We start from the raw sequence: 112,730 nt of genomic DNA, 5'->3' as shown, positions 1-112,730 counted from the left end.
ACGCGTGTCCTCGCGCCCCCCGCCCCGGTGCAGGCCTCATCGGCCAAGCCGCGGCGGGGTCTGCGGGGCAGCCCCACCTTCAACTTCTGGCTCTTCTGCGGGCCGTTCCTCATCGGCCTGGCGATCTTCGTCTACGCGCCGATCCTCTGGAGCCTCTACCTCAGCTTCTTCGAGGCCCGCTTCACCGTCACACCCGACAAGTTCGTCGGCTTCGAGAACTACGTCTACATGCTGACGAACGACGACTTCGTCGGCTCGCTCGGCACCTTCACCGCCTTCGCCGCCTTCATCGTGCCCACCACCTGGGCCCTCTCGCTGGGCCTGGCCCTGCTGGTGAACCGGCTGCGCTTCATGCGGGCGTTCTTCCGGTCGGTCTTCTTCCTGCCGACCGCGTGCAGTTACGTGGCCGCCTCGCTGATCTGGAAGATGTCCATCTTCAGCGGGGTCCGCTTCGGCCTCATGAACACGGTCCTCGGCTGGTTCGGGATCGAGAACATCGCCTGGCTCGCCGACCCCAACCCGCCCTGGTACTGGCTGGTCATCGTCACCGCACGACTGTGGCTGCAGGCCGGCTTCTACATGATCCTCTTCATCGCGGCGCTGCAGAACATCCCGGACGAGCTGTACGAGGCCGCCTCCATCGACGGCGCCAAGCCCGGCTGGCAGACCTTCCGTCACATCACCCTGCCCCAGCTGCGCGCCACGTCCACCGCGGTGATCCTTTTGCTGCTCATCGCCGCCTACCAGGCCTTCGACGAGTTCTTCAACCTCCTGTCGAAGACCACATGGGGCCGTCCGCCCCTCGTCGAGCTGTACTACAAGGCCCTGGGCGAGAGCCAGGACTACGGTTCCGGCAGCGCGGGCGCGGTCATCCTGACCGTGCTGATCTGCGCCGTGACCCTGCTCCAGGGCAAGCTCATGGGCTTCGGAAGGGGGGACGAGTCCAAGTGACCACCACGATGCCCGAGGCCGAGAAGGCCGCCCCGGAGTCAGGCAGGCCCCGCCGCCGCGGGCGCGGCGGCGGCGTGATGAGCTCGACCGGGCTCTACATCGCCACCGGGATCTCCGCCTTCTTCTTCCTGGTCCCGTTCTACCTGCTGGTGCGCAACGCGCTCTCGACCGACGCCGAGATCACCGGAGAGAACTGGAAGTTCTTCCCCACCGACATCCAGTGGGGCAACATCAGCGAGCTGTTCACCGACGAGACGGTCCCCTTCGCCCAGTCGCTGTGGAACTCGGCGGTCGTCGCCACCCTGCACACCGCCGGCGTGCTGCTGGTGTGCTCCCTCGCGGGGTACGCCCTCGCCCGCATCCCGTACAAGCACGCCAACAAGGTCTTCTACGCCGTGCTGGGGACCCTCATGGTCCCGACCGCCGTCACCTTCGTCCCGAGCTTCGTGCTGGTCTCGTCACTGGGCTGGGTGGACACCTACCGGGGCCTCATCATCCCGGGCCTGTTCAGCGGCTTCACCTGCTTCCTGTTCCGGCAGTACTTCCTGGGCTTCCCCAAGGAGCTGGAGGAGGCGGCGCGCGTGGACGGACTCGGCTACTGGGGTGCGTACTGGCGCATAGTGGTACCCAACTCCCTGAACTTCTTCGCCGCGATGGCGACGATCACCTTCATCGCGGGATGGAACGCCTTCCTGTGGCCCCTGGTCATCGGCCAGGACCCCGGATCGTGGACCGTCCAGGTCGCGCTCTCCAACTACATGACCAACCAGACCGTCGTCTTCCACATGATCTTCATGGCCACCGCCTTCTCCATCCTGCCCCTGATCTTCGTGTTCCTCTTCCTCCAGCGCTGGCTGGTGCAGGGGATCGCGCAGACCGGCATCAAGGGTTGATGCCGGCCACCCCGACCGCCCACGATCGAGCACCTGGAGACCGATGTCCTTCCCCATCACCACGGCCGTCGACTACGTCGAGGACGTCTCACCCGGCAGCGGCGCCCTCGCGCCCCGCGCCTGGTACGCGTCCTCCGACGCCGACTCCCTCTCGCTGAACGGCAGCTGGCGCTTCCGGCTGTCGCCGACCGCCGACGCCCAGGACGACTCGTTCGCCGCCGAGGGGTACGACGCCGGGGACTGGGCCGAGGTCACGGTCCCCGGGCACTGGGTCCTCCAGGGCCACGGCTCCCCGATCTACACCAACCACCTCTACCCCTTCCCGGTGGACCCGCCGCGCGTCCCGACCGAGAACCCGACCGGTGACCACCTGCGCGTCTTCGACCTGCCCGAGGACTGGCCCGCCCTCTCCGAGGGCGGCACCGTCCTGCGCTTCGACGGCGTGGAGTCCTGCGCCCGGGTCTGGCTGAACGGCACGGAGATCGGCGAGTTCAAGGGCTCCCGGCTGCCGCACGAGTTCGCCGTCGGCCCGCTGCTGAAGACCTCCGGCAACGTGCTGGCGGTCCGCGTCCACCAGTGGTCGGCGGGCTCCTACCTGGAGGACCAGGACCAGTGGTGGCTGCCCGGCATCTTCCGTGACGTGACGCTGCTGCACCGCCCGGCGGGCAGCGCGGGCGACTTCTTCGTGCACGCCTCCTACGACCACCGCACGGGCGAGGGCACCCTGCGCGTCGACTCCGAGGTCGAGGGACGGGTGATCGTCCCCGCGCTGGACATCGATGTCGCGACGGGCGAGCCGGCCACCGCGCGGGTGGAGCCGTGGACGGCCGAGACGCCCCGCCTCTACGACGGTGAGCTCGTCACCGCCGGCGAGCGCGTCCCCCTGCGCGTCGGATTCCGCACGGTCGTCCTGGAGGACGGCCTGATCAAGGTCAACGGCCGGCCCGTGCTGTTCAAGGGCGTCAACCGGCACGAGTGGCACCCGGAGAAGGGCCGCTCGCTCGACCTGGAGACGATGCGCGAGGACGTGCTGCTGATGAAGCGGCACAACATCAACGCCGTCCGCACCTCGCACTACCCGCCGCACCCGGCCTTCCTCGACCTGTGCGACGAGTACGGCCTGTGGGTGATCGACGAGTGCGACCTGGAGACCCACGGCTTCGTCGAGCAGGACTGGCGGGACAACCCCGTCGACGACGACCGCTGGACCCCGGCCCTGCTGGACCGCGCCGCCCGCATGGTCGAACGCGACAAGAACCACCCGTCGGTGGTGATCTGGTCCCTGGGCAACGAGGCCGGCACCGGGCGCGGCCTCACCGCGATGGCCGAGTGGATCCACGGCCGCGACGCCTCCCGCCTCGTGCACTACGAGGGCGACATCAACTGCCGTGACACGGACGTCTACTCGCGCATGTACGCCTCCCACGAGGAGGTCGAGCGCATCGGCCGCGACCTCGACGGCGGCACCCACAGGCGACGCGAACTCCCCTTCATCCTCTGCGAGTACGGCCACGCCATGGGCAACGGCCCCGGCGGCATCGCCGACTACCAGCGGCTGTTCGAGGCGCATGAGCGGCTCCAGGGCGGCTTCATCTGGGAGTGGATCGACCACGGCGTCAAGGACGAACGCTACGGATACGCCTACGGCGGCGACTTCGGCGAGGAGCTGCACGACGGCAACTTCGTCTGCGACGGCCTGCTCTTCCCGGACCGCCAACCCTCGCCGGGACTCGTGGAGTTCGCGAAGGTCGTCGAGCCCGTCGCGATCACCGGTGACGGCGCGGACGGCACCGTGCGCGTCACCAACAAGCAGGACTTCGCCGACCTGTCGGCGCTCGCCTTCGAGTGGGCCCTCCAGGCCGACGGCGAGACGGTCGAGTCGGGCAGCCTGCCGGTGCCCGCGCTGGCGGCCGGCGAGTCGGCCGAGGTGAAGCTGCCGCACCCGGCGCACGGCGTCCCCGGCGGCGCGGAGACGCGGTGGACGGTACGGGCCGTACTGGCCGGGGACACCGCCTGGGCGCCCCGGGGCCATGTCGTGGCCTGGGGTCAAGTGCTCCTCGCCGAAAGGTCGTTGCCGTCGGTCGCGGCGACGCGCGGCCCGGAGGCCGGCGACGGCGTGATCACGCTCGGCCCCGGCGTCTTCGACGCCCGCACGGGCGCGCTGAAGACGATCGGCGGGGTCTCCGTCGAGGGACTGCGCCTGGACGTGTGGCGGGCGACCACCGACAACGACGACGGCGCGTCCTGGCAGACCGACGTCCGGCACGCCGAGGTGTGGCGCAAGCTGGGCCTGCACCGCATGCGGCACCGCCTGGACGCGGTGGAGACCGGCGAGAACGCGCTGACGGTCCGCACCCGGGTGGCGCCGGCCGCGTGGGAGGTGGGCCTGGCGACGGTGTACCGGTGGACGTCCGACGGCGACCGGCTGCGGCTGACCGTCTCGGTGACCCCCGAGGGCGACTGGACGGTGCCGCTGCCCCGCCTCGGCGTCCGCTTCGGGCTCGCCGAAGCCGACCGGGTGACCTGGTTCGGCGGCGGACCCGGCGAGGCCTACCCCGACACCAGGGCGGCGGCGATGGTCGGCCGCTGGGAGTCGACCGTGGACGCGCTGCAGACGCCGTACGTCCGGCCCCAGGAGAACGGCGCCCGCGCCGACGTCCGCTGGGCGCGGCTCGGCGGTCTGCGCATCGAGGGCGACCCGGAGTTCTACCTCACCGCACGGCGCTGGACCACCGAGCAGCTCGACGCCGCGCGGCACCGCACGGACCTGACGCCGGGCGACACGGTGTGGGTCAACCTCGACCACGGCCAGCACGGCATCGGCTCGCAGTCCTGCGGCCCGGGCCCGCTGCCGCAGTACTTCCTGAACGCCGCTCCCGCCGAGTTCTCCTTCGTGTTCTCGGCGTCCGACTGAACCCGCCACGACACACGGTCGTCACCCGGCGTCGACAAATCGATCGACCGACTGATCGACGACCGGACACGGTGACGACGACTCCCGCGGCCGGCCGGCTCCCCAGCCGGCCGGCCGCGCCACTTCGGAGGTTGAACGAGTGAGCGGCACCATCGCGGTGCGCGGCCTGTCCCGCACCTTCCACACCACCGTCCGTCGCCCCGGCTTCACCGGCGCGCTGCGCTCCCTGGTCGATCCGCAGCGGGTCGCCAAGCACGCCGTCACCGACGTCTCCTTCGACGTGGCCGCGGGCGAACTCCTCGCACTGCTCGGCCCGAACGGCGCCGGCAAGTCCACCACCATCAAGATGCTCACCGGCATCCTCACGCCCACCTCCGGCGAAGCGCGCGTCGCGGGCGTGGTGCCCTACCTGGAACGCGAGCGCAACGCCCGTAACATCGGGGCGGTGTTCGGGCAGCGCACCCAGCTGTGGTGGGACCTCCCGGTGCGCGAGTCGTTCGCGATCCTCAAGGACATCTACGCGGTGCCGAGCGCCGAACACGCGGCCCGGCTGAAGGAGTTCGACAAGCTGCTCGACCTGTCGTCGTTCTGGGACACCCGGGTGCGCCATCTGTCCCTCGGCCAGCGGGTCCGCTGCGACCTGGCCGCCGCGCTGCTGCACGACCCGCCCGTGGTCTTCCTCGACGAGCCGACCATCGGCATGGACGTGGTGGTCAAGGAGCAGGTCCGCGAGTTCCTGCGGCACCAGGTCGAGGAACGCGGCCGGACCGTCCTGCTCACCACCCACGACATGACGGAGGTGGAACGGCTCGCCGAACGGGTGGTGCTGATCAACCACGGCCGGCTCGTCCTGGACGGCTCACTGGACGAGATACGCCGGGAGTTCGGCTCCACCTGGCAGGTGCGGGCCACCCTCGCCGACCCGCACGCCGAGGTCGTGCCGCTGCCGGGCATCGCGGTGCTGCGACGGGAGGGAGCGCGGGTCGTCTTCGGCCCCGACGGCGACGGCGCCCCGACGGTCCACCAGGCGCTGAAGGCCGTCATCGAACGGTGCGAGGTGAACGACATCGCGCTCGACGAGGCCGATCTGGAGGACGTCATGCGGGCGGCGTACGCGCAGGCCGGGGAGGCGTGATGGCCGTCCTCCACGGCTGGCGCGCCGCGCGCGTCACCCCGCTCGGCGAGCTGAACACGCCGCCCCGGATGACGGCCGCGCTGTTGCGGCTGACCGTGCAGGTGGTGCTGGTGGCGTCCCTGTGGCGCGGCCTGTACGAGCAGACCGGCACCACCGCGGGACTCGACCGCGACCAGGCCGTCACCTACGCCGTGATGGCCGTACTGGCCTCCCGGCTACGGGAGTTGGACCAGTTCGCCGGCCGGGACACCGTGATCCAGCACATGCACTTCGGCACCATCGTCTACTGGTACCTGCGCCCGCTGCCCCCGCAGCGCTACTACGCGCTGCGCGCCCTGGGCGAGCAGGTGTACGGGTTCGCGTGGGCCCTCGGCGGATACGCCGTCTGCCTCGCGGCCGGCGTGGTGCGGCCGCCGCAATCCGCGGCGGTGGCGGGGGTGTTCGCGGTGAGCCTGCTGCTCGGGCAGTGGGTGCTGTACTACGTGATGCTCGCCCTGGACCAGTTGTGCTTCTGGACCCTGCGCAACAACGCGGCGATGATGATCCTCGTCTTCGCGCAGAACCTGCTGTCCGGGGTGTACGCGCCGCTGTGGTTCTTCCCCGACTGGTTCATCACGCTGAGCGCGTTCCTGCCGTTCCAGGCCACGCTGAGCGTGCCGCTGTCGCTGTACGTGGGCCGGATCGAACTGTCCGACGCTCCCATGCAGTTGGGCGTCCAGGCGGCCTGGGTCGTGCTGCTCGCCCTGTTCACCCGGCTCCTGTGGTACCGGGCCGCCCGCCGAGTGATCTCCCAAGGAGGCTGAGGCCCGTGAACGGCGTCCGGATCATGTGGCGGGTCACGCTGCTCAACTTCCGCGCCCAACTGGAGTACCGCACCGAGTTCCTGATGATGATCGCGATCGGCGCGGTCTGGCAGGTGTCGGTGATCGTGTTCGCGACGGTGCTGCTGTCGCGGTTCACCGGGATGGGCGGCTGGGACAGTTCCGACGTCCTGCTGATACCCGCGACGCGGATGCTCGCGCACGGGCTGTTCGTGCTGTTCCTCGGCCGGGTGCACGGTTTGGGCCGGCACATCCAGGAAGGGGTGATCGACACCTGCCTGGTGCGCCCTATGCCGGTGCACCGGCAGATCCAGCTGGCGTACTTCCCGACCAACGCGATCGGCGACCTGACGGTGGCGGCCGGTCTGATGGCGGGCGCGATCGGCCGCAGCGACCTGGACTGGACGGCAGGCCGGATCTCGTACCTGGTCGCCGCCGTGCTCTGCGGGATGCTCCTGGAGGCCGCCCTGTTCACGGCGGTGGCCTGCGCCTCCCTCCGCTTCCCGGCGGCCGACTACTGGGGCCGCTGGCTGGAGGAACTCCTCGGCACCTTCGGCAGCTACCCGCTCAACGTGCTCCCCAGGGCCGTGGGCGGCTTCCTGACCTACGGCCTCCCCCTCGCGTTCGTCGCCTACTTCCCCGCCGCCGTGCTCACCGGCCACACCACCGCCGTCCCCCACTGGCTGGCAGCAGCCTCACCCCTCCTGGGCGCACTGGCCTACCTGGCCTCCCGCCTGCTGTGGCGCTGGAGCCTGCGGCACTACACCGGGGTGAACGGCTGAGACCACCCGACACCGGCGACCGTCGCCTGTGACCGTCCAGCTCGGGACGGCGGCCGCATCTCGCCGGGAGCTTTACACTCCTCCGTGTCGATCCCGACTTCCCCGCCACCGGCCCGAGTGACGAGTGAGGCCCCATGCCCCGAGCCGGCCTCACCGCGGACCGCCTGGTCGCGGCCGCCGCCGACCTCGCCGACGAGGTGGGCTTCGACGGCGTCACCGTCTCCGCGCTGGCCCGCCGCTTCGGCGTGAAGGACGCGAGCCTGTACTCGCACGTCCGCGGCCTCAAGGACCTGCGGACCCGCCTCGCGCTCCTCGCCGGCGGCGAGATGATCGACCGGATCGCCGCGGCCGTCGCCGGGCGGGCCGGCAAGGACGCGCTCGCCGCGTTCGCCGACGCCTACCGGGAGTACGCGCTGACCCATCCGGGCCGGTACGCGGCCACCCAGATCCCCGTCGACCAGGAACTCGTCGCCGACGCTCCCGCCCTCCGCCGCACCGCCGAGATCACCTACGGCATGCTCCGCGCCTACGGCCTGGAGGAACCCGACCTCACCGACGCCGTCCGCCTGCTGCGCAGCACCTTCCACGGGTACTGCGCCCTGGAGGCCGGCGGCGGCTTCGGCGCGCCCCGGGACGTACGGCGCTCCTGGGACAAGGCGATCGACGCGCTGCACATCGCCCTCACCCACTGGCCCCGTGAGACCTGAGTGACCGCGCATCAGCCGGCGGCCGACCGCTCCGCCGCGCTGCGCTCCACGCAGAACTCGTTGCCCTCCGGGTCGGCGAGCAGCGCCCAGCCCGTGCCGTCGGGCCTGCGGTGGTCGGCGACGAGGGTGGCGCCGAGGGCGAGCAGCCGGTCGACCTCCTCGTCGCGGGTGCGGTCCTGCGGCTGGAGGTCGAGGTGGACGCGGTTCTTGACCGTCTTCTTCTCCGGGACCGTGACGAACAGCAGCCCCGCGCCCTCGATCAACGCCTCCGGGTCACCCGGGTTGTCGTCGTCGTGCAGCGGCTCGCCGAGGGCCTCGGCCCAGAAGCTGCCGAGGGCGTAGGCGTCGGAGCAGTCGATCGTGACGTGCCGGATTCTCGATGTCATGCCGAGGATTGTTGTGCACACGGCGACATGCGGACAACGGGGATTCGGCCGGTCAGCAGGGCGCGACCGACCACGACGGGGACGCCGGGCCCGCGTCCGGAGAACCGGGCGGGCCGGCGTCCGCGGACGCTTCCGGAGCGCCGAACCGGAACCGGGCCGACTTGCCCGAAGCCCAGCGGACGGTCAGCTCCCGGGCGTCCCGCCCCTCCCCGGACACCTCGACCGACACCAGGTCCGTCAGCGGCTCCGGATCGGGGTCGGCGGTGAGGCGGGCCAACGCGACGAAGAGGGTCGCGGGAGCGTCGTCCGTCGTCCCGGTCAGCGTGGATTTGCCCGACAGGCCGTGCACGGGCAGCAGTTCGGCCCGCTGCCCTTCCTCCGCCGCCCAGCCCGTGACCCGCACCTCGGAGCCGGGGTCCGCGCCCGCCACCAGATGGGCGCGGACCTCCGCCGCGCCGTCGGCCACCACCAGGCTGGTGATCTCGGCCCCGGAACCGACCGCGTGCCGGGACGCCGCCCAGCCCTCCCCCACGCCCAGCGGGACGATGCCCTCGCGGTGCGGATCGCCGCCTACGAGAACGGAGTTGTCCGGCGGCGTGCCCCCCGAGGGGCGGGTCGCGGTCGAGTAGGCGAACCGCGTGTAGTACGGGTCGTAGCGCACGTCCTCGCTCCCGTGGTTGTGCAGCCGCACCAGTCCGTCCGAACTTGTGCTCTGCAACAGCCAGTTGGGAGGGATCAGGGAAGTGACGGCGTCGCCGCGTTCCACCGGGCCCGGCTCCTCCACCGCCGTCCACACCTCGTGCTCCGCGGGCAGGAGGAGGCCGATGAACCCCTTGCTCGCCCAGTATGGGGACGCCGGTCCCGAATAGCCTTGCAGCACAGCGGAGTCGGGGCCGTGCCAGCCCAGGGTGAGCAGCCCGCGGGAGTCGACCGCGCCGCGTTCCAGGAAGTACTTCAGCGCGCCCGACGCCAGCCGGCGGGTCTCGCCGGGCGCGAGCGGGGTGTGGCCGGTGAGCGCGCCCAGCCAGAGGGGGGCGGTCGTCGCGAAGCGGTAGGTGAGGGAGCGGCCCTGGTGCAGGGGCGCGCCGTCGCCGCCGAACAGGCGGGCGTAGTCGGCGAGATGGCGTGACAGACGGCCGCCGTACAGGTCGAGGAGCCGGGTGTCGTCGGCGAGCCAGGCGTGCAGCACCGTATAGAGGTGCATGGCCCAGCCGTTGTAGTAGTCGAAGGCGCGGATCGGGCCGTCGGTGTACCAGCCGTCGCCGACGTACCACTGCTCGATCCGTTCCAGGCCCCGGTCGACGGCCTTGCGGGAGGCGTCCGCCTCGACGCCGACGGACTGGAGGAAGCCGCCCACGGTGACGGGGAACAACTCCCAGTTGCAGGGCCACGGTTCGGCGGTCAGCGCCTCGCTCAGCCAGGCGGCGGCCCGCTGTCGGACACCGTCGTCGAGGCGGTCCCAGAGCTCCCGCCGGGTGAGCCGCAGGGCGAGGGCGATGGACGCCGCCTCGACGAGCGGCTGGGTCCGGTCCTCGATCCGGGGCCAGACGCCGGACACGCCGGCCGCGAGTCCGTCGGCGTAGCGTTCGAGGGCCGTCTCGTCGCGGCGGAAGGCGGCGAGGAGGAGGGTGCGGGCGTAGCCTTCCAGCCCGTCGGAGAGGCGGCCCGTCCAGCTCTGCCGGTCGCCGGGGAGGTGGTAGAGGGCGCGGTCGTCGGTCGCGTACGGCTCCACGGCGGCGAGCAGGCTGTCGGCGGCCGCCTCCCAGTGGGCGCGGGTGCAGCCGGTACGGGGACTGAGGTCGCGGTCGGGCGGGGGGAGGTGCATCGGCGGTCGCTTCCGGTAGAACAAGCGGCGGGACAAGGGCGAAAGGGGCGGGAAGAGGCGGGCGCGGGAACCGGGTCGGAGTGGAGGGCCGGGCTTGGACCTGGGGGCGCCCCGGTTCCGGTCGGGGCGCCCCCAGGGGCTCATCCCACCCGCACCATGCCCTTGGGCACCAGATGCCGGGCGAGGAGTTCGTCGCGGACCAGACCCGCGTAGACCGTGGCGCCGTGCACGGACGTGTGCGTGTTGTCCCGCTTCTCGTTGTAGAGGTACAGCGCCTTGGAGCCCTCCACGCCCAGCGACTCCACCAGCGCCTTGGTCTTCGCCGTGAGGTCGACGACCGGGACGCCTCGCGCGGCGGCGACCGCGCGGACCACGGCCGGGTGGTCGACGCCGAGGCCGTTGACGAGCAGGGCGGTGCCGTTGTTCAGGGTGCCGTCGGCGTTGAACCAGCGGCGCACGATCGGCGTGACGAGGACCGGCTTGCCGCCCTTGTCCCGGACGCCCGCCACCAGCGTCTCCAGGTTCGCCCGGTACGTCGCCTCGTCGGTGGTCTTGTCGTTGTGGGCGAGCTGGATCAGCACCAGGTCACCGCGGCTGATCTGCGGCTGGACGGTGGCCCACAGCTGCGGGTTCCCCAGATAGGTGACCGTACTCTCGCCGGAATCGGCGTAGTTGGCGACGGAGACGCCCTTGTGGAAGTACTGCGGGAGCCGCTGGCCCCAGCCGGCGTAGGGGTCGCCCGGCTGATCGCAGACCGTGGAGTCGCCGACCAGGAAGATCTGCTGGGTGTGCCGGGCGGGCGTGACCCTGATCCGGTCGAGGGCGGGGGCGGCGCCGCCGAGGGCGAGGTCCAGGCCGTCGGTTCCGGCGGCGCCGGTCGGCTCGCCCTCGGGGGTGCGGACGTTCACCGTGAAGCTGAGGGCGAGGCGCTCACCGGCGGGGACGGCGGTCTCGGGGAGCAGGGCGCGCCGGGTCTCGCCGCTGATCGCGGTGCTGGACGCCGTGTCGCCGCCGAGGACGACTCTCACGTCGTAGGTGCCCGGCGGGACGTCGAAGTGGCACGCGGTGGGAGTGCAGCCCTCGGTGCGGGAGCCCGGCGGCTGGGCGGCCTCGGCGGCGGGTACGGCCGTCAGCGCGGCGGTCAGCGTCAGCGCGGCCAGCAGGGCTGGGGTGAAACGTCTCACTGCGGTTCCTCCGTCAGGGCTACCGGTGCCGGCGGCTGGACCGTATCGCCTCCCGCAAGCGCTTTCTAGACCTCGGGCTCAATTCACGGCATTGTCAACTTCCTCTCCGTGAAAGGCCTTTCGGAAAATCGATTCAACTGCGACGCTGCCCAGCACGCCCGCTCCCCCACACCTCCCGAAGGAGGCACCCCCCATGTCCGGATCCACGCCACGACGGCCGGTCCGACGCCGCACCTTCGTGCTCGGCACCGCCGCGGCCGGCTCGGCCGCCCTGGCCGGCCCGCTCGCCGCCCCCGCGGCCGCCGCAGGCTTCGGCTGGAGGGACGACGGCTCGCACTACGTCGTCGACACCGGCGCTCAACTGGTGTTCAAGGTCAGCAAGTCCAACGGCGACCTGACCTCCCTGGTCTACCGGGGCGTCGAGTACCAGGGCTACGGCGGCATGAACTCGCACGTCGAGTCCGGCCTCGGCGCCTCCACGGTCACGATCAGGCAGTCCGGGACGACGATCCTGATCTCCGTCGTGCACGGCACGCTGAGGCACTACTACGCGGCCCGCAGCGGCGAGAACAACGTCTATCTGTGGACCGACAAGGCCGACGCCTCCGTCTCGGCGACCCGGTACATCGTCCGGGTGCGGAAGGGCCTGTTCCTCAACGACGAACCGGACTCCTACACCTACACGAACAGGACCGTCGAGGCGTCGGACGTCTTCGCGAAGTCCGACGGCCAGACCCGCAGCAAGCACTACTCGAAGCTCCGCGTCATCGACTACACCCACGTCGGCTGGTCGACGGGCTCCGTCGGCCTGTGGGTGGTGCGCAGCAACCACGAGAAGGCCTCCGGCGGCCCCTTCTACCGCTCGCTCCTGCGCCATCAGAGCGCCGACGGCGGCGGCCTGTACGAGATCCTGTACTACGGCCAGAACCAGACCGAGGCCCAGCGCTTCGGGCTCCAGGGGCCCTACGTCATCGCCTTCACCGACGGCGGCGCCCCCTCCTCGTCCCTGTTCCCCGGCACCCTGACCACCCCGTGGGCAGACTCGCTCGGCATCCCCGGGTACGTCGGCGCCGGCGGCCGGGGCCGGGTGGCCGGGGTCGGCATCACCGGGCGGAACACGGCGTACCCGTACACCGTCGGCCTCGCGAACGCGACCGCGCAGTACTGGGGCCCGGCGCGGGCCTCGGACGGCTACTTCTCGATCGGCGGGGTGCTGCCGGGGACGTACACCCTTACCGTCCACAAGGGCGAACTGGCCGTCCACAGCACGCAGGTGACCGTGTCCGCGGGGGCGACGACCACGCTCAACACGCTCGCGATCCCGTCCTCGAACGACCCGTCCAACGCGAGCGCGATCTGGCGGATCAACGACTGGACGGGTACGCCGAGCGGTTTCAAGAACGCCGACCTGATGACGTACGCGCACCCCTCGGACGTGCGGGCCGCCGCCTGGACCGGCAACGTCGTGATCGGCGGTGGCGGCGAGGCGGCCGCGTTCCCCTGCTACCTCTGGAAGGACGTCAACAGCGGTCTGCTCGTGTACTTCAAGCTCACCGCGGCCCAGGCCGCCGCCGCGCACACGCTGCGCATCGGCGTGACGACGGCCTACGCCAACGGGCGCCCGCAGGTCGTCGTCAACGACGTCTGGACGTCGGCGATCCCCTCCCCGCCCACCCAGCCGAACACGCGGTCGCTGACCAACGGGTCCTACCGGGGCAACAACCACACGTTCACGTACAGCGTCCCGGCGAGCGCCTGGCTCACGGACACCGGCCGGTACAACGTGTTGAGGATCAACGTGGTGAGCGGGTCGGGGACGACGGGCTTCCTCAGCGCGGGGACCTCGATCGACGCGATCGACCTGCTGGCCTGACCGGCCGAGTGACCATCACGTGCTCTGCGTCCACTGCTGGTTGGTGCCTCCGTTGCACGTGTACGTGATGACGGCGGCGGAGTCGGCGGTGGACGCGCCGTTCACGTCGAGGCACTTGCCCGTCGCGCGGGACTTGACGGTGACGTAGCCGCCGGCCGCGGTGAGGGACCACTGCTGGCCGGCGGCCGTGGCGTCGCAGTTCTCCTGGGTCACCGTGCCCGCGTTCTCCCTCACGCACAACGAGCTGTTCCGCACCACGAGTTGGTGGTAGCCGCCGCCGACCGGTTTCGACCAGTACCTCTGGTTGGCGCCGCCGTTGCAGGTCCACTGCTTGATCTGCGCGCCGGGCCAGAGGGACTGGCTCGTGACGTCCGCGCACTTGCCGCTGTGCCGGGCGGCCAGCGTGCCGTACGCGGCGCTCGTGCCGGTGACGGTGCCGGCGGCCGTGTCGACGGTGACCTCCGGCGACCACGACATGGACAGCGTGGTCGAGGTCGGGAAGGCCAACGGCAGCCAGACGTAACGGGAGTCGTTGACGGTCCCGCCGAATGAGTTGCCCCAGCGGTCCCCCAGGTACAGGTAGGAGGTGCCCGAGGAGCCCTGCACCGGCAGCACGTAGGCGGTCTGCGACCCGTAGGCCGTCGGGTCGCCGGCGTTCGCCATGGCGGTCCACGGGCCGGCGATGCTGGTGGCGGTGGCGTACTGCTGCTGGTTGGGGTTCCAGCCGGTCGCGCCGGAGGTCAGCATGAAGTAGACGCCGCCGCGCTTGAACAGCGCCGGCGCCTCGCGGTGCCCGCCGTGCCAGGGGTCGGCCACCAGGCTCGCGACGCCGGTGTAGTCGGCGGTGAGCCGGTAGATCTGCAGGTCGTAGTTCTCACGGGCGGCGGAGATCATGTATCCGGCCCCGTCGGTGTCGACGAAGACCGTGAGGTCGCGGGACATGTGCCGCCCGAGCGGGCGGAAGCTGCCCCGCCAGGCATAGTTCCCGTCGACGGTGTCGGACACGGCGACGGCCGCGCGGGCCTCGCTGTAGTCGACGCCGTTCTCCTTGTGCATCCAGAGTACGAACTTGCCGGTGGCCGCGTTGTACATGACCTTGGGCCGCTCGATGTTGGCGGTGGCCAGCTCGGGGGCGCTCGCCTGGGTCAGGACGTGGTTGCGGAACTCCCAGTTCTTCAGGTCGGTGGAACGGTAGGCGTCCACGTACCGGAAGGTGTTGTCGGCGTTGCGGTTCTCGCCGAACCAGTAGTAGTAGCCGCCGACTTTGAGGACCCCGCCGCCGTGAGCGTGCACGGGGTTGCCCGAAGTGTCCGTGAACTGCGTGCCGTTGGCGATCGTAAGAGGGACGGCCTGGGCCGGTCCTGCGGTGGCGAGGGCGCCGGTGAGCGCCAGGCAGAGGGCGAGCAGGACCGCGTGGACGCGTCTCATCTCACGAGGCTCCCTTCGCGCAGTCGGCGACGGGGACGCCGAAGTCGGGGGTGCCGTCCGGCTTCCAGCCCAGGCGCTGGACGCGGGTGTGCCGGTTGGGGTCGTTCAGCGGGTCGCCGACGATCTCCTTGTACTGGCGGGCGTGGTAGACGAGGACGTCGGTGCGGCCGTCCTCGGCGACCGTGAAGCTGTTGTGCCCGGGCCCGTACTGCCGGGTGGCGTCGTTGCTTGCGAAGACCGGCGCCGGGGACTTCGACCAGTTCGCGGGGTCCATGAGATCGGCGTCCGCGTCGACGGTGAGCAGGCCCATGCAGTAGTTGAAGTCGGTCGCGCTCGCCGAGTAGGACATGAACAGCCGCCCGTTGCGCTTGATCACCGACGGCCCTTCGTTGACCTTGTAGCCGATGCACTCCCAGTCGAACTCCGGTGTGCTCAGGCGCACCTGAGGTCCCGTCAGGGTCACCGGACCGGCCATCTCCGACAGCCAGATCGCGGTGTTGTTGCCCATGTCCGGCTCGTGCTGCGCCCAGGCGAGGTAGCGGGTGCCGCGGTGGGTGAAGGTGGTGGCGTCGAGCGAGAACGTCTCCCAGGCGGTCTTCAGCTGTCCGCGCTCCACCCAGACGCCCTTGAAGGGGTCGCGGTGGCTGTTCTCCAGCACCCAGATGCGGATCGCCCAGATGTCCTCGGCGGGCGCGGAGGCGAAGTAGATGTACCACTTGCCGTCGATGTGGTGGATCTCCGGCGCCCAGATGTGGGCGCCCATGGGGCCGCTCGCGTGCTTGCGCCAGACGACGGCTTCGGCGGCCGAGCCGAGGCCCCGCAGGGTGCGGGATCTGCGCAGGATGATGCGGTCGTACTCGGGCGCGGTGGCGGTGAAGTAGTAGGAGCCGTCGGTGTGCCGGTGGATGTGCGGGTCGGCGCGGTTGCGGACGAGCGGGTTGTCGTAGGGGACGGTCGCGCCCGGGCAGGCCGTCGAACCGGCCGCGCGGGCGGTGGTGGCGGACAGGCCCGTGAGCGCGCCCGCGGCCAGGGCGCCCTTCAACAGCAGCCGCCGGCTGGGGGGTTCGGCCGAGGAGGGATGCCGGGGCGCGGGGCCGGGCAGGGCGGGGTCGGGCAGGGCGTCTTCGCGGCTCATGCGGACTGCCTTTCTGCGGGTTCTGCCGGTGGGGGGAACAAAAAGACACAGAATCGTTCGGCATTTCGCACAAGATCTGCCATCCCGAACGCCGAAAAGGTAAGGGCGGGTCACGGCGCGGTCAACGGGTTGCGCGTGACGGACCTCCGCCGGGCGTGGTCCCAGGGGCTGTCCGGGGCCGGGGCTTCCGCATGCCGGACAGCGCGTTCACGGAGTGGACGATTCCGGCCCTCTCCGGTGGCGTCGACTAGCGTCGGGGCATGACCAGCGACACCTCCTCCCCGTCCGCCCCGCCGCTCGCCGGGGCGCTCGCCGCCGGCACCGTCGTCCTCGACGGCGGCATGTCCAACCAGCTGGAGTCCGCCGGGCACGATCTGAGCGACGAGCTGTGGTCGGCTCGGCTGCTCGCCGAGCGGCCGGAGGCGATCGCCGACGCGCACCTCGCCTACTTCGAGGCGGGCGCGAACGTGGCGATCACCTCCAGCTACCAGGCCACCTTCGAGGGCTTCGCGAAGCGGGGCATCGACCGCGCGGAGGGGGCCCGGCTGCTCGCGCTGAGCGTGGAACTGGCCCGGGACGCGGCCCGCCAGGCCCGGGACAAGGGGGTCACGCATCCGCTGTGGGTGGCGGCGTCGATCGGCCCCTACGGGGCGATGCTCGCGGACGGCTCCGAGTACCGCGGCCGCTACGGGCTCACGGTCGAGGAACTGGAACGCTTCCACCGGCCCCGCCTCGAGGTGCTGGCGGCCGCCGCGCCCGACGTGCTGGCGCTGGAGACGGTGCCCGACGCCGAGGAGGCGGAGGCGCTGCTGCGGGCGGTGCGCGGACTCGGGGTGCCGGCCTGGCTGTCGTACAGCGTCGCCGGCGACCGCACGCGGGCCGGCCAGCCGCTGGAGGAGGCGTTCGCCCTGGCCGCCGACGCCGACGAGGTGATCGCGGTGGGCGTGAACTGCTGCGCCCCCGAGGACGTCGAGTCCGCCGTGGCGACCGCGGCGCGGGTCACGGGGAAGCCGGTCGTCGTCTACCCCAACAGCGGCGAGTCCTGGGACGCCGACGCCCGCGCCTGGAACGGCAGTTCCACCTTCGCCCCCGAACAAGTGAGGAACTGGCGGGAGTCGGGCGCACGCCTGATCGGCGGCTGCTGCCGCGTCGGCCCGGAAGCGATCACGTCGATCGCCGGGGCCCTGCGGGAGGGCGCACGCTGACGGCGACGCCGACCGGGCGGCGGAGGCCGGGAGGTGCACTCGCACGGCGGTGAGCGCGCGCCGCCTCCGGACGTGCGGCGGGTGGGGTCGCTCCTGCGGGCGGGGGCGCGGGGCGGTGAATGCGGAGTGCGCGCTCGCGGGACGGTGGGCGCGCGCCGCCCTCGGACGTGCGAAGGGTGCGCTCGCGGGGCTGTGAGGCACCGCCCCCAGACGGGTGGGTGGGCCCACTCCTGTGGGCGAGGGTGCCTGCGGGATGAGGGCGCAGGGTGCCTGCCGATAACGGCTGATGCGCGCCCGTGACAGCGGGGTGCGCGCCCGCCACACCGGCGGGCGCCCGCCGACGGCAGGGGAACGCGCGCCCACGGCGGCGTCCTGCGCCCGTCGGTGGTCTCAGTGGCGGCGGGAGCCTCCGGTGCGGCGTAGGCGGCGGACTGCCGAGCGGAGTTCGGCCGTGCGTGGGGGGCGGGCGGTCGCCGTGTCCGGCGAGGCGTCGGAGCGGGGCACTTCGGGGGCCGTGGTCTCGTCGAGGACCGGGATGCCGTCGGCACCGGCGAGCAGTCCCGCCTCCCCGGGCGCGGTGATGTCGCCGGGAAGGAATCCCTCGGTGGCGGTTTCAGTGCCGCTCCCCCACAGTGCGAGGTCGCGGTCGCGCGGCCCGTACGCGACGGACACGCCCGCCCCGCCCCCGTCGCCGAACAGGCGCACCGGGTGCGTGGGCCCCCACGCCTCCCAGCCAGGGTCGCCGGTCGAGACGAACCGCACCCACGCCCCGTGCATGGCCTCGGCCAGCTCACGCGGCGCGCCCTCGCCGGCGAGCTTGACGGCCTCGGGCATGTCCCCGGTGTCGAAGACGAAGCCCAGCTCCAGGGCGTGGCAGGCGCCGAGCCGCGGTCGCCCCGACGGCCAGGCGAACTCGTACACGTACGCGGAGCCGGGCCGGGCGTCGGCCAGGCGCTGGAGCGGCCGGCGCAGCAGGTGGTCGGTGATCATCTGGCCGACGATCTCGGCGGTGCCGGCCTCCGGGTGCAGCGCCCGGTAGCCGCGCGGCACCTCGGGGCCGCAGTGGCAGCGGGCCATGGCGCCGGCCAGCCCGACGGCGCCCAGTCGGTCGATGCGGTCCAGCAGGCCGCCGGGGACCAGCCAGAGCCGGTACTCGTCGCTCGTCCAGCCCATGAGCAGGTCGGCGTCGCGGGCGGCGTCGCCGTCGACGAGGGCCTGGAGGGGATCGCTCGGGACGAGGTCGCCGTCGACGACGATGCCGAAGGCGGGTCCGCCGAGGACGGGGCTGCTCAGCCTGCCGGTCTCGGCCTGGGTGCGCAGCAGCACCTCGCGGTCGACGGCGGCGAACGCCTCGGCCGTGGCGGGGACGCGCAGCCGGTTCGCCATCCGGCGGACCATGCGCCGCACCTTGTCGCGCGGGAGGGCTTCCGGCGGCCCGCTCTGCAGGACGGCGCGCCGGAACAGACCCTGGGCCTGCGGGGCGGCGATCAGGGCGCCGACGCTGATCGCCCCGGCCGACTGCCCGGCCAGGGTGACCCGCGCCGGGTCGCCGCCGAAGGCCTCGATCGACTCGTGGACCCAGCGCAGGGCGGCGAGCTGGTCGCGCAGGCCCGGGTTGGCCGGCGCGTCGGGGAACAGGCCGTAACCCTCCACGCCCAGGCGGTAGTTGACCGAGACGAAGACGATTCCGTCCCGGGCGAAGTGCCGTCCGTCGTAGACCGGCGCGGCCGAGGTCCCTCTGGTCAGCCCGCCGCCGTGCAGCCACACCAGCACCGGCAGCCGCGCGGCCGCGCCCGGCGCGGGGGTCCAGACGTTGAGGTTGAGGCATCCGTCGCCGGGCACGACCGGGTCGGACAGGTACCGGGCGAACGCCTCGGAGTACGGCGGTTTGGGCGCCGTCGGCCCGAAGTCGCCCGCGTCCCGCACGCCGTCCCAGGGCTCGGGCGGCACGGGCGGCCGGAACCGGCGGGGCCCGACGGGGGGTGCGGCGTAGGGGATGCCCCTGAACGCGCAGACCCCTGACTCGTGGCGTCCGCGGACGGCCCCGTAGGGGGTGCGGACCACGGGACCGGGCCGGTCCTCGGCCACGGTGTTCTTCCGGCCTGCCGTCATCTGCCCACCAGCCCTCCAGGCCCCCGCGGCCCTGCGCCGCGCTCGTGCACCGGCGGGCGGCGGCCGGGTGACCTACGCGCGACGGCCGGTGACCGCCGCGCGATGCCGGGTGACCGACGCCGCCGGTATCACCAGAGCACCACAGCCGCGCCCGGTGTTCCGGCGCACGGGCCTTCCACAGGGCTGTTCGGCGTACGCGGGGGCGCTCAAACCCTGCGACCCGCCGTCGCGCACGCCCGCTCGGGCCGATTGACCGCACTCCGGGCCGCACCTACCGTAGATCGCGCTGTCAGAAAGCGCTTCCTAGGCACCTCAGGAGAGTCATGCCCAGCGCCCAGCTGCCCAGGACCGTGTTCGCCATGGATCCGGTGCACCTCCCCCTGCTGTTCCCCGCACAGCTCCTCGCCCGGCTGCGGCGGACCGCCGAGATCGACCCGGGGTTCGTGGTGCGGGACCTGCGGGACCTCACCGACCCCGCCGCGGCCGCGGCACTGGCGGACGCCGAGGTCCTGATCACCGGCTGGGGCTGCCCCCGCCTCGACGCGGAGGCGCTCACGGCGATGCCCGGCCTGCGTACCGTCCTGCACGCCGCCGGCTCCGTGCGGCCCCTGGTCGGGGACGCGCTGTGGAGTCAGGGCGTGACCGTCTCCAGCGCGGTCACCGCCAACGCCGTGCCCGTGGCCGAGTACACGCTGGCGATGATCCTTCTGGCCGGGAAGGACGCCTTCGCGCACCGGGAGCGTTTCCGGATCACCCGGACCCACCCCGGGCCCGCCGAGACGGCCGCGACCGGCAACCTGGGGCGGCGCGTCGGCCTGATCGGGGCGTCCCGCGTGGGCCGCCGCCTGCTCGAGCTCCTGCGGCCGTACGACTTCGAGATCCTGCTGTACGACCCCTACGTCGACGCCGCCGAGGCCGCCGCACTGGGCGCGCGGCCGCTCCCGCTGGAGGACCTGCTGCGGCACAGCGACATCGTCAGCCTGCACGCGCCCGACATTCCCGAGACCCGTCACATGCTCGACCGGGAGCGGCTCGCCCTCATCCGTGACGGCGGCATGCTGATCAACACCTCACGCGGGGGCCTGGTCGACCACACGGCGTTGACCGAGGAGTTGGTCTCCGGCCGGCTGCACGCGATCCTCGACGTCACCGAACCCGAGCCGCTGCCCGCCGACTCCCCTCTCTACCGGCTGCCCAACGTCTTCCTCACCCCGCACATCGCGGGCTCCCTCGGCAACGAGCTGGAGCGGCTCGGCCTCGTCGTCGTCGAGGAGATGGAGCGGATCGCGGCGGGCCGGCCCCTGGCCCACCAGGTCCGGCACACCGACCTGGCCCGCGTGGCGTGAACCGGTCACGAGGCCGGTGCGGTCCCTGAGTACGGCTGCCCGAGCGGCGGAGGGCGACCGGAACCGGGCCCGGAACACCTCCGCCATAGCCGCGGCGGGAACACCTCCGCCGGAGCCGGAGCCGGAACACCTCTGCCGAAGCCGCGGCCGGGACACCCCCTGCCGAAGCCGGGGTCGGGCCGGACCGGAACACCCCCTCCGGAGCCGGAACACCCCCGCCAGAGCCGAGGCCGCAACACCTCCCGCCGGAGCCGGAGCCGGATCACCCCGGCCCGCGGCCCTCAGCGCCCGCCCTTCGGAACCTGCCTCAGCACCAACCGGCACAGCCGTCGGCGAACTGCTTGAACGCGGCCTGGGTTCCCGAGCCGGCGATCCCGTCGATCGCGCCGGTGTAACCCCAGTTCCGCAGCAGGCGCTGGAGCGCGCTCACCGTGCCGCCGCCGACTTCGCCGTCGATGGCGCCGGTGTAGCCCCAGTGGGTCCTGAGGTTGCGCTGGAACGCCTTCCAGCTGTTGGTGCCCAACTCGCCGTCGATGCGCCCGGTGTAGCCCCAGTTCGCCTTGAGCCAGCACTGGACGTATCCCGCCTGGGTGGCGTTCAGGCCGAGGTTGACCGTCGCGAAAGGAACCGCGGTCCGGGAGGTCGCCGCGGGGTGCGCGGCCGGCGCGGTGGCCGCGAACCCGGCGCTCGCCCCGGTGAGGCTCCCGGCCGCGAGGCCCGCGGCGGCGGTGAGAGTGACGATGGTCCTGGTCAGAAGTCGCATGCGTTTCCCTCTTCGATTCGTGGGGTGGCGCTTGACGTTGGCTGACGCGCTCGTCGTGACCGGTGTCGTGGTGGGCTCCCGCGGTCGCCGTCGCCCTGCGGAACGCTTCGACAAGTGCGCCTGGAAGGACGGCACTTCGTGAGCGGCGCGCGATGCTCGACGCACAACGCCCCGTGTACGGCGGGCAGTCGCCTGCGTGCGACTCCGCGACCGTGGTGGCGCCGTGCCCGCGGGCGGAACTGCCCGCGCCGGACCGGTACGCGGCAGAAGCTACCGTCTCCCCCGCACCGGGCGCGTCATCAGAATCGGCCATTGGGCAGTGGGCCGTCGGCCGTGGTGCGCGACGGAGCGGACCGGCGTCTTCCCGCCGCGCTGAGGCGCGCCTAGGATAGCAAGCGCTTTCTGCGAGCCGTGGGGTTGGCTCCGAAAGGACGGTGGTCGAACTTTCGCTGGCCCTCGGGCGGGGCCGGAGAGGTGGTTCCCGATGGTCCGCACGGGCAGTGCGAGCGTGACGGCCGGGCCGACCCTGGCGGTCGTGGCCCGCGAGGCGGGGGTGTCCGTGCCGACGGCCTCCAAGGTGGTCAACGGCCGTGAGGACGTGGCCCCCGAGACCCGCCGCCGGGTCACGGAGGCGCTGGACCGGCTGGGCTACGTACGCAGACCGCGTTTCGACGCGGCGAAACCGCCCCGGCTGGTCGACCTCGTCGTGCACTCGCTGGACAGCTCCTCCTCGGGCGCGGTGCTGCACGGGGTGGAGGAGGCGGCCCATGACGCGGGCCTGGACGTGGTCGTCTCGGCGGCGCTGTCCCGCACGAGGGCGGGCCACCCGCAGCGCGGCTGGCTGGACAAGCTGACCGCCCGGGGGTCGGCCGGAGTCCTGTTCAACCTGGCCGAACTGACGCCGTCGCAGTACGCCTGGCTGGAGCAGCACCGGATCCCGTTCGTGATGATCGACCCGGTGGTGGAGCCGCCGTCGGACGTGGTGTCGGTGGGCGCGGCCAACTGGCAGGGCGGCGTGACGGCGACCGAACACCTGCTGGCCCTCGGGCACGAGCGGATCGCGGTGATCGCCGGGCCGCGCCGCAGGATGAGCAGCAACGCCCGGATCGCCGGCTACCGCTCAGCGCTGGCGTCGGCGGGGGTCGGCCACCGCCCCGAGTACGTTCGTCACGGCGGCTTCGACGAGACGGTCGCCCGCCGCCACATGCGCGGCCTCCTCGATCTGCCCGCGCCGCCGACGGCCGTCTTCACCTGTTCCGACCGGCAGGCCCTCGGCGTCTACGAGGTGCTGTCCGAAAGGCGGTTGAAGGTACCGGACGACATCAGCGTGGTCGGTTTCGACGACCTGCCCGAGTCCCGCTGGACCACCCCGGCGCTGACCACCGTCCGCCAGCCCCTCGCGGAGATGGCGGCGACGGCGTTACGGCTCCTGGTGCGGATGATGAACGGGGACCGCCCGGAGGGAACCCGGACGGAGCTGTCGACACGGCTGGTGGAACGGTCGAGCACGGCCGCGCCCCGCGTGCGGACGGGGTGATCCGTATCGGACGCGGCACTCCGCACGGCGCTTGGAGGGGCGTTTCCACCGGCCGCCGTCGGGGTGCGCGGAGGCAGCACACCGGGCACAGACGGCGACCGAGGGGTTCAGTGAACCCGGATCGCTTCCGCGGGCGCCGTTCGCAAGGCCTGGCGCGTGGGAAGTTCGATGGTCAGGTAGGCCGTGGCGGTGACTGTGAGGGCGAGGGCGGGCAGCAGCCAGGTGGGGCCGGCGGGCCAGGGGCGCCCGAGGAAGCCCTGGCCCAGGAGGGCCAGGGGGATCGCGGAGAACAGCACGGCCGTGGTGAGCGCGGTGGCGGCGGTCACCGCGGCCTCGCGGCGCATCATCGCGCGGATCTGGCGGGGTGTGGTGCCGTTGAGGCGGAGGGCGCCCAGTTCGGCCTTGCGCTGGGCGGTGGCCGCGACCAGTTTGTTGGCGATGCTCAGCAGGAGGTAGCCGAGCAGGACGACGATGGTGGCGAGATTGATCCATGTCTCGGGCGGGACGTCCTTCAGGCCACCGGCGGAGGGGGAGTCGGCAGGCGCGAGGGCAAGGCCGGGGCGGGACGCGGCGAGCGTCGTCAGGCTCTGCCGGGCCTTCGCCGTGCCGTCGGTGCGGATCAGGAGGGACGCGTCGAGTGCCGTGGTGGTGTGTCCGGCGGCCAGGTCGTGGGACAGCACGACGGTGCCGAAACCGAGGCCCCGGCCGTACACGGCGACCACCTCGGCGTCGGCCCGTGTGCCGTCACCGAGGACCAGGCTCACCCGGCGGCCCACCGTCGCGGAGCGCGAGCGGGCGACATCGCTGCTGACGGCGACGGTCGCGCCGGTCAGGCGGTCCAGGCCGCCGTCCTGCACGTCGAGGTCGAGGACGCCTGCCGCCTCCGGGGTGAGGACGGCCGCGGAACCGGACTCGGCCTCCTTGTCACCGAACTGCGTGTACTCCCACACCACGGTGGTCGTGCCGACGGGGGCGGCGGCCCGCACACCGGCCGTCTTCCGGACGGCGGCGGGCACGTCGGACGGAATGCCGCCCAACGCCGGCGCACTCAGACGAAGTTGGGCCAGGGTGCCGGTGCGGATGTCGTGGCCGGTGGCGGCCAGCACGGTGGTCTGGGTGAAGGTGTACGTCAGCACGAACACGACCGCCATGGCCAGGGTGGAGACGATCCCGGCGTTGCGCAGGGCGTAGGCGCGGAAGTTGGCCATGGCAAGCCAGGTCGGCGCGGAGCCGCTGCGGCGCGTCGCCCGGGCCGCAGCGCCGCCGACGCCCCGCACCAGTGCCGGACCTGCGACGGCCAGGCCGATCGCCCCGACGATGCCGGCGATCGGGGTGGCCGTGGCGCCGATGGCCGTACGCAGGAAGAGCGGCGGGGTGGACATGATCATGGCAACGAGGACGACGAGCACGCCGATACGCGTCCGGGTCCGCGACGGGTCACGCGGTTCACTGCGTGATGCGGCGACCGCCTCGGTGGCCGGCATCCGCGAGGTGCTCCAGGCCGAGCAGCGGGCCGCCGCCTGGACGGCCACGAGCAGCAGGAGAAACGCCGCGAAGGCGGGCAACGGGCTGAAGGTGAGCGGGAGTTCGGGCGGTATGACGCCGCGGTCCGCGAGCAGGTCGCGGAACAGTCCGGCGAGCAGATAGCCGAGGCCCACGCCGGGCGCCACGGCCACGGCCGCGACCGCGGTGGACTGCGCGGCGGCCAGCCGACGGATCTGTCTCGGGGTGGCGCCGACCGCCCGCATCAGCGCCAGGTCGCGGCGCTGCCCGGCGATCGACACGGCCAGCGCGCTCGCCATCACGAAACCGGTGATCAGCACGATGATCCCGGACAGCGAACCGGCGAGCAGCACCAGCAGCGAGCGTGAGGCGCCGGCGCCGGGCGCGGCCGCCTCACCCCGTTCCGCTCCGGTGACCACGCGCAGCCCGGCGCCCTTCACCTTCGTACGGATCTCGGCGGCCACCCGCTCCTCGACGCCGGGCGCGGTGCGCAGGCCCACCAGATCGACGCGGTCCGACCGGCCGGAGAGTCGCAGGGCCGTCGCATCCGCGAAGTAGACGCCCGCGCCGGGTGCGTCGACCACGGCAGAGACGTGGTAGCCCGTGGCCGGGCGAGCGTTGACGACGACCTGGACCTCGTCGCCCGGCTCGATGCCCGCCGCGGCGGCGGTGGCGCGGTCCACGGCGATCTCGTCGGAGGCGTTCGGCTCGCTGCCGGTGACGCGGGCGTCCGCCAGCAGCTTCGTCGAGGACCAGCCGTGCCCCGCCACCCGGGGGTCCTCGGACGGTACGACCTGCCCGTGGGCGTCGACGAGGGCGGCGGGGAAGCCGGTGTCGCCGACTGCCGTTGTCACACCGGGCAACCGGCCGAGCTCGCCGACCAGTCGGGCCGGGATCCGACGGCGTTCCGAAAGGGCGAGCGGCAGGTCGCCGGCCTGGCGGAACTCCTGGTCGGCCGCGACCACGACGGACGCGCCGGCCAGCCGGCCGGCGGGGAGACGGGAGCGGAGACCGGACTCCGCCAGGACGCCGGTGGCGGTGATCAGAGCCGCAGCGCCGAGAACCGCGCAGGCCACGGCGATCAGCGCGGTGACGCGGTGTCCGGCCATCTGTATCGCGAGACGGAACATGGTTCAGTCCTCTCCCAACGCGACCAGGCGGCTCGCCAGTTCGGAAGCCGTCGGCGCCTTGACGGTCTCGACCACGCGGCCGTCCGCCATCACCAGCACCTGGTGCGCGCGGGCGGCGGCGGCCGGATCATGGGTGACCATCACCACCGTCTGGTGCAGGTCGACGACGAGGTCGCGCAGCAGGTCGAGGACCTCGTGCGCGCTGCGCAGGTCGAGCGCGCCGGTCGGTTCGTCGGCGAACACGACGGCGGGCTTCGCAGCCAACGCCCGCACCAGGGCGGCCCGTTGCTGCTGACCGCCGGACAGCTCAGCCGGGCGGTGGCTCAACCGGTCGGCCAGCGCCACCCGCTCCACCAGCGTCCGCAGCCAGTCACGGTCCGCCGTACGGCCCGCCAGCCTCAGCGGCAGCGTGATGTTGTCCTCGACGGACAGCGACGGGATCAGGTTGTACGCCTGGAACACGAACCCGACGCGTTCCCGACGCAGTCGGGTACGACGGGACTCCTTGAGCCCGGCGATCTCGTGACCCTCGATGCGGACGCTGCCCGACGTCGGGGAGTCGAGGCCGGCGGCACAGTGCATCAGCGTGCTCTTGCCGGAGCCGGAGGGGCCCATGACGGCGAGGAAGGTGCCGCGTTCCACGGTCAGCGACACGTCGTCGAGGGCGCGTACACCGCCCGGGTACGCCTTGCTGACGCCCTCCAGGGCGATGGCGGGCGCGCCTGCGGCGTTCATCGCCGGCCTCGCAGGTTCCGTACGGCGAGCGTGCCCGCGCACAGGACGGTGATCGCACCGCACACCAGGTGCACCCAGGTGTCGGCGCCGCCGAAGGAGGCCGCCACGTTGGCGAGCGCGCCTGCCACCACCGCCGTCCAGAGCAGGGTGCGGACGATGTCCCCGGAGTCGGGCCGGTCGGCGGGATCAGGGGTCGTCGTGTGCTGCATGGGGGCTGCTCCCGGAGTCCTGCGGTGGCCGTGTGCCGTTCCCGCTGTCGTCACTGACGCTATGGATCAGCACCCCTGACGGCCGATCCCGCAGCCCGCCCGGTTCGAGGTACAGCAGGCTGTACCGCCCCGCCGCTCGGGTGACGCCGAACTCGGCAGCGACATAGGGTCGTTCGCATGACAGCGGGCACGAGTGGAGCGGCGGGCCGACGCGAGAGCCGCGAGAGCCTCAAGGCCGTCGCCCTCCGGAGCCTGAGCGCCGCCGGTGAGGCGATCGCCCAGTTGGCGTCCGGGCTGAACACGGCGCTGCTCGCCCTGTTGTTGCTGCTGTGGCTGGCTCTCACCGCCGCGATGAGCGTCATCGGCGTCGGACTGCTCATGGCGCCCGCGCTCCTGCGCACCGTGCACGCCCTGGCCGGCCGGGAACGCGGCCGGCTCGCACGCTGGGGCCACGAGGTCGTCGTCCCGCCGCCCCCGCCCACTCGGCTGCGGGCCGCACTCGTCGACCGCACCACGGGCCGGGAACTGGCCTGGCTGGTCCGGCATTCCACCGTGGGCGGGCTGCTCGGACTGCTCGGCGTCCTGCTGCCGGTCCTCGCGGTGCGGGACACCGCCTTCTTGCTGTACTGGACGTTCATGCCCGAGGGCGCGACCGCCACCTCCGTGGGCATCGGAAACGCACACACCTGGCCGGACGCCATCGCCGTGACGCTGCTGGGCGTGGGCTGGATCGCCATCATCCTGGGGCTGACACCCGGTATGGCCCGGCTCCAGGCGGGCCTCGGGCGACGACTCCTGTCGGCCGGCCCCGGTGTCGATCTGTCCCTGCGCGTAGCGGAGTTGACGGCCACGCGTGCCGCCGCCCTGGACGCCCACGCCATCGAACTGCGCCGCATCGAGCGCTCGTTGCACGACGGCGCGCAGAACCGGCTCGTCTCCGTCGCCGTGCTGATCGGGGCGTCCCGCCGCATGGTGGCCCGTGATCCGGGGGGCGCCGACGAACTCCTGGAACGTGCCCAGTCCGCCGCCGAGGAGGCGCTGGCCGAGCTGCGCGCCGTCGCCCGCGGCATCCTGCCGCCGGTGCTGGCCGACCGGGGCCTCGCGGGCGCGCTCTCCGGTCTCGCCGCGAACTGCGCGGTGCCCTGCCGGATCGACGTGGACATACCCGAACGCTGCGCCGCCTCCGTCGAGGCGACCGCCTACTTCGTGGTCGCCGAGGCCCTGACCAACATCGCCAAGCACAGCGGCGCCCGGCACGCCGTCGTCACGGCACGCGGCGGCGGGGGCCGACTCGTGCTGTCCGTCGAGGACGACGGCAAGGGCGGCGCGGGGGGTGGCTCCCGGGCTTCCGACTCGGAGGTGGACAGCGGCGGCTCCGGGCTCACCGGCATCCGTCGCCGCGTCGCGGCGCTCGACGGCGACCTCACCCTGACCAGCCCGCCCGGCGGCCCGACCCTCCTGACAGTGGACCTTCCCTGCGGATCGTGACGGCCGGAGCCCGACCCGTGAGCCTTCGCCCCCCCTTGAATCCGGACCCTTTGGAGCCTGACATGCGGATTGTGATAGCCGAGGACGATCCCCTGCTGCGTGAGGGGCTCGCCCTGCTGCTGCGCGCCGAAGGGCTCGACGTGGTGGCCACCGCGGGCACCCCCGACGAGGCGCTGGACGCCATCGACGTGCACGAACCCGATGTCGCCATCTTCGACGTGCGGATGCCGCCGACCCACACCGACGAGGGGATCGTCGCCGCGGTCGAGGCCCGGCGTCGACGGCCCGGCCTTGCCGTGCTCGTGCTGTCCGCGTACGTCGAGCAGAGTTTCGCCACCGAGTTGCTCGGCGGAGGTGTGAACGGGCTCGGCTATCTGCTCAAGGAACGGGTCGGCAGGGTCGAGGAGTTCCTGGACGCGCTGCGGCGCGTGGCCGGCGGCGGCACCGCCGTCGATCCGGAGGTCGTCGCCCAGCTGTTCACCCGCTCCCGCCAGGACACCCGCCTGGAACGGCTCAGCCCCCGCGAACGGGACGTACTCGCCCTGATGGCCGAGGGATTGGGCAACTCCGCCATCGCAGGGAAACTCGTCGTCACCGACGGGGCCGTCCACAAGCACATCCGCAGCATCTTCGCGAAGCTCGATCTGTCTCCGACGGACCAGGTGGACCGCCGGGTCGCCGCCGTCCTGCGGTATCTGGAGGATCTGCGGCGGCCGGCTTGAGGTGGTGTCGGTACGAGGGTTGGGCGTCGTCGGTGGCGATCACCGCCGGCGACCGGGCCCCCTCCAAGCCCGTCACTCCACCGTCCCGCCCCTTCCGGCCGATGTCCGTTTCCTTCAAGACCGGGCGTGCTCGGCCGCCTACGGTGGGCGCATGACTCCACGATTCGATGCCGTCGGCCTGGTCGTCTCCGACATGGCCGCCTCCCTCGCCTTCTACCGCAGGCTCGGGTTCGCCTTCCCGGAGGGGGCCGAGCGTGAGCCGCACGTCGAGGCCCGACTGCCGGGCGGGCTGCGGCTGATGCTCGACACCGAGGCCGTCGTCCGGTCCTTCCGGCCGGACTGGCGGGCCCCCGCCGGCGAGGGCCGGCACTCGCTGGCGCTACGGTGCGACGGACCGGCCGAGGTGGACTCCGTGTACGAGGAGCTGGTCGGCGCGGGGTACACGGGCGGGGTCAAGCCGTGGGACGCGGTCTGGGGCCAGCGGTACGCCGTCGTGCACGACCCCGACGGAAACGGTGTCGACCTGTTCGCCCCGCTCGCGCAGGAGTAGGCCGGTCAGCGTCATACCGCTCAACTCCCGAACGTCACGCGCGAAATGGGCCTGGTCGGCGTACCCGGCGCGGGACGCGGTGTCCGCGTACGGCACTCCCCGCCGGGCCAGGGCGAGAGCACGCTGGAGGCGCAGGATCCGGGCCAGGGTCTTCGGGCCGTACCCGAAGGCGGTCAGCGAGCGGCGGTGCAACTGCCTGGCGCTCAGACCGAGTTCACCGGCGGTGGCGGCGACCGAACAGCCCTCGGCGAGGGCGGTCACGAGGCGGCGCAGCTCCCTGTCGGGCGGGGTGGCCCGCCGCAGCGCGAGTTCCTCCAGCGCCGTCGCCGGGCAGGGCGCGGCCTCGACCCGGGCGCACAGGCGTCGCACCTCGGCCGCCGGCCACAGCTCGGCCAAGTCCACCCGCCGGTCGCGCAGTTCGTGCGCAGGCACACCGAGCACGGCGGGCGCGGCACCCGGGAAGAAGCGCACACCGGACCAGGAGGTGGGCGGTCCGTCGGGGAGGTGGGCCCGCGTGTCGGGGCCGGCCACCAGCAACCGACCCTCGTTCCAGAGCAGGTCCATGCAGCCGTCGGGCAGCACCGGGTGAGCCCCGGCGCCCGCCGGGCTGTTGGTCCACACCACCGCGCCGGCCAGCCGGGAGGGCCGTTCCTGGTACACAGGCCCAGGCTACGCGCGGGGCGGATGAGACGCGTCGCGGACCACCGCCCTCACCCGGTGCTCCTGCGGGCTCCGGCCGTGGACGCGTTTGAAGGCGCTGGACAGGGCGAAGGCGCTGCCGTATCCGACCTGGCGGGCGATCGCGGCGATCGTGTCGTCGGTGTGGCGCAGCAGCTCGGCGGCGAGGGCGAGGCGGTAGCCGGTGAGGTGGGTCATCGGGGGCTCGCCGACGAGTTCGGTGAAGCGTCGGGCCAGAGCGGCCCGGGACACGCCCGCCTTCGCGGCGAGGGCGGCAACCGTCCAGGGGTGGGCGGGATCGTCCTGGAGGAGGCGCAGGACGCGGCCGACGACCGGGTCGGCCAGCGCCCGGTACCAGGCGGGGGCCGCCGTCTCCGGACGGGAGAACCATGCCCGCAGCGCGGCGATGACCAGCAGGTCGAGCATGCGGTCGAGGACAACCTCCTGGCCCGGCTCGTCGCGGGCGATCTCGTCCATGAGCAGCGGGGTGAGCGGGCACCGCCACACGTCGTTTGTCAGGGACAGCAGCGGGGGAAGCGCGTCCAGCAGACGGCCGTTGATCTCGCCGTCCATCGTGTACGTGCCGATCAGCACGACCGTGGAGCCGTCGAGGCGGTCGCCCCAGGTGCGTACGCCGAGGTCCATGGAGCCGTTCAGGGACCGGCCGTCGGGACAGGCGCACTCGCCGTCCGGCAGGATCAGCGCCTGGGGTGCGGTGGCGGGGTCGTCGGCGCAGGTGTACGCGCCGGGCCCGCGGGCCATGGCGAGATCGCCGGCGGTCAGCCGGATCGGCTCGCCGTCGTCGGGCACGACCCAGGCGTCGCCACGGACCACCAGCATCACCGTCAGCGGGGCGTGGTCCTGCACGCGTACCGCCCACGGGGGGTCGAAACAGGCCCGGATCATGAACGCGCCCCGCGCGCGTGGACCTTCCAGGAGGCCTGCGAGGGGGTCTCCCCGGGTGAGGGGCTTAGAGGGTGCCGGAGCGTCCATGCGGCCAGCGTAGACGCGCGCTTATGGGAACGAGCCGTTCAGCGATGTTCCCTTGCGGCGCCGGGCAGTTGACTTGCGGCATGACACAGAACACGACGCAGGACACGGTTCGGAACTCGGCGCGGGGCATGACGGTGGTGGTGACCGGGGCGACCGGTCGTACGGGCGGGCGCGTCGCGCGGGCCGCGGAGGCGGCCGGGCTCACGGTGCGGGCCGCGTCGCGGGCGACGGGCTTCGACTGGCGGTCCCCTTCGACGTGGGCGGACACGCTGCGCGGCGCGGACGCGGCCTACCTGGCCTACCCGACGGACATCGGCGCCCCCGAGGCGGCCGCGACGGTCGGCACGCTCGCCCGGGAGGCGGTCGGCCTCGGCGTACGGCGGCTGGTGCTGCTGTCGTCGCGGGGCGAGGAGCGGGCGCGGCCGGCGGAGGAGGCGCTGCGCGAGTCCGGGGCGGACTGGACCGTCGTACAGGCCGCGTGGTTCGCGCAGAACCTCAGCGAAGGGCCGCTGGTGGAGGAGTTGCGGCTGGGCGGGGAGCTGGTGTTCCCGGCCGGTGAGGGGCTGCGGGAGCCGTTCGTCGACGTGCGGGACATCGCGGACGTGGTGGTGACCGCGCTGACGTCGGGTGCGCGGTGGGTCGGGCAGGACGTCGATGTGACCGGGCCGCGACTGCTGACGTGGGCCGAGGCGGTGGCGGAGGCCGGCGCCGCGGCCGGGCGCCGACTGACGTACCGGGCGGTGCCGCTGGACCAGTACCGGGAGCGGCTGGTCGGTTTCGGACTGCCCGCGGAGGAGGCCGACTTCCTGGTCGAGCTGTTCGGGGAACTGCTCGACGGTCACAACGCGCACGTCACGGACGGGGTGCGGCGGGTGCTCGGGCGTGAGCCGCGGGACTTCTCGGACTTCGCCGGGGAGGCGGCTCGGGCCGGGGTCTGGGGCTCGGCTTCGGCGGAGGCTCAGGTCTGAGGACCGGCCGGAGGCGTGCGGGTGCCCTGCCTCGCTGTCAGTGCGGGGGCGTGTGGAGGATGCCGTTGATCAGGACGTCGAGGGCCCAGGTGTCGCGGTCGCCCGGGGAGAAGAGCGCCTGCCTCATCGAGGTGAGCATCGGGTAGCGGTCGGCGGGCAGGGCGGCGTAGTGGCGGTCCGCCGCGCTGACGGTGGTCTCTTCGTCGGAGCCCTTGGTGTCGTGGTTGTTCTGCTCGACGGCGGCCGCGGCGATGTGGAGCCACAGGAGGTCGACGGCCCAGGCGGCGGCGGTGTCGTCGAGGCCGCCCTGCTTGAGCAGGGCGAGCATGCGGTCCAGGACGAGCAGGGAGTTCCGTCCGGTGGGGATGGCTCCGAGGGCGACGCCGGCCAGGCCCTCGTGCCGGCTCATCGCCGCGATGGCGGCGGTGGCCAGGGCGCGCAGCTGTTCACGCCAGGTGCCCTCCTCGGTCGCCGCGACGGATGCGAGGGCTTCGTCGAGCATGGCGGCCATGAGGTCGTCGCGGTTGGCGACGTAGACGTACAGCGAGGCCGGGCCGGTGTCGAGCGCCTTGGCGACACTGCGCATGGTCAGGGCGTCCAGGCCGTCGCGGTCGAGGATCTCCAGGCCGGTGCGCACGACGGCGTCGCGGCTGAGGGGGGCCTTGGTGGGCCGCGCGCGGCGGCTGATCGGCTGCGTCCTCATGGGGCAAGCCTAGCCGGGCGACGAACACCGTTTGACACGAACATCGTTCGTTCCCTACGGTCGGACGAACGGTGTTCGTGACGAACATCGTTCGTCCCACTCTCGGAAAGCACCCCATGACCAGCACCCTCGCCCCGCCCAGCCAGGCCGGGGCCCTCTCACCCGCGCGGCGCTGGGCCGTCCTCGCCGTGATCCTGGCAGCCGAGGTCCTGGACCTGATCGACGCCACGATCACCAACCTCGCCGCGCCGAGCATCACCGCCTCCCTGAAGGGCGGACCGTCCCTCGTCCAGTGGCTGGGCGCCTCCTACGCACTCGCCCTCGGCGTGCTTCTGGTCGTCGGCGGCCGGCTCGGCGACAAGTACGGAAGGCGTCGCGTCTTCCTGACGGGCCTGGCCGGGTTCACCGCGGCCTCGGCGGCCTGCGGACTGGCCGTCGGTCCGGAGACGCTGATCGCCGCCCGCCTCGTCCAGGGAGCCTTCGGCGCCCTGCTGATCCCGCAGGGCTTCGGCATCCTCGGCGCCGTCTTCCCCCGCGACCAGACAGGCAAGGCGTTCAGCGCCTTCGGCCCCGTCCTCGGCCTGTCGGCGGTGGGCGGTCCGATCCTGGCGGCCACCCTCATCGACACCGACCCCTTGGGGCTCGGCTGGCGCTCCATGTTCCTGATCAACATCGTGCTCGGCGGCGCCGCCCTGCTCGCCGCCCACCGCCTGTTACCCCGGGACACCGGCGAACGCGGCACGGTGATCGACGCCCCGGGCGCCCTGCTGCTGGCCGGGGCGATGGCCACCCTGCTGTACGGGCTGATCGACGGGCCCGCCCACGACTGGCGCGCCGTCTCATGGGCCGCACTCGGCGCCGCGGCGGTCTTCTTCTCCCTGCTGGCCCGCCGCCAGGCCACCGCCCCCCATCCGCTGATCCAGCCCTCGCTCTTCCGCAACCGGGGCTTCGTCTGCGGCCTCGTCCTGGGCGTCGCCTTCTTCGCGGCCGTCGCCGGGCTGCTCTACGTCGTCTCCCTGTTCCTCCAGGAAGGCCTGGACTACTCGCCCCTGCGGACCGCCCTCACGGGCAGCACCCCCATGGCCGCCGGAATCGTCATCGCCTCGATCGCCTGCTACCGGCTCATCAGCCGCCTCGGCCGCACCCTCGTCCTGATCGGCCTGCTCACGACGCTGGCCGGCACCGCGGGGCTGTGGGCCGCCGTCCACACATCCGGCACCGCGACCGGCCCGGCCGCGATCGTCATCGCCACCCTGGTGACCGGGCTCGGCATGGGCACCTGCTTCGGCACCGTCTACGACATCACCCTCGGGGACGTCACCCCGGCCGAAGCGGGATCCGGCGCGGGGTCCCTGACCGCGGTGCAGCAGCTCGCCAACGCTCTCGGCGCCGCCGCCGTCACCACCGTCTACCTCCACACCCCCGGCCCCGCCCACGCGATGACCCGCAGCCTCCTGGTCGTGGCCGGCATCACCCTCGGCTGCTGCTGCCTGGTCCGCCTGCTCCCCCGCACCGCGCAGCCCCAGCACCGCTGACCCGCACCACACCCGGAACCAGACTCGAAAAGAGCCCACTCATGATTCTCGTCACCGGAGGCCGCGGCGCGGTCGCCACCCAGCTGACCTCGCTGCTCCACCGCGACGGACTGGCCGTCCGGGTCGGCTCCGCCGCCCCCGAGACGCTCTCCCCGCCCGACGGTGTGGAGGCGGTCCGTCTCGACCTCACCGCCCCGGACACCTTCGCCGCCGCCCTGGCGGGCGTCACCACCGTGTTCCTCTACGCCAGCCCCGAGCGCGTCACCGACTTCATCGACCACGCCCGAGGGGCCGGAGTCACCCACATGGTGCTGCTGTCCTCCTCGGCCGTGCTCAGCCCCGACCCCGACAGCGACCCGCTCGCCAAGTCACACCTCGACGTGGAGCGCGCGCTGCTCGCCTCGCCGATCACCACCACGATCCTGCGGCCGGGTTCCTTCGCCTCCAACGCCGGCGGCTGGGCCTGGGCCGTCAAGGCCGGACGGCCCCTCAGCCTGCCCTTCCCCGACGCCCACACCGACCCCGTCCACGAGAAGGACGTCGCCGAAGCCGCCCACGCCGTCATCACCGACCCCCGCCGCCACGGCGGCCGGTTCACCCTCACCGGTCCCGAATCGCTGACCTTCGCCCAGCAGGTCGAGCAGCTCGCCGCCGTCACCGGCCGGCCCGTCCCGATCGACCACGTCACCCCCGAGGCATGGAAGCGGGAGTCGGCCGAGTACATCCCCGCCGCCTTCGCCGACGCCCTGCTGAAGTGGTGGGAATCCAACGACAAGCCCCTCCCCCTCACCCGCACGGTCGAAGAACTCACCGGCCGCCCGCCCCGCACCTTCACCACCTGGGCCGAGGACCACGCCGGCGACTTCACCGACCACTGACACGCCACCCGGTCCGGCCGGCGCTCAGGGTGGAGACGCCCGCGGCGACCGGCTGCGACGGGTCCGCGGCGGCCGGTCGCGTGCCTCAGGCGGCGGGGCGCCGCGGCAGGCGTCGGGACAGCGCACGGGCCAAAGTGAGGGTGCTGAGGGCGAACATCACCACGCCCAGGGGGACATGGAGCGAGGGCACGTGGGCGACGCCGAGGGCGACCTGTGCCGAGGCGAGGAGGAGGAAGCCGGTGGCGTACAGGACGGGGCGGGGTGATCCACCGCCCCGCCGCCAGGCCAGGACCGTGGCGAGCACGTACAGCATGGCGGCCGCGTACATCACCTTCGATCCGAAGTCGTGCAGCCGGTAGCCGCGGGACGAGGTCAGCAGCAGGCCCGCGGTGACCGCCTGGAACAGGAGGGTCAGGGTCTGCAGGGCGGTCGCGGTTCTGAGGAAGGTGAGGCCGCGGGTCTCGGCGGCCGGGGTCCGTACGGTCATGGCGGGGTCCCTGGTGACGTGCGCGGAAATGGACGGGTGCTGCGGGAGCCGTCGGCGTCAGCGCAGGGTGAGCGGGGTCTCGGAGGTGACGCGGGTCAGCTTCTCGGGGTTGCGGACGAAGTAGAGGCCGGTGATGCGGCCGTCCTCGATCCGGACGGCCATGACGCCGTCGAGCTCGCCCTCGCGGTGCACGGCGAGTGCCGGGCTGCCGTTGACCACGGTGGGCTCCCAGGTGATCGCGGCCTGGAACCTGGCCGCCGAGGCGGCGCCGCCGAGATAGAAGCGGACGATGTTCTCCGCGCCGACGACGGGCCTGAGCGCGGCGCGCTTCACGCCGCCGCCGTCGCTGAGCAGGACGACGTCGGGGGCGAGCACGTCGAGGAGGTCCTGCGGGTTGCCGGTCTCCAGGGCGCGCTGGAAGGACTCCAGGGCGGCCCGGGTCTCCCGCGCGGAGGCCGTCCGGCGGGGCCTGCGGGCGTCGACGTGCGCGCGGGCGCGGTGCGCGATCTGCCGTACGGCCGCCGGGGTCTTGCCGACTGCGCCGGCGATGTCGTCGTAGCCGACCTCGAAGACCTCGCGCAGCACGAACACCGCCCGCTCGGTCGGTGAGAGGCTCTCCAGGACGAGCATCATCGCCATCGACAGGCTCTCGGCGAGTTCCAGGTCCTCGGCCGCGTCCGGCGCGGTGACCAGCGGCTCGGGCAGCCACTGGCCGACGTACGCCTCACGGCGGCGCTTCATCGTGCGCAGCCGGTTGAGGGCCTGCCGGGTGGTGATCCGCAGCAGGTAGGCCCGCTGGTCGTCCACCCGGTCCAGCTCGACCTTGCTCCACCGCAACCAGGTCTCCTGGAGGACGTCCTCGGCGTCGGCCGCCGATCCGAGCATCTCGTAGGCGACGGTGAACAGCAGACTGCGGTGGGCGACGAACGCTTCGGTCGCCGGGTCGGTGGTGCGGTCGGTCATCTCCCGGGCCCCTCTCCCTCGGACACGCCTGGTCAGGCTGTCCTCAAGACACCGCCGCCCCGCTCACCGTGACAGCTTGTGAGGCAGATCACTTCTCGGAGGGCGGGGGTTCCTCGCCGCCTGGGGCGGTGTTCTTGTGGGAGGTCTTCGCATGGGCCCGCAGGCGGCCCGTGACGTCCTCCGGGGGGAGGAAGCGGGACCAGCGTTCGGGGAACTCTGAGGGCATGTCGGGATCGTCGGGGTCGTCGTACTGGCGGGCCGCGGTCAGGCGGGCGACGTACTCGGCGGCCTCCTCCTCGCGCTGCCGCTCGGCGGCGGCCCGCGCGGCGGCGGTCGCGGCGGCCGGCCAGACGCGGTCGATCGCGGCGTTCACGGCCGCCCCGACGAGGACGGCGAAGGCGGACACGCCGATCCACAGCAGGACGGCGACGGCGGCGGCGAGGGAGCCGTAGATGGTGGCGCCCTCGATGGTGCTCTGCAGATAGATGCGGAGCAGGAAACTGCCGAGCACCCACATCGCCAGGGCGACCAGCGCGCCGGGGACGTCCTCGATCCACGGGGAGCGCACCGGCACGGAGACGTGGTAGAGCGTGGTGAGGAAGGCGATCGACAGGACGATCACGACGGGCCAGTACAGCACCTGGACGACCGTCGTCGACCAGGGCACGATCCGCACGACGGCGTCGGGACCGGCCACCATCAGCGGCAGCGCGACGGAGCCGATCAGCAGGGCGGCGATGAACAGCAGGAACGCCACCAGCCGGGTCTTGACGATGCCGCGCACCCCGTCGAGGCCGTACATGACGGTGATGGTGTCGATGAAGACGTTCACCGCGCGCGACCCTGACCACAGGGCGAACAGGAACCCTATCGAGATGACGTCGGGCCGGCCCCCCTTCATCACGTCGTCGAGGATGGGCTGCGCGATCTCGGCGACGCCCTTGTCGGACAGGACGGTGCGGGAGGCGTCGAGGAGGTTGGCCTCCAGGCTGCTGATGGTGTCGGTGCCGGTCCAGTCGTCGACGTAGCCGAGGAGGCCGATGAGGCTGAGCAGCAGCGGCGGCACGGACAGCAGGGTGAAGAAGGCGGCCTCGGCGGCCAGGCCGAGGATGCGGTACTCGATGCAGGAGTTGACGGTGTCCTTCAGAAGCAGCCAGGCGGTCCTGCGCTTGGAGACGTTCCGGTAGAGGGCGCGGGCTCGGTGGAGACGCCCGGCGAGGGCCGCGTGGTCGTCGGGGCGCTCGGGGTGCTCGGGGGGCTGACTGGCTGGCTGCACGCCCTAAAGGTATCCGCCGTACGAGGCTCCACTCATCTCCGGTGGGCCCGCTCACGCCGTGCGTGTTGGGCGGTCATGACCTGCGGGGCGGCGGGTACGTTTCGCGGTATGGCAGGCAGCACGCACACCGTGACCAACCAGCCCCCGCCCCTGCTGGGCCACGACGTCTACGCCACCGATCAGGCCCTGGTGGCGGCCGTGGAACGCCATCTCGACCCGGAGCTGCTCGACGAGGCCCGCGGCGAGCTGTCCTCGCTGGGCCGGGCTGCCGGGTCGGCGCAGCTGCACGAGTGGGCGGCCCAGGCCGACGGCAACCCGCCGGTGCTGCGCACCCACGACCGCTACGGCCACCGGATCGACGAGGTCGACTTCCACCCGGCCTGGCACCGGCTGCTCGGCAAGGGCGTCGGCGCGCATCTGACGTCGGCGTGGGCGCGGCCGGGCGGGCATGTGCGGCGGGCCGCCGCCTTCGTGCTGTGGACGCAGGTGGAGGCGGGCACCTGTTGCCCGCTGTCGATGACCCATGCGGCCGTGCCCGCCCTGCGCGCCGATCCCGCCCTGGCCGCCGAGTGGGAGCCCCTGCTGGCGTCGACGATCTACGAGCGTGAGCTGCGGCCGGCGCGTGCGAAGGCGGGCGCGCTGGTCGGGATGGGGATGACGGAGAAGCAGGGCGGCAGCGACGTCCGGGCGAACACGACGTCCGCGCGGCCGCTCGCCGAGGACGGGGCGTACGAGCTGACGGGGCACAAGTGGTTCTGCTCGGCGCCGATGTCGGACGGTTTCCTGGTGCTGGCGCGGGCGTCCGGCGCGCCGGAGGCCGGGGACGGGGACGGGGGGCTGACCTGCTTCCTCGTGCCGAGGGTGCTGGAGGACGGCAGCCGTAACGTGTTCCGCATCCAGCGTCTGAAGGACAAGCTCGGCAACCGGTCGAACGCCTCCGCCGAGGTCGAGTTCGACGGGACGTGGGCGCGCCGGGTGGGCGAGGAGGGCCGGGGTGTGCGGACCATCATCGGGATGGTGGCCGCGACCCGGCTGGACTGCGTACTGGGCTCGGCGGGGCTGATGCGGGCGGCCGTGGCGCAGGCGGCGCACCACTGCGCCCACCGGGAGGCGTTCGGCGGCGCGTTGCTCGACAAGCCGCTGATGCGCAACGTCCTGGCCGATCTGGCGCTGGAGTCGGAGGCGGCCACGACGCTCGGGCTGCGGCTCGCGGCGGCGTACGACGACGGCGGCGAGCAGGAGCGGGCGCTGCTGCGGATCGCGGTTCCGGCGGCGAAGTACTGGGTGGCCAAGCGGTGTGCGCCCGTGGTGGTGGAGGCCGCGGAGTGCCTGGGCGGCAACGGGTACGTGGAGGAGTCGGGGATGCCGCGGCTGGTGCGGGAGTCGCCGCTGAACTCGATCTGGGAGGGCGCGGGCAATGTGCAGGCGCTGGACGTGCTGCGGGCGCTGAGGCGGGAGCCGGAGGCGCTGAACGCGTATCTGCGGGAGGTGGGGCTGGCCCGGGGCGCCGACCACCGGCTGGACGCGGCGATCAAGGCCCTGTTGACGGACCTGGCCGATCTGGACGGCGCCGAGGCACGGGCGCGGCGGCTGACGGAGCGGTTCGCGCTGGTGCTTCAGGGGTCGCTGCTGGTGCGGTTCGCGCCGCCCGAGGTGGCGGACGCGTTCTGCGCCTCGCGGCTGGGCGGCGACGCGGGCGGGGCCTTCGGGACGCTGCCGCACACGCTGGACCTGGGGGCGATCGTGGAGCGGGCCCGGCCTGTGGCCTGAGCCCGCGCCCCGTTCGGGCAGGCCGGGCGTGGCGTCCGCCGGGGGCGGGGGTGGTGCCGCGCCGACACGGCACCACCCCCGCGGCGATGGCCCTGCGAGGCCAGGAGCGCCGCTCGGGACGGCGTGCCACAAGTTTCGGGGCACCCGGTGGTGGCCGGCCAGGGTTGCAGGGGGTTGCAACGCATTCGTCCCAGTGGGCGGAGTGTGCCCCTCCGTCCCCGGTGGAGGGGCAGTATGGGAGGTCCGGCAGGACGGACGGGGAAGACGTTCGGCGCCCGTGTGCTCTCGGGGAGGCCCAGTGGCGATGTCGCCGATGAACGTGCCGCGGCTCGCGGCGGCCGACGCCGCGCGGGCGGCGCGGGTGCTCAGCGAGGTGCGCGACGCCCGGCTCGCCGGCCGGCGGTCGCCGGTCGCGCCCCGGCCCGTGATCGAGCAGTCCTGGCAGCGGGTGCTGCGCAGCGGAGTCGATCCGGAAGCCGGTTCGGGAGCAGGGCTGTTGAGCGCGGAGGAGGTGCGCCGGCGGCGGGAGGCGTCGCCGTTGCGGGAGGTGCTTCCGGTGCTGCGCGAGGGCTTGCTGTCGGCTGCGGACGTGGCCCGGCACATCATGGTCGTGTCGGACGGCGAGGGCCGGGTGCTGTGGCGGGAGGGCTGCTCGCCGGTGCTGCGCAAGGCCGACCGCGTGGGTCTCGAGGTGGGTGCGGACTGGCGGGAGGACGTCGTCGGCACCAACGGCGTGGGCACGCCGGCGGTGGTCCGGCGGCCCGTGCAGGTGTTCGCGGGCGAGCACTTCGTGCGGTCGCACACGGCGTGGACGTGCGCGGGCGCCCCGATCACCGATCCGCGGGACGGCCGGCTGCTCGGAGTGGTCGACGTCAGCGGGCCGTTGGAGACGATGCATCCGGCGACGCTCGCCTGGGTGGGCGCGGTGGCGAAGCTGGCGGAGGCCTCGCTGCGGGAGTCGCATCTGCGGTCGCTGGAGCGGCTGCGCGCGGTGGCTGCGCCGGTGCTGGCCCGGTCGGGCGGGCGGGCTGCGGTGGTCGACGGGGACGGCTGGACGGCGGCCGTGACGGGGATGCCGTACATGAGCCGGATCGTGTTGCCCAAGTCGCCCTCGCCGGGGCGGCGGTGGCTGCCGGTGCTCGGGTGGTGCTCGGTGGAGCCGCTGGCGGGGGGCTGGTTGGTGCGGTCGGCGGACGGGGCGGCCGAGCCGCCGGCGCGGGCCGCCACCCGGATCGTGCTGGACGTGTCGCGGGCGGGCCGCTGGTCGGTGACGGTGAGCGGCCCGGAGGGCGTCTGGTCCCGGGAACTGACGCCGCGGCACGCGGAGTTGCTTTATCTGCTGGCGGTGCACCGGGGCGGGCGCAGCGCCGCGGACCTGGCCGAGGACGTGTTCGGGGACCGGGGGCGCACGGTGACGGTGCGGGCCGAGATGTCGCGGGTGCGGCGCTATCTGGGTGCTCTGCTGGAGCACCGGCCCTACCGCTACGGCGACGAGGTGGAGGTCGACGTGCTGCTGCCGGAGGACCCGGGGAGGCTGCTGCCGCATTCGGCGGCGCCCGCGGTGGCCGGGGCCCGGACGGCTTCCGTGCCGTGAGCGTCACCGGCCGTGGCGCGAGCGGTTGTTCGGCGGAGTGTCAGGTGGGACCCCCGTGCGACCAGCGGTTCTGCACGGGTCCGAGGTCGACCGTTCCGTGCCCTGAATCGACTTATGTCGCTGCGTCTTTCCCGCATTGTGAAGTCTTCCTGCCGGGCGGGGGCGCTCTGTCGTAGGCTCCCCTACGGGTCACCCCACCTGTTCCTCGGTCAACGTACGGATCGTGCGGAGCAGTTGGCCCGCCTCGGGAGGACGAATGAAGCAACGCGGCCGACATCGCCGGCGCAGGCGGGGAAGAGCGGCGCGGGCGTTCCTGGCGGGAACCGCTCTCGCGCTCACCGCCGCCGCCACCATGATCAGCGCCTCCCAGGCCACCGTCACCGGCAGCCCCGGGGCGTTGAAGCCGCTCACGGCGGCCGCCGACACCGACGCGCTGCGGCTGACGGAGGAGCCGGTGCCGCAAGCCGCGCTCGACCGGCTCTCCGCCGAACTGGGCCCGCCGGTCGGGGTCGGCACCGTGCTGGGCGGCGCAGAGGGCGTGCTGCGCGACTCGGTCGACTGCACGCCCGCCGAGCGGGCGGAGCTGCCCGTCTCCCCGGCGGCGGCGCGCGCCTACTGCTGGGGCACCGACGACACCCGGGGCTGGCAGCCGGGCGCGGTCACCACGTCCGGGGACGCCGACGACGACGGCCTGTGGGGTGCGCACCGGGTGGTGCTGTCGGGCTGGTCGCGCAGTACCGGCCCTACGGCCGAGCGGGGGCTGGCCCGGATCGCGCTGGTCGACGCGGGCGACCTGGACCGCATGCGGTACACGTGGGCGCTGCTGGCCGTCCCGGTCGACGGCGGACGGGACTTCCGCGGGCTCGTCTCGCATGTCTCCGGCATGGTCTGGTACCAGAACAAGCTGCTGGTCACCACCGACGAAGGGGACGGCGCGGCGCTCTACGTCTACGACATGAACCGCATCCACCGCGCCACCGTCGCCGGTGAGGCGGTCGGGCGGGTGCCCGGCGGCTGGTCGGCGCACGGCGCCCGGTACGTCCTTCCGGCCGTGGCCGTGTACCGGACGGCCGGCGGCGCGGGCGCACCGCACCCCGCCACCGTCTCCCTCGACCGCAGCACCACGCCGGACACGCTGGTGGCCGGCGAGTGGACGCTGGACGGCTCGGACACGGGCGCCCGGCTGTGGCGCTACGCCCTCGACCGGGGTCCCGGCCGCGCCGGGCTTCTCCACGGGGACGGCGCCGGGCAGGTCCGGGCGACGCAGGCGTACCGGTCGAAGCTGACCGGGGTGCGCGGGGTGCTGGCGTACCACGGCGCGTGGTATCTGACGCGCGCCGCGGGCGAGGACGGCGGGCGCGGGACGCTGTGGCGGCAGGACGCTGAGGGCGCGCGGGCCGCGCGCTGCGGGGCCGACGATTCGCGTGCCTGCTGGAGCCCGCTGACCGAGTCGCTCTCCTACGGGGCGGAGTCCGGCGAGGTGTGGGCGCAGTCGGGCCGCACGCTGTTCTCACTGCCGCTGGCCTCCATCGACAGATCAGCGGAGTAGATGATTCCCTGACCGGCATGAGCCTCATCCCCGTGACCACCTGGTCCCTGGAGCAGACCTCGCCGAGCGACCTCCTGCCGGCCGCCGCGCCCGACGGCGACGTGCGGATCGTCCGCTCCGAGGTGCCCTCGCCCGAGTTCAGCCGTTTCCTGTACGCGTCGGTCGGCGGTGACATCCTTTGGACGGACCGGCTCGGCTGGAGCCACGCGCGGTGGCAGGAGCACCTGGACCGGCCGGGCGTGGAGACGTGGGTCGCCTACGAGCGGGGCACGCCGGCCGGGTACGTGGAGTTCGAGCCGCAGGACGAGGGCGCGGTCGAGATCGTCTACTTCGGTCTGATCCCGGCCTTCCGGGGCCGGCGGATCGGCGGGCACCTGCTGTCCTACGGCGCCGCCCGCGCCTGGGACCTCGCGGAGCGCCGGCCGGGGCTGCCGCCGACGAAGCGGGTGTGGCTGCACACGTGCAGCAAGGACGGCCCGCATGCGATGGACAACTATCTGCGGCGCGGGTTCAGGCTGTTCGACACCAAGGTGGAGGAGGAGCGGGAGGTGCCGGCTCCGGGTCCGTGGCCCGGCGCGTTCCCCGTCTGACGCGGGCCCTCATAGCCTGGTCCGCGGGCGTGGACAAGCCGCCGTGCGCCGCATGTGACCGACACCACCCATGTCTCACTGTTCGGGACCCTGGTGTCCGCATGGCGGACGAAGCTGGACTGTGTCCAGATCGCCGTGACACGCTTCCGTCATGTCCGGAACTGGAATTGCCTTGGTGAGTCGGCGGCACGTCGACCTCGGCCGTATGTCCAGCGCCATCTGTCGCGTGAGCTGAGCCCGCGACTCCCCCGACATCCTCCGTCTCCAGTTCTCCGCTCCGCGCAACGACGCGCACTTCCCCATGCGCCCGTCAGCGCAGCTCAGAGCCGCTTCCGTCTGTCCCGAAGGACTCATCACCATGGCCGCCACCCCGCAGAACCCTGCCGCCTCAGCGCCCCGCCGCAAGGTGAGCCGTCACCGCGGCGAGGGTCAGTGGGCCGTGGGTCATCACACCCCGCTCAACGGCAACGAACAGTTCAAGAAGGACGACGACGGTCTCAACGTACGGACACGTATTGAGACGATCTACTCCAAGCGCGGCTTCGACTCCATCGACCCCAACGACCTGCGCGGACGCATGCGCTGGTGGGGTCTGTACACCCAGCGCAAGCCCGGCATCGACGGCGGCAAGACGGCCGTCCTGGAGCCGGAGGAGCTGGACGACGAGTACTTCATGCTGCGCGTCCGCATCGACGGCGGGGCGCTGACCACACGTCAGCTGCGTGTCATCGGCGAGGTCTCCCAGGAGTTCGCGCGCGGCACCGCCGACATCACCGACCGGCAGAACGTCCAGTACCACTGGATCCGGATCGAGGACGTGCCCGCGATCTGGGAGCGCCTCGAGAGCGTCGGCCTGTCCACGGTCACGGCCTGCGGCGACACCCCGCGCGTGATGATCGGTTCGCCGGTCGCCGGCATCGCCGAGGACGAGATCATCGACGCCACGCCCGCGCTGGAGGAGATGAAGCGCCGGGTCCTGAACAACAAGGCGTACTCGAACCTGCCCCGCAAGTTCAAGACGGCCATCTCGGGCTCGCCGCTGCTCGACGTGGTGCACGAGATCAACGACGTCGCGTTCGTCGGCGTCGAGCACCCCGAGCACGGCCCGGGCTTCGACGTGTGGGTCGGCGGCGGTCTGTCCACCAACCCCAAGCTGGGCGTACGGCTGGGCGCCTGGGTGCCGATCGACGACGTCCCGGACGTCTACGAGGGCGTCATCTCGATCTTCCGTGACTACGGCTACCGCCGGCTGCGCACCCGCGCCCGGCTGAAGTTCCTGGTCGCCGACTGGGGCGCGGAGAAGTTCCGGCAGGTGCTGGAGGACGAGTACCTCGGCCGCAAGCTGACCGACGGCCCCGCCCCCGGGCAGCCGTCCCAGCAGTGGCGTGACCACATCGGCGTGCACCGGCAGAAGGACGGCCGGTTCTACGTCGGTTTCGCCCCGCGGGTCGGCCGCGTCGACGGCGCCACCCTCACCAAGATCGCCGACCTGGCGGAGGCGCACGGCTCGGGCCGGGTGCGCACCACCGTCGAGCAGAAGATGATCGTCCTCGACGTCGAGGAGGGCCAGGTCGACTCGCTCGTCGAGGGCCTGGAGGCGCTGGACCTCACCGCCCGGCCGTCGTCGTTCCGGCGCGGCACCATGGCCTGCACCGGCATCGAGTTCTGCAAGCTCGCCATCGTCGAGACCAAGCAGCGCGGCTCCCAGCTGATCGACGAACTGGAGCGCCGTCTGCCGGAGTTCGACGAGCCGCTCACCATCAACCTCAACGGCTGCCCCAACGCCTGCGCCCGCATCCAGGTCGCGGACATCGGTCTCAAGGGACAGCTGGTCCTCGACGAGAGCGGCGAGCAGGTCGAGGGCTACCAGGTGCACCTGGGCGGCGCGCTCGGCCTGGAGGCCGGCTTCGGGCGCAAGGTGCGCGGCCTGAAGGTGACCGCGGACGAACTGCCCGACTACATCGAGCGCGTCCTCAAGCGGTTCCTCGCCGAACGCGAGGACGGCGAGCGGTTCGCCGCCTGGACGGCCCGCGCCGGCGAGGAGTCGCTGACATGAGCGAGCGCGCCGCCCCGTTCTACTGCCCCTACTGCGGTGACGAGGACCTGCGTCCGAGTGAGGCCCTGGAAGGCGGTCACGGCGCGTGGGAATGCGCGGCGTGCAACCGGGCCTTCCAGTTGAGGTTCCTCGGGCTGCTGGCCCAGGGGCTGAAGCGATCCGACTCCGGAGGGGCACAGATATGACGACCACTCAGGAAGCGCACGATACCGAGGAGTTGAAGGCGCTCGCCGAGCAGGCGGGCCGCGACCTGGAGGACGCCTCCGCGCTGGAGATCCTCACGTGGGCGGCCGGGACGTTCGGCAAGCGCTTCTGCGTGACCTCGTCGATGGAGGACGCGGTGGTCGCCCACCTCGCCTCCCGGGCCATGCCCGGCGTTGACGTGGTCTTCCTCGACACCGGCTACCACTTCGAGGAGACCATCGGCACCCGCGACGCGGTCGACGCCGTGATGGACGTCAACGTCATCACGCTCACCCCGCGTCTGACGGTCGCCGAGCAGGACGCCGAGTACGGCCCGAAGCTGCACGACCGCGATCCGGACCTGTGCTGCGCGATGCGCAAGGTGCAGCCGCTGGAGGAGGGCCTCAAGGGCTACCGGGCGTGGGCGACCGGGCTGCGCCGCGACGAGTCCCCGACCCGGGCGAACACGCCGGTGGTCGGCTGGGACGAGAAGCGGCAGAAGGTCAAGGTCTCCCCGATCGCCCGCTGGACGCAGGACGACGTGGACGCGTACGTCGCCGAGCACGGTGTGCTGACCAATCCCCTGCTGACGGACGGCTACGCCTCCGTCGGCTGCGCCCCCTGCACCCGCAGGGTGCTCGAGGGGGAGGACGCGCGCGCCGGCCGCTGGGCGGGCCGCGGCAAGACCGAGTGCGGGCTGCACGGATGACGACGACGATTCAGGAGAGTGACGTGACGACCGGAGCCACCGTCTGGCTCACGGGTCTGCCGAGCGCCGGCAAGACCACGATCGCCCACGAGCTGGCCGGCCGGCTGCGCGAGGAGGGCCACCGGGTCGAGGTGCTCGACGGCGACGAGATCCGCGAGTTCATCTCCGCGGGACTCGGCTTCAGCCGCGAGGACCGGCACACCAACGTGCAGCGCATCGGCTTCGTCGCCGAGCTGCTCGCCCGCAACGGCGTGCTCGCCCTCGTCCCGGTCATCGCGCCGTACCAGGACAGCCGTGAGGCGGTGCGCAAGCGGCACCAGGCGAACGGCACCGCCTACGTCGAGGTGCACGTGGCCACGCCCGTGGAGGTGTGCAGCGAGCGGGACGTGAAGGGCCTGTACGCCAAGCAGGCCGCGGGCGAGCTCACGGGGCTCACCGGCGTCGACGACCCGTACGAGGCGCCCGAGTCGCCCGATCTGCGCGTCGAGTCGCAGAACCAGACCGTGCAGGAGTCCGCGGCGTCGGTGCACGCCCTGCTCAGCGAAAGGGGACTGGCATGACGACCGCTGCCACCGTGTCCGAGGAGACCGGCAGCCCGTACGCGCTGTCGCACCTCGACGCCCTCGAGTCCGAGGCGGTGCACATCTTCCGCGAGGTGGCGGGCGAGTTCGAGCGGCCGGTGATCCTCTTCTCCGGCGGCAAGGACTCCATCGTCATGCTGCATCTGGCGCTGAAGGCGTTCCGGCCGGCGTCGGTGCCGTTCTCGCTGCTGCACGTGGACACCGGGCACAACTTCCCCGAGGTCCTCGACTACCGCGACCGCACGGTCGACGAGCACGGGCTGCGGCTGCACGTCGCCTCCGTGCAGGACTACATCGACCGCGGTGTCCTCAAGGAGCGTCCGGACGGCACCCGCAACCCGCTGCAGACGCTGCCGCTGACCGAGAAGATCCAGGCGGAGAGGTTCGACGCCGTCTTCGGCGGCGGCCGCCGCGACGAGGAGAAGGCCCGGGCCAAGGAGCGGGTGTTCTCCCTGCGCGACGAGTTCTCCCAGTGGGACCCGCGCCGGCAGCGCCCGGAGCTGTGGAACCTGTACAACGGCCGGCACGCGCCCGGCGAGCACGTCCGGGTCTTCCCGCTGTCCAACTGGACCGAGCTGGACGTGTGGCAGTACATCGCCCGCGAGGGCATCGAGCTGCCGGAGATCTACTACGCGCACGAGCGCGAGGTGTTCTCCCGCAGCGGCATGTGGCTGACCGCCGGCGAGTGGGGCGGGCCGAAGGACGGCGAGAGGGTCGAGAAGCGGCTCGTGCGCTACCGGACCGTGGGTGACATGTCCTGCACCGGCGCGGTGGACTCCGAGGCCGACACCATCGAGAAGGTGATCGTGGAGATCGCCGCCTCCCGGCTCACCGAGCGCGGCGCCACCCGCGCCGACGACAAGATGTCCGAGGCCGCGATGGAAGACCGCAAGCGCGAGGGGTACTTCTAGAGATGAGCACGATCACCACCGAGGAACTCGCGGAGACGACGCTGCTGCGGTTCGCCACCGCCGGCTCCGTCGACGACGGCAAGTCCACCCTGGTCGGCCGGCTGCTGCACGACTCCAAGTCGGTGCTCACCGACCAGCTGGAGGCCGTGGAGCGCGTCTCCGCGAGCCGCGGCCAGGAGACGCCGGACCTCGCGCTGCTCACCGACGGACTGCGGGCCGAGCGGGAACAGGGCATCACCATCGACGTGGCCTACCGCTACTTCGCCACGCCCCGCCGCCGGTTCATCCTCGCCGACACCCCCGGCCATGTGCAGTACACCCGCAACATGGTCACCGGCGCCTCCACCGCCGAGCTGACGGTGATCCTCGTCGACGCCCGCAACGGCGTCGTCGAGCAGACCCGCCGGCACGCCGCCATCGCCGCGCTGCTGCGCGTCCCGCACGTGGTGCTCGCCGTGAACAAGATGGACCTGGTCGACTACCGGGAGCCGGTCTTCGCCGCGATAGCCGAGGAGTTCACGGCGTACGCGACCGAGCTGGGCGTCCCCGAGGTCACCGCGATCCCGATCTCGGCGCTCGCCGGGGACAACGTCGTGGAGCCGTCCGCGACGATGGACTGGTACGGCGGCCCGACGGTGCTGGAGCACCTGGAGACCGTGCCGGTCAGCCACGACCTGAGCCACTGCCACGCCCGGCTGCCCGTGCAGTACGTGATCCGCCCCCAGGGCCCGGAGCACCCGGACTACCGCGGTTACGCCGGTCAGATCGCGGCGGGTTCCTTCCGCGTCGGCGAGTCCGTCACGGTGCTGCCGTCGGGCCGCGCCTCGAAGATCTCCGGCATCGACCTGCTGGGCGAGCCGGTCGACGTGGCGTGGACGACGCAGTCGGTGACCCTCCTGCTGGAGGACGACATCGACATCTCGCGCGGCGACCTGATCGTGCCGAGCAAGGACGCGCCCGCGACCACGCAGGACATCGAGGCGACGGTCTGCCATGTCGCCGACGCCCCGCTGACGGTGGGCCACCGGGTGCTCCTCAAGCACGGCACCCGCACGGTCAAGGCGATCGTGAAGGACATCCCCTCCCGTCTCACGCTGGACGACCTGTCCCTGCACCCGCACCCGGGACAGCTCGCCGCCAACGACATCGGCCGGGTGAAGATCCGCACCGCGGAGCCCCTTCCGGTGGACTCCTACTCCGACTCGCGCCGCACGGGCTCGTTCATCCTGATCGACCCGCACGACGGCACCACGCTCACCGCGGGCATGGTCGGCGAGTCGTTCGCCGCCCCGGAGCCGGTCAAGGACGCCTCCGAGGACGACGGGTGGGACTTCTGACGATGAACTCCCTCGATGTCTTCTCCACGTTCGCGAAGGAGGGCGGCCGCGTCGGCAGCGGCGCCCTCGGCAGCGGGCAGGGCGGAGTGGCGCGATGTGCGCGCTGACGTACGCGCACCGCTTGCGCGCCCCGTCCCCCCACCCGACGTCCCGGAAGCGACGAAGACCTTCTGCCGATCACCCGGCCACGACCTGAGAGACCGTGACCGCCGGGCCAACGAGAGGAAAGCCTCCCGTGCCTGCCAACCTGCCCCAGTCCGGGCTTCGCTCCACCGGGAGCGTCCGCGCCACCCGTTCGGGCGCGTTCCGCCGCGGCGTGACCGTCCTGGCCGCCCTTCCCCTGCTCGCCCTCGCCGCCTGCGGTTACGGCTCCAAGTCCGACGACACCCCCTCCGCCCAGAAGGTCGCCGCCGGCGCGCAGAAGATCGACGGTCTCGACTCCGTCAAGATCGGCTACTTCGGCAACCTGACCCACGGGACGGCCCTGGTCGGTGTGAACAAGGGCTACTTCCAGAAGGCGCTCGGCGCGACCGAGGCCAAGTACCAGGTCTTCAACGCCGGCCCCTCCGAGATCGAGGCGCTCAACTCCGGCGCCATCGACATCGGCTGGATCGGCCCCTCCCCCGCGATCAACGGCTACACCAAGTCCAAGGGCAAGAACCTGCGCATCGTCGGCGGTTCGGCGTCGGGCGGCGTGAAGCTCGTGGTCAACCCGGAGAAGATCAAGTCCCTGAAGGACGTCAAGGGCAAGAAGATCGCGACTCCGCAGCTCGGCAACACCCAGGACGTGGCGTTCCTCAACTGGGTCGCGGAGCAGGGCTGGAAGGTCGACGCGGAGAGCGGCAAGGGTGACGTGTCGGTGGTGCGCACCGACAACAAGGTGACCCCGGACGCCTACAAGTCGGGTTCCGTGGACGGCGCGTGGGTGCCCGAGCCGACGGCGTCGAAGCTGGTCGCCGAGGGCGCGAAGGTGCTGCTGGACGAGTCCGACCTCTGGCCGGACAAGAAGTTCGTGATCACGAACATCATCGTGTCGCAGAAGTTCCTCAAGGAGCACCCGAAGGCCGTCGAGGCGGTGCTGAAGGCGTCGGTCGACGCCAACAAGTACATCAAGGCCGACCCGGAGGGGGCGAAGGCGGCGGCGAACGCGCAGCTGAAGGAGGAAACCGGCAAGGCGCTCCCGGCGAAGGTCCTGGACCCGGCGTGGAAGTCGATCCAGTTCACCAACGACCCGCTGGCCGCCACGCTCAACACCGAGGCGCAGCACGCGGTGAAGGCCGGTCTGCTGAAGAACCCGCTGCTGGACGGCATCTACGACCTGGCGCCGCTGAACAAGGTGCTGTCGGCCGCCGGTGAGAGCACCGTCGACGACGCCGGTCTCGGCGCGAAGTAACCCCGAAGTCGGATGAGTTCTCAGGAGGTGACGACCATGGCCACCACCCTCGCCAAGGCCGAGAGCGCCGAGTCGGTGGAGTACGCCGCGCGCATCGAGCACGTCTCGAAGTCCTTCGCCGGGCCCGCCGGGCAGCAGCTCGTCCTGGACGACATCACGGTCGATGTCGCGCCGGGAGAGTTCGTCACCCTCCTGGGGGCCTCCGGCTGCGGCAAGTCCACGCTGCTGAACCTGGTGGCGGGGCTGGACAAGCCGAGCTCCGGCCGCATCACGACGGACGGGCGTCCGGCGCTGATGTTCCAGGAGCACGCGCTGTTCCCGTGGCTGACCGCGGGCAAGAACATCGAACTCGCCCTGAAGCTGGGCGGAGTGGCGAAGAGCGAGCGCCGCGGCCGCGCCGAGGAGCTGCTCGAACTGGTGCGGCTGAAGGGCTCGTACGGCAAGCGGGTGCACGAGCTGTCCGGCGGTATGCGCCAGCGGGTGGCGCTGGCGCGGGCCCTCGCCCAGGAGAGCCGGCTGCTGCTGATGGACGAGCCGTTCGCGGCGCTCGACGCGATCACGCGGGACGTGCTGCACGACGAGCTGACCTGGATCTGGAAGGAGACGGGGGTGTCCGTCCTGTTCGTCACGCACAACGTGCGGGAGGCGGTGCGCCTCGCCCAGCGGGTGATCCTGCTGTCCTCCCGCCCGGGCCGCGTGGCGCGCGAGTGGACGGTCGGCATTCCGCAGCCGCGCCGCATCGAGGACGCGCCCGTGGCCGAACTGTCCCTGGAGATCACCGAAGTCCTGCGTGGGGAGATCCGCCGTCATGGCCAGCACTGAGACCACCGACCCGAAGGCCTCCGCCCGGGCCTCCGCCGAGGACGGCGCCGGGCTGCAGGGTCTGGAGGCAGGCCTCGACGCCCTGGAGAGCTCCTCGGCGGGCCGTACGCCGTTCCGCCAGACCTTCGTCAACAAGATCCTGCCGCCCGTCCTCGCGATCGCGGTGGTGCTGGTGGTCTGGCAGGCGCTGGTCTCGTTCGGGATCGTCGACGATCCGAGCAAGCTGCCCTCGCCGGCCGACGTGGGCGGCGAGTTCAAGGACGCCTGGATGGAGGGCAAGCTCCTCGGGTACATCTGGACCAGCGTCTCGCGCGGTCTGCTGGGCTTCCTGCTGGCGCTGGCCATCGGCACCCCGCTGGGTCTGCTGGTGGCCCGGGTGCGGTTCGTGCGCGCGGCCATCGGCCCGATCCTGTCCGGGCTGCAGTCGCTGCCGTCGGTGGCGTGGGTGCCGCCGGCGGTGATCTGGCTGGGCCTGGACAACGAGATGATGTACGCGGTGATCCTGCTGGGCGCCGTGCCCTCCATCGCCAACGGTCTCGTCTCCGGCATCGACCAGGTGCCGCCGCTGTTCCTGCGGGCGGGCCGGACGATGGGGGCGACGGGGCTGAAGGGGGCCCGCTACATCGTCATGCCGGCCGCGCTGCCGGGCTACCTGAGCGGTCTGAAGCAGGGCTGGGCGTTCTCGTGGCGGTCGCTGATGGCGGCGGAGATCATCGCCTCCTCCCCCGACCTGGGCATCGGTCTGGGCGCGCTGCTGGAGAACGGCCGCAACGCCAGCTCCATGTCCATGGTGTTCGAGGCGATCATCCTGATCCTGTTCGTCGGCATCGCGATCGACCTGCTGATCTTCAGTCCGCTGGAGCGGCGGGTGCTGCGCGGCCGCGGGCTGCTGGTGAAGGGCTGAAAGGCTGACTGCCATGTTCCACAAGCCGGTTCGTCCCGTCCTCGTCGTCATCGCGCACGGCAGCCGCGACCCTCGGCACGCGGCGACCGTCCACGCCCTGGTGCGGCGGGTGCGGTCGCTGCGGCCGGGCCTGCGGGTGGAGACCGGCTTCCTGGACTTCAACCTCCCCTCGGTGCAGGGGGTGTTGGAGTCCCTGGCGGCGGAGGGCGTGCGGGACGTGGTGGCGCTGCCGCTGCTGCTGACCCGCGCCTTCCACGCGAAGGCGGACATCCCGGCGGTCCTGCGGGAGGCGCCCTCGCGGCTGCGGATCCGCCAGGCGGACGTGCTGGGGCCGTCGCCGCTGCTGCTGTCCGCGCTGGAACGGCGGCTGTACGAGGCGGGGTTGACGCCCGCCGACAAGTCCTCGACCGGGGTCGTGCTGGCCTCGGCGGGGTCCTCCGACCCGGAGGCGATCGCGGTGATCGCCGACATCGCGCGGGAGTGGTGGCACACCGGTTGGTGCGCCGTGCGACCCGCGTTCGCCTCCGCATCCCTGCCCCGCACCGAGGACGCGGTGCGCGAGCTGCGCGCACTGGGCTGCTCCACGGTGGCGGTCGCCCCGTACGTCCTGGCCCCCGGCTTCCTCCCGGACCGCATCGCCCGCGGCGCGGCCGGAGCCGACGTGCTGGCGGACGTCCTCGGCCCGGCCCCCGAGGTCGCCCGTCTCCTCCTCGACCGCTACGACACGGCCCGCACGCCCCTGCCGGCGGCCGTGGGCGCCTGAGCCGCTCGCCCCTTCCGCCGGCGGGCCGGTTCACCGGCACAGGTCGTCGCCGAGCCGCGTGCGCGCGTACCGCACGGTCCTGCCGCTGCGGGTGCGGGTGAGGAGCCCGGCGTCGTGGAGGATCGCGAGGTGCTGGCTGACGGCGCCCGGGGTGACGTCCAGCCGGTGCGCGAGTTCCGTCGTGGAGGCCGGTTCGGCGAGCAGCAGGAGCAGACGGGCCCGGGGGCGGCCGAGGAGGCGCACGAGGGCCTGGCCGACGACCGGCGGCGGCTGTTCGGCGAGGGTGGCCCTGCCGCGCGCGGGATAGATCAGCAGCGGCGGGCGGGTCGGATCGATCAGGGGCTGGGCGCCGCGCGCGAAAAGGGTCGGCAGCAGCACCATGCCCCGGCCCGCGATGCTCATGCCGGCCCATGGCGCGGGCACCATGAAGTCCCTGGTGTCCAGCCGGAGATGGCTGTCCGCCCAGGTGAGCCGCGCGTCGAGGCCAGGCAGCATCTCGGCCGCGCCCCGCTCCGCGAGCACCCGCCCCCGGTGGGCGAGATCGGCTTCCAGGACGCTCTGCGCGCGGGGCCACCACTCGGCGGCCAGACAGGTGTGCCAGTAGGCGTCGAGCGCGTCCGCGAGCCGGGTGAGGAAGCGCTCGGGGCGGGCCAGCCCCCGGGCGACGACCGGGGGCAGCGCCTCCTCGCTCCGGTAGGCGGCCCGCAGGTCGGCGGCGACGACGCCGGGTTCGGTGAGGCGGACCCGGTCCAGTTCGTCGGCGAAGGCGGGCCGGGCGCGGTCGGGGCGCGGGGTGAGGAAGTCGGGGATCCACATCCACGGGGCGACCAGCGAGGTGAGCAGCTCACCGTCGAGGCCTTCGAGCCGCGGCCGGATCCGGCGCAGCCACGGCCGGTGATGCGGGAAGCGGGCGGGGTCGCTGAAGCAGCGCAGGGAGAACACCGCCTCCTGCAGCGGGGAGTAGGCGAACGAGGTGGTGGCGAGGTCGTCGACGGTGAACCGGAACTCGATCATTGAGCGCCACGCTAAATCAATGCCGCCGCCCGGGGTGCGACGGGTTGGCTGTCGGACATGACCATCACCCCGGCCAACTCGGCTCCCGACAGGGGCAGTTCCTCCGAACCCGTGGCAAAGGGGCCCGTCTCGCGGGCCGCCGGACTGCTGCCCGCCGATCCCGTGCTGCGCCGCGCCGCGCTGCTGACCCTCGTCAACTCCCTAGGCAACGGCCTCTACTTCCCCCTCGGCGTCCTGTACTTCACCCGGATCGTCGGCCTCGACGCGACCTCCGTCGGGCTCGGGATGACGTGCGCGGGACTCGTCGGTGTGGCGGCGGGGGTGCCGGCGGGACGGGCGGCGGACCGGTGGGGCGCACGGCGCGTGGCCGCGCTGCTGTGGGCGGGCACAGGGGTGGCCACGGCCGCGTACGTACTCGTGCACACCTACGTCGGTTTCCTCGTCGCGGTGGTCTGCGCGACCGGGCTGCAGATGGCGTCGCGCGGTGTGCAGGGCGCGCTGTACGCGGAGGTACTGCCGGTGGCGACCCGGGTGGAGTCGCGGGCGTACCTGCGGATGGTCACCAACGTGGCCATGGGGCTGGGCGGCCTGTTCGGGGCGGTCGCGTTGCAGGTCGACACCCGTGAGGCGTACACGACGGTCATCGCGCTGAACGCGGTGTCCTTCGCCGGGCCGGCGCTGCTGATCCCCGGTCTGCCCCTGGCCGCGCACGCCCTGGACCGTGCGGCCCTCGGCGACGACGCCCCGGCCGGGGACCGCTGGCGGGCGGTGCGCGATCTGCCCTATCTGACGGTGACCGTGCTGAACTCGGTGCTGGTCGTGCAGTACACGCTCGCCGAGGTGGGGCTGCCGCTGTGGATCGTCGAGCGGACCGACGCGCCGCGCTGGACGGCCGCCCTGCTGATGATCGTGAACTGCGCGCTGGTGGCCCTGCTCCAGGTGCCGGTCGCCCGCCGCTTCTCCCAAGTGCCCGGCGCGGTGCGGGCGATGGGCTGGTCCGGGCTGCTCCTCGCCGTGGCCTGCGCGGTGTACGCCCTGTCGGCGGGGCTCTCCCCCGTCTGGGCCGTCGTCGCCCTCACCGCCGGCGCCGTCGTCCACGTCCTCGCCGAGGTCCTGTCGGCGGCGGGCGGCTGGACCCTCGGCTACGCCCTCGCCGACGCCCGCGTCCACGGCGTGTACCAGGGGGTCTTCGGCGCGGGCATGTCGGCGGGGATGATGGCGGGCCCGGCCCTGGTCACGATCACCGCGATCGGTCACGGCTCAGCCGGCTGGGCGGCCCTGGGCCTGCTGTTCGCTGCGGCGGGCCTGGCCGTGGGACCGGCGGTGCGGTGGGCGGCGCGGGACGACTGGCGGGGCGAGGGCGGGTGAGGGTCTCTCACTCCCCCAGGCGGGGGTCGCGGCCGCTCGCCGCCAGCGCGCGCTCGAACGGCGGGGCGTCCGGCGGGCAGGGGACGGGGGTGGCGAAGCCGTCGTACCGGCGGTAGAGGTCGCCGTGGCGTTCGACCACGTCGAGGACGAGCCGGGCCGCGCCGTCGGAGACGTGGAACGCCTGGCCGGTGCTGACGGCGACGTCCCAGCCGTGGACGGCCGTCTCCTTGACGATCATCGCGGCGAGGTCCGCCGCGGGCAGCGTGCCGCCGCCGAGATCGACCTCGCCCTCCCAGACCGCCGGGTCGGCCCATGCGTCGACCGCGCGGTCGAGCCGGGCCGCGTACGCCTGCGCCCACAGCGGGTCGGCGGTGAAGTCGCGGGTGAGGAGCTCCTCGGGAAGCTGCTTGCGCAGGGCGCGGTGCTCCAGGCCGTGGGAGGTGTAGAGGACCCAGTGGTTGACCATGGCTCTGAGGTCCCAGTCGGCGCAGTGCGTGGGCTTGTCCAGGTCCGCCGCCGGGACGCCGCGGGCGACGCGGGCCGCCTCGGCGGCGCATTCGGACATGTACCGGTGTGTCTCGTCGTGCTTCATGCGCCTCACGCTAGGAGCGGACGCCGCCGGACTCTTGAACGAACGCGACGGCGTCGTCCGCCAGGCGGACCAGTTCGCGCACCGGCAGCGAGCCGGGCGCCCTGCGGTCGCGCGCGTGCTCGTTGGCGAGCCGTTGCAGCAGTTCGTTCAGCGGGGTCGGGACGCCGTGCAGCCGGCCCAGGAGGACGATCTCGCCGTTGAGGTGGTCGGCCTCGATGGTCCCCGCGCCCCGGCTGAGGGACTGCCAGGAGGAGCCGCCGGCGCGCGGGACGCCGTCCAGCTGGACCAGGGTGACCTTGTCGCCGCGGACCGCCCGCTGTTCCTCGGCGCTCGCGTACGCGATGCCGGCGGCCCGCAGCACGGCCTCCCCCTCGGCCCGGACCCTCCCGAGCAGCGCCGCCGCCTCCTCGCCGTCGACCGGGCCGCTCAGCGCGTCCAGTGCGTTGCCCAGGTTGGCCAGCAGCTTGGCGTACTGCCAGCGGGTCACGTCCGGCACGACCGGCGCCTCGAAGTGCGCCTTCTCCAGGTCCGCGGCGATCCGGCGGGCGGTGTCGTCGACGCCGTGCGGGTAGCGGCCGAGGTGCAGGATGCCGGTGAGGGGGGCGCCGGCGGCGCTGACCGCCCCGGGTTCGAGGTGGGTGCAGGGCAGCCAGACGCAGACGCCGTAGACGTGCCTGAAGCGGCGCAGGGCCAGACGCTGGCTCTCGACGCCGTTCTGCGCGCAGACCAGGTGCAGCCGCTCGGCGGCCGTGCCCCCGCCCTCGACGGGCGCCGCGCCCCACGCGCGCAGGGCCGCCTCGCTGTCCTGGGTCTTCACGGCGAGGACGAGGACGTCGTCGGCGCGCAGCGTGCCGAGCGCCTCGGGTCCGTCGACGACGGGCAGCCGGTACGTCAACTCGCCCTCGGGCACCCGCAGTCGCAGCCCGCCCTCGCTCAGCGCCGCCCGGTGCGCGCCCCGCGCGACCAGTACGACCTCGTGCCCGGCTCCCGCGAGCCGCCCGCCGACGGTTCCGCCGACCGCCCCTGCCCCGATGATGACGTAGCGCATGCGACGAGCCTCGCACACGCGTGTGCACGGCCGGTCAGCCGCCCGTCAACTTCACGAGTTCGACGACGGTGTTCCAGTTGCGGGTCGTCGCGACGAGCCCCTTGGTGAGGCCGGGCCGGGACAGCTGCTGGGCGAGCTTGGAGCGGCCGAGCCCTTCGGGCGCGTACAGGTACAGGGCGCGGTCGCCGAGGCGGAACTCCTCCGGCAGGAACGCCTCCTGGTCGATCCCGGCGAAGCGTTCCGGGGCGACGGGCGCGGAGAAGTAGGTGACGTGGAGCTGCCTGGCCTCCAGTGCGGTGGCCGGGAACGGGCAGGCCTCGGCGACCGCCTTCAGATAGGCGTGGTCGCGGACGATCACGTCGACCGCGAAGCCGAACCGCTCCTCGACGGCCCGCGCGAGTTGTGCGGCGAGGCCGTCCTCGTCGCCGTGGTCGCTGGAGAACACGGCCTGGCCGCTCTGGAGGTAGGTGCGCACGTCGTCATGGCCGAGCTCCTCCATGAGGGCGCGCAGGTCGGCCATCGGGACCTTCCGGGCGCCGCCCACGTTGATGCCGCGCAGCAGGGCGGCGTACGTCGTCGTCATGCGCACACCGTAGGCCTTCGCCACGGCCCGCCCCTGATGAGCGGCCCCGAGACGGTGGAACTAGATGTAAGGGCCTTCCTCCTCCCCAGCGGTGAGACGACGCGCTCCGAGGGGAGGACCCGGGCGGAGCGGAGGTCACCGGGCAGCACGACGATTCGGCTTTATCCGAGCCCTACCTTCGTGGTGAAAGGTGGTGGCAGGGGGCCGCCGCCGCGCCTCGAGGGGGAAAGCCCGTCATGGGGAAGAGCGGAGATTCGCGGGTGCGGGGCATCGCCGCGCGGGCCGGCGGCTGGAGCGCCCGGCACCGGTGGGCCGCCGTCGGGATCTGGGTGCTGTTCGTCGTCCTGTCCATGGGACTCGGGTCGGCGGCGGGCCGGGTCGACGTCAAGGAGAGCGACCAGCTGAAGGGCGAGACGCACACCGCCGCCAAGATCATCGAAGAGGCGGGGATCGAGGAGCCGGCGAGCGAGTCGGTCCTCGTGCAGGCCAGGGACGGCCGCCTGAAGGCCACGGACGCCGAGTTCCGGCAGGCCGTCGAGGCGGTCGTGAAGGCCGTCGAGGGCACCGGACAGGTCACCGACGTCACCTCTCCCTACGACACGCACACCATCTCCAAGGACGGCCACAGCGCGCTGGTGCAGTTCGACATGCGCGGTGACTCCGACACCGCCGGCGAGCGGGTGGAGCCGGTCCTCAAGGCCGTCGACGGCGTGCAGAAGGAGCACCGGTCGCTGCGGATCGAGGAGATCGGCGGCGCGAGCATGATGAAGACGTTCAGCGACGCGTTCGGGGACGACTTCCAGAAGGCCGAGTACTCTGCGGTTCCGGTGGCGTTCGGCATTCTGCTGATCGCCTTCGGCGCGCTCGTCGCGGCGCTGCTGCCGGTGCTGCTGGCGATCACCGCGATCATCGCGACGATGGGTCTGATGGGCCTGGCCAGCCATGTGGTGCCGATGAGTGACACCGCCAACTCCGTGATGCTGCTGGTGGGTCTGGCCGTCGGCGTCGACTACTGCCTGTTCTACCTGCGCCGGGAGCGTGAGGAGCGGGCGGCCGGCCGGGACGCGCAGACCGCGCTGCGGATCGCCGCGGCGACCAGCGGCCGGGCGATCGTCGTCTCCGGCGTCACGGTGTGCGTGGCGATGGCGGGCATGCTGTTCACCGGGCTCGCCGAGTTCGAGGCGATGGGCCTGGCCTCGCTGATGGTGGTGGCCGTGGCCATGGTCGGTTCGGTGACCGTGCTGCCGGCGCTGCTGTCGCTGCTGGGCGAGCGGGTCGAGAAGGGCAAGATCCCCTACCTGCACCCGGAGAGCCGGCTGCGCCGCAACCGGGGGCGGGGCAACGGCGAGAGCCGGTTCTGGACGGCCGTCCTGAAGGGCGTCCTGGCCAAGCCCGCGGTCTCCGTGGTCGTGGCGGCCGGCGCGCTGCTGGCCATCTCCGTGCCCGCGCTCGGCATGAAGACGCAACAGCTGACGCTGGACCAGGAGTTCGGCGACTCGCTGCCCATCGTGCAGACCTACAACCGCCTCAACGAGGCCTTCCCCGGCGGCTCCCAGCCGGCCGAGGTGGTCGTCCGGGCGAAGGACATCAACGCGCCCGAGGTGAAGTCGGCGCTCGCCGAGTTCCGTACGCGGGCGGTCAGTTCGGGCGCCTCGCGCGGCCCGGTCGAGATCAAGCTGCACGACCAGCAGAACGTCGCCTTCGTGTACGTCCCGCTGGTCGGCGGCTCCGACCTGGACAAGGCGGGCGCGAGCCTGGACAAGCTGCGCGACGAGGTGCGGCCGGCCACGCTCGGCAAGGTGGACGGCCTCGACGCGCCGATCACCGGGCAGGTCGCCGGGTCCGAGGACTTCAACGACCAGTTGGGCGGGGCCGTCGTCCCGGTCTTCGCGTTCGTCGTGGTCTTCGCCTTCGCGCTGATGCTGCTGTCGTTCCGCTCGCTGACGATCGCGATCACGTCGATCGTGCTGAACCTGCTGTCGGTGGGCGCCGCGTACGGCATCCTCGTGGCCGTCTTCCAGCACGGCTGGGGCGCGTCGCTGGTCGGCGCGGAGGGCGTGGGCGCCATCATCACCTGGCTGCCGCTGTTCCTGTTCGTGATCCTGTTCGGCCTGTCGATGGACTACCACGTCTTCGTGGTCTCCCGGATCCGTGAGGCACGGCTGCGGGGGCGGACCACGAAGGACGCGATCGCCCACGGCGTGGTCACCACGGCGGGCGTCGTGACCAGCGCCGCCGTCATCATGGTCGCCGTGTTCTCGATCTTCGGGACGCTGTCGATGCAGTCCATGAAGCAGATGGGCGTGGGCCTCGCGGCCGCGGTGCTGATCGACGCGACGGTCATCCGGGGCGTGCTGCTCCCGGCGGTCATGGCGCTGCTCGGCGAGCGCAACTGGTACCTGCCGAAGTGGCTGCACCGGCTGCCCGACCTCACGCACGACGAGTCGCCGGAGGCGATCGCGCCGGTGACGCGGGACGACGAGGGCGAGCCCGTCAAGGTCTGAGCGGATGTGACTGCTTGACGGCCCGTCAGGGCTCAGCGCGCCGAGGGCCCGCCGGTCTCCAGGGAGGCCGGCGGGCCCTCGGTCGTGCCGGGTTCGAGCGCGGCTCGGCTCGTCTCACGGCCGGTCGGGCCGGCTCATGACCGGTTTCGGGGCAGCTCGGCCTCGATCAGGTCGGCGGCGCGGAGCGTGCCGCCCTCGGCCGCCGTCTCCGCCTGCAGTTCCTTCAGCCGGCGGGCGACCTCGGGGTCGTCGACCAGGGCCAGGGCGGCGTCACGCAGACTCTCGGCGGTGGCCTCCTCCGTCGGGACGTGCCGGGCCACGCCGAGCGCCTGGAGCATGTCCGCGTTCCCGAACTGGTCCACGGCCTGCGGTACGGCGATCATCGGGGTGGCCGTGGCCAGCCCCTCCTGGCTGCCGCCCGCGCCGGCGTGGGTGACGAACAGGTCGGCCTGCTTCAGGATCGCCAACTGCGGCACCCAGGAGTGGAGTTCGACGTTGTCCGGCAGCTCCCCGAGTTCGGCCGGGTCGACGTGCCGGCCGATCTGGAGTACGAGGTGCCAGCCGGGCAGTGCGGCGAACGCCTCGACGCAGGCGCGGTAGAAGTCCGGCTGCTTGGTGAAGGCGGAGCCGAGCGAGACGAGCACGACCTTCCGCGCGCCGGCGGGCCGCGTCCAGGCGCCCTCGGCGGCACGGTCGCCCTGGCAGGCGCCGACGAACGTGTGCACGCTCTCGTCGACCCGGTCGGCGTTCGGCTGGAGCGCCTTCGGGATGACCACCAGCGATCGGTCGGGCCGTCCGACGAAGGCGTCGGGGTGCCGGGTGATGCCGTTCTCCTCCAGCCACGCCTCGAACCGGGCGTAGTAGGCCTGCCCTCGCTCGGTCTTCCTCGGTTCCGCCCACATCGGCTCGGCGACCTCCTGCTCGTAGCCGTCCCAGGCGACGAGGTTGGGCGAGAGGGAGATCGCGGGGACGCCCCAGCGGTGGGCCAGGACGCGCGCCGGATAGGAGGTGATGTCGTGCAGGACGAGGTCGGGTTCGTCCCCGTCGTAGGCCTCGGCCAGCTGGGGCAGCGCCTGGATCGCGTCGTCGAGGAAGCGCTCGACGTGGTCGAGGAGGGTGGTGCCCCAGGCCGACGGGTCCGCGTCGGGGCCGGGCAGCGTGGAGTGCCAGGGGACGACCTCGGCGCCGGTCCCGGCGACCTTGTCGGCGAGGGCGGGCGGGATGGCGTAGGTGACCCGGTGGCCGCGCGCGACGAGTTCACGGATCACCTCGAGGCTGGGGTTCACATGCCCGTGGGCGGCGACGGAGAACATGGCGATGTGCGCGGGAGTGGTCATGCCGGAACCCTAGACGAGACGAGACGTCTCGTACAACCGAGTTTACGGGCATGCAATTGTCGCTAGCACTGCTAGACAATCGAGCAGCATTAGGTCTAGCATTGCTTCATCGCCTAGCAACGCTAGATTGATTCCAGGAGGGGTCGTCATGCTCAACGCACTCGAGGTCTTCACCACCGTGATCGTCGGCGTGATGGTGGGGGTGGAGTTCTCGGTCGCCTTCTTCGTCAACCCGATCCTGGGCGGCCTTCCCGGCGACAACGGCCTGCGCGGCCGGATTCACGGGGCCCGGCTGCTCGGCGCCGTGATGCCGTTCTGGTACATCGGCTCGCTCGCCCTCAGCGCGGTCTGGGCCGTCGCCGGACGGCACCACGACGGCGCGGGCCTCGTCGTCACCGCCGCCGCGCTGCTGATCATCAGCGTGGTCATGTCGATCCTGCTGCTCGTCCCGATCAACAACCGCGTCAAGACGTGGACCGCGGACGGCCTGCCCGCCGACTGGAAGCAGCAGATGAACCACTGGGACCGCTTCCACTACGTCCGCGTCGCCGTCATCGTCGCCGCCTTCGCCTTGCTGGTCACCGCCCTCGCCTGAACCGAGGGCCGGACAAGGCGCCTACGGCCGGGGCGGCAGCACCTCGATCGAGCCGTCGCGGCCGACCTTGCGCCACGGGTACTCGCACACCAGCCGCTTGGCGGTGGGCGGTTCGACGACAGGGCGGTTCGGGAAGTCCTGGCACTCGTGCCGGTCGGCGTACTCGGGGCAGGCGCCGTCGGGCTTGCGGAACTGGTGGGCCTGCCAGGCCATCGCGCCCACCTGCCGCTCAGCGGGCGCGGTGGGAAGGTACTGGTTGGCGAAGAACGAGCCGATCATGCCGCCCGCCAGGGCCAGGGCGAGCAGCGCTCCGACGGCGGAGAACTGCCGTGCGGGCGAGGTCCCGGCCCGGCGGACGAGCGGCGCCAGCCTTCCGGCCGCGAGGACGCACGCCAGGACGGCGAGGGCCGTGAGCGTCACCTGGATCTGCAACGTCGTCCGGGGGAAGAGCTGGACCTGCTGGTCCGCCTCCATGTGCCCGGCCAGCCAGAACCGGATGAACCAGGCGCTCGCGAAACAGGCGAGCGGCGCGACCACGACGGCCTTGCGCAGCCCGAGTGCGACGGCGACGCCGAGCCCGATCAGGACGATCACGGCGTAGGTGTGCAGTCCGGCGAACTCGCCGAAGCCCGGGTACTCACCGGGTTCGTCCCAGGCCCGGCTGCTGAGCGGGGTCGTGCCGATGTACGCCGGCTCGGTCAGCGCGAACCCGGAGCACCACTGGTCCCGGGTGCCGGTCGCGCCGAGCAGCACCCGCAGATACGCGCCCGCGACCAGCAGGAACCCGGCCAGCGAGCTGCCGAGGAAGAGCAGTCCGCGCAGCCGTCCGGTCTGCCAGGGGTAGAAGAAGAGGACGGCGACGAGCACGCCGGGCAGGGACCACACGTGCCAGCCGGAGTACACGAGGAAGAGCAGTCCGAAGGCGACGCCGAGGAACGCGCCGCGTCCCGCCGTCCCGCGGGTGGTGAAGCGGGGCGAGGCGCGCAGCCACAGCAGCAGCTTCGCGATGAGCGGCACGAGCGCGACGAGGACGAACGGGCTGTACGGCTTGTGCGGCAGCGTCTGCTGGAGCGCGGGCAGCAGACCGACGGCGAGCGCCGGCAGCGGCCGCAGGCACATCCGCCAGGCGAGGTAGGCGACCGGCCCGGTCAGCGCGACGAACGCGATGAACAGCCACTTCAGCCCGAAGGCCGGCTGCCCGTCGAAGAGGCCGGCCTTGGCCGCGTACCCCAGGATGTAGGGCACGGCAGGCGGATAGAACGCGTCCATCGAGCCGGTGTGCAGCACCTGCTCCGCCCAGCCGAGGATGCGGTTGTTGTCCGCGTAGGGCCCGTTGAGCGGCCACGGGGTCCCACGCAGGGCGAACACCTGGCCCGCGCCGATGAACCCGGTGCTCAGCCCGGCGACGGCCGCGGCGGCCAGCCGGACCGTGACCGCCCGCACCCGCTCGCTCCCGCGCACGGTCGACCAGCCCACCACGGCGAGAACCACCACCACGAGCAGCGCGAGCCGGAACTGAAGGTTCGACAGCCCGCTGACCTGCCCCACCCGCGTGATCGGGTTGTCGTCGACCGTCACACCCCAGGCGGTGAAGCCGAGCGCCATCGCCACGGCGACCACGCACTCGGCGACAGCCGGCCACCAACGACGGGTCAGTGTGCGGGCGAGCCCTCCGGGCGCGGACCGGGCGGGTGCGCTCGAGCCGCCGTTGGGGGGCGGCGCGAGGGTCTCCAGGGGCGGAGCGGTGGTCAACTGAGTCTCCAGGAGGCGCGGCGCACGGGGCGGAGTTGCCGCCGTGGGCGAGCGGCGAGCGGGACGGTGCCCGTGTGACTTTCGTGGACCCCGGTGACGAGCGCGTGGCCGACGACTGCACAACGGGTGTCCATCAACCCGCCTGACAGCTCCGGCCGGTTGCGCCGAGGTCATGGCCGGCCGCATCCTGGACGGTCGCCGACGCCGGGGCGGCGCCCTGGTCGGCGACGCCCTGTGCCGCGAGGACCGTGCAGATCAGCTGGGCGGCCTGGCTGCGGCGGCGCAGGGCGAGGGCGACCCCCTCCCGTACGGCACGGTCGTCTTCGATCAGCAGAACGCGTGACATGCGCTCAGTATCCGTACGCCGAGCGGGCGTTCGGATTTCTGTTGCCGGATGATCATATGGACCCGCGGATCATGGGCCGTTATTGCTTCGTTATCATTCGAGCCAGATTCGATCACATCACGATCACAACCTGGACGATTATGAGCACGCACCGATCACATTCCGCCCGTCACCGTCACCGTCGGGGCGGCTCCACTCCCGCCTCCGGGCGGCGGCGCACCGGCGCGCTGTGGGCGGGGCTGGCCGCGCTCACCGTCCTCGGGGCCAGTGGTTTCGCGGTCGTCGGATGGGCGGACGACGGCGAGAAGGCGGCCGGCAGCCGGGCCTCCTCCCCCGCACCGGCCCGGCCCACCGACCGTTTACCGTCGGCTTCTTCCCCGTCCGGTCCGTCCGCCGGTCCGTCCGCTCGCCCGTCCGGCCCGGTCGCCGCCGGCTCACCGGCTCCACCCGCGGCATCCCCCTCCGCGCCCGTCATCCCGCCCACCGGCCCCGGCACCTTCGTCGTCGCGCCCGGCGGCAGCGCGCAGGCGGGGAAGGGGAAGGCGCTGCGCTACCGGGTCGAGGTGGAGAAGGGGCTCGCGCTGTCCGCCGCGGACGTCGCCCGGCAGGTGGAGGGCGTCCTCGCCGACCGTCGCGGCTGGACCGCCGACGGCCGCTCGGCGTTCCGGCGGGTGTCGGGCGGCGCCGCCGACTTCGTCGTACGGGTCGCGACGCCGGGGACCGTGGACGAGATCTGCGGCCGGTTCGGGCTGGACACCGGCGGCGAGGTCAACTGCAACGTGGCCGACAAGGTCATGGTGAACCTCAAGCGCTGGCTCCTGGCGACGCCCGTCTACGCCAAGGACGTGACGGCGTACCGTGCCCTGATCATCAACCACGAGGTCGGCCACTTCCTCGGCCACGGCCACGTCGACTGCCCCGGACCGGGCCGCCCGGCCCCCGCGATGATGCAGCAGATCAAGGGCATGCGGGGCTGCGTCCCCAACGTCTGGCCCTACGACGCGAAGGGACGGCTCGTGACCGGCCCCACGCTCACCTGAAACCCGGCCCCACCTGTGCGAATGCGAGACTGGCCGTCGGATGCCCCGAGGCCGGCGCGACGGCCGGGCGGCGGGGCACGCAAGCGACACGGAGGCGGACCATGGACGAGGCACGCGCGCGGGACGTACTGGCCGCGGCGGGGGTGCTGCCCGGCCCGGCCGGGGACGCGCGGCTCCTCGCCCTGGGCGAGAACGCGGTGTTCGCCGCCGGCCCCCTGGTGGTCAAGGTGGGCCGCGACCCCGAACTCCTCGACCGGGCTCGCCGCGAACTGGACGTCGCCGCCTGGCTGGAGGAGGCCGGCGTCCCCGCCGTGCGCGCCGCCGAGCCGCACGCCCTGCTGGTCGAGGGCCACCCGGTGACGGTGTGGCGCCGGCTGCCCGACCCGGCACGGCCCGCCGAACCGCGCGACCTGGCCGTCCTCCTGCGCAGGGTGCACGCCCTGCCCGCTCCCCCTTTCGCTCTGCCGCCGCGCGATCTGCTGGCCGGCGTGGAGCGCTGGCTCCGGCTCGCCGGCGACGCGATCGACCCGGCCGACGCCGCCTTCCTGCGCGAGCGCCGGGACGGTTTCGCGACGGCCGCCGCCGCGCTCACCCCGCACCTGCCGCCCGGCCCCGTCCACGGCGACGCCCTGCCCCGCAATGTGCACATCGGCCCGGACGGCCCCGTCCTGGTGGACCTGGAGACCTTCTCCTCCGACCTGCGCGAGCACGACCTGGTCGTCATGGCCCTCTCCCGCGACCGCTACGGCCTTGCCGCCGACGCCTACGACTCCTTCACCGCCGCCTACGGCTGGGACGTGCGGGAGTGGGCGGGCTGCGGTGTGCTGCGCGGCGCTCGCGAGACGGCGAGCTGCGCCTGGGTCGCCCAGCACGCGCCGAGCAACCTCGCGGCCCTGGCCGAGTTCGAGCGCCGGGTGGCGTCGCTGCGGGACGGGGACGAGACGGTGCGCTGGTACCCGTTCTGACGGTCGCCCCGTTCGGGGACGCGGCCGCTCAGACCGGTTCGTCGGCGGGTTCCCTGACCGGCCAGGTCCCGTCGACCACCGCCTCGGTGTCGCCCTTGCGCCGCAGGAAGGCCTGGAAGTCGGCGGCCCATTCGGCGTACCAGTCGATCTGCCTCAGGTGCAGCTCCGCGGGGCCGAGGCCGGCGACCTTGGGGTGGCGCTCGGCTATCGCGCGGGCCAGGCGGGCCGCGGCGAGCGCGTCGGCGCAGGCGTCGTGCGCCGCGTCTAGGACGACGCCGTACTCGGCGCAGACCGCTTCGAGGTTGCGTTTGCCCCGGCGGTAGCGGTCGGCCCAGCGGTCGATGGTGTAGGGATCGATGACCGGGGCCGGGGCCCGGCCGCCCAGCCGCTCGCGCAGCGACGGCAGGGAGTGCCGCCTGAGTTCGGCGGACAGCAGCGAGAGGTCGAAGGCCGCGTTGTAGGCGACGACCGGCACGCCCGTCTTCCAGTACGTCACCAGGACGTCCGCGATGGCGTTCGCGACCTGGTCGGCCGGGTGGCCCTCGGTCGCCGCCCGCTCGTTGCTGATGCCGTGGACGGCGACGGCGTCGGCCGGGATCTCCACGCCCGGATCGGCCAGCCACTCCCGACGGCCCAGGACCTGCCCGCCCTTGACCTCGATCACGGCCGCTGTGACGATGCGCGCCTCGCGCGGATCCGTGCCGGTCGTCTCCAGGTCGAAGCCGATGAGCAGCTCTCGGTGCCAGGCCATGGTGGCCCCCCTTCTCGGTGGTGCTTTCCCCCAGTGGTCCCCACCTTCGCACGCGCCACTGACAATCAGAGGGCCGCGTTCCGGTTGCCCGGCCCATCGACGCTCCGGCCGCCCGGCCGACCGGCGTTGCGAAGGCCCGGCCGACAGGCGTTGCGAAGGCCCGGCCGACCGGCGTCCCGCTCATGCGGCCGACTCGGCGGAGGAACCGGGAGGTTCAGGACACCGGGCGCGAATCCACCCAGGCGAGCTCGAACTCCTCGCGGTACGCCCCGAAAAGCCCGCCTTCGTCCGTCTCGCCCGACCTGACCACCCGGCTGCCGTTGCGCAGGACCAGCACCGGCGCCTCCATCCCGCGCATGCGCCGCAGATAGGACTGCACGACCGCGACGCCGTCGGTGCCGTCGCCGTCGACCAGGTAGGCGGTGAAGCGGGGCGTCTCGTCGTACACCTGGATCTGGAAGGCGCCCGGGTCGCGCAGCCGGGAGCGGACCCGGCGCATGTGCAGGATGTTCATCTCCACCGACCGGCTCAACTCGCCCCGCTTCATGCCGAGTTCGCGCTCCCGGCGCTTGACCGCGCTGGAGGCGGGGTTGAGGAACAGCAGCCGGACCCGGGCGCCGGCCTCGGCGAGCCGGATCAGCCGGCGTCCGGAGAAGTTCTGCACGAGCAGGTTGAGGCCGATGCCGATCGCGTCGAGACGGCGGGCCCCGTCGAAGATGTCCTCGGCGGGGAACTGCCGCATCAGCCGCACCCGGTCGGGGTGGACGGCGACCACGTCCGCGTACCGGTCGCCGACGAGGTCCTCGACCGCGTCGACGGGCAGCCGGCGCGCGGAGGGCACGTCACCGCCCGTGCCGAGCGTCTCCAGCAGCCGCGCGGAGGCGCGTTCGGCCTGGCCGAGGACCGCCTCGGACAGGGCCCGGTTGCGGGAGACGACGTTGCGGGTGACCTCCAGCTCGTCCAGGGCGAGTTCGACGTCGCGGCGGTCGTCGAGGTACGGCTCGAAGCAGGGCCAGTGCTGCACCATCAGCTCGCGCAGCTGCGGCAGCGTGAGGAAGGAGATGACGTTGTCGTCGGCCGGGTCGAGCAAGTAGCCCTTGCGGCGGCTGACTTCACGCACGGCGACCGCGCGGTGCACCCACTCCTGTCCGGCGGGTCCGGCCGCGGCGACCACCCAGTCGTCGCCGTGGACAGGTTCGTAGATGGGCCGCAGGACGGCGGACACGACCGCGCGCAGCCGCTGTTCGACGAGGTTCAGCCAGATGTAGGCGCGGCCGGCCCGCTGGGCGCGGGTGCGGACCTCGCGCCAGGCGTCGGCGTCCCAGTCCAGCTCCGGTCCGATGGCGCCCTCCATCGGACGGGCCAGGGACACCGTGCCGGAAGGGACGTCTGTGGAGGAGCCTCCCTCGTGACCCTCGTCACCAGGGGGCAGCTCCAGCCCTCCCGAGCCCACCCGCGTACCGCCTTCCGCTCCCCCGGGCACCCTGGTCCCAGCGTCGTTCCCGGCGCCGAGGCGCCGCGTTCTTCCTACGATCTGCCAACGATCAAGGAAGGGTACTCCGCGAGCGGTCGGCGGTGCAGCCGGATGCACAGGTCGTTTCCCAACTGCTCGCGCCGGCAAGCGCGTTCCGTTCGGCAGGGGGGCTCTCAGTGATCGGATTCATGGCGGTCACGGCGCGCGGGACGAGCGGCGGGCCCTGCCGGCGGACCGGCACGGGCCGTGGGACCGCACCGCGCGCGACACGGCGGGATCCGGGGTTCACCCAGGTCACGGGGCGGGCGGGGGCCTTCCCGCCCGCTCGCCCGCCGGCGGGTTCGCCGCGCCGGGAGCCGGCGGGGGGACGGTTTCGCCGCCGGTCCGCGGCCCGTACTTGTCGTACCGGGGTGAAGCGGACGACGCGCAGGGTGAAGAGGACGCGCCGGTGTTTACCTTCGGCACTTTCCGGGAGACTCGATGGCAAGGGACCCCCAGCGGGACGGCACACCTGAAAGAGTCGTATCCATGCAGGTCTGGCCTGGAGAGGCATACCCCCTCGGCGCCACGTACGACGGCGCCGGAACGAACTTCGCGGTCTTCACGGAGGCCGCGGACCGAGTAGAGCTGTGTCTGCTGCACGACGACGGCTCGGAGACGGCGGTGGAACTGCGGGAGAGCGACGCCTTCGTGCGGCACGCGTACCTGCCGGGCGTCATGCCGGGGCAGCGGTACGGCTTCCGTGCGCACGGCCCGTACGCACCCGAGCGCGGACTGCGCTGCAATTCGGCGAAGCTGCTGCTCGACCCGTACGCGAAGGCGATCAGCGGCTCGGTCCGCTGGGGCGAGGAGGTGTACGGCTACCACTTCGGCTCCCCCGAACGGCGCAACGACCTCGACTCGGCGCCCCACACGATGACGTCCGTCGTGGTCAACCCCTATTTCGACTGGGGCGACGATCGCAGCCCCCGTACGGAGTACCACCACACGGTGATCTACGAGGCGCACGTGAAGGGCCTCACGATGCGCCATCCGGGGCTGCCGGAGGAGCTGCGCGGCACCTACGCGGCCCTCGCGCACCCGGCCATCCTCGAACACCTCACCGAGCTGGGCGTCACGGCGCTGGAGCTGATGCCCGTACACCAGTTCGTCAACGACCACCGGCTCGTCGACATGGGCCTGAACAACTACTGGGGCTACAACACCATCGGCTTCTTCGCCCCGCACAACGCCTACGCCTCCTGGGGCGACCGCGGGCAGCAGGTGCTGGAGTTCAAGTCGGCGGTGCGGGCGCTGCACGAGGCGGGCATCGAGGTCATCCTCGACGTGGTCTACAACCACACCGCCGAGGGCAACCACCTGGGCCCGACGCTGTCCTTCCGGGGCCTGGACAACCCGCAGTACTACCGGCTGACCGACGACCCGCGCTACTACATGGACACCACCGGGACCGGGAACTCGCTGCTCATGCGGTCCCCGCACGTGCTCCAGCTGATCATGGACTCGTTGCGGTACTGGGTGACGGACATGCACGTCGACGGGTTCCGCTTCGATCTGGCGGCGACGCTGGCCCGGCAGTTCCACGAGGTGGACCGGCTGTCGTCGTTCTTCGACCTGGTGCAGCAGGACCCGATCGTCTCCCAGGTGAAGCTGATCGCCGAGCCGTGGGACGTGGGCGAGGGCGGCTACCAGGTGGGGAACTTCCCGCCGCTGTGGACCGAGTGGAACGGCAAGTACCGGGACACCGTGCGGGACCTGTGGCGGGGCGAGCCGCGCACGCTCGCGGAGTTCGCCTCCCGGCTGACCGGGTCCTCCGACCTCTACCAGGACGACGGGCGCCGCCCGCTGGCCTCGATCAACTTCGTGACCTGCCACGACGGGTTCACCCTGCACGACCTGGTGTCGTACAACGAAAAGCACAACGAGGCCAACGGGGAGGACAACCGCGACGGCGAGAGCCACAACCGGTCGTGGAACTGCGGCGTGGAGGGCGACACCGACGACCCCGAGGTGCTGGAGCTGCGCGCGCGGCAGATGCGCAACTTCCTGGCCACCCTGATGCTGTCCCAGGGCGTGCCGATGATCAGCCACGGGGACGAGGTGGCGCGCACCCAGCGCGGCAACAACAACGCCTACTGCCAGGACAACGAGCTGGCCTGGGTGGAGTGGCCCGAGCCCGGCGAGGAGGGCGGCGAGCTGCTCGACTTCACGCGCGCGGTGGTGCGGCTGCGCAAGGAGCACCCCGTGTTCCGGCGGCGGCGCTTCTTCCACGGGCGGCCGGTGGAGGGCACCCACGACGACCTGTCGGACATCGCCTGGTTCACTCCGGAGGGCAAGGAGATGGCCCAGCGGGACTGGACGTCGGCGCAGGCGTCGGCGCTGACGGTGTTCCTCAACGGCAACGCGATCTCGGAGCCCGGGGCGCGCGGGGAGCGGATCAGCGACGACTCGTTCCTGCTGATGTTCAACGCCTCGCCGCGTCCGCTGGAGTTCGTGGTCCCGGTCGACCACGGCCGGCGGTGGCGGGTCGTCGTGGACACGGCGAACCCGGGCGCGGTGGCGGGGGACGAGGCCGTCGAGGTCGCCGCCGGCGACCGCCTCACCCTGACGGACCGCAGCATGACCGTCCTCCAGCGGCCGGCCTGACGGGCGAGGTCGCCTCGGCGTCCCGGGGCGGGCGGGGCCCCGGGGTCGCGCCCGCCCCGCCTGTTCGGGCGGTTCCGGGTGTCAGGAAAGGGGTGGGAGAGGGTACGTAGGGTTCCATGACCTCTGAGCGTGTCGGACCCGTCGTGCCCACGGCCACCTATCGCCTTCAGCTCCAGCCCCGGTTCCCGTTCGGCGCCGCCGCCGCGGCCGTGCCGTACCTGGCCTCGCTCGGGGTGTCGCATCTGCACCTGTCGCCCGTGCTGGAGGCGGTGCCCGGCTCGCTGCACGGGTACGACGTGGTGGACCACGCGCGCGTGCGCGAGGAGTTGGGCGGCGAGGAGGGGCTGCGGGACCTCGCGCGCACCGCGCGGGAGCACGGGCTCGGGCTGGTCGTGGACATCGTCCCCAACCACATGGCGATGGCCCCGGCCCACAACCGCGCCCTGTGGGAGGTGCTGCGGGAGGGCCCGAAGTCGCCGTACGCGCGCTGGTTCGACGTCGACTGGCAGGCGCAGGGCGGCCAGATGCTGCTGCCGGTGCTCGGCGGGCCGCTGGGCGACGTGCTGGACGACCTGCGCGTCGACGGGGACCTGCTGCGCTACCACGACCACGTCTTCCCGCTGCGCGAGGGCACCGGGGACCTGCCGCTGCCGCAGCTGCTGGACGCGCAGTGGTACCGGCCGGTGTGGTGGCGGCTGGCCCGGACCGAGCTGAACTACCGGCGGTTCTTCAGCATCTCCGAGCTGATCGGGGTGCGGGTGGAGGACCCCGAGGTCTTCGAGGCCACGCACTCCAAGATCCTCCAGCTGCTGCACGAGGGCGTGGTGGACGGTCTGCGCGTCGACCACCCCGACGGGCTCGCCGACCCCGGCGGCTACCTGGAGCGGCTGGACGAGGCGAGCGGCGGCCGCTGGACGGTCGTCGAGAAGATCCTCGCGGACGGCGAGCGCCTCCCGGACGCCTGGCCGGTCGCCGGCACCACCGGCTACGACGCCCTGCGCCACGTCGACGGCCTGTTCACGGACGCCCAGGGCGCCGGGGAGCTCCAGGACCTGTACCGGCGTCACGCGGCCCCCCGGCCGGATGCGGGCGGCGACTGGCCGGCGACCGCGCGGCGGGCCGCGTACACGGTGCTCCAGCACGAACTGGCCACCGAACTGGACCGGCTGACCCGGACGGCGGTGCGTGTGTGCGCCGCCTCCTGCGACCCCGCGCTGCGCGACCGCGCGCCCTGGGCGCTGCGCACGGCGCTGGTGGAGCTGCTGGTGCGCATGGAGGTCTACCGGCCCTACGGCCCGGGCGACGCGGCCGCCGTCGTCACGGAGGAGGCAGCCGAGGAGGCGCGGCGCGCCTTCGCCGTGCCCGAGGAGGCGGGCGCGGTGGACGTGGTGCGCGCTCTGGTGCTGGGGCGGGGCGAGGGCCCCGCGGCGGCGGAGTTCCGGGCCCGGTTCGCGCAGACGTCGTCCGCGCTGCGGGCCAAGGCGCTGGAGGACACGGCGTTCTACCGGTACGTGCCGCTGCTGTCGGCGAACGAGGTGGGCGGCGATCCGGGCCGGCAGGGTGTGTCCCCGGCCGTGTTCCACGCGTACTGCGCGCGCGTGCAGCGTGACTGGCCGGCCGGCGGGACGGTCGTGTCGACGCACGACACCAAGCGCAGCGCCGACGTACGGGCCGCGCTGGCCGTGCTGACGGAGTGCCCGGGGCGCTGGGCGCGGGTGCTGAAGCAGGTCACGGGCGCGGTGGAGGGCGCGCCGGACGGGCAGACGGCGTGGGCGGCCTGGCAGACGGTGTTCGGGCTCGGCCAGGCGGACGCGGAGCGGGTCCGTCAGGCGCTGCTGAAGCACGTGCGCGAGGCGGGGCTGCGCACGAGCTGGACCGAGCAGGAGCCGTCGTACGAGGAGGCGGTGGCCGCGTTCGTCGAGGCGGGCCCGTGCGGGCCGCCGGGCGAGCGGGTGGCCGCGCTGCGCGGTGAGCTGGAGCCGCACATCCGGGCGAACGTGCTGGGCACGGCGCTGGTGCACCTGACGATGCCGGGCGTGCCGGACGTCTACCAGGGCACGGAGGACGAGTACCTGGCGCTGGTGGACCCCGACAACCGGCGTCCCGTCCGTTTCCCGCCGGCGGATCCGGGCGTCAAGGCGGAGGTGAGCGCGGCGGCGCTGCGGCTGCGCCGGCGGCGGCCGGACGCCTTCGGCACGTCGGCGACGTACGAGGCGCTGCCGGCCGAGGGCCCGGCCGCGGAGCACTGCCTGGCCTTCGCCCGTTCCGGGCGGGCGGTGACGGCGGTGACCCGCCTGTCGCTGCGGCTGGCGGAGGCGGGCGGCTGGCGTGACACGCGGCTGACGCTGCCGCCGGGGCGGTGGGCCGACGTCCTGTCGCCGGGGCGGGAGTTCACCGGGCACACGCGCGTGGAGGAGCTGTTCGAGCGGCTGCCTGCGGCCCTGCTGGAACGGGTGGACTGACCGGTTCCGGCGGTCCTCTCGCGGCTCCACGGAGGCGTCCTTGACAGGGCCCGGAGTCCGTGGGGTACTGCGGATGCGAAGGCCGGGCGGACAAGACGGGGGTGAGTCTCCTGCCGGAGCTGCGCTACCCCACCGTGACCGAACTGACGTCCCGTGCAAGGGCGTTGGCGGCGTCGCGCCCCGGGCTGTGCACGCTGCGGCAGGTGGGGACCTCACGCGCCGGACGCCCTCTGCGCCTGCTGTCCGTGGGGCACGCCCGGCGGGCGGTGCTGGTCGTCGCCGGGGCGCACGCGAACGAGCCGACCGGCGGCCCCACGCTTCTCGCCGTCGCCGAACGGGTGGTGCGCGAGCCCGAGTTGCGGGACGGCACGTCCTGGCACTTCCTGCTGTGCGCGGATCCCGACGGGGCCAGTCTGCATGTGACGCCGGCGCCGAGCAGCCTGCTGGAGTACCACCGGGGCTTCTTCAGGCCGGCGGGACCGGAGCAGCCCGAGTGGTCGCCCGCCGTGCTCCCGCCCGACCGGCTGCCGCCCGAGACGCGGGCGCTGACCCGTGTCATCGACGAGCTGCGCCCCTACCTCCAGGTGACGTTGCACGGCACCGATCTGGGCGGCAGCTGGGTGCAGTTGACGAAGGACATCCCCGGGCTGGCGGAGCCGTTCGCCAAGTCCGCGGCGCAGTGGCACATCCCGGTGGAGACGGGCGCCTCGGACGCGGCGGGCTGGCCGGCGTCCGGTCCCGGCGTGCACGTGATGCCGGGGCCTGGGGCGCGTGCGGCGTACCCGAGCCTGCCGGACGACGCCCGGCACAGCACCTGGTACCACGCGCACCGCTACGGCGGTCTGACGGCGGTCGTGGAGGTGCCGATGTGGGCGAGCGACCTGGTGGACGACCCCGCGCCGCATCCGGCCCCGGCGGCGGCGATCCGGCGTCTGGCGGGCCGGCTGCGGCGGGACGCGGCGGAGGTCGAGCTGCTGCTGGCGGACGCGCTGCCGCGCCTGGAGGGCGTTGACGGGCCGCTGCTGAGGGCGGCCCGCTGGACGCTGGAACTGACGCCCGGCCTGGCCTCGGACTGGGTCCACACCCCGCCGGCGGGCACCTCCATGGCGTACGTGGGCAGCGTGGACGCCTTCGCCCGCCGGCTGCCGCTGCGGGCCGCGGCCATGCTGTGGCGGGTCCTGCGGGAGCAGGACGACCGCGCCGCCCCGCGTCTCGGGCGCCTCGTCGAGGCCTGGAGCGGCACCTTCGCGGAACGCTTCCGCGCCCGCTGGGTGCCGCTGGAGCACCAGGTCGAACACCAGTCCCGGACGGTCGTCGCCGCGGCCCTGCACGCACGCGAGGGCACGGCACGGTGAGCGCCGGGCGGTGCCGCCGACGGGGGCGGCACCGGCAAGGCGCACGGTCGTCAGCGGCTGGGGCGCGCGGTCGTCCTGGTCGGGGCGGCGCGTGCCTTGTCTACGGCAGGCCGGGCCCTGCGGACTTCGGGACGTTCTCGTAGGTCTTCTTGTAGTCGCCCTCGCCGACGGGCCGTTGGAGCCGGTCGCCGGGGATGCCGGCCTCGGCGGGGGTGACGGCGCCGATGGAGAGCAGCAGGGCGGCCGCGCCGGGGAGGGCGGCCAGCAGGTGCGGCGTGGGAAGGGGCTTCATGCCCGGTGCATCGGCACGACGGGCCCGGTTCCCCAGTCCCCCTCACCCGATCGTGCGGCGGTGGTCCGGCGGGTTGCCAGGGGTCAGGTCGCCGACAGGCGGAAGGCCATGCGGCCGAAGGCGACCATGTCGCCCTCCCGGACGACGGCCGCGCCGATGACGCGGCGGCCGTTGACCGTCGTGCCGTTGGTGGAGCCCAGGTCGCGCAGGACCCATATGCCGCCCTGGCGTCTGAGTTCGGCGTGCGCGCGCGAGACGCTCTCGTGGTGCAGCCGCAGCCCGTTCCCCGGGTCCCGGCCGATGCGCAGGGCGTACGCGGTGTCGGGGTGCGGCAGCAGCAGCTTGGGCAGCCGCTCGGCCTGCCAGGCGCGGCGCAGCCGGACGCCGAAGCCGGAGACCGCCTCGACGGCGCCGAAGACGACGCGGGAGAAGCGGTTCTCCTTGGGCAGGTCGGCGGTGAGGGCGACGAGCTCGTCGGAACGGCGGGCGGCGAGCGCCAGCTCCATGCGGCGGATGAAGGTGTCGTGCGACAGCCTGCCCAGGGCGACGCCGTCGCGGAGCTCCTTCAGCGCCCGGTCGCGCTCCGCGTCCGAGAGCCGCGCGGGGGAGGTGTTGAACTCGAAGGACGACGTCACGCTCGTGATTGTCGGTCAGCGGACCCCGGGTGTCCAGAAAACGGGAGAACGACGGCCGCGCGCGCCCGTTCCGGCGCCCGCGTCGCGACACCTTCGGGCAAGCGGAGCGTTCCGAAAGCGGATTGATCCCGTTTGGAGCACGATGGGACCGGCTACATCCCGGTGAGCAGACGAAGGGGAACCGTCCGTGCAGTTCGAGGTGTGGGCACCGCAGGCCGAACGTGTGACGCTCCAGTGCGACGGCGTCACGCGCGCGTTGGAACGCGATCCGGACCGGGCGGGCTGGTGGACCGGTGAGGCGGAGGCCGCCGACGGCAGCCGCTACGGCTTCGCGGTGGACGACGGGCCCGTGCTGCCCGATCCGCGCTCCCGCCGTCAGCCGGACGGCCCCGACGGGCTGAGCGCGGTCGTCGACCACGGCCGCCACACGTGGCGTGCGCAGTGGGCGGGCCGTCCGCTGGCGGGCGCGGTCCTCTACGAGCTGCACGTGGGCACGTACACGCCCGAGGGCACCCTGGACGCGGCCGCGGACCGGCTCCAGCATCTCGTCGAACTCGGCGTGACACACGTCGAGTTGATGCCGTTGTGCCCCTTCCCCGGCCGGCACGGCTGGGGCTACGAGGGCGTGTCGCTGTGGGCGGTGCACGAGCCGTACGGCGGGCCGCCGGCGCTGAAGCGGTTCGTGGACCGGGCGCACGAGCTCGGCCTCGGCGTCGTCCTGGACGTCGTGCACAACCATCTGGGGCCGTCGGGGAACTACCTGCCCGCCTTCGGCCCGTACTTCACGGACACCCACCACACGCCGTGGGGCTCCGCCGTCAACCTGGACGCGCCCGGCTCGGACGAGGTCCGCGCGTTTCTGCTGGGCAGCGCGCTGGCGTGGCTGCGCGACTACCGGCTGGACGGGCTGCGCCTGGACGCGGTGCACGCGCTGGCCGACACGCGCGCGTACCCGTTCCTGGAGGAGCTGTCGGAGTCGGTGGACGCCCTCGCCGCGGAGACGGGCCGGCCGCTGTTCCTGATCGCCGAGTCCGATCTGAACGACCCCCGGCTGATCACGCCCCGCCGGGAGGGCGGCCTGGGCCTGCACGCGCAGTGGAACGACGACTTCCACCACGCCCTGCACACCGCCCTGACCGGCGAGTCCCAGGGCTACTACGCCGACTTCGCGCGCGAGCCGTTCGCGGCGCTCGCCAAGACCCTGACCGGCGGCTACTTCCACGACGGCACGTACTCCAGCTTCCGGGGCCGCCGCCACGGCCGGCCGCTGGACCGGACCCGGCTGCCCGGGCACCGGCTCCTCGGGTACGGCCAGACCCACGACCAGGTGGGCAACCGCGCCCAGGGCGACCGGTTGTCGGCCTCGCTCTCCCCCGGCCTGCTGGCCTGCGCGGCCGCGCTGATCCTGACCTCCCCGTTCACGCCGATGCTGTTCATGGGCGAGGAGTGGGCGGCCGGCACGCCCTGGCAGTTCTTCACCGACCACACCGACCCCGAGCTCGCGGAGGCCGTACGTCAGGGCCGGCGCAGGGAGTTCGCCGCACACGGCTGGGCCGAGGAGGACATTCCCGACCCGCAGGACCCGGCGACGCGCGAACGGTCCTGCCTGGACTGGTCGGAGCCTGAGCGTGAGCCTCACGCGCGCGTGCTGGAGTGGTACCGCAGGCTGATCGCGCTGCGGCACGAGCTGGCGGACCTGACCGACCCCGACCTGGCCGACATCAAGGTCGCCCATGACGCGCGGGCCCGCTGGCTGGCCTTCCGCCGGGGCGATGTCCGGGTGGTGGTCAACCTCGGCAAGGACCCGGCGGCCATTCCCCTGGGCACCCGGCCCGCCCGGGTGCTGGCGGCCTGGGAGCCGGTCGAGGCCCCGGGCCCGGACGGGCTGCTGCAGGTGCCCGGGGAGGCGTGCGTGGTGCTGGAGCAGGACTGAGGGGCGCCGCACCCCTGAGGCGGGGGCGCCGGGCGGCGGTCACAGCTCGGGGTCCGCGCCGTCCTCGTCGTCTCGCAGCTCGGTCACGCGTTCCAGCAGGATCGCCTCCCATGCCCTGCGGAGCCGGGTGCGCAGCAGGGGCAGGGAGGCGGTGGAGCGGCCGTCGAGCCGGTCGGCGAGGCGCAGGACGGTGTCGCAGCGGGCCAGCCACAGACCGCGCAGGCAGGGGCGGGCGCCGTAGCCGGCGAGGGTGGCGGCACGGACGGCGGCGCCGGAGCCGACGGCGAGGGCGAGCGTGGCGATGTCCTCGGCGGGGTCCCCGAGGACCGTCCGGGACCAGTCGAGGACGCCGCGCACCCTGCCGTCGGGGCTGACCACGAGGTGCTCGCCGGTCAGCGCGTGGTGGACGAGGACGGTGGTGGCGGGCTGGGCGGCGAGCTGGGCCGCGCCCAGCGGGGTGAGCTGGCTCAGCCGGGCCGGGTCGAACTCGTCGGCCCGGCCGAGGCGTTCGGCGGCGGCGACGGCCATGCGGCGCAGCGCCTCCAGCGAGCGCGGGGCGGTGCGGGGCACGCCGAGGGCCTCGGCCTGCCGGGCCGGGATCTCGCGCAGACCACCGAGCAGCCCGGCGAGGTCGGCCTCGCCGACGGCCGACACGTCGTGCTCCTCGCCGGTGCCGCCCGGCAGCCGGACGTCCAGGGTGTAGGGCAGGCCCGGGGACCAGTCGCCGTGCGCGACGCTGACCGGCACGGCGACCGGCAGGTGCGGGCGGACGAGGTCGCGCAGCCGCAGCTCGCGCCGCCTGCGGTCGGCGGCCTCACGGTCGGCGGCGAGCCGCAGCACATGGCGGGAGCCGACCCACCAGGTCCGGGCCCCGCCGTCGGCGGCGGGCCGCACGGGCCGCACCTCGGGCCCTGCGCCGCCCCCGGTTCCGCCGCCGTCCTCGCCCTCCTTGAGGAGCGCGCGGACCAGTCGGCGGACGGTGTCCGCGGTGGGGGTGGGTGCCTGGGTCATGGTCGCGCCGTCGCCGTTCGGGGTGGATGCCGGGGATGCCACGGGAGCCTTCAGTCCACTGTGAGGAGTTCGCGGGTGGTGTCGTTGAGCCGGCGGCCGCCGTCCTCCGTCACCGTGACGATGTCCTCGATCCGCACCCCGAACCGGCCGGGCAGGTAGACGCCGGGCTCCACGGAGAAGCACATGCCGGGCACGAGGGGCTGCTCCTCGCCCTCGATCATGTACGGCGGCTCGTGCGTCGTGACGCCGATGCCGTGGCCGGTGCGATGGATGAAGTACTCGCCGTACCCGGCGCCGGCGATGACCGCGCGGGCGGCCCGGTCCACCTCCTGGCAGGCGACCCCGGGCCGCACCGCCCGGAAGCCCGCCTCCTGGGCCTCGCGCACCAGGTCGTGGACGCGGCGTTCCTCGTCGGTGGGTTCGCCGACGTGGACGGTGCGCGAGGTGTCGGAGCCGTAGCCGTCCTTCAGGCCGCCGAAGTCGAGGACGACCATGTCGCCGCGCTCGATGACGCGCTCACCGACCTCGTGGTGCGGATTCGCGCCGTTCGGCCCGGAGGCGACGATGGTGAAGTCGACCTGGGAGTGCCCGAACCGCCGCAGCAGGTCCGCGAGGTCGGCGCCCACCTCCGACTCGCGCCGGCCGGCGAAGGGAACCTTCCGGATCTCCTCGAACGTCGCGTCCGCGGCCGCCCCCGCCGCCGCCATCAGCCGCAGTTCCGCCGGGTCCTTGACGGCCCGCAGCATGGGCAGGGCCTTGGTGAGGGCGGCGTAGGAGGTGTCCGGCAGGGCCTTCTGCAGGCCGAGCAGGTGCATCGCCCATGCGTTGTCGCTGACGCCGAACCGGCCGCGCGCGTCGAGCAGCGCGGCGGTGACGGCATAGGGGTCCTTGCCGTCGGTCCAGTCCCGCAGGGTGAGCGCGGGCGCGCCGGCCGCCTTCGCGGCGTCGGGGGCCTCCAGGGTGGGCACGACGAGGACGGGGTCGCGGCCGGGGGCGAGGACGAGCAGGGTGAGCCGCTCGGTGGCGGCGGGGGGCGCGTAGCCGGTGAGCCAGACGAGATCGGGGCCCGGCGCGACGAGGAGTGCGGCCAGCCCGGCGTCGTCTGCCGCGCGGGCGGCCCGCTCCATGCGGGTCCGGTAGTCGTCGGCGGTGAAGGGCGCGGGCGTACGGCCGGTCATCCGGGCCTCCCTGGGGAGCTGGCGAAGGACGTGTGGCTACGGGCAGCATCCTGCCCGCACAGCGGGGGCCGCGCGAGCCGATTCACACCGGTTCCCGCACGCCACACCTCTCACTCGGCGCCCACCGGACCCGGCGGCCCGGCGGGCTAACGGTTGGGGATTGCGCAGCCATTAGCCCTAATGGTTAGATCCGTTCGCAGCATTAACAGCCCGTCAGCCTGTCCGCCGCAGTGCTCCCCTTCTCCCTGGAGGCCGACCGCCGTGCTCGTACTCGCCCACATCAGCGATCTGCACCTGGACGGGAGCGCGCGGGCCACCGAACGCGCCGAGCGGGTGCGGGACCGGCTCTGGAGCCTGCCGGGCCGGGTGGACGCCCTGCTGGTCACCGGCGACATCGCCGACCACGGGGCGGAGGACGAGTACGAGGAGGCGGCCCGCATCCTCGGGCTGCGCGACGGCGGCGCGCCCTTCCCGGTGCTCACCTGCCCGGGAAACCACGACAGCCGCGCGCCCTACCGCAAGGCCCTCCTCGGCCGGCCCGCCGACGACGGCCCCCTCGACAGCGTCCACGTCTTCGACGACGCCGCCGTGCTGATGTGCGACTCCAGCATTCCGGGCGAGGACGACGGCGCGCTGACGGACGAGACGTACGGCTGGATCGAGGAGACCCTCGACGAACTCGGCGGTGACCTGCCGGCGCTCCTCGCCTTCCACCACCCGCCCGTGGCCGTGCACCACCCTCTCCCCGACTCCTTCCGGCTGGGCGACCCCGGCCGGCTCGCGGCCCTGCTGGAACGCCGGCCGGAGATCGCCGGGATCATCACCGGCCACGCCCACACCCCGGCCGCGACCGTCTTCGCCGGGCGTCCGCTGATCGTGGGGCCCGGGGTGACATGGACGCTGCGGCTGCCCTGGGAAGGCGAGCCGGTCGCCGACCGGGACGCGCCGGTCGGCCTCGCCTTCCACGTCCTGGACGACGACCGCAGGCTCACCAGCCACTTCCGTACGGTCGCCTGACGCCCCTCGCGGCTCAGACCACCACGCCGAGGACCAACGACAACCGCCGCTGCTCACCGTTGCTCTGACGTACCGTCATGTCGATCCTCCGCCCCGGTCCGGCCCGTTCGACCGCCCGGGCGAGATCCGTCGCCGAGTCGATCCGGGTCCGGCCGAACTTCAGCAGCACGTCCCCGCGCACCAGGCCGGCCGTGTAACCGGGGCCCGGGACGTGCACGGCGACGACCCGTGCGCCCCGCTTCCCCCCGTCCACGACTTCGAGACCCAGGCTGGCGCGCGCGCCGTCCCGGGCGGTGCCCGAAGTCCCGGACCCGCCGGACGACTTGGAGCCGACCGGCGCGGACAGGACGCCCGGTCTCCCGCCCCCGTCCGGTTCGCCCGGCGTCCGTGACGCCTCCCGCGCGATCTGGTCCCGCAGTTCCCCCAGCTCCCTCATCGCGACCACGCTGGTCCCGAGCGCGCCGAGGGCCACGCCGGACAGGACCAGGACAACCCCGGCGAAGAGGCCGCACAGCAGGGAGGCGGGCCGCCGGCCCGGGTGACCGCCGGTGTGGGGCCGGTGGTCGACGCGGCCTTCCGCACCCGCCCCGGCGTCCGCATCACCCCCGCCGGCTCCGCCGCCGTCGTCGGGCTCCTGACCGGGAAGTGGCCTGGGACGCAACACGATCTGTTCCATTTCTCCTCCGGCCGGCGCGCTCAGCCGACCGGCACGGCGGGGAGGGCCGGCAGGTGGTCCGGGAGGAAGCCGTGGGAACGCCTGCTCAGATAGCCGGACTTGTAGCGGTCGACCGCGCGGTGCCAGTTCAGGATCCCCGCCAGCCAGTTCTCCAGGTCGGCCACATAACCGTCCATGGCGGCCCGGCCCTCCGCCGGGAGGTCGAAGTCGTCGTAGAGGACGGGGAGTTCATGTGCCACGACATGCTCGAACTGGCGCATGCGCTGGGTCATCAGATCGTGGACGACGCCGAGGGCCGTCGGGTAGTCGCAGCCGAAGAAGTTCTGGACGACGAGGATCGCGTTGTGGATCTCGCCGTCGTACTCGATCTCCTTCTGGTACGAGAAGACGTCGTTGACGAGGCAGGCGTAGTCGATCGCCGCGTTCTCCAGCGAGCGGACGGGTCCGCTGCGGTAGATCTCCGGCGGCACGGCGGGTCCGTGGCCCATCCGGCACAGGCTGAGGGTGAGGTCGGAGCCGAAGGTGGCGCGGCGCATCTCCAGGTAGTCGACCGGGTCGGGGACACGGTTCTGGAACTGGTTGGACAGCTCCCACACCCAGCTCTCCGTCATCGCGTCGACCGCCGTCCTCAGGGTGCGCCGCTGCTCGGCGTTCATCTCCGCCGTGGTGCGCCCCCACAGGTCGATCAGCGCGCGCTCCATGGCGTTGACGGGGACGACGGCCGGCGCGTCGCCCTCGACGGGCATGCACGCGGAGAGGCGGGCCGTGGTCAGCCGGGCGGCGGCCAGGTCGCGGCGGTGGCCGTAGACGAGCGGGTAGTAGTCGTCGCCGTACGTGCCGAACGCGAGCCATGCGGCGCTGAGGTCGAGGGCCTCGGGCGTGGCGTCGGGGTCCAGTCCCGCCGAGCAGAGCGCGAGGTCGCAGGAGGCGAGCTTGTCCTCGTCCCAGACCCCCTCGGACAGCACGCCCATGCGGCGCGTCCACTCCAGGAGGCGATGCCGGGCCGCGTCGAGGTGCGGGCTCAGCTCCACCTGGAACGGCATGTGGAAGTCGGGCAGCCGGGACGGCCCGACCTTCTCGTACGGCAGGTGCCCGTGCGCGCGCAGCCGTTGCCGGGCGGCCGAGGCGAGCAACGCGCCGACGTCGGCGGCGGAGGTGCCGGGGCCGGTGAGCCGCTGCCAGGGCGGGGCGGAGGCGGCCGCGCCCTGGTTCATGTAGCGGCTGGAGCGCAGGTGCCACTCGTGTCCGCCGGACTGCCAGTCCTGAAGTCCCTTGGTGTAGGCGGCGATCGCGGCGACCTCGTCGGGCCTGAGTCCCGAGTCCAGGGCCAGCGCAGGCACTTCGGTGAGCGCGGTGTGCTCGAACTGGTGGAGGCGGGAGGTGAGGATGTCGTTGACGGTGTCGGCGGCCTGCTGGGTGGTGCATCCGAAGAACGTCTCCAGGACGAGCACGCCGTTGCTGTTCTCGCCCTCGTCCTCGACCTCGCGCTGGTAGGAGAACAGGTCGTTGCGCAGGTGGACGCCGTCGGAGAAGGTCTCCATCAGCACACGCAGGGGCCTGGCCCCGGCCACGGCGGCGGGGACTTCGGCGGTGGCGTACTCGACGAGACCGGCCGACCAGGGGGCGCCGCCCACCTTGCGGCGCATCTCGATGTACTCGACGGGGTTGGCGATCCGCCCCTCGTTGATGTTGGACAGCTCCCACATCGACTCGTTGAGCAGGTGCTCCGTGGCGACGGCGAAGCGGCGGCGCCAGTCGTCGGACATCGCCGGGACGGTCCGCTGCCACAGGTCGGCGAGTCCGGCCTCGACCGGGTTGCGCGGCTCGGGCACGGATGCGGCGAGGTCGAGCGGCATGAACAGCGGCAACCGGTCCAGGTGGGCCTTGCCGGCGGCCCGGTCCGGGGTGCGTTTGAACACGTCGAGGAAGTGGTCGTCGAAGAAGAACACCCACACGTACCAGTCGGTGATCAGCGACAGTGCGGGGCCGTCGCAGTCGGGGTGGGTGTAGGCGCACAGCAGGCCGTAGTCGTGCGCCTCCAGGTCGGCCTGCTCCCAGATCCCGGAGCCCTCCAGCATGCCCATCTCGCGCGCCCACCGCGTCGAGTGGGCGCGTGCCTCGTCGACGTGCGGGTTGAGCCGCGCGGGATACGGCATGTAGAAGTCCGGGAGTTCGAACGGCTGCGTCATGGCCGGGCCCTACCCGCGCGCTCCGGGGACCATCCGCGGGGCGGCGCACGGTCACACCATCGCGTGAACAGGGCGGCAATGCTGACGATTCGGGTCCCCGTGAGGTGCGACGGCGGGGCCGGTCAGGTCCTGGCCTGGATCAGGGCGCGGGTCCCGGCGGTGCGCCAGCGCTGTCCCTCCGCGGCGTCCAGGGCCTCCTCGGTGGCCGCCGACAGACCCGTGATCACATCCGACTTGAGCGTACGCAGGGCGACGACCGGGCCGGGGAAGCGGGCGGTGACGTCCGCGAAGGGGGTCGTGGGCGGCCAGAGCCGGTCGCCCACCAGCCGGCGGTAGTTGAGGTCGCCCTTCATGATCGTGAGGGTGGCGGCGGCGAACTCCGCCCGCAGGTCGCCGGGCATCTCGTCGTAGGGCAGCGGCGCGGCGGCGAAGGGGTGGGCGCGCAGGGCGAGGGTGCCGTCGGCCATCGCGGCCCACAGCCGGCGGCCGTACGCGGCGGCCTCGCCCGGGGCGGCGGTCAGCGCGCGCAGCGCGTCGACGACGTCGGCGGTGGTGGCGTCGGAGACGTAGTACGGGTACGGCTTGACGTGGAGGACGACCCGCCCGGTCCGCCCGTGGGCGAGGAGGTGGGCGGCGAGGAGGAGGTCGGGGACGAGTTCGCGGCCCGCGTTGTCGGCGACCAGGCACAGGGTGCCGGAGGCGCCCGAGGTGGCGGGCAGCAGCGACCAGAGGGCCTCGCTGTCGTCGGCGACCAGTCCGGGCGCAGCGGCCCGGTGCCGGGCGTCCGCGTCGGAGAGGCGGAAGCCGAGATCCGCGCGGTTCCCCCAGAGCGAGCCGTGCAGCAGGGCCCGCGCCCGCTCGTCGGCCGGGCGGGTGGCCAGGCCGTCGAGCGCGGCCAGCTCCTGGCCGGTCTCGGGCGCGTCGAGCTCGGCCAGTTTGAACGGCCGGAACGGGTCGAGGCCTTGCCAGGGGCCGTCGCCGAAGTAGCCGACGGCTTCGAGGAGTCGCCGGTAGAAGTAACTCTCAGCCCACAGCCACGGGATGTCGTGCCAGGAGCGCCCGACGTGGGCGTCGAGCCCCCAACCGCGCCAGCGCTCCAGGTCGTGGGCGTCCTCGGGCAGCGGCGGGACGACGCCGTCGGCGCAGCTCTCCAGCAGCGCGTCCAGCGCACCGCGCACCGCGGGATCGTAGGGGAACGCCTCGCGGACCTGTCGGATGATCGCGGGGTGCCGCTCGGCGAGCACGCCGTGCGGGAAGGAGCCGGGCGTGTCTCCGAGGATCACGGGCGGGACATCGTCGTCGGACATGAGGATCACGGTATCGCGGCCGCCGGCTCACACTCCGGCCATGACCTCGTGCTCCAGGCGGGCCGCCAGGGTCAGGTAGCGGGGGCGGCGAGGGACCGGGACCAGGCCCCGGATCAGCACGTGCCACATCTCGGCCGTGCGGCGCGGGAGGCGTGCGGCCGGTTCCCGGGAGCGGCCGACGACGCGGGTGCCGACGAAGAAGCAGACCAGGGAGTGGGCGACGGCGTCGACGTCGACGTCCGGGTGGATGTCGGCCTCTCTGACCGCGCCGGCGAGCCGCCGGTCGACCATGTCCAGCCACTCCGCGAAGGGGTGCGGCAGGGGCGGCCGGATCGCGACGCCTCCGGTGGCGAGCCGCAGGCCGGCGCGGGTGATCGGCCCCTCGACGGACAGCCGCGCCATGCCGAAGGTGAGACGCATCAGCGCTTCCAGGGAGGAGCAGCCCCGCTCGTCGATCTCGCCGGCGACCCGGCGGGAGGCCTCGGACTGCAACTCCAGGATGGCGTGGGCGAGGTCCTCCTTGGCCGCGAAGTGGAAGTAGAGCGCGCCTTTGGTGACACGGGCGTGCTCGACGATGTCACTGAGGCTGGTCGACTCGTAGCCGTGCCGGTCGAACAGCTCGGCTGCGGCCCTGATGATCGTCGCGCGGGTCTGTTCGGCGCGTAACTGCCTCGCCATCGCCTGGCACTCCTGGCTGTAAAGAACGGGTCATGCCGTTTGTTTCTTGCCTCCTGTACACCATAACTCACCGGGCCGCGGTGGCCACCAGGCATTCGAAGACCGTCGACTCCCCCTGTACGCCGACGACTTGCACCCCGTCCCGGGGCCCGTCCCGCGCCTCTATCCAGACGGGTTCGTCCAGCTCGGCGTACTGGTGGAAGCGCGCCCGGTAGGCCACCGGGGGGTGTTCGGCGCCGATGCGCAGACGGGCCGCCTGGCGGGCGGCCTCCAGCAGGAGCATGCCCGGCACATGATCGAGCGGATGGTCGAAGAAAACGGGGTGTGCGGTATCGACCCGGAGCTGCCAGCGGTGCCGGCTGCCCGCTCCGGCCAGGACGACGTCCGCGGCCAGAGCCCGGCCGACGCCGGAGGCGGGCACCGCCTCGGGCACGGGGACGGTGGTCACGCTGCCCGGGGTGCGGCCGCCGCGCAGCCTGCGGTAGACGGGGGCGCTGACGGAGCTGAAGGCGACGTCGGCGGTGGCCACGGGGTCGCCGTCGCGCAGGACGCGCGCGCTGTAGCGCACCGCGGCAGGGTGCCGGCCCCGGTACCGGACGTCGGTGAAGGCGAGTTCGACCTCCGGTTCGGCGGGCAGCGGTCCGACGCCCAACTTCCCTGCTACCGTGGCGATCCGGAACTCCTGGAGCACGAACTGGTGGTCCAGCGGCACGTCGTACTCGGTGTGCGCGACCAGGGTGCCGCTCTGCCGGACGGTTTCGACGACGAGCAGCGGATCGTAGGCCGACCGGTCACAGGACACGTGCACGGGGTGGACGCGGGGCCACTGGGCCGAGACCGAGAAGCGGTCGGTTCCGGTGCGCCGCCAGCCGGTGAGGAACGTCTCGGCGACGGCGGCGCGGTGCACCAGTTGCCGGGGGACGGTCGCCGTGAGGGACGGGGCGTCGGCGAGCTGCCGCGGTCGAGTCATCTCTCTTCCCCCGGGTCGGCCACGGCAGACGGAGATCCGTCCGCTTCGTCGAGCGTTAGAGTACGAGGCGACCGGTTTGTTTTCAATGAGATCAGTCGACGGCATCCCATGAACGGGCCGCGCCCGCGCACGATCGCGGGTGAGGTCAACTCGCCGCCGTGAAGGGGCTGTTATGGCAAGACAGGAGCGCGCGATCAGGACGCGGAGAGCGATCCTGGAAGCGGCCGGCGCGGTCTTCGACGAGTACGGCTACGCCTCCACCACCATCGCGATGGTCCTGGAGCGCGCCGACGTCACCAAAGGCGCCTTGTACTTCCACTTCCCGTCAAAGGAGGCGCTCGCGCGGGCGGTCCTGAGCGAGCAGGTTCCCTTCGGGGCGGTCCCGCCGCAGCCGTGCAGGCTCCAGGAGATCGTCGACATGACGTTCGTCGTGGGCCAGCGGCTGCGCGACAACGCCTTGTTGAGGGGCAGCATGCGGCTCGCGGTGGACCAGGAGACGCCTTCGGGCGTGGACCACGCCGAGCCGTTCCTGCAGTGGGCGCGCCGGTTGACCGAGCTGCTCGAACACGCCGGGGAGAAGGGCGAGTTGCTGCCCACGGTACGGGCGGCGGCGACCGTCGAGCTGCTGGTGGGCTCCTTCACCGGCATCCAGTTGATGTCGCGGGCGCTCACGGACCGGGCGGACCTCGGGGAGCGGCTGGCGGTGATGTGGTCCCACATCCTGCCGAGCATCGCCGTGCCGGGGCTGCTGCCCGGCCTCGACACCCGGGCCGACCGGGGGGTCCGGGTGCTGGCCTCGCTGGAGCGCGCGGCTTCCTGAGGGGGTCTCGCACGGCGCCGTCCCGGGGTGTACGGCCCGCGAGCGGACGTGCGGCGGGCCGGCCGGTGTCCATCCACACCGGCCGGCCCGCCCGTTCACCGGCAGCTCACGCTGCCCGGGCTCAGAAGGTCAGCTGCCAGCTGTTGAGCCGGCCCGTGTCCTGCGCCGCCACGTCCTGGACGCGCAGCTTCCAGGTGCCATTGGCGACCTCGCTGGAGGCGTTCACCGAGTAGGTGGTGACCACGTCGTCCGCCGAGTCCGAGCTGGACGACTTCAGGCGGTACGCCGTGCCGTCCGGGGCGATGAGGTCGATGACCAGGTCGCCGCGGTAGGTGTGGGTGATGTTCACGCCGACCTGGAGGGCGGCGGGCGCGTTCCCGGTGCGGCCGGTGACCGCGATGGCGGACTCGATCGCCGCGCCGTTGTCCGGGACGGCCACTGCGGTGGTGCTGGAGAACGTGGCTCCCGGGGTGGAGCCGGCGCCGGTGACGGCCGCGACCGTCTTGGCCGCGTCCGCGAGACCCGCGCCGCAGCCGCCCGAGCAGGCGCCGGGCAGCGCGCGGGCGTTGGCCTTGATGGCCGACTCGATCTGGGCCGGGGTCAGCGAGGACTTCGCCGACTTCAGCAGCGCGGCGAGGCCCGCGATGTGCGGGGTGGCCATGCTGGTGCCCTGGTAGTAGGCGTAGTTCTCGCCCGACGGCGTCTTGGTGCCGGAGTTCAGCGTGGACAGGATGCCGTTGGCGGTGCCGGTGCTGGTCTGCCCGCCGGGCGCGGAGATGTCCACCAGGGAGCCGAAGTTGGAGTAGGACGCCCTGGCGCCGGTGCGGCTGGTCGCGGCGACCGAGATGACGTTGTTGCAGTTGCCCGGGGAGTGGTTGGCGACGTTGTCGTTCTCGTTGCCCGCGGCCACGACGACGGTGGTGCCCCGGTTCACGGCGTTGTTGATCGCGGTCTGGGTCGCCGAGGTGCAGGCGCCGTCGCCGCCGAGGCTCATGTTGATGACCTTGGCGACGTTGGTGTTGGCGGGCACGCCGGAGACGGTGCCGCCGGACGCCCAGGTGATGGCGTCGATGATGTCGGAGTCGTAGCCGCCGCACTTGCCGAGCACCCGGAGCGGGGAGATCTTCGCGCCGTGGGCGATGCCCGCGATGCCCTTGCCGTTGTCGGTGACGGCGGCGATGGTGCCGGCCACGTGGGTGCCGTGCCAGGAGGAGGTGGAGGCGGGCACGCCGGTGCCGCAGTCGCCCGCGTTGTACCAGTCGCCCGGGTCGGCCGGGTTGCTGTCGCGGCCGTCGCCGTCCACCGAGACGGCGGTGTCGGCGATGAAGTCGTAGCCGCCGACGATGTTGGCGGCGAGGTCGGAGTGGGCGACGTAGCCGGTGTCGATGACGGCGACCGTGACGCCGGCGCCGGTGGCGGTGTTCCAGGCGGCGGGGACGTTCATGCCGGCGGTGGGCTCGAACAGGTCCCACTGCTTGGCGTACTCGGTGTCGTTCGGGTCGGCCTTCGGGGTGTTCAGGCGGTCCGGGACGACGTAGGCGACCTGCGGGTCGGCCCGGTACTCGGCGACGACGTCGGCGACGTCGGCGCTGCTGAGGTTCTCGCCCAGGTCGACCAGGGCGGCGCCGGTGCCCAGGCGGCGCTGGAAGTCGACGTCCTCGCCGGTCTCCTTGCCCTTGGCCGCGGCGTCGGCCTCGGCGGCCGGGTTCGACTTCGCCTCGGCGGCGTCCGACTTGTAGCCGACGATGAGGCGCTCGGCGGGGGCGCCGGGCGCGGCCTCGGTCTGGGCGGCGGGGACGGCGGCGGCCTGCGGGTCGCCGTCGGGGGCGGCGGAGACCGAGGCGGTGGAGGCGGCGGTGAGGAGGGCCGCGGAGAGGGCGGCGACGGATATCAGCTTGCGTCTCAGGGCGGGGGAGGTGCGCAACGGCGTGCCTTTCGTGGCCTGCTCCGGACAGGGCGGAGCGGCAGTCGATTCGCTTCGGCGTCGAAGCGGCGGGGGTGAATCGAAGAGCGACGCATGGGCCGGCCAGGCGGAGGAACCGCTCCATGTAGGGGTTACCTGTGGGGCGGTTGTGGGGGAACATTAGGCAAAGGAATCGGCAAGCGGATACCGGGGAAACCCTCGATCGGGCCGGAACAGCACCCTCGACGCCGTCAACGGGCCCGCGAATGGGCCGGTTTGCTCGGGTGAGACCCGGTGCGTGGGCGTAGTGAACGCGTCACACCGGTTTCCCGTACTGCACGGCAGACCGTATCCGCGCCGGCCGAGGAGACGTCCCCGATGCCCCGCACGACCGCACACCGCACCGCCGCCCTGGCCGTCGCCTCGCTCGGCCCGCTGCTTCCGGTCCTGTGGGCCGCGGGCCCCGCACAGGCGCACGGAGCGCCCACGGACCCGGCGAGCCGGGTCTACGCCTGCTCCCCCGACGGCGGCTCGGCGTCGCGTTCGGCCGCGTGCCGGGCCGCCGTGCGGGCGAACGGCGGGCAGTTGGGCGCCTGGGACAACCTGCGGGTCGCGAACGTGAACGGCCGGGACCGGCAGACGATCCCCGACGGCGAGCTGTGCAGCGGGGGTCTGTCCGCCTACAAGGGGCTGGACCTCGCGCGCGCCGACTGGCCGTCGACGCGGGTCGCGCCGGGCGGGACGCTGCGGATGACGTACGTCTCGACGATCCCGCACAAGGGCACGTTCAAGCTGTATCTGACGAAGCAGGGCTACGATCCCGCCAAGCCGCTGACCTGGGCAGATCTCCCGCAGCGCCCGTTCGCCGAGATCAAGGACCCGGCGCTGACCGGTGGCGCCTACCGCTTCTCGGCGAAGCTGCCCGCCGACCGGACGGGACGTCAGGTGCTCTACACGGTCTGGCAGAACAGCAGCACGCCGGACACGTACTACTCGTGCTCGGACGTGGTGTTCCCGGGAGCCGAGACCGCCTCGCCGGCCGCGCCCACGTCCGCCGCCCCGTCCACCGCGCCCACACCGGCCGCGTCGGCCCCCGCGGCGGGCGGGGCCTCCGGGCGGCCGTCGGCGAGCAACCCGGTGAGCGGCGTCCCCTCGGCGGCGGCCGCGCCGGCACGCGGGAGCGTCGGCGCGGGGAATCCCGCGGCCCCTGCCGCGGACACGGCGAGCACCCCGGTGGCGGATGCCACCGGGGCCGGTTCGGGGCCGTCCACGCCGCTCGTCGCGGGCGGCGCCGCGGCGGCACTGCTGCTCACCGGCGGCGTCGCCCTGGTACTGCGACTGCGACGGCGCTGACGTGAACGGTCCCGGTGAACTCGTCGCCGGCTGCTACTAGCTGACGATGACCGGGCCGCCGGCGGCGGTCACCGGGGCGTACTTGGCGCTGAAGAAGGCGTTGGCGAAACACAGCGAAGAGCCGGACACCTTGGCGAACGGCTGGTTGACGAATCCGATGCTGCTGTCGGCGTTGTCCGCCGTGCCGACCAGGCTGGCGCCCTCGTAGACGCAGCTGACGCTGCCCAGCAGGGTGCGCAGGCTGACGGTCGTGCGGATGTGGGCGCCGGGCGCCGCGGTGACGTTGAGGCCGCCGCCGGAGGTGACCGCCGCGGTGTACGGGAGGTTGTTGACGGTGATGCTGTTGACGCCGAGCACGCCCAGGACGTTCGACGTGCAGCCGGTGAAGTTCTGCTGCGTGAGCGACTCGGAGGCGGTGCCGGGGGCGGCCGGGTTGTCGGTGACGGTGGCGGAGAAGCTGGACGTCGTGCAGGAGATGCCGCTGGTGCCGGTGGCGCTGGAGTAGAACGTGGCGTTGGTGCCGGCGGCCAGGGACGCGGTGAGGCCCTCACCGACGGCGATGTCGCCGCCCGCGGTGGAAAGGACCGCGGGGTCGGCGGCCGACGCGGGGCTGACGGCCGTCAGCGAGAGGGCGGCGACGGAACCGACGGCGGCGAGGAGGGTACGGACGCGCATGCGGGTGCCTCGTTTCTGAAGTGGGGGGGTCGTTCGGGGAAGTCGGCCGAACGAGAGGGATCGGGTGGGGGGTCGGTCGGACACGGTGGTCGTGGGAACAGAGGGGACGCGAGTCCGCGTCGGCCGGAACCGGCCCGTCACGCCTTCTCCGTACGTGACGGACCGGCAGCGGTGAGAGGCGTCGGACCCCACGGACAGGGGGGTGGTGGCCGTGGGCGGCGCCGGTGGACGAATGGGACTCGGGACGCAGAAAGCCCGTGCTGGATGCCCGGGCGGGAATGCCGGTACTGACAGGAGGTCCGGCCGCCGGCTGACGGCGGCCGGACCCGTGTCCGGGAGCGCGGCCGATGTCACCACGCTGCGGATCCGGCGCCACGGATCCGGTCTGAGCCACGAGAGTTGTAGACCTGATGGTCAGTCAACGTCAAGCATTTGAAGTCAAGTTGATGATCCACTCGACATAAACGTGCACCTGGGCGACAGTGTGGATCACAGGCGATACACAATGGACACCGTTTTTCCACATCTCCCTTGACCCCTAGGTGTAACCATCGGTAACTTCCGAAGAGGCTACTGACGCGTAACGGGTAAGCCCTTGCGACAACATCCGGGAGTTGTGAGGAGCGGTGCGCGACAGTCCGCTGTCCGCGCCAGGACAACGACGCCACTGAAGCCCAACCCGCATGACTATGCCCATGGGAGCAGACATGGCCTCGTCCCCGGACGTCACGTCGTCCGCCGACAACACCCCCGAGAACCCCGACAGCGGTTCGGCCGTAAGACGCGGCCGGGTCCGGCTTCGCCGGGCCGCCGTGATGGCGGTGCCCGCGACCTTCGTCGCGGCCGGCCTCGCGGTCCTGACCGCCCAGGGAGCGCTGGGTGTGCAGTTCGCTATTTCCGGCATGCCGTTCGTGGTCACCGCCGACAAGCTCGAGGGCGACGGCTTCGCCCAGTTCGGCGCGCTGGACCACATGATCGAGAACAGCCCCAACGAGGGCGACACCGGCGGCCAGGTGCTGGTCGTCACCTCGGTCGTGAAGAAGGGCAAGCTGACCAACCTGTGTCAGAGCGTCGACCTCGGCGGCATCCAGCTCGTCCTCACCGCGGGCGACAAGGGCACCAAGGTCGACGTGGAGAACCTGGCCATCGACTCCGACGACATCACCGGTGACGCCGCCTTCAACAACATCGAGATCGGCCGCGACTCCAGCACCTTCGACAAGGTCGGCAAGCAGGGCCCGGCCGGCGTCTACGGCCAGCAGGCCGACAAGGTCGTCATCACCGACCTCTACCAGCACAACTACGCCGCCACCGCGGCCGTGTTCAAGCTCCCCGACCTCCACATGAGGTTCGGGGGCAAGGGCTGCCCGCAGTGAACCGCTTCCAGGACTGGAAGAGGCACCGGCCCTTCGCCGGCGGAGTGCTGCTCGTCCTGGGCGGCGCGGAGATCCTGCTGACCATGAAGGCTCCGCTGCCGGTCCTGCTGCGCATCGGCATGCAGGGACTGGCGGGCTATCTCCTGCCGTCCGTGATGCTGCTGTGCGGGCTGCTGATCCTGTTCAACCCCTCGCAGCGCCTCTTCTACTCGATCATCGGCGTCCTGTGCTCGCTGGGCTCATGGGTCACCTCGAACATCGGGGGCTTCGTCATCGGCCTGCTCCTCGGCGTCACGGGGAGCTGCATGGCCTTCGGGTGGGTGCCCGACCAGGAACCCCGGCGCAGCCGCCGTCAGCGGCGCAAGGACGCCCTGGCGGACAAGGCCATGGCCTTCCACCGTCACGGGGAACCGGCCTGACCCCGTACGGCACGGTCGCCGTCGTCGTCCCCTGTGCCGGCGCCGGCGACGGCGCCGGCACAGGCATGCGCCGTCCTGGGGCTCCGAGACAGGCATGCGCCGTCCGCTCCGGGCCGCCGCGCGCCTTCCACTTTGATTGACAGTCAGTCAATTCACCTGCGGTGAGCTCTCAGCGCGGGCCCGTCGTGTCCGTTCCACATCACGATGCGGCAGCAGCACCTCACCACGAGTGGTCGTTCACTTGACTACCGGCGGTCACACGCGGTTGGCTCCGAGCCAGCGAAACCTTTCGCCGGTACGCGCCCCTTCGTTCCGGCAGCGCTCGCCCGTCCTCCTGCTCTGCCGCACAGCGAGGTACAGCCCTCCATGAACACTCCCCCGCCCGCTCGCTCGCCCTCCGCTTCCCCCGGAGCCGCGCGGGCGGCCGCCTCCGCCGCCCTCTGTCTCCTCCTCGTCGCCGGCTGTTCCGACGCGACGGCCTCCGGCCCGGACCCGGACACGGCCGGACGCCCCGGCGACCGGATCAGGGTCGCCCTGGTCACCCACGGCGCACAGGGCGACGCCTTCTGGGAGTCGGTGCGCAGGGGCGCGGAGACGGCCGCCGCCAAGGACGGCGTCGAGCTGACCTACGCGAGCGACGCCGACGCCGCCGGACAGGCCGCGCTGGTGCGGGACGCGGTCCGCGACAGGGTCGACGGCATCGCGGTGACCCTGGCCAAGCCCCGGGCGATGAGAGGCCCGGTGACGGAGGCCAGGGCGGCGGGCATCGCCGTGGTCGGCCTCAACTCCGGGATCGACGCCTGGCGTTCCGCCGGGCTGCTGGCGTACTTCGGGCAGGACGAGAGCGTCGCCGGCCGTGCCGTCGGCGACAGGCTCGACGCTCTCGGCAGGAAGCACGCGCTGTGCGTCATCCACGAGCGGGGCAACGTCGCCCTGGAGGCCCGCTGCGCCGGGGTGAAGAAGGCGTTCGCCGGCGAGACCGAGATGCTCTACGTCGACGGCACCGACCCGGACGCGGTGACCGCCGCGGTGGCGGCCCGCCTCGGGCAGGACCCGTCGGTCGACCAAGTCGTCGCCAACGGCGCGCAGTTCGCGCTGGCCTCGGTGAAGGCGGCGAAGGACGCCGGCAGCGGTGCCGAGGTCGCCACCTTCGACCTGGACAAGGATCTGGTCGCCGCCGTCCGCGACGGCAGGGTCCGGTTCGCGGTGGACCAGCAGCCGTGGCTCCAGGGCTATCTCGCCGTCGACGCGCTCTGGCTCCACGAGACGAACGGAAGCGTCAGCGGCGGCGGCACGGCCCCGGTCCTGACCGGCCCCGCCTTCGTCACGAAGGCCGATGTGGCCGACGGGACCCGGTACGCCACCGCCGGAACCGGCTGACCGGCCGCTGCCCGACCGCCGAACGACCGCTGACCGGTCCGCACGCCCCGCCCCGCTCCCCCGACTCCCCCGCCGCTCGCCCAAGGACGACCATGTCACCACGGACAGGTGCCCGGCGCCGCCGTCTCGGCTCCATACGTCTCTCCCTCATCCTCCTGGCGCTGGTGCCCGGCGTCACCCTCGCCGCCATGTGGAGCGTGACGACGATCCAGATGTTCTCCGAGGGCATGCGGCTGCGCGCGCAGACCGAACTGAGCCGCTCCACCGGCGCCATGGGCACCGAGGCCACACTCGCGCTGCAACAGGAACGCAGCCTGTCGGCCGTGTGGCTGGCCGCGCCCCACGGCTCCCGCGCGGCGCTCCAGGCGCAGCGCGCGAAGACGGACGCGGTGGTCGCGCAGCTGGTCGCCCGCGCGAACGACATCCAGCGGGCGCCCGCCCGCGTCCGCGAGCGGATGTTCTCGGTGATCGCCTCCGTGGGCAGCCTGGAGTACTACCGGGGTCAGGTGGACGACCCCACCGACATCACCGCCGCTCAGGCGCTGGACCAGTACACGTCGATCATCGACGACCAGATCCACGCCTTCCAGGAGCTGTCCCAGGTCGACGACGGCGACCTCACCTCGCAGGCCGGCCCCCTCGTCGCCCTGGAGCACGCGGCCGAGCTGGTCTCCGAGGAGGACCTGTACCTCACGCTCGCCGGCCCCAAGGGGCACATGGACCAGAAGGAGTGGGCCGCGTTCGCGCAGACGGTGAACGCCCGCCGCTGGCTGGTGCAGGACCAGATCGTGCCCTCCCTCACCGGCTCGACGAAGACGCAGGCCGAGAAGATCCTGCGCAGCCCGCAGTGGCGCACCCTGGAGTCCGTCGAGGACAGGGTGCTCGCCGCCCGCTCCGACCAGCGCGAGAACGGCGACGTCCCCCTGCCCGACGTGCGCGGGCAGTGGCGCGCCGCCCTCATCGAGGTCTCCGGCCAGTACTCGGCGCTGATCCGGCAGCGGACCGAGGCGCTGCTCGAAAGCAGCGCGGTGGAAGCGCGCGATCTGCTGGTCAAGGCCGCCGCGCTGAGCACCGCCGGGCTCGTGGCGCTGCTGCTGTGCGTCGGGATGTCCTGGCGGATCACCCGTTCGCTGTTCCGGCGGCTGCGCGGGCTGCGAATGGCCACGCTGAGTCTGGCTCGGGAGACGCTCCCCGAGGTGGTGGCCCGGCTCGACCGCGGAGAGACTGTCGACGTGGACTCGGCGGCCCCGCCCCTCGACTACGGCGGCGACGAACTCGGCCAGGTGGCCGAGGCGTTCAACACCGCGCAGCGCACGGCCGTGCACACCGCCGTCGAACTCGCCGACACCCGGCGCGGGTTCCAGAAGATCATCCTGGGCATCGCACGGCAGAGCCAGAACCTCGTCAACCTGCAGCTGAGCAAGCTGGACGCGCTGGAACGCGCCCACCAGGACCCGGACGTCCTCAAGGGACTGTACGAACTGGACTCCGCGGCCTCCCAGTTGCGCCGCTACGAGGAGAACCTCGTCATCATCAGCGGCGGACGGCCGGGGCGCAGCTGGTCGGAGCCGGTCGCGCTGGTCGACGTCCTGCGCAGCGCCGTCGGCGAGGTGGCCGAGTACGCGCGGGTGGAGGTGCACACCGAGGAGGAGGTGTGCGTCGCCCCTCCGGCCGTGGCGGACGTGATCCACCTGCTGGCCGAGCTCATCGACAACGCGACGTCCTACTCCCCGGCGCCGAGCCCGGTCGCGGTGCGGGCGACGACGGTGGCCAAGGGCCTGGCGGTCGAGGTGGAGGACCGCGGTCTCGGGCTGTCCGAGGAGGACTACGCGTCGTTCAACGCCCAGTTGGCGGTGGAGCCGCAGTTCGACGTGGTGGCGCTCGCCGACGATCTGCGGCTGGGCATGTTCGTGATCGCCCGGCTGGCCACCCGGCACGGCATCGCCGTGACCCTGCGCCCCTCGCCGTACGGCGGCACCACGGCGATCGTGCTGCTGCCGAAGGACATCGTGGTGCGGGAGACGGCGGACGGCGAGCGCGCTGAGCCCGACGGCTCCGGGGCGACCGGGCCGACCGGGCCGACCGGGCCGACCGGGCCGACCCGGCCGACCCGGCCGACCCGGCCGACCCGGCCGACCGTCGAGCCGGACACCCCGCACTCCGCCGTGTCATCACCCGCGCCGGGCGTGCTGGAAGCGGTGCGCGAGGCGCTCACCGCACCGCCCGTCACGACCACGCGGGACGCCGGCGCCCCGGCGCCCGACGAGGCGCACGCGTCGCAGCCGCCGGACGCGTCGGACACGCCGGACGAGTCTCAAGCGCCGAGCGCGACCGACGGCCCGGGCGGCCCGCCGCCCTCCCCGCCGGCTCCCGACACCGGCCTGCCCGTCAGGACGCCCGGCGCCGCGGCGGTGCGGACGCGCAAGGAGACGCCCGCCGCGACGGCCGCGAGCCCGCCCGCGCCCGGTGCGGCCGGCTCCGGCCGCTCACCCGGCGTCTCGCCGCTGCCCCGCCGGGTCCCGCAGACCAGCCTCGTCGCCGAGTTGCGCGAGGAGCCGGCACGCGACGGGACAGGCGGTCGCACCGACGACGGCGACGCGTTCGAGGAGTTCACCGCCGAGCGCGCCGCCTCCTCCCTCGCCGGTTTCCAGCGCGGCACCCTGCGCGCACGCGACGACGCCGACGGGCCGCCCTCCCGCCCCGAGGAGACGGCCGCAGCCGCCCCGACCCCGACACCGCCCGCCGACCGCTCATGAAGGACACCGCGATGACATACTCCACGCCCGCCACCGACACCAAGCTCGACCAACTGCTCACCGGACTGGTGGAGAAGGTCGCCGATGTGAACCAGGCCGTCGTGCTCTCCGAGGACGGGCTGGTGGTCAGCAAGTCCCTGGGCTTCACGCGCGAGGACGCCGAACGGCTGGCGGCGACCGCGTCGGGCCTGATGAGCCTCAGCAAGGGCGTCAGCATGGACTTCCGCGGCGGCCCGGTGCGCCAGGCGCTCATAGAGATGGCGAACAGCTACCTGATCCTCACCTCGGCCGGCCCGGGGGCCCACCTGGTCGTGCTGGCCGGCTCGCACGCGGACGTCGGCGTGGTGGCGTACCAGATGAACATGCTGGTGAAGAAGATCGGCGAGCACCTCAGCGCGGCGCCGCGGACCGGTGTCGGTCCCGCCTCGCGCCGCCTCGGCGGGTGAGGTGAGCGGAGGCGACGAAGCGGGCCGGCTGGTACGGCCGTTCGCCCTCACCGGCGGGCGGACCCGGCCCAGCCGTGCCGACTTCACGCTCATCACGACGGTGACCGCGGCGGACCCACCGCCGGAGCGGGCGACCCGGCCGCAGCCCGAGCACGCGCGGATCGTGCGGATGTGCGCCCGGCCGGTCGCCGTGGCGGAGCTCGCGGCGCTGCTGGACCTGCCGGTGAGCGTGGTCGTCATCATGCTCTGCGATCTGCTGGAGGCGGGGCTGATCACGGCCCGGCCGCCCCGTCCCGTGACCGGTGACGGCGGCCGGGACCTGGAGCTGCTGCAGAAAGTGAGGGACGGCCTTGACCGCATCTGACCCCACCGCCGCCGGGGCCCCCGCGGCGCCCGACGCGGTGAAGATCCTCGTCGCCGGCGGTTTCGGCGTCGGCAAGACCACGATGGTCGGCTCGGTCAGCGAGATCGCGCCCCTGCGCACGGAGGAGCCGCTGACCGTCGCGGGGCTGGACGTGGACGACCTGAAGGGCATCGAGGAGAAGCGGTCCACCACCGTGGCGCTCGACTTCGGGCGGATCACCATCGGCGACGACCTGGTGCTGTACCTGTTCGGCACGCCGGGGCAGCAGCGGTTCTGGTTCATGTGGAACGACCTGGCCGTCGGCGCGCTGGGAGCGGTGGTGCTGATCGACGTGCGCCGGACGGACGCCGGTTTCGCGGCGATCGACTTCTTCGAGCGGCGCAGGATCCCGTTCGTCGTCGGGGTCAACGGCTTCCACGGGCTGCACCCTTATCCGGCGGACGAGATCCGTCAGGCGCTGGCGCTTCCGGCAGGCGTTCCCGTGCTGCTGTGCGACGCGCGGGAACGTCAGTCGTGCCGGGACGTGCTGATCGCGCTGCTCGATCTGCTGATCGCCGACGCGGGTAGCCGGAACCGGTGTTGACGCTCCGTCAGACCGTGGCTCCCGCCGCGCGCAGTACGGCGATCGTCTCCGGGTACGGCCCCGTGGCCGCCCATTCCAGCGGGGTGCGGCCGGTGCCGTGGTCCTCGCGGCGGGCGGGGTCGGCGCCGTGGGCCAGGAGGACGCGGACGGTGTCGGTGTGCCCCCAGCAGGCGGCCGCGCACAGGGGTGTTCCCTCGGAGCCGAGGCCGCCGCTCTCCACGTCGGGCGGGGCTCCGGCGGCGAGAAGGAGCCGGGCGGTCTCCGCCGCCCCGTGCACGGAGGCCGCGTAGAGGGGGGTACGGCCGTCGGTGTCGGCCACCGCCGGATCGGCGCCGGCGCGCAACAGCGCGGCCACGCCCTGCCGGTCGCCGGAACCGGCCGCGCCGACCAGGCGTGCCGTCAGCTTCTTCCGCCGTCTTCTGTTCACGGCCGCCTAGGGTAGCGGGGGCCGCGTGCGGTCGCCTCCCGTTTTCCGGCGGACCGGGAGCAGGTCACGACTCGGCCCGCCCCGGCCGCCGCGGACCTCAGGACAGGCCTGCCGACTTCAGCCACGCCTTGGCGACGTCCAGCGGGTCCTTGCGCTGGAGCTGCACCTGATCGTCCAGTTCGAGCAGCGTCTTGGTGTCGAGCTTGGCCGAGACCGCGTTGAGCGCGTCGACGCCCTCCTTCGAGAGCCCGCTCTTGTAGACCAGCGGGGTCACGTTGGCGAAGCCGAAGAGGTTCTTCGGGTCCTTGAGGACGACGAACTTGTCCCTGTTGATGGTCGGGTCGCTGGTGAAGATGTCCGCGGCCTGCACGGTGTCCTTCTTCAGCGCGGCCTGGGTCAGCGGGCCGCCGGCGTCGAGCGCCTTGAAGGACTTGAACTTCAGGCCGTACACCGCTTCGAGGCCGACCATGCCCTGCTGCCGGGTCTGGAACTCGGGCGAGCCGCCGAGGACCAGCTGCGGGGCGATGTCCTTGATGTCGTCGAGGGTGGACTCCGCGGTGAGGTTGTGCTTCTTCGCGGTCTCCTGGTTGAGCGCGACGGAGTCCTTGTCCTCGGCCGCGGAGGACTCCAGCAGCGTCAGCTTGGGGTCGAGCTTGGCCTTCACGGCGGCGTTGACCGCCTCCGTCGACTTCTGCTCGGCCTTCGAGTCGAAGTAGGCGAGCAGGGAGCCGTTGTACTCGGGCAGAACGGTGATGGAACCGTTCTTGAGCAGGCCGTACGTGGTCTCGCGGCTGCCGATGTTGGGTTTGTAGGACACCTTGATGCCCTTGGCCTTGAGGGCCTCGCCGTAGATGTCCGCGAGCAGGATGCTCTCGGCGAAGTTGTTGGAGCCGACGACGACGGTGCTGCCGTCCGCCTTCCCCTCGGCGAGCGGGTCGGTGGTGTCGTCGGAGGAGGAACATCCCGCCAGCAGGACCGTCGTCGCGACGAGGGCGACGGCTGCCGCGCCGGGGTGGTGCCGGAGGGACCTGCTGCTGTGGGCGTTGGAAGTCACGGTTGCCGTTCCGGGCTCGGGGGTCGGTGAGAGGGAACTGAAGCACGCTGCAACTGATCCAATCCATCCGCTTCTCCATCAGTCAAGTGCCTCCGGGTTACCGATCGGCTTCGATTCGTGACCGATCGTGTCCGCGAAAGGGGCGCTTCGTAATGGATTCTTGACTTAGGGCGACAACCCGACCGCACAAAGGCGCGATAGTGTCACGGCAGTTGACGTCGGTCGCGACGGCGTGTGCCTGCGAGACCCTGAAGGAGGCCTGGTGTCCACGAAACCGGTGGACGCGCCCGCCCGGTCGTCCGGGGCGGCCTCACCGGTCCGCCGGGGCCTGCGGGGCTTCGCCGACAGGTGGCCTTTCCAGCGCAAGCTCAACGTCCTCGTCGGCGTACCGATGACGGTGATCGCGCTGCTGCTGACGTACCTCATCGTCAACCTGGTCGAGGAGTCCGACCGCGCCGAGTCGGCGGCCCGGCTGGTCCGCGACAGCGCCGAGGTTGCCCAACTCGTCACCGACGTACAGGCGGAGCACCAGCAGGCCATCCTGCTCTCGGTGCGGCACGAGGCGTCCTTCGACGGCGGCACCCCCTCCACCAGCGCCTACCGGATCGCCCAACTCGCCGTGGACTCACAGGTGCAGAAGGTGCGCGACGCGTTCGGCGGGCGGCTGCCGGCCGGCGAGGCGCAGGCGCTCAGGGAGATCGAGGGCCTGGCCGGCCTGCGCGACACCATCGAGCAGGGCTTCCTCCCCGCCGACAACATCGACCCCGCGTACACGGGCGCCGCCGACGGCCTCATCGACGGACTCGGCCTGGACCGCAGCGCCGACCTCGCGACGACCTTCACCGGCAACCTGCTCGACTCGCTGCTGCGCGCCGACGCCGCGCACGGCGCCTTCGAGACCGGTGTCTTCTCCGCCCGTACCGGCGACAGCAACGCCCTCATCGAGTTCATGAACGCGGTGGGTTCCGCCGAGTCGTACGCCTACCAGTCCGGGCGGTTCGCCCGGTTCGCCACCCAGGCGCAGACCGACCAGCTCGGCGGCATCGAACACAACTCCTCGATGGCCGCGATCGGCCGGCACTACGCCGAACTGGCCGTCGACCCCAGCGCCTTGCAGGCCGGCTCCCACGACGAGCTGCGCACGGCGTTCCGGGAGGCGCTCGACTCCTACCACCTCTACAACCAGCAGGCCTCGACGCGGGTCGAGATCACCGGCTCGCTCATCGGCCAGATCGCCGACCGGGCCGACGACGCGTCGACCGGCGCCCAGTGGCGTGCCGGTCTGCTGCTCAGCCTGGCGCTGCTCGGCTTCGCCCTGTGGATCGCCCTCGCGGTCCTGGTGCGCCGTAGCGTGATCCGCCCGGTGCTGGCCCTGACGGGGGCCGCTCAGGAGGTCGCCGACGTCGCCGGGCGCGAGCTCGCGCGGGTGGCGGACGACGACGCCGAGGAGAGCGGGCCGCCCCGTCTGCGCGAGCTGCCGGTCACCGCGGACGACGAGATCGGCGAACTCGCCGAGGCCTTCAACAACGTTCAGACGACGGCGGCCGCGCTGCTGGAGCGCCAGGTGCTCAGCCGGCGCAACGTGGCGGAGATGTTCGGCAACGTGGGCCGCCGCGTCAGCAACCTGACGACACGTCAACTCGTCCTGATCGACGCGGTGGAGCGTGGCGAGACCGACCCCGCGCTGCTCGAACGGCTCTACTCCATCGACCACATCGCCGTCCGGTTGCGCCGCAACGCCGACAGTCTGATGCTGCTGGCCGGCATCCGCGAGGCCGTCCTGGACTCCGGCCCCAGCGCGCTGACCAACGTGGTGCGTGCGGCGCTCGGCCAGATCGAGGGCTTCCAGCGGGTACGGCTGCACGCCGGGACCGAGGTCATGGTGGAGCCCGACGTCATCGGCGACCTGACGCTGATGGTCGCCGAACTCCTGGAGAACGCCGTGTCGTTCTCGCCGGAGGGCAGCCCCGTCGAGGTGGCCGTCGACTCCGTCGACGGCGGTGCGACGATCACCGTCGCCGACCACGGTCTGGGCATGAGCGCGGAACGCCTGGCCGAGGAGAACGCCCGTCTGGTGCGCCGCGAGCGCCTCGACGTGGTGCCGACGAAGGTGCTCGGCCTGTTCGTGGTGGGCGCGCTGGCGCGCCGCTGGGACATCGCCGTCACCCTCTCGCGCACACCCGGCGGGGGTGTGACGGCGGAAGCGGTGATCCCGTCCGCCCTGCTGCTGAAGCCGGCCGGCACGAGCGATGCCAGGACCGCGCGAGCGCTCACGGGGGCAGACCCGGACGCAGGGCCGAACCCGGACGCGGAGGCGCGCGGTTCGCTTCCCACGCCCTCGGCGCCCTCGTCCGGCCCCTCCCGTGCCCTCTCCGTCCCGGCCTGGGCCGCCGACGACGGTGAGCCGGCCCCGCTCCCCCGCCGCGTCCCCCGGCGCGACCCGGCGTCGGCCGACGAGACGCGGCCCCCGCATCCGGAGCCCGCGGCCGCGGAGGACGAGCAGCCCCCGGCCCACGCGAGGACGTCCGACCCGGATCTCCCCGACGGCACCGGAGCGCACGGCGAGGAACAGGCCCCGGCCCCCGCCGAAGCCCACGAAGGCGCGCCCGCCCCCGCCCACACCGGCACCGCGACCCACCAGGCCGCCCCGGCCCCCCGCACCGAGGCTCCCCGAGCGGCCCCACCCCAGGCCCACCACACCGCCCCGGCCGCCACCAGCGGCTCCACCGAGGCCCGCCATCCCGCCCCGGTCCCCCACCCCCGTACGGAGGGCAGCACCTCCGGCCGTCCCGCCCGGGCCGACCGCCCGGCGGACGCGTCCCGCCCCGCCGGATCCTCCCCGGCGGAACCCACCCCCGACGGCCCCCGCCCGCTGCGCCGCAGGGTCCGCGGCGCCACGCTGCGCACGACCGCCGACGCCGCCCAGCAGGCCGCGCGCGGCCCCGCACGCCCCGCGGACGCGGACGCGGTCCGCAGCGCGCTGGAGGAGTTCGAGGCGGCCGTGGAGCGCGCCCACCGCGACACCGGCGAGCACCCCCGCCCCGCCGCCACCCCCGACACCGAAGACACGCAGGACACCGACCACCGGAACCCCGCGCACCGCCAGAACCACCTTCCGGAAGGAGCCGAGCAGTGAGCACGTCGACAGGTGAGACTCCCCCGGGAGACGCCACGCCGACCGACCTGCGGGCCGCCGCAGCCGACTTCACCTGGCTGCTCAACCGATTCGCCACCGAGACCGCCGGGGTGGTGGACGCCATCGCGGTGTCCTCCGACGGCCTGCTGATCGCCGTGTCGGAGCTGCGCGAGCACGCCGACTCCGAGCGGCTGGCCGCGATCGTCTCGGGCATCACCAGCCTGGCCGCGGGCGCCTCGGGCAACTACGGCCTGGGCGGGCTGAACAAGGTCATCATCGACCTCGAAGGCGGCCACGTCCTGGTCTCCGCGATCGGCAGCGGCGCCGTCCTCGGCGTGGTCACCGACAAGGAGGCCAAGCTGGGCAACATCGCCTACGAGATGACGGTGTTCGCCAACCGCGCGGGCACCGCATTGAGTCCGCAGCTCGTCCTGGAGCTGAAGAACAGCGTCGGCGCCGTCAGGTCGCGCTGAGGCGGCCGTCGGCGACCGGCCCGCCGGTCCAGAGAGGAAGCGAAGCAGCGATGGCGGACGGCCGCACCGCGCCCGACGCCGGCGAGGACGGCGCCGCACCGGTCGGTCCCGCGTCCGCCGTCCGGCCCTTCCTGGTCACCGCCGGGCGGGTCGCGGGCGCGGGCGAGGCGTCGTCCGGGCGGACGATGCCCGTCGAGACCCAGTTGGTGGCCACCGCCGACGGGCTCGGCGCCCTCGACCGGCTGTGCTTCGAACAGCACGACATCGTCGCCGCCTGCCGGGTGCCGCAGTCGATCGCGGAGATCGCGGCCCGGCTGCGGCTGCACCTGAACGTGGTGCGGGTCCTCGCCGAGGACCTGCGCGCGGCGGGGCAGCTGTCGGTGCACGTGCCGGACGCCGGCGTCGCCCACGACGCGTCCGTCCTGCGCAGGCTCATCGATGGCCTCCGTGCCATCCCCGACTCCCGGGGGGTACTCCGTGACTCCGACTGAACCACTCGTACGGCACACCGCCGACCAGGCCGCCGTACGGCCCCCGCTGCCGGTGAAGCTGGTGATCGCGGGCGGCTTCGGCGTGGGCAAGACCACCGCCGTCGGTGCGATCTCCGAGATCGAGCCGCTGACCACCGAGGCGGCCATCACCGAGGTCGCCGCGGGCGTGGACGACCTCAGCCACACCCCACGCAAGACGACGACCACCGTCGCCATGGACTTCGGCTGCATCACCATCGACCCCACCCTGAAGCTGTACCTGTTCGGCACGCCCGGGCAGGAGCGGTTCGGGTTCATGTGGGACGACATCGTGGAGGGCGCGGTCGGCGGGCTCGTCATCGTCGACACGCGCCGCCTGGACGACTGCTACGCCGCCGTCGACTACTTCGAGCACCGGCGGATCCCGTTCGCGGTGGCCGTGAACGCCTTCGACGGCCAGGTCGCGCACACGCTGGAGGAGGTCCGCTGGGCGCTCGACGTGTCCGAGGGCGTGCCGGTGCTGGTCTTCGACGCCCGTGAGCGCGGCTCGGTCCGCGACGCGCTGCTGGTGGTGCTGGAACAGGCGCTGGCGCGGACCGAGGGGTGAGGGCGCCTGCCCTCGCGGGGCGGTGGCGCGCTTCCCGTCGCGGGCGTCAGTGCTTCGGGTCGCCCCGGCGCACTCCCGGCGACACCGCGACCCGGGCCACCGCCCAGAACACGGCGAGGGTCGCCAGGGCCATGACGGCGGTCAACGTGGCGCCGCCCACCACCTTCTCGTAGTCGCGCTGGTAGAGACCGTCGACGATGTAGCGCCCGAGGCCGCCGAGGCTGACGTACGCGGCGATGGTGGCGGTGGAGACGATCTGGATGGCGGCGGAGCGCAGACCGCCGAGGATCAGCGGGAGCGCGACCGGCAGCTCCACCCGGAAGAGGATTCCGCTCTCCCGCATGCCCATGCCCCGGGCGGCGTCGACCGGGGAGGGGTCGACGGAGCGCACGGCCTCGTAGGTCGTGACCAGGATGGGCGGGACGGCGAGGACGACCAGCGGGATCATCACCGGCAGCATGCCGAAGCCGAGCAGCAGGGTCATCAGCACCAGCAGGCCGAAGGTGGGCAGCGCCCGCCCCGCGGTGGCGACCATGGACAGCGCGTTGCCGCCGCGGCCGTAGTGCCCGGTGAGCAGACCGACCGGCAGTCCGACGGCGGCGGCGAGGGCGAGCGCTTCGAGGGTGTAACCGGCGTGCTCCCCCAGGCGGGCGGGGATGCCGTCGTAGCCCTGCCAGTGGGCGCCGTCGCTGAAGAAGGCCTGGACGAAGTTGAGGACGTTCACCGGGTCGCGACCGCCTTCCGGGGCGTACGGGCGCCACTCGGCATCCACGGCGTGAGCAGGACGCGCAGGAGCACCAGCAGGCCGTCGGCGAGGATCGCGAGGACGGCCATGGTGAGCACGGCGTTCCAGGCGAGTTCCGGCCGGTTGTAGATGGTGGCGTCGTGCAGCAGGTTGCCGAGGGCGCCCTGGTTGCCGATGAGGGCGCCGACGCTGACGAGGCTGATGCTCGACACGGTCGCCACCCGCAGCCCGGCGATGATCGCGGGCACGGCGATCGGCAACTGCACCTGGAGGTAGCGGCGTACGGGCCCGAAGCCCATGGCGGTGGCGGCGGCGAGCGTCTCCTGCGGCACCGAGCGCACCCCGTCGACGATCGCGGGGACGAGGACGACCAGCGTGTAGACGGTCAGCGGGATCATCACGGTGAGCTCGGTCTGGCCGGTGTAGTCGATGAGGACGACGAAGAAGGCCAGCGAGGGGATCGCGTACAGCACGGTCGTCACCCACAGTACCGGCGGGTACAACCAGCGCAGGCGCACGCAGAGTTGGGCGAGCGGCAGGGCGAGCAGCAGGCCGGCCAGGACCGGCAGCAGGGCCTCGCGCAGATGCAGCCCGATGAGACCGGCCCAACTGTGCTGGAGGTCGCTCGGGATGTCGAAGAACCCGTTCACCGGACGGCCTTCACCGCGGTCTTGCCCGCCTCCTCGCGGCCTTCGGCGTGGGCGCCCCGGATCGCCTCGCCGATGCTCTGCTGGGAGACGACGCCGGCCGCCCTGCCCTCCTCGTCGACGGCGACGGCCCAGCCGGTGGGCGAGAGCACGGCGCAGTCCAGCGCGGCCCGCAGCGAGTCCGTGCCGGCGGTGAACGGCCTGCCGCAGGAGAGCAGCCGGGCGGGGTCGATCCGCCCGGCGGTCAACTCGCCCGGCTCGCCCCAGCCCAGCGGCTTGCCCTCGAAGTCGGTGACGAGGAGGTAGGGGGCTCCGGCGCCGGCGCGGGCGGCGATCTGCTCGGCGCTCGCGTCGACGGCGACGATCGGCGCGGTGAGCAGGTCGAGTCCGGCGCAGGTGAAGAAGGACAGGCGCCGCACGCCGCGGTCGGCGCCGAGGAAGTCCTCGACGAACTCGTCGGCCGGATGGCTCAACAGCTCGGCGGGCGGCGCGAACTGGGCGAGCCGGCCGCCGGTGCGCAGCACCGCCACCATGGTGCCGATCTTCACCGCCTCGTCGATGTCGTGCGTGACGAAGACGATCGTCTTGCCCAACTCCTCCTGCAAGCGCAGGAGTTCGTCCTGGAGTCCCTTGCGTACGACGGGGTCGACGGCGGAGAACGGCTCGTCCATCAGCAGGACCGGCGGATCGGCGGCGAGCGCCCGTGCGACGCCCACGCGTTGCTGCTGGCCGCCGGAGAGCTGGTAGGGGTACCGCTTGGCGAGCGAGGCGTCGAGACCGACCCGTTCCATCAACTCCCGTGCCCGCGAGCGGGACTTGTCCTTGCTCCAGCCGAGCAGGCGGGGCACGGTGGCGATGTTGTCGACGATCGTGCGGTGCTGGAAGAGACCGGCGTTCTGGATGACGTATCCCATGGACCGGCGCAGGGTTTCGACGGGTTGCCGCTGGATGTCCTCGCCGTCGAGGAGGATGGCGCCCTCGGTGGGCTCGACCATCCGGTTGATCATGCGCAGGGTCGTCGTCTTGCCGCATCCGGAGGGGCCGACGAGGACGGTGATGGAGCGGTCCGGTATGTCGAGGGAGAGCCGGTCGACCGCCACGGTGCCGTCCGGGTATCGCTTCGTGACTGAATCTATCCGTATCAAAACGCCGAATGCCCTTCGGGTCTGACAGTCTCCGCCCGCTCTCGACCTTTTGAGGTCGGGCCGTTGCGGAGAGAGTCTAGACCTGTCGTTTTTCGGCAGGGTGCGGGGCTGCGGCCGTCAGGAGGTCCTCGCGTCGATGGCGGCCTGGAGGGACTTCTTGTAGCCCTCGCTGGTCACCGTCGCCCCTGACACCGTGTCGATGTCCGCGCTCTGCGCCTGAAGCGTCCCCGCGACCAGCTTCGGCACCGCCGCCGTCGTCTGCGGGTGGTCCGGCTGCTTCAGCATCCTGACGGCCGTGATCCGGTCGCCCTCGTAGGTCACCTCGACCTGCACGTCCCCCTTGTCGGTGCTCACGACCGTGCCCTTGACGACGACGGACGAGCCGGACGCCGAGCCGGACGAGGACCCGGCGGCAGAACCGCCCGGCGAGGTCGTCTGCGCCGGCACCGCGACCGCGCTGGACGACGACGCCCCCGAGGACGGCTCGTAACGCCACACCGGGATGAGCCCGGCGATGCTCAGGACCAGGACAGGCAGTGCTCGCTTCACGGTCTTCCTCTCATCCCGCCAGGCTGAAACGCTCGAAGTGGACCTGCGTGCGGGGCACGTCCAGCGCGCGCAGGCTGCCCAGCACCGCGTTCATCATCGGCGGCGGTCCGCACAGGAACACGTCCCGCTCGGCGATGTCCGGCACCAGCCGGATCAGCTCGCCCGGGGCCAGCCTGTCGGGGACGGGCGGGCCGGTCACGAGGTGCAGCTCGGCGCCCTTGGCGTGGGCGAGGTCGCACAGCTCGTCGTGGAGGACGGCGTCCCGGTCGGCGCCCACGCGGTAGATCACGACGGCGTGGCCGTGCAGTTCCTCCAGCAGCGCCCGGATGGGCGTGACCCCGACGCCGCCGGCGATGAGGACGGCCTCCGGCCGGGTGCGGTGCATCGCGGTGAAGGCGCCGTAGGGGCCCTCGGCGAAGACGCGGGTACCGGGCTGGAGGTGCCGCAGCCCGGCGGAGCCGTCGCCGGCGGCCTTGACGGTCAGGCGCAGGGTGCGCCCGTCGGGCGCCGCCGACAGCGAGAACGGGTTGGCCTGCCACCAGCGGTCCCTGGTGAGGAACCGCCACAGGAAGAACTGCCCCGCGCGGGCCGGCAGCCGGTCCAGGTCACGTCCGGTGACGTAGACGGAGACGACGTCGTCCGACTCGGGGACGACCGCCTCGACGCGCAGCCGGTGACGCAGGTTGCGCCACAGCGGCAGGACGATCCGGCCGGCGAACACCGAGCCGAGGGCGACGCCCCACACGCCGTACCAGTACGCCGTCGCGGCGGACGAGGCGGTGAAGGTGGTGCCGGCGGCGACCTGGTGGGTGAAGGCGAGCACCACGGCGACGTAGGCGTACAGGTGGACGAAGTGCCAGGTCTCGTAGGCGAGTCGGCGGCGGGCCCAGCGGGCGGAGGCCCCGCCGACGACCAGCAGGAGGCCCGTCGCCACGACCGCGCGGAAGACGCCCTCGACGGTCTCGGCCAGGTCGACCACCTGGCTGACCGGGTCCAGGGAGGACGACTCGGCGTAGCCGAAGGCGATGAACACGACGTGCCCGACGAGCGTCCACAGCAGGCCGAAGCCCGTCCAGCGGTGCCAGTTCGTCAGCCGGTCCATGCCGATGCGGCGGTCCAGCCAGGGCAGCCGGGCGACCAGCAGCAACTGGAACGCCATCAGCAGCGCGGCGTACAGACCGGCGAAGCGGCCCACCACGACGAGGGCGTTGGAGGCGAAGCCCGCCTGGAGGGCGAAGAGGGTCACGACGGCCGCGTTGGCGGCCAGCACGGCGTACAGACCGGTGCGGGCCACGGCCCGGGGCCGTATCGTCGCGGTGCGCGCGGGAGGCGACTGGACGGTCGTCACGGACGGGAACTCCTCGGTCTCAGGGGCCCTTCGGGGTCCTCAGGACACCGAGCCTGGCCGCCGGAGCTGTCGATCTCCTGTCGTACAACTTTCAAGTGTGTATCGATCTGCGCACGGGTGCGGAACCGGGCTCCGGTCCCGCCGGGTCGGTGACGCAGTATGACCCCGTGGACAAAGTGCGACTCCTCGTGGTGGACGACGACCCTCCGATCGCCGATCTCGTGGCGACGGTCGCCCGTTACGAGGGCTGGGAAGCGGTCACCGCGAACACGGGCGAGGAGGCGCTGCGCCGCGCCGCCGAGTTCCGCCCCGACATCGTGGTGCTCGACCTGATGCTGCCGGACGTCGACGGCTTCGGCGTCCTGGACCGTCTGCGGCGGTCCGGGACCATGGTGCCGGTGGTGTTCCTGACCGCCCGCGACGGCGTCGCCGACCGGGTCGCGGGGCTGACCCGCGGCGGGGACGACTACCTGGTCAAGCCGTTCGCGGTGGAGGAGCTGATGGCCCGGCTGCGCACCGTGCTGCGGCGCAGCGCGGGACCCGCCTTCCAGCGGTCGGTGCTGCGGGTGAGCGATCTGACGATGGACGAGGACACCCGTGAGGTGCGGCGCGGCGAGCGGCTGCTGACGCTGACGCCGACGGAGTACGAGGTGCTGCGCTACCTGATGCGCAAGTCGCCCACCGTGCTGACCAAGGCGCAGATCCTGGACCATGTGTGGGAGTACGGCTTCGGCGGGCGCTCCAACGTCGTGGAGCTGGTGGTGAGCCGGCTGCGGCGCAAGCTCGACGCGACGGGCGCGCCGCTGATCCACACCGTGCGCGGCTTCGGGTACGTGGTCCGGCAGGCGGCCCGGTGATCCGCAGGGTCCGGCAGGCGTACCGCAGGCTCCGGCTCGGCACCCGGCTGGCGCTGGGCCTGGGCGCGCTGGCGCTGGTGGTGTTCGCCATCGTCGGCACGGCCCTGACGACCTACATGCGCGACTATCTGTCGGCGCAGCTCAACGAGCAGCTGAAGCTCGCCCAGGTCGCGCAGTCCAGGAGCATCGCCGACTCCGGCTCGCTGACCGGCAAGAAGTACTACCGCTGGTACTACGCGGTGTACGACGTGTCGGCCGACGGCACGCCGGTGCTGCGCAGGCCCGAGGACGCCGGCGACCTGCCCGGCGACCCGGCCGGCGTCGCCGACTTCACCGCCCTGGCGAGGGCGCAGACGTCCACGGGCGAGGAGGTCCTGCGCACCGAGCACCTCAGGGGCGAGGGCGTGTACCGGCTGCGGGCCTGTTCGGCGGGGCCCGGCGTGGTGCTGGTCAGCGGCGCGCCGATGGACGCCATCGAAGGCACCGTACGGCGGCTGGTCACCGTCCAGGTCGTCACCTTCGGCCTCGCGCTGCTGGCGCTCGTGGTGTGCGGCCGGGCGATGCTGCGGCGCGGGCTGAAGCCGCTGAGCGACATGGCGCACACCGCGCACGGCATCGCCTCGCACGATCTGACGGAGTCGGCGGCCCGGCTGCACCTGCGCGCCCACGCGCCGGGCGGCGGCCCGGAGGTGGAGGAGCTGCGCACCGCGTTCAACACGATGCTGGAGCACATCGACGACTCCCTCGCGGTCCGCGCCCGGGCCGAGCAGCGGCTGCGCAGCTTCGTCGCGGACGCCTCGCACGAGCTGCGCACCCCGCTGATGTCGGTGCGGGGCTACGCGGACCTCTTCCAGTACGCGGCGGCCAACGCCCCCGAGGAGCGCGACCGGCATCTGGCCCGGCTGCGCGCCGAGGCCGCGCGGATGGGCGTCCTCCTCGACGACCTGCTGCTGCTCGCCCGGCTGGACGCGGCGGAGGTGGAGACCCCGCTGCGGATGGCGGACGCCGACCTGGTCGCGCTGGTCGAGCAGGCCGCCGACGCGTTCCGTGCGAGCCATCCCGGCCATCCGCTGACCGTGCTCCCCGGGCCGGATTCGGTACGGCTGCGGCTGGACGCGCACCGGGTCCGCCAGGTGCTGGACAACCTCCTCACCAACGCGGCCGTGCACACCCCGCCGGGCACCCCGGTGTCCGTCGCGGTGTCGGTGACGGGGGACGCCGCGCTGGTGCGGATCTGCGACGAGGGGCCCGGTGTCCCGCCCGGCGACCGGGAGCGGGTCTTCGACCGCTTCTACCGCGTCGACAAGGCCCGCAGCCGCGACCGGGGCGGCAGCGGACTCGGTCTGTCGGTGGCCCGTTCGCTGGCCGACGCCCACGGCGGCTCCCTCACCCTGGCCGGCGCGGCGGGCCCGACGGTCTTCGCCCTCGCCCTGCCGACGACGTCGTCCGGATGACGCCGTCGGGGCACCTTTGAGCTGTGCGGGGCGCGGGCAGAACTCTCCCAGCCCCCGCCCGCGGACATGACGCGAAAGGACGCCGTGCGCCGTGCCCCCGCTGCCGCTCGACGGTCCCGCTGCCCCGCTCCCCCGCGCGGACGACCGCCCCCCGCCGACCGTCACGTCCGCCCGCCCCTCTCCGGCCCGCGCCTCCGGCTCGTCCGTCGTACGCCGGGTCCTCGCCCTGCTGCCGCTGCTGATGCTCGCCGGGTGGGCCGCGCTCGACCGGCACTCCCTGAGCGAGGGCGCCGCCCGTCTCGCCGCCGCCGACCCCTCGTGGCTGCTGGCCGGGTGCCTGTTCACCGGCGCGGGCTGGATCGCCGCCGCCTGCGCCCGCCAGGGGGCGATCGCCGACCGGTTGCCCAAGGGACTGCTGCTGGTCTCCCAGATCGCCGCGGGCGCCGCGAACAACCTGCTGCCCGCGGGCATCGGCGCCCACGCGGTCACGGTCCGCTTCCTCCAGCGCCGGGGCGTCCCCCTCCCCCGCGCCACCGCGTCCATCGCCCTGTACTCCCTGGTCAGGGCGGTGGCGAAGATGCTGGTGCTCCTGGCGCTGCTGCTGGCCGCGCCGACCTCGGCGCCCCCGGTCGAGCTTCTTCCCGAAGGGCGGACGCTGCTGACGGCCGCCGCGGGGGCGGTCCTGATCCTCGCCGCGGGCGCGGCTCTCCTGGTTCTCGTACGGCCCCTGCGCCGGCCCGCCGTGGACTTCGTCCGCACGGCGCTCACCGACGCCCGCCGGCTGCACTCCCGCCCGGCCCGCTTCCTCCCCCTGTGGGGCGGAGCGACGGCGGCCCCGCTGCTCCAGGCCTGCGTCCTCGCCTCGGTCGGCACGGCACTGGACGTGCCGCTGACCTGGCCGCAGCTGCTGTTCGCGTTCCTCGCCGCGAGCACCGCCGCCGGCGCGGTCCCGGCCCCGGGCGGCATCGGGCCCGTCGACGCGGCCCTGGTCCTCACCCTGGCCGGCTACGGCGCCCCGCTCTCCCTGGCCACCGCCACCGTGATCGGC

At 72.8% G+C, this 112,730-nt stretch carries 99 protein-coding genes and 2 pseudogenes (2 of these 101 running past the window's edge); 58 read left to right on the top strand and 43 right to left on the bottom strand.

Annotated elements, in window-relative coordinates:
- The 7 genes from ACFYXA_RS01630 to ACFYXA_RS01600 form a co-directional block, all read left to right on the top strand.
- Positions 1-951: the 3' portion of a sugar ABC transporter permease gene (locus tag ACFYXA_RS01630; protein ID WP_352247245.1), read on the top strand. Its footprint begins 15 nt before the window's first position; only the last 951 of its 966 coding nucleotides appear in the window; the start codon falls outside the window, past its left edge; its stop codon occupies positions 949-951.
- 8 nt (positions 952-959) lie between these two features.
- Positions 960-1,844, top strand: a complete 885-nt coding sequence (locus tag ACFYXA_RS01625; RefSeq protein WP_389028986.1) for a carbohydrate ABC transporter permease — start codon at positions 960-962, stop codon at positions 1,842-1,844.
- 43 nt (positions 1,845-1,887) lie between these two features.
- The gene (locus ACFYXA_RS01620) at positions 1,888-4,758 is read left to right on the top strand and encodes a glycoside hydrolase family 2 TIM barrel-domain containing protein (RefSeq protein WP_389027372.1); all 2,871 of its coding nucleotides are present in this window, start codon (positions 1,888-1,890) and stop codon (positions 4,756-4,758) included.
- A 139-nt stretch (positions 4,759-4,897) separates the two neighbouring features.
- Positions 4,898-5,893: an ATP-binding cassette domain-containing protein gene (locus ACFYXA_RS01615; protein ID WP_389027370.1), complete on the top strand. Its 996-nt coding sequence runs from the start codon at positions 4,898-4,900 to the stop codon at positions 5,891-5,893.
- Positions 5,893-6,696 (top strand): ABC-2 family transporter protein, encoded by an 804-nt coding sequence (locus tag ACFYXA_RS01610; RefSeq protein ID WP_352247248.1) that lies wholly within the window; start codon positions 5,893-5,895, stop codon positions 6,694-6,696. The genes ACFYXA_RS01615 and ACFYXA_RS01610 overlap by 1 nt, the downstream gene beginning before the upstream one ends.
- A gap of 5 nt (positions 6,697-6,701) precedes the next feature.
- Complete coding sequence (locus ACFYXA_RS01605) at positions 6,702-7,496, top strand: ABC transporter permease (RefSeq protein WP_389027367.1); 795 nt, start codon at positions 6,702-6,704, stop codon at positions 7,494-7,496.
- A gap of 134 nt (positions 7,497-7,630) precedes the next feature.
- On the top strand, positions 7,631-8,203 hold the full coding sequence (locus ACFYXA_RS01600; RefSeq protein WP_389027365.1) for a TetR-like C-terminal domain-containing protein: 573 nt from the start codon (positions 7,631-7,633) through the stop codon (positions 8,201-8,203).
- A gap of 11 nt (positions 8,204-8,214) precedes the next feature.
- Here ACFYXA_RS01600 and ACFYXA_RS01595 read toward each other — a convergent pair whose 3' ends face one another.
- The 3 genes from ACFYXA_RS01595 to ACFYXA_RS01585 form a co-directional block, all read right to left on the bottom strand.
- Complete coding sequence (locus ACFYXA_RS01595) at positions 8,215-8,589, bottom strand: VOC family protein (protein ID WP_352247251.1); 375 nt, start codon at positions 8,587-8,589, stop codon at positions 8,215-8,217.
- A gap of 52 nt (positions 8,590-8,641) precedes the next feature.
- A complete protein-coding gene (locus ACFYXA_RS01590) occupies positions 8,642-10,414 on the bottom strand; it encodes a DUF2264 domain-containing protein (RefSeq protein ID WP_389027363.1) in 1,773 nt (590 codons plus the stop codon).
- A gap of 140 nt (positions 10,415-10,554) precedes the next feature.
- A complete protein-coding gene (locus tag ACFYXA_RS01585) occupies positions 10,555-11,598 on the bottom strand; it encodes a rhamnogalacturonan acetylesterase (RefSeq protein ID WP_389027361.1) in 1,044 nt (347 codons plus the stop codon).
- A 193-nt stretch (positions 11,599-11,791) separates the two neighbouring features.
- Here ACFYXA_RS01585 and ACFYXA_RS01580 point away from each other — a divergent pair, with 193 nt between their 5' ends.
- Positions 11,792-13,471 carry a rhamnogalacturonan lyase B N-terminal domain-containing protein gene (locus tag ACFYXA_RS01580; protein ID WP_389027359.1) on the top strand — a complete coding sequence of 560 codons (1,680 nt, stop codon included), beginning with the start codon at positions 11,792-11,794 and terminating at the stop codon, positions 13,469-13,471.
- Positions 13,472-13,486: 15 nt separating this feature from the next.
- On the opposite strand, the gene ACFYXA_RS01575 is transcribed toward ACFYXA_RS01580, so the two are convergent.
- Entirely contained in the window at positions 13,487-14,899 is a 1,413-nt protein-coding gene (locus tag ACFYXA_RS01575; RefSeq protein ID WP_389027357.1) for an RICIN domain-containing protein, read from the bottom strand.
- A 1-nt stretch (position 14,900) separates the two neighbouring features.
- Entirely contained in the window at positions 14,901-16,034 is a 1,134-nt protein-coding gene (locus ACFYXA_RS01570) for a family 43 glycosylhydrolase (protein WP_389027355.1), read from the bottom strand.
- A 260-nt stretch (positions 16,035-16,294) separates the two neighbouring features.
- Here ACFYXA_RS01570 and mmuM point away from each other — a divergent pair, with 260 nt between their 5' ends.
- Positions 16,295-17,239: a homocysteine S-methyltransferase gene (mmuM, locus tag ACFYXA_RS01565; protein WP_389027353.1), complete on the top strand. Its 945-nt coding sequence runs from the start codon at positions 16,295-16,297 to the stop codon at positions 17,237-17,239.
- Between the two features lie 390 nt (positions 17,240-17,629).
- Here the strand turns inward: mmuM and ACFYXA_RS01560 are convergent, their stop codons facing one another.
- Entirely contained in the window at positions 17,630-19,351 is a 1,722-nt protein-coding gene (locus ACFYXA_RS01560; protein WP_352247258.1) for a carboxylesterase family protein, read from the bottom strand.
- Positions 19,352-19,674: 323 nt separating this feature from the next.
- Here ACFYXA_RS01560 and ACFYXA_RS01555 point away from each other — a divergent pair, with 323 nt between their 5' ends.
- Entirely contained in the window at positions 19,675-20,697 is a 1,023-nt protein-coding gene (locus tag ACFYXA_RS01555; protein WP_389027351.1) for a hydroxyacid dehydrogenase, read from the top strand.
- A 307-nt stretch (positions 20,698-21,004) separates the two neighbouring features.
- On the opposite strand, the gene ACFYXA_RS01550 is transcribed toward ACFYXA_RS01555, so the two are convergent.
- Positions 21,005-21,460, bottom strand: a complete 456-nt coding sequence (locus ACFYXA_RS01550) for a peptidoglycan-binding protein (protein ID WP_389027349.1) — start codon at positions 21,458-21,460, stop codon at positions 21,005-21,007.
- Between the two features lie 484 nt (positions 21,461-21,944).
- Here ACFYXA_RS01550 and ACFYXA_RS01545 point away from each other — a divergent pair, with 484 nt between their 5' ends.
- On the top strand, positions 21,945-22,997 hold the full coding sequence (locus ACFYXA_RS01545; protein WP_389027347.1) for a LacI family DNA-binding transcriptional regulator: 1,053 nt from the start codon (positions 21,945-21,947) through the stop codon (positions 22,995-22,997).
- A 107-nt stretch (positions 22,998-23,104) separates the two neighbouring features.
- On the opposite strand, the gene ACFYXA_RS01540 is transcribed toward ACFYXA_RS01545, so the two are convergent.
- From ACFYXA_RS01540 to ACFYXA_RS01530, 3 genes are read right to left on the bottom strand one after another with little or no spacing between them, the layout of a single operon-like run.
- Positions 23,105-25,630, bottom strand: coding sequence for an FtsX-like permease family protein (locus tag ACFYXA_RS01540; protein ID WP_389027344.1), 2,526 nt, complete (start codon positions 25,628-25,630; stop codon positions 23,105-23,107).
- A 3-nt stretch (positions 25,631-25,633) separates the two neighbouring features.
- Positions 25,634-26,365 carry an ABC transporter ATP-binding protein gene (locus ACFYXA_RS01535; protein ID WP_389027342.1) on the bottom strand — a complete coding sequence of 244 codons (732 nt, stop codon included), beginning with the start codon at positions 26,363-26,365 and terminating at the stop codon, positions 25,634-25,636.
- Positions 26,362-26,574 (bottom strand): hypothetical protein, encoded by a 213-nt coding sequence (locus ACFYXA_RS01530; RefSeq protein ID WP_389027340.1) that lies wholly within the window; start codon positions 26,572-26,574, stop codon positions 26,362-26,364. The genes ACFYXA_RS01535 and ACFYXA_RS01530 overlap by 4 nt, the downstream gene beginning before the upstream one ends.
- A gap of 177 nt (positions 26,575-26,751) precedes the next feature.
- Between ACFYXA_RS01530 and ACFYXA_RS01525 the strand changes: the two genes are divergently transcribed.
- The 3 genes from ACFYXA_RS01525 (at position 26,752) to ACFYXA_RS01515 (ending at position 29,334) form a co-directional block, all read left to right on the top strand.
- The gene (locus ACFYXA_RS01525; RefSeq protein ID WP_389027338.1) at positions 26,752-28,062 is read left to right on the top strand and encodes a sensor histidine kinase; all 1,311 of its coding nucleotides are present in this window, start codon (positions 26,752-26,754) and stop codon (positions 28,060-28,062) included.
- A gap of 62 nt (positions 28,063-28,124) precedes the next feature.
- Positions 28,125-28,784, top strand: coding sequence for a response regulator transcription factor (locus ACFYXA_RS01520; protein ID WP_352247265.1), 660 nt, complete (start codon positions 28,125-28,127; stop codon positions 28,782-28,784).
- Positions 28,785-28,935: 151 nt separating this feature from the next.
- Positions 28,936-29,334, top strand: coding sequence for a VOC family protein (locus ACFYXA_RS01515; RefSeq protein ID WP_389027335.1), 399 nt, complete (start codon positions 28,936-28,938; stop codon positions 29,332-29,334).
- On the opposite strand, the pseudogene ACFYXA_RS01510 reads toward ACFYXA_RS01515, so the two are convergent.
- Both ACFYXA_RS01510 and ACFYXA_RS01505 read right to left on the bottom strand, forming a co-directional pair.
- Positions 29,323-29,994 (bottom strand): annotated as a pseudogene (locus ACFYXA_RS01510) (helix-turn-helix domain-containing protein); the annotation flags it as partial. The gene ACFYXA_RS01515 and the pseudogene ACFYXA_RS01510 overlap by 12 nt on opposite strands.
- Before the next feature lie 9 nt (positions 29,995-30,003).
- Positions 30,004-31,005, bottom strand: a complete 1,002-nt coding sequence (locus ACFYXA_RS01505) for an AraC family transcriptional regulator (protein ID WP_389027333.1) — start codon at positions 31,003-31,005, stop codon at positions 30,004-30,006.
- An 80-nt stretch (positions 31,006-31,085) separates the two neighbouring features.
- Here ACFYXA_RS01505 and ACFYXA_RS01500 point away from each other — a divergent pair, with 80 nt between their 5' ends.
- The gene (locus tag ACFYXA_RS01500) at positions 31,086-31,973 is read left to right on the top strand and encodes an NmrA family transcriptional regulator (RefSeq protein WP_389027331.1); all 888 of its coding nucleotides are present in this window, start codon (positions 31,086-31,088) and stop codon (positions 31,971-31,973) included.
- Positions 31,974-32,010: 37 nt separating this feature from the next.
- Here ACFYXA_RS01500 and ACFYXA_RS01495 read toward each other — a convergent pair whose 3' ends face one another.
- On the bottom strand, positions 32,011-32,676 hold the full coding sequence (locus tag ACFYXA_RS01495) for a TetR/AcrR family transcriptional regulator (protein ID WP_389027329.1): 666 nt from the start codon (positions 32,674-32,676) through the stop codon (positions 32,011-32,013).
- Between the two features lie 116 nt (positions 32,677-32,792).
- On the opposite strand from ACFYXA_RS01495, the gene ACFYXA_RS01490 reads away from it, so the two are divergent.
- Positions 32,793-34,211, top strand: a complete 1,419-nt coding sequence (locus tag ACFYXA_RS01490) for an MFS transporter (protein ID WP_389027327.1) — start codon at positions 32,793-32,795, stop codon at positions 34,209-34,211.
- A 41-nt stretch (positions 34,212-34,252) separates the two neighbouring features.
- Complete coding sequence (locus ACFYXA_RS01485) at positions 34,253-35,089, top strand: SDR family oxidoreductase (protein WP_389027325.1); 837 nt, start codon at positions 34,253-34,255, stop codon at positions 35,087-35,089.
- Between the two features lie 85 nt (positions 35,090-35,174).
- Here the strand turns inward: ACFYXA_RS01485 and ACFYXA_RS01480 are convergent, their stop codons facing one another.
- From ACFYXA_RS01480 to ACFYXA_RS01470, 3 genes are all read right to left on the bottom strand, one after another.
- A complete protein-coding gene (locus tag ACFYXA_RS01480) occupies positions 35,175-35,576 on the bottom strand; it encodes a hypothetical protein (RefSeq protein ID WP_389027323.1) in 402 nt (133 codons plus the stop codon).
- 57 nt (positions 35,577-35,633) lie between these two features.
- The gene (locus ACFYXA_RS01475; RefSeq protein ID WP_389027321.1) at positions 35,634-36,539 is read right to left on the bottom strand and encodes an RNA polymerase sigma-70 factor; all 906 of its coding nucleotides are present in this window, start codon (positions 36,537-36,539) and stop codon (positions 35,634-35,636) included.
- Positions 36,540-36,627: 88 nt separating this feature from the next.
- Positions 36,628-37,815 (bottom strand): YihY/virulence factor BrkB family protein, encoded by a 1,188-nt coding sequence (locus tag ACFYXA_RS01470; protein WP_389027319.1) that lies wholly within the window; start codon positions 37,813-37,815, stop codon positions 36,628-36,630.
- A 108-nt stretch (positions 37,816-37,923) separates the two neighbouring features.
- Here ACFYXA_RS01470 and ACFYXA_RS01465 point away from each other — a divergent pair, with 108 nt between their 5' ends.
- The 15 genes from ACFYXA_RS01465 to ACFYXA_RS01395 all read left to right on the top strand — a co-directional run bounded on the left by ACFYXA_RS01465 (position 37,924) and on the right by ACFYXA_RS01395 (position 52,977).
- Positions 37,924-39,585, top strand: coding sequence for an acyl-CoA dehydrogenase family protein (locus ACFYXA_RS01465; RefSeq protein ID WP_389027316.1), 1,662 nt, complete (start codon positions 37,924-37,926; stop codon positions 39,583-39,585).
- Positions 39,586-39,898: 313 nt separating this feature from the next.
- Positions 39,899-41,179: a GAF domain-containing protein gene (locus ACFYXA_RS01460; protein WP_352247324.1), complete on the top strand. Its 1,281-nt coding sequence runs from the start codon at positions 39,899-39,901 to the stop codon at positions 41,177-41,179.
- A gap of 256 nt (positions 41,180-41,435) precedes the next feature.
- On the top strand, positions 41,436-42,728 hold the full coding sequence (locus tag ACFYXA_RS01455) for a hypothetical protein (protein ID WP_389027314.1): 1,293 nt from the start codon (positions 41,436-41,438) through the stop codon (positions 42,726-42,728).
- A 17-nt stretch (positions 42,729-42,745) separates the two neighbouring features.
- Positions 42,746-43,318: a GNAT family N-acetyltransferase gene (locus ACFYXA_RS01450; protein WP_352247277.1), complete on the top strand. Its 573-nt coding sequence runs from the start codon at positions 42,746-42,748 to the stop codon at positions 43,316-43,318.
- 151 nt (positions 43,319-43,469) lie between these two features.
- Positions 43,470-43,553, top strand: coding sequence for a putative leader peptide (locus ACFYXA_RS01445; RefSeq protein ID WP_351092434.1), 84 nt, complete (start codon positions 43,470-43,472; stop codon positions 43,551-43,553).
- 123 nt (positions 43,554-43,676) lie between these two features.
- Positions 43,677-45,374 carry a nitrite/sulfite reductase gene (locus ACFYXA_RS01440; protein WP_389027313.1) on the top strand — a complete coding sequence of 566 codons (1,698 nt, stop codon included), beginning with the start codon at positions 43,677-43,679 and terminating at the stop codon, positions 45,372-45,374.
- A complete protein-coding gene (locus ACFYXA_RS01435; protein WP_389027311.1) occupies positions 45,371-45,559 on the top strand; it encodes a hypothetical protein in 189 nt (62 codons plus the stop codon). Before ACFYXA_RS01440 ends, ACFYXA_RS01435 begins: the two co-directional genes overlap by 4 nt.
- Positions 45,556-46,266 (top strand): phosphoadenylyl-sulfate reductase, encoded by a 711-nt coding sequence (locus ACFYXA_RS01430; protein WP_352247280.1) that lies wholly within the window; start codon positions 45,556-45,558, stop codon positions 46,264-46,266. Before ACFYXA_RS01435 ends, ACFYXA_RS01430 begins: the two co-directional genes overlap by 4 nt.
- A 23-nt stretch (positions 46,267-46,289) precedes the next feature.
- Positions 46,290-46,826, top strand: a complete 537-nt coding sequence (cysC, locus tag ACFYXA_RS01425; protein WP_351092310.1) for an adenylyl-sulfate kinase — start codon at positions 46,290-46,292, stop codon at positions 46,824-46,826.
- Positions 46,823-47,758 (top strand): sulfate adenylyltransferase subunit CysD, encoded by a 936-nt coding sequence (cysD, locus tag ACFYXA_RS01420; RefSeq protein WP_352247281.1) that lies wholly within the window; start codon positions 46,823-46,825, stop codon positions 47,756-47,758. Before cysC ends, cysD begins: the two co-directional genes overlap by 4 nt.
- 2 nt (positions 47,759-47,760) lie before the next feature.
- Positions 47,761-49,095 (top strand): GTP-binding protein, encoded by a 1,335-nt coding sequence (locus ACFYXA_RS01415; RefSeq protein WP_352247282.1) that lies wholly within the window; start codon positions 47,761-47,763, stop codon positions 49,093-49,095.
- A gap of 235 nt (positions 49,096-49,330) precedes the next feature.
- Positions 49,331-50,488, top strand: a complete 1,158-nt coding sequence (locus tag ACFYXA_RS01410) for an aliphatic sulfonate ABC transporter substrate-binding protein (protein WP_389027305.1) — start codon at positions 49,331-49,333, stop codon at positions 50,486-50,488.
- A 12-nt stretch (positions 50,489-50,500) separates the two neighbouring features.
- On the top strand, positions 50,501-51,310 hold the full coding sequence (locus ACFYXA_RS01405) for an ABC transporter ATP-binding protein (protein WP_389027303.1): 810 nt from the start codon (positions 50,501-50,503) through the stop codon (positions 51,308-51,310).
- Positions 51,297-52,214, top strand: coding sequence for an ABC transporter permease (locus ACFYXA_RS01400; RefSeq protein WP_352247283.1), 918 nt, complete (start codon positions 51,297-51,299; stop codon positions 52,212-52,214). The genes ACFYXA_RS01405 and ACFYXA_RS01400 overlap by 14 nt, the downstream gene beginning before the upstream one ends.
- 13 nt (positions 52,215-52,227) lie before the next feature.
- Positions 52,228-52,977, top strand: coding sequence for a sirohydrochlorin chelatase (locus ACFYXA_RS01395; RefSeq protein WP_389027300.1), 750 nt, complete (start codon positions 52,228-52,230; stop codon positions 52,975-52,977).
- Positions 52,978-53,007: 30 nt separating this feature from the next.
- Here ACFYXA_RS01395 and ACFYXA_RS01390 read toward each other — a convergent pair whose 3' ends face one another.
- Positions 53,008-53,991, bottom strand: coding sequence for an ArsR family transcriptional regulator (locus tag ACFYXA_RS01390; RefSeq protein WP_389027297.1), 984 nt, complete (start codon positions 53,989-53,991; stop codon positions 53,008-53,010).
- Between the two features lie 57 nt (positions 53,992-54,048).
- Between ACFYXA_RS01390 and ACFYXA_RS01385 the strand changes: the two genes are divergently transcribed.
- Positions 54,049-55,359 (top strand): MFS transporter, encoded by a 1,311-nt coding sequence (locus ACFYXA_RS01385; protein WP_389027295.1) that lies wholly within the window; start codon positions 54,049-54,051, stop codon positions 55,357-55,359.
- 7 nt (positions 55,360-55,366) lie between these two features.
- Here the strand turns inward: ACFYXA_RS01385 and ACFYXA_RS01380 are convergent, their stop codons facing one another.
- Genes ACFYXA_RS01380 through ACFYXA_RS01370 form a run of 3 tightly spaced genes read right to left on the bottom strand, consistent with a single transcriptional unit; the run spans position 55,367 to position 57,582 of the window.
- The gene (locus ACFYXA_RS01380) at positions 55,367-55,951 is read right to left on the bottom strand and encodes a TIGR03086 family metal-binding protein (RefSeq protein ID WP_389027293.1); all 585 of its coding nucleotides are present in this window, start codon (positions 55,949-55,951) and stop codon (positions 55,367-55,369) included.
- A gap of 10 nt (positions 55,952-55,961) precedes the next feature.
- A complete protein-coding gene (locus tag ACFYXA_RS01375; protein WP_389027291.1) occupies positions 55,962-56,999 on the bottom strand; it encodes a ketopantoate reductase family protein in 1,038 nt (345 codons plus the stop codon).
- Positions 57,000-57,033: 34 nt separating this feature from the next.
- Positions 57,034-57,582, bottom strand: coding sequence for a DUF1697 domain-containing protein (locus ACFYXA_RS01370; RefSeq protein ID WP_389027289.1), 549 nt, complete (start codon positions 57,580-57,582; stop codon positions 57,034-57,036).
- Positions 57,583-57,818: 236 nt separating this feature from the next.
- On the opposite strand from ACFYXA_RS01370, the gene ACFYXA_RS01365 reads away from it, so the two are divergent.
- The gene (locus ACFYXA_RS01365; RefSeq protein WP_352247290.1) at positions 57,819-60,086 is read left to right on the top strand and encodes an MMPL family transporter; all 2,268 of its coding nucleotides are present in this window, start codon (positions 57,819-57,821) and stop codon (positions 60,084-60,086) included.
- A 134-nt stretch (positions 60,087-60,220) separates the two neighbouring features.
- On the opposite strand, the gene mgt is transcribed toward ACFYXA_RS01365, so the two are convergent.
- On the bottom strand, positions 60,221-61,423 hold the full coding sequence (gene mgt / locus ACFYXA_RS01360) for a macrolide-inactivating glycosyltransferase (protein ID WP_389027287.1): 1,203 nt from the start codon (positions 61,421-61,423) through the stop codon (positions 60,221-60,223).
- Between the two features lie 148 nt (positions 61,424-61,571).
- On the opposite strand from mgt, the gene ACFYXA_RS01355 reads away from it, so the two are divergent.
- Complete coding sequence (locus tag ACFYXA_RS01355; RefSeq protein ID WP_389027285.1) at positions 61,572-62,018, top strand: anthrone oxygenase family protein; 447 nt, start codon at positions 61,572-61,574, stop codon at positions 62,016-62,018.
- A 21-nt stretch (positions 62,019-62,039) separates the two neighbouring features.
- Here the strand turns inward: ACFYXA_RS01355 and ACFYXA_RS01350 are convergent, their stop codons facing one another.
- Together ACFYXA_RS01350 and ACFYXA_RS01345 are read right to left on the bottom strand one after the other, a co-directional pair.
- Positions 62,040-63,770, bottom strand: coding sequence for a hypothetical protein (locus ACFYXA_RS01350; RefSeq protein WP_389027283.1), 1,731 nt, complete (start codon positions 63,768-63,770; stop codon positions 62,040-62,042).
- A gap of 271 nt (positions 63,771-64,041) precedes the next feature.
- Positions 64,042-64,116: pseudogene (locus ACFYXA_RS01345) on the bottom strand (DNA-binding response regulator); the annotation flags it as partial.
- Between the two features lie 140 nt (positions 64,117-64,256).
- Between ACFYXA_RS01345 and ACFYXA_RS01340 the strand changes: the two are divergent.
- Both ACFYXA_RS01340 and ACFYXA_RS01335 read left to right on the top strand, forming a co-directional pair.
- Positions 64,257-65,156: a DUF3152 domain-containing protein gene (locus ACFYXA_RS01340; RefSeq protein ID WP_389027281.1), complete on the top strand. Its 900-nt coding sequence runs from the start codon at positions 64,257-64,259 to the stop codon at positions 65,154-65,156.
- A 101-nt stretch (positions 65,157-65,257) separates the two neighbouring features.
- Positions 65,258-66,121, top strand: a complete 864-nt coding sequence (locus tag ACFYXA_RS01335) for a phosphotransferase enzyme family protein (protein WP_389027279.1) — start codon at positions 65,258-65,260, stop codon at positions 66,119-66,121.
- A gap of 28 nt (positions 66,122-66,149) precedes the next feature.
- Here the strand turns inward: ACFYXA_RS01335 and ACFYXA_RS01330 are convergent, their stop codons facing one another.
- Together ACFYXA_RS01330 and ACFYXA_RS01325 are read right to left on the bottom strand one after the other, a co-directional pair.
- Positions 66,150-66,872 (bottom strand): 3'-5' exonuclease, encoded by a 723-nt coding sequence (locus ACFYXA_RS01330; protein WP_351092280.1) that lies wholly within the window; start codon positions 66,870-66,872, stop codon positions 66,150-66,152.
- 214 nt (positions 66,873-67,086) lie between these two features.
- Entirely contained in the window at positions 67,087-68,355 is a 1,269-nt protein-coding gene (locus ACFYXA_RS01325) for an SAV2148 family HEPN domain-containing protein (protein ID WP_389027276.1), read from the bottom strand.
- Positions 68,356-68,874: 519 nt separating this feature from the next.
- On the opposite strand from ACFYXA_RS01325, the gene glgX reads away from it, so the two are divergent.
- The 3 genes from glgX to ACFYXA_RS01310 all read left to right on the top strand — a co-directional run bounded on the left by glgX (position 68,875) and on the right by ACFYXA_RS01310 (position 74,809).
- Positions 68,875-70,992 carry a glycogen debranching protein GlgX gene (gene glgX, locus ACFYXA_RS01320; protein ID WP_352247295.1) on the top strand — a complete coding sequence of 706 codons (2,118 nt, stop codon included), beginning with the start codon at positions 68,875-68,877 and terminating at the stop codon, positions 70,990-70,992.
- A gap of 116 nt (positions 70,993-71,108) precedes the next feature.
- On the top strand, positions 71,109-73,454 hold the full coding sequence (treY, locus tag ACFYXA_RS01315) for a malto-oligosyltrehalose synthase (RefSeq protein WP_389027273.1): 2,346 nt from the start codon (positions 71,109-71,111) through the stop codon (positions 73,452-73,454).
- A 101-nt stretch (positions 73,455-73,555) separates the two neighbouring features.
- On the top strand, positions 73,556-74,809 hold the full coding sequence (locus ACFYXA_RS01310) for a M14 family zinc carboxypeptidase (RefSeq protein WP_389027271.1): 1,254 nt from the start codon (positions 73,556-73,558) through the stop codon (positions 74,807-74,809).
- 100 nt (positions 74,810-74,909) lie between these two features.
- On the opposite strand, the gene ACFYXA_RS01305 is transcribed toward ACFYXA_RS01310, so the two are convergent.
- Both ACFYXA_RS01305 and ACFYXA_RS01300 read right to left on the bottom strand, forming a co-directional pair.
- Complete coding sequence (locus tag ACFYXA_RS01305; protein WP_352247298.1) at positions 74,910-75,101, bottom strand: hypothetical protein; 192 nt, start codon at positions 75,099-75,101, stop codon at positions 74,910-74,912.
- A gap of 83 nt (positions 75,102-75,184) precedes the next feature.
- Positions 75,185-75,736: a DUF1707 and FHA domain-containing protein gene (locus ACFYXA_RS01300; RefSeq protein ID WP_352247299.1), complete on the bottom strand. Its 552-nt coding sequence runs from the start codon at positions 75,734-75,736 to the stop codon at positions 75,185-75,187.
- 187 nt (positions 75,737-75,923) lie between these two features.
- On the opposite strand from ACFYXA_RS01300, the gene treZ reads away from it, so the two are divergent.
- Positions 75,924-77,669 (top strand): malto-oligosyltrehalose trehalohydrolase, encoded by a 1,746-nt coding sequence (gene treZ, locus ACFYXA_RS01295; RefSeq protein ID WP_389027268.1) that lies wholly within the window; start codon positions 75,924-75,926, stop codon positions 77,667-77,669.
- Positions 77,670-77,708: 39 nt separating this feature from the next.
- On the opposite strand, the gene ACFYXA_RS01290 is transcribed toward treZ, so the two are convergent.
- A complete protein-coding gene (locus ACFYXA_RS01290) occupies positions 77,709-78,680 on the bottom strand; it encodes an aminoglycoside phosphotransferase family protein (protein ID WP_352247326.1) in 972 nt (323 codons plus the stop codon).
- A gap of 50 nt (positions 78,681-78,730) precedes the next feature.
- The gene (locus ACFYXA_RS01285; protein ID WP_352247301.1) at positions 78,731-79,858 is read right to left on the bottom strand and encodes an aminopeptidase P family protein; all 1,128 of its coding nucleotides are present in this window, start codon (positions 79,856-79,858) and stop codon (positions 78,731-78,733) included.
- Positions 79,859-80,119: 261 nt separating this feature from the next.
- On the opposite strand from ACFYXA_RS01285, the gene ACFYXA_RS01280 reads away from it, so the two are divergent.
- Positions 80,120-80,875: a phosphodiesterase gene (locus ACFYXA_RS01280; protein ID WP_352247302.1), complete on the top strand. Its 756-nt coding sequence runs from the start codon at positions 80,120-80,122 to the stop codon at positions 80,873-80,875.
- A gap of 13 nt (positions 80,876-80,888) precedes the next feature.
- On the opposite strand, the gene ACFYXA_RS01275 is transcribed toward ACFYXA_RS01280, so the two are convergent.
- The 5 genes from ACFYXA_RS01275 to ACFYXA_RS01255 all read right to left on the bottom strand — a co-directional run bounded on the left by ACFYXA_RS01275 (position 80,889) and on the right by ACFYXA_RS01255 (position 86,695).
- The gene (locus ACFYXA_RS01275) at positions 80,889-81,551 is read right to left on the bottom strand and encodes a PDZ domain-containing protein (protein ID WP_352247303.1); all 663 of its coding nucleotides are present in this window, start codon (positions 81,549-81,551) and stop codon (positions 80,889-80,891) included.
- A gap of 20 nt (positions 81,552-81,571) precedes the next feature.
- Positions 81,572-83,740 carry a germacradienol/geosmin synthase Cyc2 gene (cyc2, locus tag ACFYXA_RS01270; protein WP_352247304.1) on the bottom strand — a complete coding sequence of 723 codons (2,169 nt, stop codon included), beginning with the start codon at positions 83,738-83,740 and terminating at the stop codon, positions 81,572-81,574.
- 122 nt (positions 83,741-83,862) lie between these two features.
- Positions 83,863-85,047, bottom strand: coding sequence for a damage-control phosphatase ARMT1 family protein (locus ACFYXA_RS01265; RefSeq protein WP_352247305.1), 1,185 nt, complete (start codon positions 85,045-85,047; stop codon positions 83,863-83,865).
- A 27-nt stretch (positions 85,048-85,074) separates the two neighbouring features.
- Entirely contained in the window at positions 85,075-85,725 is a 651-nt protein-coding gene (locus tag ACFYXA_RS01260; protein ID WP_352247306.1) for a ScbR family autoregulator-binding transcription factor, read from the bottom strand.
- Between the two features lie 67 nt (positions 85,726-85,792).
- Positions 85,793-86,695 carry a ScbA/BarX family gamma-butyrolactone biosynthesis protein gene (locus tag ACFYXA_RS01255; protein WP_352247307.1) on the bottom strand — a complete coding sequence of 301 codons (903 nt, stop codon included), beginning with the start codon at positions 86,693-86,695 and terminating at the stop codon, positions 85,793-85,795.
- A gap of 172 nt (positions 86,696-86,867) precedes the next feature.
- Here ACFYXA_RS01255 and ACFYXA_RS01250 point away from each other — a divergent pair, with 172 nt between their 5' ends.
- Positions 86,868-87,515: a ScbR family autoregulator-binding transcription factor gene (locus tag ACFYXA_RS01250; RefSeq protein ID WP_352247308.1), complete on the top strand. Its 648-nt coding sequence runs from the start codon at positions 86,868-86,870 to the stop codon at positions 87,513-87,515.
- A gap of 121 nt (positions 87,516-87,636) precedes the next feature.
- On the opposite strand, the gene ACFYXA_RS01245 is transcribed toward ACFYXA_RS01250, so the two are convergent.
- Positions 87,637-89,439 carry a S8 family serine peptidase gene (locus tag ACFYXA_RS01245; protein WP_352247309.1) on the bottom strand — a complete coding sequence of 601 codons (1,803 nt, stop codon included), beginning with the start codon at positions 89,437-89,439 and terminating at the stop codon, positions 87,637-87,639.
- Positions 89,440-89,796: 357 nt separating this feature from the next.
- Here ACFYXA_RS01245 and ACFYXA_RS01240 point away from each other — a divergent pair, with 357 nt between their 5' ends.
- Entirely contained in the window at positions 89,797-90,771 is a 975-nt protein-coding gene (locus ACFYXA_RS01240) for a lytic polysaccharide monooxygenase (RefSeq protein ID WP_352247310.1), read from the top strand.
- Positions 90,772-90,807: 36 nt separating this feature from the next.
- On the opposite strand, the gene ACFYXA_RS01235 is transcribed toward ACFYXA_RS01240, so the two are convergent.
- Complete coding sequence (locus tag ACFYXA_RS01235) at positions 90,808-91,446, bottom strand: Tat pathway signal sequence domain protein (protein WP_352247311.1); 639 nt, start codon at positions 91,444-91,446, stop codon at positions 90,808-90,810.
- A 707-nt stretch (positions 91,447-92,153) separates the two neighbouring features.
- Between ACFYXA_RS01235 and ACFYXA_RS01230 the strand changes: the two genes are divergently transcribed.
- The 7 genes from ACFYXA_RS01230 to ACFYXA_RS01200 all read left to right on the top strand — a co-directional run bounded on the left by ACFYXA_RS01230 (position 92,154) and on the right by ACFYXA_RS01200 (position 98,770).
- Positions 92,154-92,822 (top strand): DUF6230 family protein, encoded by a 669-nt coding sequence (locus tag ACFYXA_RS01230; RefSeq protein WP_352247312.1) that lies wholly within the window; start codon positions 92,154-92,156, stop codon positions 92,820-92,822.
- On the top strand, positions 92,819-93,241 hold the full coding sequence (locus ACFYXA_RS01225; RefSeq protein WP_352247313.1) for a DUF6114 domain-containing protein: 423 nt from the start codon (positions 92,819-92,821) through the stop codon (positions 93,239-93,241). The genes ACFYXA_RS01230 and ACFYXA_RS01225 overlap by 4 nt, the downstream gene beginning before the upstream one ends.
- A 366-nt stretch (positions 93,242-93,607) precedes the next feature.
- Positions 93,608-94,621, top strand: a complete 1,014-nt coding sequence (locus tag ACFYXA_RS01220; protein WP_352247314.1) for a substrate-binding domain-containing protein — start codon at positions 93,608-93,610, stop codon at positions 94,619-94,621.
- A 92-nt stretch (positions 94,622-94,713) separates the two neighbouring features.
- Positions 94,714-97,377, top strand: a complete 2,664-nt coding sequence (locus ACFYXA_RS01215) for a nitrate- and nitrite sensing domain-containing protein (RefSeq protein WP_389027262.1) — start codon at positions 94,714-94,716, stop codon at positions 97,375-97,377.
- An 11-nt stretch (positions 97,378-97,388) separates the two neighbouring features.
- Positions 97,389-97,823, top strand: a complete 435-nt coding sequence (locus ACFYXA_RS01210; protein WP_130438037.1) for a roadblock/LC7 domain-containing protein — start codon at positions 97,389-97,391, stop codon at positions 97,821-97,823.
- 1 nt (position 97,824) lies between these two features.
- Positions 97,825-98,187 (top strand): DUF742 domain-containing protein, encoded by a 363-nt coding sequence (locus ACFYXA_RS01205; protein WP_352247316.1) that lies wholly within the window; start codon positions 97,825-97,827, stop codon positions 98,185-98,187.
- Entirely contained in the window at positions 98,174-98,770 is a 597-nt protein-coding gene (locus ACFYXA_RS01200; RefSeq protein ID WP_352247317.1) for an ATP/GTP-binding protein, read from the top strand. Before ACFYXA_RS01205 ends, ACFYXA_RS01200 begins: the two co-directional genes overlap by 14 nt.
- A 7-nt stretch (positions 98,771-98,777) precedes the next feature.
- Here ACFYXA_RS01200 and ACFYXA_RS01195 read toward each other — a convergent pair whose 3' ends face one another.
- Complete coding sequence (locus ACFYXA_RS01195; protein ID WP_352247318.1) at positions 98,778-99,197, bottom strand: ankyrin repeat domain-containing protein; 420 nt, start codon at positions 99,195-99,197, stop codon at positions 98,778-98,780.
- A gap of 97 nt (positions 99,198-99,294) precedes the next feature.
- Positions 99,295-100,251 carry an ABC transporter substrate-binding protein gene (locus tag ACFYXA_RS01190; protein WP_352247319.1) on the bottom strand — a complete coding sequence of 319 codons (957 nt, stop codon included), beginning with the start codon at positions 100,249-100,251 and terminating at the stop codon, positions 99,295-99,297.
- A 262-nt stretch (positions 100,252-100,513) separates the two neighbouring features.
- Between ACFYXA_RS01190 and ACFYXA_RS01185 the strand changes: the two genes are divergently transcribed.
- From ACFYXA_RS01185 to ACFYXA_RS01170, 4 genes are read left to right on the top strand one after another with little or no spacing between them, the layout of a single operon-like run.
- Entirely contained in the window at positions 100,514-103,387 is a 2,874-nt protein-coding gene (locus tag ACFYXA_RS01185) for an ATP-binding protein (protein WP_389027257.1), read from the top strand.
- Positions 103,384-103,860 carry a roadblock/LC7 domain-containing protein gene (locus ACFYXA_RS01180; protein ID WP_352245968.1) on the top strand — a complete coding sequence of 159 codons (477 nt, stop codon included), beginning with the start codon at positions 103,384-103,386 and terminating at the stop codon, positions 103,858-103,860. Before ACFYXA_RS01185 ends, ACFYXA_RS01180 begins: the two co-directional genes overlap by 4 nt.
- A 50-nt stretch (positions 103,861-103,910) precedes the next feature.
- On the top strand, positions 103,911-104,351 hold the full coding sequence (locus ACFYXA_RS01175; RefSeq protein WP_352245967.1) for a DUF742 domain-containing protein: 441 nt from the start codon (positions 103,911-103,913) through the stop codon (positions 104,349-104,351).
- Complete coding sequence (locus ACFYXA_RS01170) at positions 104,338-104,937, top strand: ATP/GTP-binding protein (protein WP_352245966.1); 600 nt, start codon at positions 104,338-104,340, stop codon at positions 104,935-104,937. The genes ACFYXA_RS01175 and ACFYXA_RS01170 overlap by 14 nt, the downstream gene beginning before the upstream one ends.
- 46 nt (positions 104,938-104,983) lie before the next feature.
- On the opposite strand, the gene ACFYXA_RS01165 is transcribed toward ACFYXA_RS01170, so the two are convergent.
- The 5 genes from ACFYXA_RS01165 to ACFYXA_RS01145 all read right to left on the bottom strand — a co-directional run bounded on the left by ACFYXA_RS01165 (position 104,984) and on the right by ACFYXA_RS01145 (position 109,371).
- On the bottom strand, positions 104,984-105,661 hold the full coding sequence (locus ACFYXA_RS01165; RefSeq protein ID WP_352245965.1) for an ABC transporter permease: 678 nt from the start codon (positions 105,659-105,661) through the stop codon (positions 104,984-104,986).
- On the bottom strand, positions 105,658-106,332 hold the full coding sequence (locus tag ACFYXA_RS01160) for an ABC transporter permease subunit (RefSeq protein WP_351092217.1): 675 nt from the start codon (positions 106,330-106,332) through the stop codon (positions 105,658-105,660). The genes ACFYXA_RS01165 and ACFYXA_RS01160 overlap by 4 nt, the downstream gene beginning before the upstream one ends.
- On the bottom strand, positions 106,329-107,474 hold the full coding sequence (locus tag ACFYXA_RS01155; RefSeq protein WP_389027253.1) for an ABC transporter ATP-binding protein: 1,146 nt from the start codon (positions 107,472-107,474) through the stop codon (positions 106,329-106,331). The genes ACFYXA_RS01160 and ACFYXA_RS01155 overlap by 4 nt, the downstream gene beginning before the upstream one ends.
- A 117-nt stretch (positions 107,475-107,591) precedes the next feature.
- Positions 107,592-108,023: an FMN-binding protein gene (locus ACFYXA_RS01150; protein ID WP_389027251.1), complete on the bottom strand. Its 432-nt coding sequence runs from the start codon at positions 108,021-108,023 to the stop codon at positions 107,592-107,594.
- A 10-nt stretch (positions 108,024-108,033) separates the two neighbouring features.
- The gene (locus ACFYXA_RS01145; protein WP_352245961.1) at positions 108,034-109,371 is read right to left on the bottom strand and encodes a ferredoxin reductase family protein; all 1,338 of its coding nucleotides are present in this window, start codon (positions 109,369-109,371) and stop codon (positions 108,034-108,036) included.
- Positions 109,372-109,538: 167 nt separating this feature from the next.
- Between ACFYXA_RS01145 and ACFYXA_RS01140 the strand changes: the two genes are divergently transcribed.
- The 3 genes from ACFYXA_RS01140 to ACFYXA_RS01130 all read left to right on the top strand — a co-directional run.
- A complete protein-coding gene (locus ACFYXA_RS01140) occupies positions 109,539-110,228 on the top strand; it encodes a response regulator transcription factor (RefSeq protein ID WP_130438049.1) in 690 nt (229 codons plus the stop codon).
- A complete protein-coding gene (locus ACFYXA_RS01135; protein ID WP_389027248.1) occupies positions 110,225-111,682 on the top strand; it encodes a sensor histidine kinase in 1,458 nt (485 codons plus the stop codon). Before ACFYXA_RS01140 ends, ACFYXA_RS01135 begins: the two co-directional genes overlap by 4 nt.
- A gap of 91 nt (positions 111,683-111,773) precedes the next feature.
- On the top strand, positions 111,774-112,730 hold the 5' portion of the coding sequence (locus tag ACFYXA_RS01130; RefSeq protein ID WP_389027246.1) for a YbhN family protein. It continues 81 nt past the right edge of the window; only the first 957 of its 1,038 coding nucleotides appear in the window; it begins with the start codon at positions 111,774-111,776; the stop codon falls past the right edge of the window.

Source organism: Streptomyces sp. NPDC002566, from assembly GCF_042889585.1.
In the GTDB taxonomy this organism is placed as follows: Bacteria; Actinomycetota; Actinomycetes; order Streptomycetales; family Streptomycetaceae; genus Streptomyces.
This window is presented reverse-complemented; position numbering and strand designations above follow the sequence as displayed.

Excerpts from the sequence above, each read along its gene's own strand:
- ACFYXA_RS01340 (WP_389027281.1), top strand. The coding sequence starts at position 64,257 with ATGAGCACGCACCGATCACATTCCGCCCGTCACCGTCACCGTCGGGGC.
- ACFYXA_RS01460 (WP_352247324.1), top strand. The coding sequence starts at position 39,899 with ATGAACGTGCCGCGGCTCGCGGCGGCCGACGCCGCGCGGGCGGCGCGG.
- ACFYXA_RS01400 (WP_352247283.1), top strand. The coding sequence starts at position 51,297 with ATGGCCAGCACTGAGACCACCGACCCGAAGGCCTCCGCCCGGGCCTCC.
- ACFYXA_RS01220 (WP_352247314.1), top strand. The coding sequence starts at position 93,608 with ATGAACACTCCCCCGCCCGCTCGCTCGCCCTCCGCTTCCCCCGGAGCC.
- ACFYXA_RS01235 (WP_352247311.1), bottom strand. The coding sequence starts at position 91,446 with ATGCGCGTCCGTACCCTCCTCGCCGCCGTCGGTTCCGTCGCCGCCCTC.
- ACFYXA_RS01380 (WP_389027293.1), bottom strand. The coding sequence starts at position 55,951 with ATGAAGCACGACGAGACACACCGGTACATGTCCGAATGCGCCGCCGAG.
- ACFYXA_RS01455 (WP_389027314.1), top strand. The coding sequence starts at position 41,436 with ATGAAGCAACGCGGCCGACATCGCCGGCGCAGGCGGGGAAGAGCGGCG.
- ACFYXA_RS01305 (WP_352247298.1), bottom strand. The coding sequence starts at position 75,101 with ATGAAGCCCCTTCCCACGCCGCACCTGCTGGCCGCCCTCCCCGGCGCG.
- ACFYXA_RS01570 (WP_389027355.1), bottom strand. The coding sequence starts at position 16,034 with ATGAGCCGCGAAGACGCCCTGCCCGACCCCGCCCTGCCCGGCCCCGCG.
- ACFYXA_RS01250 (WP_352247308.1), top strand. The coding sequence starts at position 86,868 with ATGGCAAGACAGGAGCGCGCGATCAGGACGCGGAGAGCGATCCTGGAA.
- ACFYXA_RS01620 (WP_389027372.1), top strand. The coding sequence starts at position 1,888 with ATGTCCTTCCCCATCACCACGGCCGTCGACTACGTCGAGGACGTCTCA.
- ACFYXA_RS01545 (WP_389027347.1), top strand. The coding sequence starts at position 21,945 with ATGGTCCGCACGGGCAGTGCGAGCGTGACGGCCGGGCCGACCCTGGCG.
- ACFYXA_RS01560 (WP_352247258.1), bottom strand. The coding sequence starts at position 19,351 with ATGACGGCAGGCCGGAAGAACACCGTGGCCGAGGACCGGCCCGGTCCC.
- ACFYXA_RS01210 (WP_130438037.1), top strand. The coding sequence starts at position 97,389 with ATGACATACTCCACGCCCGCCACCGACACCAAGCTCGACCAACTGCTC.
- ACFYXA_RS01335 (WP_389027279.1), top strand. The coding sequence starts at position 65,258 with ATGGACGAGGCACGCGCGCGGGACGTACTGGCCGCGGCGGGGGTGCTG.
- ACFYXA_RS01495 (WP_389027329.1), bottom strand. The coding sequence starts at position 32,676 with ATGAGGACGCAGCCGATCAGCCGCCGCGCGCGGCCCACCAAGGCCCCC.
- ACFYXA_RS01550 (WP_389027349.1), bottom strand. The coding sequence starts at position 21,460 with ATGCGACTTCTGACCAGGACCATCGTCACTCTCACCGCCGCCGCGGGC.
- ACFYXA_RS01445 (WP_351092434.1), top strand. The coding sequence starts at position 43,470 with ATGTCCGGAACTGGAATTGCCTTGGTGAGTCGGCGGCACGTCGACCTC.
- ACFYXA_RS01530 (WP_389027340.1), bottom strand. The coding sequence starts at position 26,574 with ATGCAGCACACGACGACCCCTGATCCCGCCGACCGGCCCGACTCCGGG.
- ACFYXA_RS01595 (WP_352247251.1), bottom strand. The coding sequence starts at position 8,589 with ATGACATCGAGAATCCGGCACGTCACGATCGACTGCTCCGACGCCTAC.
- ACFYXA_RS01405 (WP_389027303.1), top strand. The coding sequence starts at position 50,501 with ATGAGTTCTCAGGAGGTGACGACCATGGCCACCACCCTCGCCAAGGCC.
- ACFYXA_RS01525 (WP_389027338.1), top strand. The coding sequence starts at position 26,752 with ATGACAGCGGGCACGAGTGGAGCGGCGGGCCGACGCGAGAGCCGCGAG.
- ACFYXA_RS01600 (WP_389027365.1), top strand. The coding sequence starts at position 7,631 with ATGCCCCGAGCCGGCCTCACCGCGGACCGCCTGGTCGCGGCCGCCGCC.
- ACFYXA_RS01480 (WP_389027323.1), bottom strand. The coding sequence starts at position 35,576 with ATGACCGTACGGACCCCGGCCGCCGAGACCCGCGGCCTCACCTTCCTC.
- cysD (WP_352247281.1), top strand. The coding sequence starts at position 46,823 with ATGACGACCGCTGCCACCGTGTCCGAGGAGACCGGCAGCCCGTACGCG.
- treY (WP_389027273.1), top strand. The coding sequence starts at position 71,109 with ATGACCTCTGAGCGTGTCGGACCCGTCGTGCCCACGGCCACCTATCGC.
- ACFYXA_RS01275 (WP_352247303.1), bottom strand. The coding sequence starts at position 81,551 with ATGGAACAGATCGTGTTGCGTCCCAGGCCACTTCCCGGTCAGGAGCCC.
- cyc2 (WP_352247304.1), bottom strand. The coding sequence starts at position 83,740 with ATGACGCAGCCGTTCGAACTCCCGGACTTCTACATGCCGTATCCCGCG.
- ACFYXA_RS01215 (WP_389027262.1), top strand. The coding sequence starts at position 94,714 with ATGTCACCACGGACAGGTGCCCGGCGCCGCCGTCTCGGCTCCATACGT.
- ACFYXA_RS01625 (WP_389028986.1), top strand. The coding sequence starts at position 960 with ATGCCCGAGGCCGAGAAGGCCGCCCCGGAGTCAGGCAGGCCCCGCCGC.
- ACFYXA_RS01555 (WP_389027351.1), top strand. The coding sequence starts at position 19,675 with ATGCCCAGCGCCCAGCTGCCCAGGACCGTGTTCGCCATGGATCCGGTG.
- ACFYXA_RS01390 (WP_389027297.1), bottom strand. The coding sequence starts at position 53,991 with ATGATCGAGTTCCGGTTCACCGTCGACGACCTCGCCACCACCTCGTTC.
- ACFYXA_RS01485 (WP_389027325.1), top strand. The coding sequence starts at position 34,253 with ATGATTCTCGTCACCGGAGGCCGCGGCGCGGTCGCCACCCAGCTGACC.
- ACFYXA_RS01355 (WP_389027285.1), top strand. The coding sequence starts at position 61,572 with ATGCTCAACGCACTCGAGGTCTTCACCACCGTGATCGTCGGCGTGATG.
- ACFYXA_RS01175 (WP_352245967.1), top strand. The coding sequence starts at position 103,911 with ATGGCGGACGGCCGCACCGCGCCCGACGCCGGCGAGGACGGCGCCGCA.
- ACFYXA_RS01575 (WP_389027357.1), bottom strand. The coding sequence starts at position 14,899 with ATGAGACGCGTCCACGCGGTCCTGCTCGCCCTCTGCCTGGCGCTCACC.
- ACFYXA_RS01475 (WP_389027321.1), bottom strand. The coding sequence starts at position 36,539 with ATGACCGACCGCACCACCGACCCGGCGACCGAAGCGTTCGTCGCCCAC.
- ACFYXA_RS01375 (WP_389027291.1), bottom strand. The coding sequence starts at position 56,999 with ATGCGCTACGTCATCATCGGGGCAGGGGCGGTCGGCGGAACCGTCGGC.
- mmuM (WP_389027353.1), top strand. The coding sequence starts at position 16,295 with ATGACCAGCGACACCTCCTCCCCGTCCGCCCCGCCGCTCGCCGGGGCG.
- ACFYXA_RS01285 (WP_352247301.1), bottom strand. The coding sequence starts at position 79,858 with ATGACCGGCCGTACGCCCGCGCCCTTCACCGCCGACGACTACCGGACC.
- ACFYXA_RS01265 (WP_352247305.1), bottom strand. The coding sequence starts at position 85,047 with ATGTCCGACGACGATGTCCCGCCCGTGATCCTCGGAGACACGCCCGGC.
- ACFYXA_RS01415 (WP_352247282.1), top strand. The coding sequence starts at position 47,761 with ATGAGCACGATCACCACCGAGGAACTCGCGGAGACGACGCTGCTGCGG.
- ACFYXA_RS01370 (WP_389027289.1), bottom strand. The coding sequence starts at position 57,582 with ATGACGACGACGTACGCCGCCCTGCTGCGCGGCATCAACGTGGGCGGC.
- ACFYXA_RS01450 (WP_352247277.1), top strand. The coding sequence starts at position 42,746 with ATGAGCCTCATCCCCGTGACCACCTGGTCCCTGGAGCAGACCTCGCCG.
- ACFYXA_RS01230 (WP_352247312.1), top strand. The coding sequence starts at position 92,154 with ATGGCCTCGTCCCCGGACGTCACGTCGTCCGCCGACAACACCCCCGAG.
- ACFYXA_RS01385 (WP_389027295.1), top strand. The coding sequence starts at position 54,049 with ATGACCATCACCCCGGCCAACTCGGCTCCCGACAGGGGCAGTTCCTCC.
- ACFYXA_RS01255 (WP_352247307.1), bottom strand. The coding sequence starts at position 86,695 with ATGACTCGACCGCGGCAGCTCGCCGACGCCCCGTCCCTCACGGCGACC.
- ACFYXA_RS01465 (WP_389027316.1), top strand. The coding sequence starts at position 37,924 with ATGGCAGGCAGCACGCACACCGTGACCAACCAGCCCCCGCCCCTGCTG.
- ACFYXA_RS01610 (WP_352247248.1), top strand. The coding sequence starts at position 5,893 with ATGGCCGTCCTCCACGGCTGGCGCGCCGCGCGCGTCACCCCGCTCGGC.
- ACFYXA_RS01260 (WP_352247306.1), bottom strand. The coding sequence starts at position 85,725 with ATGGCGAGGCAGTTACGCGCCGAACAGACCCGCGCGACGATCATCAGG.
- ACFYXA_RS01440 (WP_389027313.1), top strand. The coding sequence starts at position 43,677 with ATGGCCGCCACCCCGCAGAACCCTGCCGCCTCAGCGCCCCGCCGCAAG.
- ACFYXA_RS01500 (WP_389027331.1), top strand. The coding sequence starts at position 31,086 with ATGACACAGAACACGACGCAGGACACGGTTCGGAACTCGGCGCGGGGC.
- ACFYXA_RS01590 (WP_389027363.1), bottom strand. The coding sequence starts at position 10,414 with ATGCACCTCCCCCCGCCCGACCGCGACCTCAGTCCCCGTACCGGCTGC.
- mgt (WP_389027287.1), bottom strand. The coding sequence starts at position 61,423 with ATGACCACTCCCGCGCACATCGCCATGTTCTCCGTCGCCGCCCACGGG.
- glgX (WP_352247295.1), top strand. The coding sequence starts at position 68,875 with ATGCAGGTCTGGCCTGGAGAGGCATACCCCCTCGGCGCCACGTACGAC.
- ACFYXA_RS01330 (WP_351092280.1), bottom strand. The coding sequence starts at position 66,872 with ATGGCCTGGCACCGAGAGCTGCTCATCGGCTTCGACCTGGAGACGACC.
- ACFYXA_RS01580 (WP_389027359.1), top strand. The coding sequence starts at position 11,792 with ATGTCCGGATCCACGCCACGACGGCCGGTCCGACGCCGCACCTTCGTG.
- ACFYXA_RS01520 (WP_352247265.1), top strand. The coding sequence starts at position 28,125 with ATGCGGATTGTGATAGCCGAGGACGATCCCCTGCTGCGTGAGGGGCTC.
- ACFYXA_RS01240 (WP_352247310.1), top strand. The coding sequence starts at position 89,797 with ATGCCCCGCACGACCGCACACCGCACCGCCGCCCTGGCCGTCGCCTCG.
- ACFYXA_RS01430 (WP_352247280.1), top strand. The coding sequence starts at position 45,556 with ATGACGACCACTCAGGAAGCGCACGATACCGAGGAGTTGAAGGCGCTC.
- ACFYXA_RS01535 (WP_389027342.1), bottom strand. The coding sequence starts at position 26,365 with ATGAACGCCGCAGGCGCGCCCGCCATCGCCCTGGAGGGCGTCAGCAAG.
- ACFYXA_RS01505 (WP_389027333.1), bottom strand. The coding sequence starts at position 31,005 with ATGGACGCTCCGGCACCCTCTAAGCCCCTCACCCGGGGAGACCCCCTC.
- ACFYXA_RS01515 (WP_389027335.1), top strand. The coding sequence starts at position 28,936 with ATGACTCCACGATTCGATGCCGTCGGCCTGGTCGTCTCCGACATGGCC.
- ACFYXA_RS01540 (WP_389027344.1), bottom strand. The coding sequence starts at position 25,630 with ATGTTCCGTCTCGCGATACAGATGGCCGGACACCGCGTCACCGCGCTG.
- ACFYXA_RS01395 (WP_389027300.1), top strand. The coding sequence starts at position 52,228 with ATGTTCCACAAGCCGGTTCGTCCCGTCCTCGTCGTCATCGCGCACGGC.
- ACFYXA_RS01490 (WP_389027327.1), top strand. The coding sequence starts at position 32,793 with ATGACCAGCACCCTCGCCCCGCCCAGCCAGGCCGGGGCCCTCTCACCC.
- ACFYXA_RS01365 (WP_352247290.1), top strand. The coding sequence starts at position 57,819 with ATGGGGAAGAGCGGAGATTCGCGGGTGCGGGGCATCGCCGCGCGGGCC.
- ACFYXA_RS01290 (WP_352247326.1), bottom strand. The coding sequence starts at position 78,680 with ATGACCCAGGCACCCACCCCCACCGCGGACACCGTCCGCCGACTGGTC.
- ACFYXA_RS01435 (WP_389027311.1), top strand. The coding sequence starts at position 45,371 with ATGAGCGAGCGCGCCGCCCCGTTCTACTGCCCCTACTGCGGTGACGAG.